The sequence below is a fragment of the Streptomyces sp. NBC_00258 genome, assembly GCF_036182465.1.
In the GTDB taxonomy this organism is placed as follows: Bacteria; Actinomycetota; Actinomycetes; order Streptomycetales; family Streptomycetaceae; genus Streptomyces.
This window is the reverse complement of the sequence record NZ_CP108081.1, coordinates 11934986-12050328: the sequence shown is the minus strand read 5'-3', so window position 1 is coordinate 12050328 and position 115343 is coordinate 11934986. Positions and strand designations below refer to the sequence as shown.

Here is a 115343-nt window from a genome sequence, read left to right as displayed (position 1 = left end):
ACGCCGCCCGCACCATGCCGCACACCCTGCGCTCGCTGGAACTCACCGACGAGATCACAGCCGAACTCACTGTCCTCGTCGGCTTCGACCAGGACCTCGCGGCCGAGGCAACCCGCACCAGCAACCGCATACGCGGCCTGCTCACCCAGTTCCATCCCTCGCTGGAACGCGTCCTGGGACCACGCCTCGATCACCAGGCCGTGACCTGGCTGCTCGAACGCTACGGATCCCCCAAGGCCCTGCGGAAAGCAGGCCGTCGCCGGCTTGTTGAAGTGATCCGACCCAAGGCCCCGCGCATGGCCGCCCGGTTGATCGACGAGGTCTTCGACGCACTCGACGAGCAGACCGTGATCGTCCCCGGCACGGGCACCCTCGACATCGTGATCCCGTCCCTGGCCAGCCAGCTCGCAGGAGTCCATCAACAACGCCGGGCCCTGGAAGCCCAGATCAACACCCTGCTGGAACAACACCCTCTTTCCCAGGTCCTGATCTCGATGCCGGGGGTCGCGGTCAGGACCGCTGCTGTTCTGCTGGTCACCGTCGGCGACGGCACCAGCTTCCCCAGCGCCGCCCATCTCGCTTCTTACGCCGGGCTCGCCCCGACGACGAAGTCGTCGGGGACCTCGATCCACGGCGAACACGCACCCCGGGGCGGCAACCGTCAGCTGAAGAGAGCCATGTTCCTTTCGGCGTTCGCCGCCCTGCACGACCCCACCTCCCGCAGCTACTACGACCGCTGCCGGGCCCGGGGAAAGACCCATACCCAGGCACTTCTGCGCCTCGCCCGACACCGCATCAGCGTGCTCTTCGCGATGCTCCGCGACGGCACCTTCTACGAACACCGAACCCCACGCCTCGCTTGACCAAAGACATAGAGGCACCCCCCCCAGGGAAGCGGCGACCTCGGCAGCAACGACACGTGCGTCGGCGCCCGAACGCCGCCACGCCACGGCCTTGTCGCACGCTGCGGCGAGCATCGGTGCGATCAGGGAGGGTCCTCCAGGAGAGCGGCGGCCACGAGATCTGGATACCTCTGGGCTAGCGTCCACGCAGTCATGCCCCGAGCGGGTGGTTCACCAAGACGACCGGCCTGTGCTCGACGCAAGCCAGGATGTGGGCGACATCCGCGCAGTAGTTGTCGAGTACGCAGGTGCCCGGAGCGTGGCCAGACAGTCCATCTCCGCGCGATTTTCAGGATCCGGCGGTCGTCGGTGATCTCTGCCGGCAACCGGTCGTAGTCGGCCGAACCGACAGAGAGCCCGTGCAAGAACGCCACGGCGGGGCCGTCCCCCGGGACCGGCGACCTCGACGTTCAGCTCGACGCCCTCGCGGAAAGCCTACATTCACCCCCCAAAACATTGACTCATATCATATATGTTGTCATACTCGCTTGCGAGTCGGAACAGACGTACAGTTCGGAGGACCGTCCCTGATGTCCGTCACCACCGGTCAGCCCGCCACCACCCGTCACGGGAACTCCTACTTCACGAGCCTGCCGCGCGAGTGGTACACCTCGCCAGAGATCTTCCGGAAAGAGATCGACAAGATCTTCCATAGGCAGTGGATCTATGTCGGCCATGTCAGCCAAGCGAAGAACACCGGTGACTATTTCGTGGCCCGCGCGGCCACCGAGAGCATCATCGTGACCCGGGCCAAGAACGGTGGCCTCCGGGCACACTTCAACGTCTGTCGCCACCGGGGCTCGCAGCTCTGCGACGAGCTGTCCAGCGGCAACACGAAGCGATTCGTGTGCCCCTACCACAACTGGACGTACGATCTGGACGGGAAGCTCGCCGGTGCTCCGGCCACCCGCGACGGCGTCGACTTCAACTACTCCGAGTTCGGGCTTCAGGACGCGTACGTGGACACGTTCCATGGCTCGATCTATGTGTGGCTCGGTAGGGAGCAGCCTGCGTGCACTCTGCGCGAGCAGCTCACGGGTGGGGGACAGTTCCCGATCGACGACGCGAGGATCGAGATCGCAGAACCCGAGCGGCTGAAGCTCGCGCACGAGGTGCGCTACGAGATCAAGGCCAACTGGAAGCTCATGATCGAGAACAACATCGAGTGCTACCACTGCATCAGCGGTCATCCTTCGTTGATGGTGTCGTGCGATGCGACGAACTACTTCTACGAGCGCGACGAGGAGGGTGGGCTGAAGATCAAGGGGGACGGTAGCTACGGCCTGCGACCTGACATGAAGACCTTCTCCATGGATGGCGAACTCGTCTCGAAGAAGCAACTGGGCGCGCTGGAGCCTGGCGACAGCATCGTCTGGGTCGACAATTTGATGTGGAACGGCACCTGCTTCTTCACCGACCACAGTCAGCGAGGAATTGTCAACCCGCTGACGGTCGACACCTGCGAGTTGTGGATGCAGTGGTTCGTCCACGAGAACGCCGTCGAGGGTGTGGACTACGAGGTCGGCCCCCTGACGCAGGTGTTCAAGGAAGTCGCCGCAGAGGATCACGCCTTCGTTGAACGCAATGCCCGCGGAGTGAAGTCCAGTCGCTACGTTCCCGGGCCGAACAACGCGCTCCGTGAGACCGACATGGAAGCCGCGTTGACGATGTACCTGAACATGATGGAAACCTGACCGGGGCTGCGGCTCGCGCCAGTCGCGACGCAACTGGCAGTCAGGTGCGCCGCGGCTATCCCGCAGAGTCGGGCGGGCACAGGCCGGAGGCGTCGGCGACGAGTGCTTGCGAGCTTCGTGGTCCTGGCAGATCGTCAGTACGATCATCTCTTCCGCTGCATACGCGCCAGCAATCTCCTCAAGGCCGCCTCGCACCTGGTCGGGTGTGCCGACCACAGTGCGCCGCCGCGCGTTCATACCGTAGGTCTTCTCCCCGAGCCCATAGGAAGGCAAGGGCCTCCTCGGGTGACGGCACTACGATGAGCCGACCTTCGTCGAACAGCACCGCATCCGTCATGCGCGTTCTCGTCACGAGCAGCGGCGCCTCTTCCTCCGTGTTAGCCAGAGCCCACATGGCTACGGATTGCCGCGGGCCCGCGAGGCGTTCGCTTGACTCGAACCGGCTGTGGTACACCCTCGACCTGGGCACCTCGGGGATTGACAAAGCCGGCAAAGGCGTAGGTCAGGCCGAGCTGAGCCGTTAGAAAGCGCCCTTTGCTCACTCGAGCCAGGGCTCAGGCAGGTGCGGTCGACCAGGAAGGGTTCGGCTCAATCTCTGGAGCGGGTGGCCGTCAGGGAACGCCTAGTCAACGTAGGCCAGCAGCTCGACCAACTGGCCGAACAAGTCGTCCGGCGGTGTATGCGCACGATCACGCTGAAGCGCTTACCTGGTGAGGGCGTCGGTGCCAGATGACCTGCCGAAGCCGAGATCGATCCGATCCGGGCACAGGCCGCCGAGCACGCTGAAATTCTCGACGACTTTATACGGGCTGTAGTGCGGAAGCATGAACCGCCGCTACCGACGCGTATGTGAAGCGTCGCAGCCGCGAGCGGGCCAATGGGAACTTCAGGCGACGCTCCGCCACCTGGCAACGATGGAAGCCTCGGACGCCGACATGGCGCGCGAGATCCAGCGTGTTGCGCAGCGCCTGAGCCCTCGTGCAGCCCTCCGGCAGTGGCGACTGATCGAGGACACTCAGACGCAATCCCTTTGATGTCATTCGTATATGAAAACGACGAAGCGTCGACTTTGCACAGTCCCCCGCGCTGCTCACTACCCCACAAGGGCGTCACGTGGGACGTGAAACCCTCTTCTATTTTCGTCTGAAATGCTATATGATTTGGCCTGACTTGAAGAATGGTGCTCGCACAAAGGGAGAGATGAATGAGTAGCAGTGCCTCTGATGCGCCGCGCGAGTTCCAGGGGGACTGGAGCATGGACCTGGTGTGGCCAGAGGGGCTCATCGAGAAGTCCTTCGATCACAGCCCCTTCCTGCCCTACGACCCGCACATCGGGCTCTACGCGACCGAGATGGGCGTGGCGCAGCCTTGGCACTTCACCGACTGGCGCGATGAAGGTATGTCGTGGAAGGAGTCGTGCTACCTGCACGCCGGCCTGAACCCGACAGCCACGATCCGGATCACGGGTCCCGAAGCCCTCGACTTCCTCGCAGCGAATTGTGTCAACAGTTTCGCGAACTTCCCCGTCGGTCGTGGAAAGCACGCCATCATGTGCAACGACAACGGCTTCGTCGTGGCACATGGCGTGCTGCTGCGGCTTGGTGAGGAAGACTTCATCACCTACTGGCTGGACCCGTACATCACCGATCGCCTCGAGGAAGGCGGCTACGACGCCGCAGCCGAGGACGTGACCGGGAAAGTGTTCCTCTTCCAGCTCGCAGGCCCGCGCTCGCTTGAGGTGCTCGAAGCGGCGACGGCCGAGGACCTTCACGACATCAAGTTCATGGGCCACCGTCCCAGCAACGTCGACGGCCACGAGATCACCGTGCTGCGCATGGGCATGGGCGGCACCCTCGCCTACGAGGTGCACGGCCCCGTCGAGAGTGCACGGGCGGTGTACTCCGCATTCATGAAGGCTGGAGAGAGATTCGACATCCGCCGGCTCGGCTGGGGCTCCTACATGCTCAACCACACCGAGAACGGCTTCCAGCAAGGTGAATGGCACTTCGTCCCGGCACCGTACGACGGATCTGACAACCAGGATGCGGTGCCCGGACGCCGGATGATCGGGAGCCTCGGGCCAGACATCCGTGAGCGCTACTGCAGCCCTGTCGATCTCGGCTGGTCGAAGATGATCAAGTTCGATCACGACTTCCGAGGCCGCTCCGCGCTCGAGAAGCAGGTGGCGAACCCTGAACACACCACCGTCACCCTGGTGTGGAACGCCGATGACGTTGTCGACGTGTACGCCTCACAGCTGCGCGACGAAGACCCATACCAGTTCATGGAGATGCCACATGATCTCGGGTACTTTTATAGCTCTGAAGGGGGTTACGCCAACAAAGCCGACCGGGTGTCCCGGAATGGCCAGAAGGTTGGCTTCTCCTCCGGACGGGTGTACAGCGCGCACTCCCGCGAGATCCTCTCGCTCGCAGTCGTCGACGTCAGCTGCGCCAAGCCGGGCACCGAAGTCACGATCCTGTGGGGTGAGCCCGGCTCCCGTCAGAAGGAGATCCGTGCCATCACCGCGCCCGTCCCGTACCTCAATCTGACCCCCAACAAGGATTTCAACGTGGATTCGATCCCTCGTCCGGGCTCCGCGTCGTAACGGAATAACTTGGTTCACGTTCAGCGAGCGACGGACACGAAAATGAATCGTGGGTGCGTCGGTCGTGCCCTCGACGTGCCACTTGTAGAACTTGAGTACTCGGATGCGTCGGCCGCGGTTCGGATGGCCCGTACTTCTCGGGCGGGTCACCGATGAACAGGGGCACGGCGTGGCTGTAGACGTCGATCCACTTCCGACGGTCTTCGTACCACCGGGAGAACAGGGCGTCGCGCAGCCCTTCGGGACGCGCGACGCCCTGCTTGACGAGTCTCTCCGCTGAGGCGTTGGACGCAGCATCCAGGTCTCCTCGCTGGTGCCCGCTGCCGACAGCCCGCCAGCAGCAGACTGGATGGAGGGCTTCACCTCGACGCTGCCCTGCTTCATCGCCTCAGATCCCGACCTGCAAGTTTCCAGTACGAACAAACTGGAGGCGAGCCGCAGGCCGGAACTGCAACGGCATGTCGACGCTCTCTACGACGCCTACCGCGACGGCGTCCGCGAGGCGCTCGCCTGCTTCGGCGCGTCCCAGGAACTGGTGGAGATCGTCTTCGCGGCCCTGGAGGGGTCACCCACCAGGGCACCACGGGCGACCCGAAGCACACCGAGAAGGGATTGAAGCGCTGTGTCGGCTCCTCGCGGCGTACCGCGAACAGGCGTCGGCCTCGGTGTCCGGTACTACATTGAATGGATAGAAAGAATCCGGCGCGACGAACAGCAGGGCCGGTCATGACGGGTATCAGCAACTCCCACGGCACAGGACCGCAACCAGGGAACGGCGTTTCCGACGCGCTGATGGTCAATAGCGCAACCGTTGTGCTGGACGACGGCATGCGGTTGATCGGATGGAGCCGGGAAGCCGAGGAGCTGTTCGGCCACCGTCCCCTCGACGTGCTCGGCCGATCCGCCGACGAGATCCTGGCGGACACCGAGACGGGCGTTGGCCTGTGCTCGCCCGGCGACGGACGAGCAAAGGATCTTGGGATCCGGCCGGTGCGCCACCGCGACGGCCGTTCTGTGTACGTCGCCCTGGCCCTCAGCCCGCTGTCCCACGGCGCCGCCGGGGCGGCGTGGCTGGTCACGGCGACGGACGTGGAAGTGCTGCACCAACGGTCCCTTGACCGAGCCCTGCTCGTGGGGATCTACCGCGAGTTGCCCTTCTACGTGGTCCTCTACGACACCACCGCCCGCGTCCAGTGGATCAACACGGCCACCGAGAAGCAGTTCGGCATGCCGCTGCGAGAGGTCGCGGGCAGGCTCGTGAAGGACATCTTTCCGCAGGGCGAGGTACTCAGCGAGGACGGGCGGCAGCCGACCGACATCGAGGGCATCGTCGAACACGTCGCGCGGACCGGTGAGCCGATGATCGACGTCCGCTTCCGAAGCCCCACCCCCCTAGAGCCCCATCGTGAGCACGTCTGGACCTGCTCATACTTCCGGCTTCAGGAGGAAGGCCAGCGAACGATGGGAGTCTGCGAGGTCGGCCTAGACATCACCGACCGTTACGTGGCCCGACAGCGCCTGGCTCTGCTGAGCCGGGCGAGCGGAAGCATCGGCAGAACTCTCGACATCCGGCGCACGGCGGGCGACCTGGCCGAACTCGTGGTCCCCGAGTTCGCGGACACAGCCACCGTTGACCTCCTGGAACCGGTACTGAGGGGCGAGGACCCCCCGCGGTGGGACAGCAGCGCACCGCCCATATTGCGCCGAGTCGCGGAGCACACCCATCGCGCGGCGGCGAGCGGCACCGTGCCCGCCGCCTCGGACGCCGCACGCCTGCACTGCCTGACGGCCACCGAACCGCTGACAGATCCGGCCACCGGCGCGCTCGTCGCACCACTGAAGGCCCGGGGCACCGTCCTGGGCCTGGCGACCTTCGTACGATCCGAGCCGCACGCCCCCTTCGACAGCGAGGAGATCGCGCTCGCCGAGGAACTCGTCTCCCGTACCGCGGTGTGCGTGGACAACGCCCGTCGGTACACACGCGAACACGCGACCGCCCTCATGCTTCAACGAGACCTGCTACCCCGCACCCTGCCCCGGCCGGCCGGGCTTGAAATCGCCCACCGCTATCTGCCCGCCGCCGGACCCGTGGGCGTCGGCGGGGACTGGTACGACGTCATCCCGCTCTCGGGAGCCCGTGTCGGGCTGGTGGTCGGAGACGTGGCGGGACACGGCATGGGCGCGGCAGCCACCATGGGCCGCGTGCGCACCACCGTGGCTGCCCTGGCGGCACTCGACCTCTCGCCCGACGAACTGCTCGCCCGTCTGGACGACCAAGTGGCGCGCACAGGCACCTCTGAGTCGGCGGGCGACGCGTATGAGGACCAGGCTCTGGGCGTGACCTGTCTGTACGCAATCTACGATCCGGTCTCGCGGCACTGCGTCATGGCGCGGGCAGGCCACGTCCCTCCGGTTCTGGTCACCGCCGACGGACACGCCGAAGTAGTGGATCTCCCGGCCGGACCACCACTGGGTCTGGGAGGACTGCCTTTCGAGAGCGCCGACATCGAGCTGCCGGAGGACGGCATGCTCGCCCTGTTCACCGACGGACTGGTCGAGAGCCGGCAGGAGGACATCGACGTCGGTATCCGCACCCTGTGCGAAAGGCTCTCACGATCTGGGAACAGCCCACTGGAGGAGACCTGCGACGACGTCATCCACGCACTGCTGCCCCAGTCACCGGAGGACGACGCGGCACTGCTGCTGGCACGTGTTCACGCTCTGGCGCAGAACCTAGTGGAGACCTGGGACTTCCCTGCCGATCCCGGAGCGGTGGCCCGAGCGCGGTCGCTGGCCTGTACCCGGCTGGCCGCATGGGGTGCCGACGAGGCCGCATCCTTCATCGTCGAGCTTGTCGTCAGTGAACTGGTCACCAACGCGATCAAGTACGGTGGATCCCCGGTCCGTCTACGGCTCATCCGGGAACGCGGACTCATCGTCGAGGTCTCGGACGGTGGGCACACTTCCCCCCACCTGCGGCGAGCCGCGACGGAGGACGAGGGAGGCCGTGGCCTGTTCCTCGTGGCCCAGCTGACCCGGCGGTGGGGAACTCGCTACACGCCGACAGGAAAGACGATCTGGACCGAGGTGTCACCGCCCCCTACGGAGTTGCCGAGCGCTCTGTCGGCAGAGGCCTTCTGACAACTCGGCCGGCGACGGACCACAGCCCCCTGAGGACTCAGGCCTGTGGACGGCGCCCGGCTGGCGGCGCGGTGCCGACGGTGCACCGTCCAGGAGAGCAAGGCGGCGTTCCTCGCCGCGCTCCTCGACCCGGAGCACCGCCCGCCGCAGCCCCTCCGCGACGCTGCGGCATTGCTCGTCCCGTTGCCCGGTGACGAAGCGCCATCGTCACCCCCTTCAGCGCCCTGCAAGGCCCTCGCCGAGCAGAAGACCGCCACCTGAAAAACAAGTACGCCCTACGCGCGGGAGTCGAGAGCACCATCAACCAGGCCCTCGACATCACCGGCATCCGCCCTCGGCCTACCGAAGGTCCGTCTCCGACACGCCTTCTTGTCGCCGTTCGTGCCACCACGAGGCTGCCCAGGCGAGCAGCACGCCGCCGATGGCGTAGGCGGTGAGGACCCCAGAAGGCGGGCGTGATGACGTTGCCCAAGAAGTAGACGGTGTTGCGGACGGGGGTGGTGCCCGCGCCCGGCGGGAGGGCCTGACCTATGGCGCTCCAGAAAGGCCGGGAGGAGCAAGGCGGGGTAGACGCCGCCGGAGCTCGGGTTGCCCAGGACGACGAAGACTGCCTGGCAAGCCGCACGTGACCGCCGATGGTGGTCCGTGACGTATGTATGGAGCGGCCGTATGGGCCGCCCGTCGGGGCGGCCCATGGGAGACGTGGGTGATGCCGCCGCCTGAGGACGGGCCTTCTTCCCGCGTTTGGGGCGGGTTGGGAAACCGGCGTCAGGTCAGGCGGCAGCCGCTGCCGCGCGGGTGCGGCAGCACCGCTTGAGGAGCGAGCGGACGGTCACGAGGGCCACGAGCGCGGCAATTGTCGCGGTGGTCCAGTAGGGGCCGCTCAGAGAGATGATGACGCGGAGTCGGGCCAGGGGGTTCCGGGATAGGTCAGTGGGGTCAGGTCCTGCAGGGCGGGCGTGGTGCCGTCGTAAGGGAGGGCGGCGAAGACCTTGCGTTCGTTGCTGAGCGGGTCGTTCTCGACGGCCGAGTGCTTGTTGATCACCAGGGTGGGGCGGTCGGTGAGGTTGTACCGGCTCCAGTCCGCGCGTCCGGGGTTGCCGGTTCTGGCGAAGGTGGTCCACAGGTCCTGGACGTGCTCGGACAGCTGCTCTCTCCAGGTGCCGGTGCCGTAGAAGTCGGGGTCGGCGGTGAAGTTCCCGAAGACGAAGCCCAGGTCGATGGCGTGGGGTGCGCCGTACTTGCCGCCGTCCTTGGGCGAGGGTGCGGTGAACAGGCCGATCCAGACCGGAACACCGCGATGGGCGAGGACCTCGGCGGTTTTGATGGAGGGGGCGCGAAAGGCGACGTCGCCGGCGAGGGCCATGGCCACCTCCCCCTCGGTCAGATCGGGGCGGTTCTTGCGGTAGGCGGCGATGGCGGCGTCGGTGTTGCTCTCGCCGACGAGGTTAGTCAGCCAGGGCCGGTAGAGCACCTCGGGCATGTGCTCGGCCTCGGGGACCTCCTGGATCCAGTACCGGGCCTCGTCGCGGGTGGTGGTGATGATGACGGGAACCTTTGGACCGTCCGGGGAGGCGAGGCGCTTCATGGGATTCTCGGGCAGCAGCTGACCGTCGACGACGGGACCGAACGCGGTGTCGGAGAAGTCACTGTCATACAGGTCGTCGGCCGCCTGCTGGAGCTTGTCGGCGCTGAGCTTGCGCAGATCGGCGACGGTGGAGGCACCAGCGAAATCTCGGTAGGCGCGGGAGACCCTGCCTGCCTGCTTGCGGTCGGAGATGTTGGCGGAGGTGCCGCTCTGCAGGATGGCGCGGTGGTAGAGGCCGTCGGACTGCGGGCTGCCCATGATCGCGGAGATGGAGATGGAACCGGCGGACTCGCCAAAGAGGGTCACATTCGATGGGTCGCCGCCGAAGGCGGCGATGTTCTTGCGCACCCACTGCAGGCCGGCGATCTGGTCGAGCAGTCCGTTGTTGGCGCTGTTCTCGTACTCCTTGCCCAGGTCGGACAGGTCCAGGTAGCCGAAGGGGCCGAACCGGTACTGCAGTGTGACCACGACGACGCCCTTGCGGGCCAGGTCCGCGCCGTCGTAGATGGGCTCCGCAGCCGTGCCCTCCACAAACCCGCCGCCGTGGATGAACACCAGCACCGGCTTCTTGCCGCTGCCCGCGCGCGTACTCGGGACGGGCGTCCAGACGTTCACGGTCAGGCAGTCCTCCGAGATCGGTATCCCCTTGGGGACGATCTTGGCGCGTGGCTGTGGGCAGGCCGCGCCGAACTTGGTGGCGTCCCGAACGCCCGACCATGACTGCGCGGCCTGGGGCCGTCCGAACCGGAGGGCGCCGGTCGGGGGTGCGGCATAGGGGATGCCCTTGAACGCCTGCACGCCCTCACCGGCCTGCCCGCGAACCTTGCCGGCAGTCGTCGTCACCACCGGCGACGTGTCGTCGGCGATGAGCGTCAGCAGTTGGCGCATGATCATCCTCTCGTTTGCAACACTGTTTCAAACGTCAATATACAACAGCGTTGTAGGCTGTACTCTGCAGATTGGAAACCAAGGCGGAGGAGATTCGGGCACATGCCGACTGAGGTGGAGAGCACAGAACGCAGGCGCCAGATCGGCAAAGCTGCACTACGCGTCGTTCGTGAACGTGGAGCGGCCCAACTCACCATCCGCGCGGTGGCCGACGCCATGGGCGGCTCCACCAGCCTGGTCACCCACTACGTCCGCAACCGGCGTGAACTGCTGATCCTCGCCTTCACCGCCGTCGAGCACCGGTGGGCCGCCGAAGAGAACCGCCTGGCCCAATTGCCCGCCGCTGACCGCATCGACTACCTCGCCCAGTGGGGGGCGAACTGGTCAAGCGAGGAGGACGAGGTCCTCGCAGCCCTCCTGCTGCACCTCCTCACCGAGGCCAGGCCCGCCCCGGAAAGCCTCGCCGTCGTACACCAGGAACTCGATGCCTGGCGCCAGGCACTTGGCGAGGCCGCGGAGGCCGCCGACATCCGCTCCCCCTGGGCGTCCGCCGACCTGATCTACCTCGTCTCACGTGGCGCCATGCTCAGCACCCTGGAACACCCCGACGCATGGACCGCTGAACGCCTCGCCGCTGCCGCCCGCAACCTCAACCGGCTCCTGCGCCCCGCCCATCCGTCCTCGTCCGGCCGTGCGTAGCCGACGCCTGCTGCACTTCCGGCAAAACCGCGACCGGAGACCCTGGCCGGCCCGCTCGCCCAGCCGGTGACTCCCGGAGTGCGGTTCGGGCCGTTCCAGATGGTCTCCTTCGACGGCTGCACCTCGATCAAGCTCCCGGATACCGAGCGCAACGTGGAGTGGTTCGGACCCGGCAGCCGTGGCGGGTATCCGATGCTGGAACTGATGACCCTGGTGGAGACCGGCACCCGTGCCCTGATCGGCGCCGTGTTCGGCACTCCCAGCGACGGGGAGACCTCCTACGCTCGCAGGCTCCTGCACCACCTGGGCCCCGGCATGCTGGTCCTGTGGGACAAGGGTTTCGACGCCAATGCCTTCCTCGCCGCCGTGCACGACACCGGAGCCAGTTTCCTGGGCCGTCTGCGCGCCAACCGACGCACCCCGGTCCTGAGCCGACTCACCGATGGCTCCTACCTCTCGGTCATCGGCACCGTCCCGGTACGCGTCGTGGAAGCGCAGATCACCGTGGCCTATGACGACTGCTCGTTCACCAACTCCTACCGGCTGGTCACGACACTGACCGATGCTCGTCGGTACCCCGCCCCGGCCCTCGTTGCCCTTTACCACCAGCGCTGGGAGCACGAGTCGGCGTATTTTGCCCTGCGTCACACGATCACAGACGGCCGGGTCCTGCGTTCAGGCGACCCAGTCGGGGTCGAGCAGGAGATGTGGGCCCTGCTCGCCCTCTACCAGGCACTTCGGACCGTGATGGTGGAGGCCGCCGAGTCCCGGCCGGGCACCGACCCGGACCGCTGCGGCTTCACCATAGCCATCCAGACCGCCCGCGACCTCGTGGTCCAAGCCGCCGACGTCATCAAGCCCGGCACCCTGGGCAACCGCACCACCGGCGTCATCGGCAACCGGGTCCTGGCCGGGCTCCTCCCGCACCGGCGCCCCCGCATCAGCACCCGAAAAGTCAGGTCACCTGTCTCCCGGTACGCCGAACGCCAAGACGACGGCCGCCCCGACACAAGCCGCCTGGTCACCGACCTCGACGTCACCATCCTCGAACCCGATCCCAACCTGCCCACCGTCTCACACGACGATCGGCACACACCGGCCGCCGACCGGCGCCGACAGCACGTCCTGGACCTCCTTCACGCAGAACCCGACCGCCAGTGGCACCCCCGCGACCTCGCCCGCCACCTCGGCGACATCACCCTCGGCACGATGTACCGACAGCTCGACAGATGGGCCGTAAACGGACTCATCTCCAAGACCGGCCCCGCCACCTACAGCAGCCCGAGAACTCGCTCAACCCCCTTCCCACCAGCGGAAATACGCTAAGGGCTTGCAGAGAATTAACTCGCTGTCTTGATCTTTGGTGTCGGGGTGATGCCGAGGCGGGTGGCGAGGTCCGCGAGGTCGTCCAGGGTGGCCAGTCGAGTGGCGGCGGGTTCGATGGTGTGTCCGATCGCGTCCAGGAGTCGGCGGGTTTGGCTGATGGCGCGGTTGAGGGTCACGGGTGTGACGGTGAAGAGCGGGGCGATGGCGACCTGGGGGAGCTTGAACCGCTGGTAGAGGAGGGTGGCCAGGAGCCGGTCGACGAGGGTGAGGCCGGGGCGGCGGCCGGTGTAGAGGCCGGCGGAGGGGACTTTCCGCCGGTCCCCGCCGCGTCTTTGGTGAAGGTCTTCTTCCCGCTGGAGCTCTCGGGCGGCTCTCAACTGGGTGATCAGCTGGTCCCACTGGTCGTGCGGCAGACCGGTCAGGTCCGGATGGGCCAGCCAGGCGCGACCGGGGCCGGGTAGATCCTGAGGCGGGATGGGAGGGATCCCGTCCCGGCAGTGCGACTCGGGGCGAAGGGTGTAGTTCCAGTCACCGTGCCAGTCGTGGCGGCTCAGAGGCAGGGCGTCCATCTGCCGGTCGCCGATGCGGATGCCGGTCTCGTAGGCGGTGGTGTCGAGTTCGGCGTGGACGCTCAATCCGGTGCGGGTGGTGGTCGCGGCGATGGACTGAACGATGACGTCATGGCTGGTCAGGGGCCTGCCGCGCCAGTTCATGGTGATGTGGGCGAACAGTCGGTGCTCGATCCGATTCCACTTCGAAGTTCCCGGCGGAAAGTGACACACGGTGATGTTCATGCCTGTTTCCAGGGCCAGGGCGGCGAGTTCGGCCTTCCAGGCGCGGGTGCGGTAACCGTTGGAGCCACCGGCGTCCGCGGTGACCAGTAGCCGTTTGGCCTGCGGGTAGTCGTGCTGGCTGCGGCCCTTCCACCAGCGGCGGATGGATTCCACGGCGAAAGCGGCGGTGTCGTGGTCGGTGCCGACACTGACCCAGCCGGTGTTCGCGGCCAGGTCATAGATGCCGTAGGGCACAGCTTTCCCGAGTTCTTTGTCGGGGAAGTCATGGGTGCTGACCTGCACGGGGTCACCCGCCGGCCGCCACTCGCGGCCGCCGTTCCTGTACGGCCCGACGATTTCCTTCTTCTTCGTATCGACGCTGATCACCGGGTCGCCAGCGGCCTGGTGGGCCTTGGCCTGCTCGTTGATGTAGCGGAACTGGCCGTCCCGGTCGGGGTGTTGTCTACCTTCGACGGTCTTGGCGTTGCCCTGGAGGCTGAAGCCTTCCTCGCGCAGTACGTCGGCAACGGTGTCGGCGGATATCCGGTGGCCCCGGCGGGTGAGTTCGCCGGCCAGATGGCGGGTGGATTTCGTCGTCCAGCGCAGGGGCGACATCGGATCGCCCCGCACGTCCGGCTCGACCAGAGCCAATAGCGCCGGACGCAGCCCCGGGTCCAGATCGACTGTCCGCTTACGGCCGCCGCCCGCCCGGCGCACCCGCCCCAACGGGGCCTGTCCGGAGTCAAGTTCGGCGACACCCAGAGACACCGTACCCTCGCGCACCCCGGCGGCACGGGCGACCAGCCCGATCCCGCCATGGCCGATCGACCGGGCCTCCGCGCCCATCAGCAGACGCCTCTGCCGCTCATCCAGATGTGGCAGGACCGCCTCGAACTTGGCTGCCAGCTCGGCCTGTTGTCCTTCCAGAGCGCCCATAGCAGACCAATGAACCACGGAACGTGAAGCTACGGGTTAATTCTCTGCAAGCCCTAAGGGCTTGCAGAGAATTAACTCGCTGTCTTGATCTTTGGTGTCGGGGTGATGCCGAGGCGGGTGGCGAGGTCCGCGAGGTCGTCCAGGGTGGCCAGTCGAGTGGCGGCGGGTTCGATGGTGTGTCCGATCGCGTCCAGGAGTCGGCGGGTTTGGCTGATGGCGCGGTTGAGGGTCACGGGTGTGACGGTGAAGAGCGGGGCGATGGCGACCTGGGGGAGCTTGAACCGCTGGTAGAGGAGGGTGGCCAGGAGCCGGTCGACGAGGGTGAGGCCGGGGCGGCGGCCGGTGTAGAGGCCGGCGGAGGGGACTTTCCGCCGGTCCCCGCCGCGTCTTTGGTGAAGGTCTTCTTCCCGCTGGAGCTCTCGGGCGGCTCTCAACTGGGTGATCAGCTGGTCCCACTGGTCGTGCGGCAGACCGGTCAGGTCCGGATGGGCCAGCCAGGCGCGACCGGGGCCGGGTAGATCCTGAGGCGGGATGGGAGGGATCCCGTCCCGGCAGTGCGACTCGGGGCGAAGGGTGTAGTTCCAGTCACCGTGCCAGTCGTGGCGGCTCAGAGGCAGGGCGTCCATCTGCCGGTCGCCGATGCGGATGCCGGTCTCGTAGGCGGTGGTGTCGAGTTCGGCGTGGACGCTCAATCCGGTGCGGGTGGTGGTCGCGGCGATGGACTGAACGATGACGTCATGGCTGGTCAGGGGCCTGCCGCGCCAGTTCATGGTGATGTGGGCGAACAGTCGGTGCTCGATCCGATTCCACTTCGAAGTTCCCGGCGGAAAGTGACACACGGTGATGTTCATGCCTGTTTCCAGGGCCAGGGCGGCGAGTTCGGCCTTCCAGGCGCGGGTGCGGTAACCGTTGGAGCCACCGGCGTCCGCGGTGACCAGTAGCCGTTTGGCCTGCGGGTAGTCGTGCTGGCTGCGGCCCTTCCACCAGCGGCGGATGGATTCCACGGCGAAAGCGGCGGTGTCGTGGTCGGTGCCGACACTGACCCAGCCGGTGTTCGCGGCCAGGTCATAGATGCCGTAGGGCACAGCTTTCCCGAGTTCTTTGTCGGGGAAGTCATGGGTGCTGACCTGCACGGGGTCACCCGCCGGCCGCCACTCGCGGCCGCCGTTCCTGTACGGCCCGACGATTTCCTTCTTCTTCGTATCGACGCTGATCACCGGGTCGCCAGCGGCCTGGTGGGCCTTGGCCTGCTCGTTGATGTAGCGGAACTGGCCGTCCCGGTCGGGGTGTTGTCTACCTTCGACGGTCTTGGCGTTGCCCTGGAGGCTGAAGCCTTCCTCGCGCAGTACGTCGGCAACGGTGTCGGCGGATATCCGGTGGCCCCGGCGGGTGAGTTCGCCGGCCAGATGGCGGGTGGATTTCGTCGTCCAGCGCAGGGGCGACATCGGATCGCCCCGCACGTCCGGCTCGACCAGAGCCAATAGCGCCGGACGCAGCCCCGGGTCCAGATCGACTGTCCGCTTACGGCCGCCGCCCGCCCGGCGCACCCGCCCCAACGGGGCCTGTCCGGAGTCAAGTTCGGCGACACCCAGAGACACCGTACCCTCGCGCACCCCGGCGGCACGGGCGACCAGCCCGATCCCGCCATGGCCGATCGACCGGGCCTCCGCGCCCATCAGCAGACGCCTCTGCCGCTCATCCAGATGTGGCAGGACCGCCTCGAACTTGGCTGCCAGCTCGGCCTGTTGTCCTTCCAGAGCGCCCATAGCAGACCAATGAACCACGGAACGTGAAGCTACGGGTTAATTCTCTGCAAGCCCTAACTACCCGGCCTTGGGTCAAGGCCCCCCGAGAGCCCTGGACATGAGCGTGCACCTCCGGGTCGTCCAACTGTTCGCCCAGCTCTGCGGCCTCATCGAGCCACCGGTCGGCGGTCGCGAAGTCGCTCTGCAGCAGTGCCACCCAGGCGGCAGCCCACAGGGCCCTGGCCCTGGCCAGGGTGGGCTCAGGCGCGGCCGCCAGGATCCGGTCGAACGTCGCCAGTTACCCGTGGCTGGTGTCGGTGTCCTTGCTGATGCTGTCGCTGATGACGCGCTCGAGGAGGGTGAGGACGTCGTCGAGGGGGTAGTCGGAACCGGCCAGGGCGTGGTGGAGGTTGATGCCGTCGACGGCGGCGAAGATCAGCTCTCCGAGGACCTTGACCTGATCGTCGGAGAGGTCGGGCAGGTCGGGAGCCTGCAGCAACTGGGCGAATGCGCCGATGGTCCACACGTTGAGGCGGGCCAGCCGGATACGCAGGGCATCGTCGCGCAGGGCGAGCGCAGTGATGTCGAAGTAGGCGCGGGCGGCTTCGCGGTCCTGGCACATCCGGCTGACCGTGGCCATGTAGGCGTGCCATCGGTCGTAGCCGGAGTCGAGGTGACTGACGTTCTCGGCGAGGTCGGCGACGGTGTCCGAGTAGAGCAGGTCCATCAGGTTCTCGATGAGTCCGTGCCGGGTGCCGAAGTGGTAGGAGACCGTGGTGACGTCCACGTGGGCTTCCCTGGCCACGGCCACAAGGGTCAAGCCGCCGGTGCCATGGCGCAGCAGCACGCGGTGGGCTGCCTCCAGGATGGCGCGGGTGGTGCCGGGGTAGTCCTCACGCCGCTGCTGCAGAGGGCTGCCCTGGCCGGAGGGGCGACGCACGACTTCGCGAGGGCGGCCCCGGCCTCGTTTGGTGGGTTCGCTGCTCGGCGAAACCTCGTCCACGTCGATGTCACCTCTGGTGGCGTGAGCCGCTTCAGCGGCTGTGATGTGCCGTCATGATAGGGCGCGTGTGCGGCGGGACCGAGGTAAGCATGTGAACGGTGAACTGTTTTTGCTACAGGTTTGCCAGCAAGTCGGCTTTGGCGGCGGGCAAAATGGGGGTGTCGGCGGCCCGGGAGTCGAGGGCGGCTCGGACAGCGTGGTGTCGCTGGTGGGTGAGGCCGAGCCTGAGGCAGCACAGGATGCCGGGGATGAGCCACACGGCGGTGCCGATCGACATCAACAAGCGGATGGCCTCGCGGGCGGTGTGGTTGGGGTGCTCGCCGCCGTGGTAGCCGGCGGCTGACAGGGTCAGGCCGACGAACCAGACCGCGAGGGCGGCCAGGGCGGTCTGGGCGAAAGCCGCCAGTCCGTACAGGGCTCCTTCGCGCCGCTCGCCGGTGCGCAATTCCTCGATGTCGCTGACGTCGGCCAGCAGGGACCAGGTGGTGACGGCCACGGCCATGCTCCCGGCGGAGGAGAGCAGGATCAGCGTCCACAGCAGTACCTGGTCACCGGGATGCAGCAGCAGGAACAGGCACTGGGTGAAGAACCAGCCGGTGGTGAAGGCGACGTAGGTGCGTGTCTTGCCAATGCGGCTGCTCAGGTACTGCACCAGCGGCAGCCAGGCGAGCCCGGCCATAAACCACACGAGCAGCAATGCCGAGGCCATGCTCTGGCTGAGCTGCATGATGTGGAGCGCATAGTAGAGGTTGACGGCGCCAGTGACGCTGATGGGGGCCCAACCGAACATCAGTGCGCCGAGCAGACGGCGCACGGTGGGTGAGCGCAACATCGCGAACTGGTCCCGCATGCGGGTGGTGGCGGGTTCAGCAGCCGTTTCACGGCCCCTCGCGGTGGCCCATGTGATCAGGATTCCGGCGGCCGCGAGCAGGGCGGTGACGGCGGCTGCCGTGGACCATCCGGTCCTGCCGCCGCCGAACCATCCGGCCAGCAGCAGGGGGGCGACCGCGCCGACCAGCGCGCCCATCTGGGAGCAGGCGGTGCGCACGGTGGCCAGGGCGGTGCGTTCTGGCGCGTGGGTGCTCAGCTCGGCCCCGAGGGCGCCGTAGGGGACGTAGAAGAAGGTGAGGCAGGCGGACCAGGCGATGACGACGGCGCCGAAGTACAGAGTCTGGGCTATCCCGCTCCATCCGGGATCGGTGAACAGCAGCCACGAGGTCACCGCATAGGGGACGGCCGCGAGGGCCAGGAACGGCAGCCGGCGGCCGTGCCGGCTCTGCAGCCGGTCGGAGCGCAGGCCGATGTAGGGCTGCAGCAAGGTGTTGCACAGGGTTCCCAGCAGCATGAGCGTGCCGCCGAGAGCCGCGCTCGCGTGGACAATGTCGGTGAAGAAGTACAGGAAGAGGGCGGTGAAGGAGGTCCACACCACCGCATTGGCCCACTCGCCGCCGCCGTAGCCCCAGCGCACCGCCCGGGGCAGGGCCGGGACCAGTGCGGCCGGGGTGGCTGCCTGGGCGGTCATCCGGGCTCCCCCAACACGAGGACGTCGAGGTGGGAGGGTGTCTGGGCGCTGTGGTGGATCGTCTGCCGGGCGGTGCGCATGGTGACGCCGTCTCCATCGGGGCCGGTGTTGAGGTTGCGGTCCCAGCGGTCGAAGGAGCTGCTGGAGACCTCGATGGCGATGCGGTGACCGGCGGCGAAGCGGTAGCCGGTGGCGGTGAGGGAGATGTCGATGTGTCGCGGTGCGCCGTCGGCGGGGGCTTGCGGGGTGTCAGTCTGATCGGTGTGCGAGAGGCGGCAGATACCTTCCTGGACGAACTGTGCGTGCCCGTCGGACGCGATGTCGATCAGTGCGGCGGTGAAGTCGGTGCCGGGGGCGGTGGTGCTCACCGCAAGGCGCACTGATACAGGGCCGACGATGTCCGTGGGGCGCTCCAGTGGTTCGCTGCGGTAGACCAGTACGTCGGGCCGGCGGTGCAACGGGCGGCGGTCTTCCAGCCCGCGGGTCATCGCCCACAGGTCCTTGCCCTGCCAGGACCGCACCGGATCGGCGGGATCGTAGGTGAACTGGATGTCCGGCTCGGGGCCGGTGGGAGCCATCGGACTGAGGGTGCCGTCGGCGTGCAGGTAGAGCCGGTAGGGGCGGGCTTCCGGCGGCGGCCATGCCGTGGTGTGGTGCCAGCGGTCGGCGCCGGTGATGTAGAGGCTCACTCGGGGGCCGAGGTCCCGGCTGGCCATCACCGCGTCGATGAACTCCAGGACCCGATCCCAGGTCCGCGGCCCCTCCGGGATGGCAATGCGGCCGATGCGGCCGCTGTGGTCGCTGCTGGTCTCGTGGTCGGTCGGACCGATGACCAGGCGCCTGGGAACCTCCGGTCGGCGTACCGCCAGCTCCTGCCAGGCCTGCAGCGCGCCGGGGAGCAGGACGTCGTACCAGCCGTCCCACACCATGACCGGCACCTCGATCTTGTCGATCAGGTGACGGAAGTCCAGCTCCTCCCAGCGGGCCATGCGGGTGGGGTTGTCGACGGCGTCGCGGTAGTTGTCGCTGGGCAGACCAGCCGCCTCCGACATCTCCCGCAGCGGCAGGTGCTCACTGTCGAGGCGGTACCAGTTCAGGTATCCGCTGCCCGCCTGGTCGCACGCCCACATGGCCGTGCTGCCCAGACACAGCGCCCCGCCCTCGTACAGCATCGTGTACATGTCCAGACCCATGTCGCCGGGGGCAGTGCAGACCACCGCGGGATGCTGAGAGGCTGCGCCTGCCCAGGCGGTGAAGCCGTAGTAGGACTCTCCGGTCAGGGCGACCCGCCCGTCAGACCAGGGCCGGCGAGCGATCCAGTCGATGGTGTCGTGGCCGTCGTCGACCTCGTTGACGAACGTCGTCCACTGTCCCTGTGAGCCGAAGCGCCCGCGCACGTCCTGCACGGCGCACGCATAGCCGCGCCGGGCCCAGAAGCGGCCCACGGCGGGCATGTATGTATAGCTTTCGCGGTTGCCGTACGGAACTCGGATCAGCACCGCCGGGAACGTCCCCGGCGCGCGATCACCGCCCGACTCCGCGGGCAGGTAGACGTCCGTGTTCAGGGCCACACCGTCCCGCATGGCGACCATGTGGCTCTCGCGGACCGCTTTGGCGTGGCGGGCCGCAGTCGCGGACGGCAACTCTTTGAACGGGGTGACCAGATGCTTGCTGGCGGCCATGTACAGGCGGGTGAACGCCCACTTGGTATCGGCGATCAGGTGCGGCATGTCGGTCCTCGTCGCTCGGGCGCACACGGCGTCTTCAGCTGGTGGCCGCGGACGCTAGTCGTCCGGGGTGCGAAGACCATGGGAATAATTCACGGCCAGTGAGCGCCCGCCCTGTGAACCGCAGGGGCCGCACCCAGCTGGGATTCCTCCGGGATGACCGGCTGGCTCCGCGTGGTCGGCCAAGGGTCGGGGCAGATTCGGTCAGGACGGGTGCGGTTCGGTCCCGTCAGGTGGCGATCACGCCGCCACCGTTGTCGTGCACGATCACCTGAATTCACGGACGGAGCAGTCGGCGACCAACAGCGTTCCAGGCCGTCCGGCCCGCCAGCCGACGCGACGCGGCCAGTGCCTCCTCCTGGACGGGGAAGTTGCCTGGAGCGCGGCGCAGTGCTGACACCCGTTGGGGTCAGCTGCCGCACGCGCATGGTCCGGCTGTACCAGTGAGTGATGGCAGCCCGGCTCCGCCGGGACCAGCGATCACGACGCTCCGCGCCGCGGGTAGTGAACATGCCGTGTCCGGCTCCGCCGGACCAGACGCGGCGACGCTCCGCGTCGCAACCATCAGATTCGCTCCACCACCGGGCTGAAGCCCGATGCACTGCGAATGAACCCCGATCGACCGGGGCGGGCTGGACACAGACCGCCGACGCACCGGGGGGTCCTTCCTGCATTTCGAGCACGCACAGGTCAGACCGAGAACGCGAAGGGGCACGCTGGTCGCGCTCCCGGGCGCCGGCACCCTGGGCAGCTCGAGATCATCCGGGTCGAAGTCCTCGCGTTGGGCGAGTCCATCGACGCGCTGGCACGTTGCGCACTGTGCTTCCCAGGCGACGCTGTCCGTTCTTTACAGAAAGCCACCGCGTGCGGCAACCCACACAGCACACGGTGCGCACGCTCCCGAACCGGTTCTCCACGTCCGTCCCTGCGCCGATGACTGCGGGCTATCTGAGCGCGATGATCGCGGCGACGGCCGCGACCACCGTGCCGATGGATCCCAGGGCTGCCACGAAGAGGCCCCACGGAGCCCAGCGGCCCGATTGCTGGCTCCCAGAGGTGTCCGGGGACTGGCCGCCGATGGTGAGGGACAGCTGGTTCTGGTTCCCCTGAATCCTGATGTCCCGCATGACCTGACTGACCCTCGCAGCCGAAAGGGCCGGTGCGTCGGCAGAGGTGCTGGCCCGAAGCTCGGTGACGAGTTGCACGAGGCGGGTGCGCACCTGATCCAGCAGACCGTGGAGGGTGGCCGGGCCCACGTTCCAGTACACCGAGGTGATGTTGATCGGTGCCCGTTGTTCCTGCGCGATGAGCACGGCCAGTTCATCCGCCCCATGCGGGACGATCTTGATGCTGCCGTTGACGGCATCGGCCTGCTGGGCCAACTGGGCAAGCTCGGTGACGCCGTTGCGGATCAGGGCCGGTTCATCGACGACAGCCCGGCACGCCGCAGGGATCGCGTAGCGGTTGACCGGCTGGGCATTGTTCTGGAGCACACCGCCGCCGGCGGGGGTCAGGGCGTCGATACACAGTCCGGCGTGCACCAGGCGATAGTCAGGTAGTTCTCCAGCGGGCACGTTGTCGTAGCCGCGTAGCTCGCGTTCCGCCCATCGCCGCAGCTCCGCGGACCCCGTCTGGCTGCCCAGCACGAGGCATTTGCGCAGTGCGCCGCTGAGGGGACGGGTCTCATCCAAAGCGTCCTGCTCGATCTGCTGGAGCAGATCAATAGAAGTGGATTCCACGGTTGTTGATCGTAGTGAGGACCACTGACAGCGGGAGTGTCGGTGATTCCCGTGCACCGTGCATCCCAGGCTCACTCAGCGTTTCGGGCTCGTGTTGCGTGCCTTTTCTGGAGCGTTCTTGTGTCCGCCGCTGACCTGCGGCGGACGAGGTCTTCGACCAATTCTGTCCCGTGCGGGTGGGCAGCGGTCGGGATTTTTTCCCTCGGTGTCCTCGCCCCAGAGGGCTAGCGTCCCTGACGACCAGGGGGAAACGGGCCGATCGCCCGCATTACGAGGACCGATATGCCATACCTGACCGCCTGAGCCGGGGGGCGCTGACGCGCCGGTGCCGAGCCGCCGTCACCCGGATGACCGCCGGGCCGGCTCACGTTTTCGGCGCGTACCGCACACCCGGCGCCACCTAGCACCTGCTCGCACCGGGCCCGGCTGGTGACTCCATCACCTGCCGCAGCGCCCGCCAGAGCACCCTGAACCAGCCCCTGGCCTGCCAGCCCGGGAGGCGCCTCTTCACCGCCGAGGCGGCCGCTGGCCGGGGGCCCGATGCGGCCAAGGCATCGGCTCTCGCCACGTTTTCGCAGAGAAAGGCACACGCATGACCTCCTCACCGGTGCACAAGACCGAGCCGATTCCCGAGCGGTCGGCCTGGCCACTGATCGGCCACGCCCTCGACATCCCGGAGGGAGCCGAAGGCCTGACCTATCTGATGCAGGAGGCCAAGGAACTCGGCCCGGTGTTCAAGCTCCGTATCTTCGGCGAGGAGATCCTCCTGGTCTCCAGCCTGGACCTCGTCGCAGAGCTGTCGGACGAGTCCCGGTTCCGCAAGAACGTGCACTCCGACCTGGTCACCTTGCGGGAACTAGGCGGAGACGGGCTGTTCACCGCGTTCAACGACGAGCCGAACTGGCGCAAGGCCCATGACATCCTGATGCCGGCGTTCTCCCTGGGCGCGATGCGCGGCTACCACGCGTCGATGCTCAGGGTAGCCCGCGAGTTGATTGCCACCTGGGACTGGGACGTGGAGCAGCGCCCGGTGGATGTGGCCGCCGACATGACCCGCCTGACCCTCGACACGATCGGCCTGTGCGGGTTCGGCTATGACTTCGAGTCTTTCCGGCGGGATGAGCCGCACTCCTTCATCCCGGCCCTGGCCAGGGCCCTGGACTTCGCTCAGGTCCAGGGTGAGTCGATTCCCGGCACGGCGCTGTTCAGGTGGAAGAAGGCCGAACAGTTCCGCAAGGACGTCGCCCTGATGCAGGAATTGGTCGACGACGTGATCCGGCAACGCAAGGCATCGGGGGACCGCAGCACCGACGACCTGCTGGGGCGGATGCTGCACACCTCCGACCCGGTGACGGGCGAGCCGCTGGACGATGTCAACATCCGCCACCAGGTGATCACGTTCCTGATCGCCGGTCATGAAACCACCAGCGGCGCCCTGTCCTTCGCCCTGTACTACCTGACCAAGCACCCCGAGGTGCTGGCCCGCGCCCAGGCCGAGGTCGACGCGTTGTGGGGCGACACCGACGACCCGGACCCGAGCTACGCGGACATCGGCAAGCTGGCCTACATCCGCCAGGTCCTCAACGAGGGCCTGCGGCTGTGGCCGACGGCCCCCGGGTACGCGGTCGAGCCGCTGGAGGACACCGTCATCGGCGGCCGGTACCGGGTGCGCAAGGGCGAGTCCCTGTTCGTGCTGACCCCTGCCCTGCACCGGGATCCTGCGTGGGGCGACAACGTCGAGCTGTTCGACCCCGAGCGGTTCACGCCCGAGCAGGAGGAAGTCCGTCCCGTCCATCTGTTCAAGCCGTTCGGCAACGGTGAACGCGCCTGCATCGGCCGCCAGTTCGCTCTGCACGAGGCGACGCTGGTGCTCGGCATGCTCATCCACCGCTACCGGCTGATCGACCACGCGAACTACCAGCTGCAGATGAAGCAGTCGCTGACCATCAAGCCGGACGGGTTCACCCTGCGGCTTGCCCCCCGCACCAGCGGTGACCGCCGCCTGCCCGCCGCGGCCGCCGTTGCCGTGCCCGTGGCCCAAGAGCGGCCCGCCGCGGTGCGCGTGAACGGCACCGCGCTGCGCGTGCTGCACGGCTCCAACCTGGGCACGTGCGCCGGCATCGCCCGTGACCTGGCCGCGGACGGCGACGAGCACGGTTTCACTTCCTCGGTTGCCGCCCTCAACGACGCCGTCGGTCAACTCGGCCCCGATCAGGGCCCTCTGGTGATCGTGGCCGCCTCCTACAACGGCCGGCCCACCGACGATGCCGCACAGTTCGTGGCCTGGCTGGAGGAGCTGGCCCCGGGCACGCTGGAGGGAGTCTCCTACGCCGTGCTGGGCGTCGGCGACCGCAACTGGGCCGCCACCTACCAGCGCGTCCCCACCCTCATCGACGAACACCTTGCCGCCGCCGGCGCCACCCGCCTGCTGGAGCGCGGCGCCGCCGACGCCGCCGGTGACTTCGCCGGCACCGTCGACCGCTTCAGCGGCGACCTGTGGGCCACCCTGCTTGAGGCCTACGGCGCTCCCTCGGACGCCGAAGCCGCCGCCGTCACCGAGGACACCGGCACCGACCAGGGACTGTACGAGCTGCAGGACGTCTCCGAGCACGTCACCGGTCCCCTCGCCGCCCGGCACGGCCTCCAGCCCATGACCATCCTCGACGCCTACGACCTGGTCGACATGTACGACCCGGTCGACAGTGGGCGCCTGGTCGGCCGCCCCAAGCGCTTCCTGCGGCTGCGGCTGCCCGACGGCGTCACCTACCGCACCGGCGACCACCTCGCCGTACTCCCCCGCAACCCGGATCACCTCGTGAAGCGGGCCGCAGAGCGGTTCGGCCTCGATCTGGAGCGCACCGTGCGGCTGCAGACACGCCGCCGCAGCCGCAGCGCCCTGCCCGTCGACCGGCCGCTGACCCTGCGCCGTCTGCTCAGCGACTTCGTGGAGCTGCAGGATCCCGCGACGCCGGAACAGGTCGCGGTGCTGGCCGAGCACACCGGCTGCCCGCCCGAGCAGCGCCCCCTGGCGGACCTCGCCGCAGCCGACCCGGACACCTTCCACGAACAGGTCACCGCCACAGGCCGCAGCGTCCTGGCCCTCCTGGAGCAATACCGGGCCTGCGAGCTGCCCTTCGAACGGTTCCTGGAACTGCTGCCGGTCCTGCGCCCGCGCCACTACTCCATCTCCTCATCTGCCGCGGCCGCCCCCGGCGAGGTGGACCTGATGGTCTCCCAGCTGTTCGCACCCCACCGCAGCGGCCAGGGCCCCTTCCACGGCATCGCATCCAACTACCTGCAGACCGTGCCGGTCGGCGAAACCCTCCAAGCCCGGGTGCTGCCGTGCAACGAGTCCTTCCGACTGCCCCAGGACACCTCCGTCCCCGTGATCCTGGTCAGCGCGGGCACCGGACTGGCCCCCTTCCGCGGCGCCGTCCTCGACCGCCACCACACCGGCTCCACCGGCCCCCTGCTCTGCTACTTCGGCTGCGACCACCCCGACATCGACTACCTCCACCGCGAGGAACTCGAAGCCGCCGAACAGGCCGGAGCCGTCAGCCTGCGCCCCACCTTCAGCGCGACCCCCAAGGACGGCGCCCGCTTCGTCCAGCACCGCATCGCCCAGGAGGGCGACGAGGTCTTTACGCACCTCAAGGCCGGCGGACGCGTGTTCGTCTGCGGCGACGGCCGCCGCATGGCCCCCGCCGTACGGGAGGCTTTCATGACCATCTACAGCACTCACACCGGCGCCGACGACGACGAAGCGCGGGCCTGGCTGGCCTCGCTGACCGAGTCCGGCCACTACGTCGAAGACGTCTGGGCCGGCTGACCGCCAGCCGCCGACCTGCACCCCCAATCGCGTCCGGGTCCAGGCCTCCCCTCTCGGCCCGGACGCTCCCTTCGCACGCTCCAGTACCGGACACGGCACCCGAGCGCCTACCAGTTCTGAGGTTACTGACGATGCTCCCCCTCCCTCCCGCTGCCGTGCCCGCCTGCCAGGCGGCCCTCCGCGCAAGGGGCATCCAGTGAAAACAAACAGCGGCCCCGCGCTGACCTTCACCGTCGCCGCAGCCCTGATCGCCGGAGTCACTCTCGGCAGCAGCGGCACCAACGTGATGCCCGTCTTCGTCGACGACTTCGCCGACCGCTTCGACCTGTCCAGCACCAGCGCCGGACTCGTCGCCGCCAGCCAGCTGATGGCGGTCGCGCTCGCCACCCTCCTGCTCGCCAACCGCGCCGCCCGCCCCGGACGCGTTCGCATGGCCCGCAACGGGCTGGCCCTGGCCACCGCAGGATTCATCGGCGCCGCCGTCGCCTTCGACATCCTCACGCTGATCGTGGCCAGCCTGCTACTCGGCGCCGGACTCGGAGCCGTCTACGCCGCCTCCACCGCCGCCCTGGCCGGCGCCGGCGACGACGCCGACAAGACCTCCTCGATCACCATCACCGGCGCGGTGTGCGCGAGCGCCCTGCTGCTCCTCGCCGTCCCGGCCGTCAACGAGTCCACCGGCGGAGGCACCGGCTTCTTCCTGCTGGCCGTGTGCTGCCTGCCCGGCTGGTTCCTGGTGGGCCGCCTCCCCGACGGTCCCGGCCCGGCGAGCGGTCCTTCCACGACCGCCCCCAACGCAGCCTCCCGGCCGGCCCATCCCTCCGCCACACTGCTGGTCGGCGCTGCCCTTCTGTCAGCCGTCACGCAGGGCGCCTGGTCCTACGCCTCCGTCCTTGGGCGCGACCACACCGGTATGTCTGCCTCCGCGCTCTCCGCCGTCCTGGCTATCTCCAGCGTCGTCGCACTGGCCGGAGCCGTAGCCGGACCGCTCGCCGCGAAGCGTTTCGGCCGCCTGCGCTCGATGGCCGGGTTCGTCATCGTCGAAGCGTTCAGCATGGGGCTCCTCATCGTCACCCACAGCCCTGCCCTGTTCATCGCCACCGCCGTTGTCTGGCAGGCATGCCAGCTGGCCGTCCTGGTGCAGATGCTCGCGGCCGCCTCGGTCATCGACTCCGCCGGCCGGTGGGTGGCCGCCCTCAGCGGCGCCGGAGCACTCGGCGAAGGCATCGGCCCCCTGTCCGTCGGCGCGATCATGGACAGCTTGGGCGTTGACGTCCTGAGCATCCTGCTCGCTGTCGGAACCCTCCTCGCCTCACTTCCGCTCCTCAGGATGACCGCTTCCAGCGCCGTGGCATCAGACGCCGGTGTCGCACCCCACCCGCAGGCCACGCCCATCGCGAGGACGACTACCGAGAAGCCGGTCTCACCAGCGGAATGAAACAGCCGCTCCGCGGTGCGACAGCACACCGTGGAGTCTCTGCGCGGGCACGGATGCCTCAGGCAGCCGCCACACCACCGGCGATCCGGACCGTCGGTACGCCACCCCGGACGGGACCTCGGGGTCCCGTCCGGGCTCTACGAAAAGGAGTCTGACTCTCATGTCCCTAAAACAGACGATCCCGGCCGGCAGTCCCGGCCACAAACGGCGCTCCCGGTGGCTCACCGGAAAGTTCCTGGTTCTGTTCCTCGCCGTCGCCACGCTCCTGGCAGGCACCGCGCTGGTGGCGCCCCAGTTCCAGGAGAAGGCCAGCGCCATCGACGACGGGCGGGACATCACCTGGGACGTATCGGGTGGGCAGAAGGCGTACGACGCCATGATCAACGCGGTACGCCAGCGGGCGACCGGCGGAAGGGTGCTGCGAGAAGGGATACTGCAGACCGATCCCTCCCTGGACCCCAACAATCCTGCCAACGTCTTCGCCATCAACCTGCAGGCCAGTGCCCTACCCGGCAGCTCGGACGCGAACAGCGTCCGCCTGATCATGCGAGCGCGGGACCTGTTCGTCATCGGCTATCAGGTCACGGGCGGACGAGGCCCGACAAACCCCCACTTTCTGCGAGGCGACGCTCCCGGCGGGATGACGGGTGACCCGCTCAATTTCACGGGCAGCTACACGGACCTGGAACGGGTCGGCCGCCAGGAGCGGGCCGGCCTGAAGCTCACCCTGGAGGGAATGAGCACTGCGTACAGGACCCTGCGAGACGACGCCAACGAGAACGCGGTAGCCCGGTCGCTGATGTTGTTCGTCATGACCATCGCGGAGGCTGCGAGGTTCGATCCGCTGCGGCAGAATTTCAGGGGGGCCTTCGACGCCAACGGCGGCCAGGCCACCGTCGGCGTTGCCGATGCGGCGCTGATGAACGCCTGGAGCACGGCCTCGCAAGAGGTAGTCGACAGCCTCAACACCGGTTCGGCCATCGACTTCCGGATCGACGACCCGCAAACAACGGGCATCGACTTCTTCGCGACCTCCCTCACCTCGATGGCCGCGATCCTTGCGATCGCTCTCTTGCAGAGCCCGTCCTGAAGGTGCAAGGCCCACACGGCCGACCCATGGGACGTTGCGCCTCCTGCACTGTCACCGACAGCAGTGCCCGCGTACGCAGATGACACGGGCCACGGAAAGCGCACAGAGGTCGGCCTGGACTCCGATACCCACGGGCCCTGTCGTACCGCCTTGTGACTCTTCGGCGTCCAGACACGATCATGCATGACCCACGACAGGAACGACCGCGGCCTTGAAGCCGCAAAGACCACCCGCCGCACTGCCAACCGCAGTCGCACTCGCTGCTATCGGACTGCCGCGTAATACAGTCCGATAGCAGCGGCCAATAGGGGCTTTTCGGCTGTGCAGTTGCCGCGGGCGCCCCCGCGGTACAGGAACGTCAGACCGTGAGGTCGGCAGCCCACAGCCGGTCCGGGCGCTGTGAAGACGCCCTGCACCAGGTCAGGGGCGGAAGTGGCCTTCGGGTCCCGGCGGGTGAAGACTTTACGACTGGGACCGATGCCCGCGAGATCGGTTGCGCGCATCGATCACTCGACCTACTTGCATCCCACGTGGACTCCTCCGGTGCCTGAGGACGGCCTGCACGGTCCAACCGGCTACCGGTTGGCACGGCCCTTGATACCAGGCGGAGCGCTGATCACCTGACGGTGCGATAAGCGTTGCTGATCGTCCCGGTGTAGGTGTTGCCCTCGGTGTCGGCCAGGGCGGCCTTGAAGGACACGGTGCCAGGCCTCTCCGGATGGGCGAGAGTGACCGACCGCTTGCCGGACGCATCGGTGTGGACAGCGACGGGGAGCCAGGTGCGACCTGCGTCGTAGGAGACCTGCACGGCAAGGGACTTGAGGTGTCCCTTGGCGGCCGCCGGTCCGTGCACCGTGACCGGCACCACCGTCTTCTGCCCGGCCTTGGCGGTGGCGGTCAGGCTTAGCTTCGGTGCGAAGCGGACGGTGGAGAGCGGTAGGGGCTGCGCCGGGCCGTTCGTGTCCACGTACTGCGAGGTGAAGGCCCAGGTCGCGGAGACCTGGTCGCTGACCTGGTAGATGTCCAGTCTGCGCTGCGATTCGGCGGTCAGCGTGAACCTGGTCGGCTCCTTGGGCAGACCACGCATCACTCCATTGCCGCACGGATCGTCGGTGGTGCTGAGATAGGTTTTGCCGCCGCCGGTGAGCACGGTCTTCTGCTGGGCGCCGTAGTCGACCACGTAGTGGCCGTCGGAGAGCAGTGAGTTGCACAGGGCGTAGTTGTTGCCCGAACGGTAGCCGCCGATCCAGGTGGAGCCGCCCGAGATGTGCGGGCCGAAGACGGCCTTGTTGTACGTCTCGTGATAGGTACGGCCGGGCCTGTAGTCCCTGGCGTTCAACCCCCTGATGGAGGAGTACGGCAAGGTCACGTCGGGGCGGTAGAGGTCCACGCCGAGATTCCAGCGCAGGCCTTGGTCGGCCGACACATAGGTCACGGCGCGAGTGGCCGGCAGCGGAGTCCGCGAACCGATGGTGCCGTGGTCGGAGTCGGTCAGCTGCGGGAAGCCGGGAGTCTCCCACTGGCCGGTGGGCGCGGCGCCGGCGTCCTTGATGGCGGAGCCGATCGTCATGTCGACCCTGGCCATCGAGGACCGGCGGACCGTTCGGGTGAGGCCGGTGAAGAAGGACCCCTTCCGGCCGACCACGATGTGGTACTGCGGTGAGCCGGCTCTCGCCGCGCTCCAGACGCCGCTGACCTGGGCCATGAAGCTGTCCGCCGGGGCGTTCGGGCCGACCTGGGCGAGGGTGATGCCGGTGGCGTCGACGGCCTGGGAGTAGTCGTACGCTCTCTCGCTTCCGTTGGAGGCGTACCGCACGAGCGGATAGGGGCCGGCGGCCCCGGGAACGGGAGCCTTGATCGTGACCTTCTTGGCCTTGCGCTGGTCGAAGACGAGCGTGGTGTCTTTGGTGAGTGACACGTGGGGGGCGACCAGCATCGCGTACTTCTCGCCACCGTCCCAGATCCAGTCGTCCACCAGGTAGCGGCCCTTGGGTAGCCGGAGCGTCGCCCGGTAGTCGCCGTCGGTGTCATTGTCGTAGGGAGCCCAGATCTTGGCGGAGGTCTTTGCGGCGACGTTGACCATGGCGTTGGCCGGGGCCTTGCCGTCCAAGCCGATGCTCTGGACGGTGAGGTTGTACGACTCGACCTCGCGGACGACGAGTCCGGGGGTGCGGACGACGATCCCGCCGTCGGCGGATGTGGCGGTCACCGCGCCGGAGTGCACGCCGTCCTTCGCGTCCACGCGGGTGTCGGCGGTGGCGGTCGCGGTGGCGGTGCCGCCCGCCGGGATGGTGAGCGTGGCCGGGGAGACGGTGAACATGCCCGCCGTGCCGGTCGCCGCGAGGTTCAGGGTGACGCCTTCGGCGCCGGTGTTGCGGTAGGTGAGGGTCTTGGTGACCGGAGTGTCGTCGTGGTGCGGCCAGGACTGGGTGCCGAAGTCGAGGGACGGGGGCCCGGCCACGACGCGCTGGGTGATGGCGTGGGTGAGGTCGACCCGGCCGGAGCCCTGTTCGTACGCCGTCAGTTTGGCGTCGGCCTTGGCGGAGGCCATCAGCGCGGCCTTGATCCGTTCGCCGGTCCAGTCCGGGTGCTGCTGGGCGAGGATGGCCGCGGCCCCGGCGACGTGCGGGCTGGCCATCGAGGTGCCGGACAGCTTGATGTAGCCGTCGGTGTCTGCGTCCGTGCCGATCTTGCCGTGTTTGGCTTTGGCGGCGACGGTGTCCACGCCGGGCGCGGAGATGTCGGGCTTCAGCCCGCCGTCGGCCGTCGGTCCCCGGCTGGAGAACGGGGCCAGGGCGTCTTGCCGGTTCACGGCGGCCACGGTGAGCGCGGCGGCGGCGCTGCCCGGTGAGCCGAGGGTCTGGTCGGAGGGGCCCGAGTTGCCCGCCGAGACGGCGAACAGCACGCCCTTGGACGCCGACAGTTCGTTGACGGCCGCCTCCATCGGGTCGGTGCCGTGGCTGTCGGCACCGCCCAGGCTCATGTTGACGACCTTGGCACCCTGGCCGACCGCCCACTGCATGCCGTCGATGATGCCGGAGTATGTACCGTAGCCGGAGTCATCCAGCACCTTGCCGTTGAGCAGCCGTGCGCCAGGCGCGACGCCCTGGTACTTCCCCGAGGACGCGGCTCCGGAACCGACGACGGTGGACGCCACATGAGTGCCGTGTCCGAAGCGGTCGTCCGTGTCGCTGGAGCCGCTGAAGTCCTTTGCGGCGACGACCCTGTCCTTCAGATCCGGGTGGGTGGCGTCGATGCCGGTGTCCAGGACGGCCACCTTGACGCCCTTGCCGTCCCAGCCGGCCTTCCAGGCATTGGGCGCCCCTATCTGGACCGTACCGGTGTCCTCGCCGGGCGCGTCGGCGGCGGCCTGCGGGGCGGCCCTGACCCTGCCGTCGAGCCAGACACGGTCCACGCCGGGCGCCGTGGTCACCGCTTCCGCGGACCCGGTGTCGGTGTCGGTGTCGGTGCCGGTCAGAGCACGCCAGACATCCGCCGAGTCCTGCCGGACGGCGGTCAGCGACTGGCCGTGCACGGCGGGCAGTTCGCGCCGCACATCGGCCTCCGCCGCCCTCAAGGCCCGCTCGGCACCGGCTCGTTGGTTCTTGTCGCCCTTGTAGGAGACGATCAGCGGCAGCCGCTCGCGATGCTCGTTGTCATAGCCGTCGGCGAGGAGCTGTGTGATGTCGAACAGCCGGCGGTCCAGCCTGCCGCTGTTCAGCAACTTGATCGCGTCCGCCGGGATGACGAAGGTGTGCCCGCCCGCCAACTGCGTCGAGTAGCCGATGCCGGTGCGGCCCTTGCCCCGCTCCACACCGACGACCCGGCCGTCGCGGCCCACGAGGACGGTGTCGCCGGTGATCAGGGTGATGTGTGCGACGGCCCGCGTCGCGACGCCGCTGGGTAGTCCGGACGCCGGGCCCGGTGCGGCAGTTGACGGGGGGGCGGTGGCGGTGCCGGCGAGGCCGATCGCCAGCATCGCGGCCGTTCCGTACGCGACTGCCGTGCCGCGTCCGTGCAGGCGGCGTCTCTTGCGTAGACGGTGCTTCAAGGGATGGCTCAAGGAATGCCTCTCTCCTCTTCCCCGCTTCGGTGATGTGCGGTGCCGCGCACGCGGACGGATGCGGCCCCGGATCGGGGGCGTCCGGGGCCGCGGCTTGGGCGACGGGGTGACCAGGCGTCACCTCGCCGAGAAGAAGTCTTGGTGACCGGCGCGTTTGTCAGTAGCCCTCCGGCCCTCTGAACAATTCCGTTGACCAGCAGGAAAGTTGAGGCGGGCACCGTTCCGGCTAGTTTGGTCGCCGACTCCCTGACGATCAGCGAAAGGTACGGCCCTGTGGGACGACGCGAGAAGCCCGTGGACCCCGACGCCGGTCCAATACAACGGCTCGCCCACGAACTGCGCGCCCTCCGCGAGCAGGCCGGGAAACCCACGTACCGAGAGATGGCGGGGCGGACGAGGTACTCGACGAGCGCACTGTCGCAGGCGGCGGCCGGTGAGCAACTACCGTCGCTGGCACTGGTCCTGGCGTACGCGCAGGCCCTGAAGGCGGACACCGGGCAATGGGAAGAGCGCTGGCGCGAGGCACACCGGGCTGTTGTGCGGTCCGGTCAGGACGCGGAAGCCGTACCGCCGTACCGGGGACTGACCCGGTACGAAGCGGACGACCGGGAGCTGTTCTTCGGCCGGGACAACCTGGTCGGCGCGTTACTGGAACTGGTGGGGGAGCACCGGATCGCAGCGGTCTTCGGACCGTCGGGGAGCGGGAAGTCCTCGCTGCTGCGGGCCGGGCTGATCCCCCGGCTCCAGCAAGCCCCGGCCCCTGACAGACCGGCCGTGATCCGGGTGCTCACCCCAGGTGAGCGCCCCGCGCACACCCACACGGCGGCGCTCACTCCCCACGGCGCCGAGCAGGACACATGGGTGATCGTCGACCAGTTCGAGGAGCTCTTCACCCTGTGCCATGACAGCGGGCAACGGGAGGGCTTCCTCGATCTGCTGCTGGCGGCCCGGCGGCCCGAGAGCCGACTGCGGGTGGTCGTCGCGGTCCGCGGGGACTTCTACGGACACTGCGCCGCCCACCGCGAACTGGCGGACGCCGTGAGCCGGGCCAACCTGCTGGTCGGGCCGATGGATCCGGCCGAACTACGGGAGGTGATCACCAGACCGGCGGCCGCCGCAGGCCTGAGCGTGGAACACGCGCTGACCGCCAGGATCGTCGACGAGGTCACCGGCCGGACAGGCGCGCTGCCGATGCTCTCGCACGCCCTGCTGGAGACCTGGCGGCACCGCCGGGGCCGGACGCTGACCATGACCGCGTACGAGGAGGCGGGCGGCGTACACGGCGCGATCACCGCCACGGCTGAACAGGTGTACGCCGAGCTGTCCCCGGTCCAGGCCCGCATCGCCCGCCGCATCCTGCTGCGCCTGATCGCCCCCGGCCAGGGCACCGCCGACACCCGCCGCCCGGCGGCACGCGCCGAGCTGGAGCCGGGGCCACAAGGGCAGGCATACGGGCGGGATGTCACCGGCGTCGTCGAACTCCTCGCCGCCGCCCGCCTGATCACCCTGAACGACGGCACCGTCGAGCTCGCCCACGAAGCGCTGATCAGCGGCTGGCCCCGGCTGCGTGACTGGGTCGAGGAGGACCGTGAGCGGCTGCGCGAGCAGCACCGGCTCTCCGAGGCCGCCCGCGCCTGGCAGGAACTGGGCCACGACCCTGGCGCCCTGTACCGGGGAGCCCGGCTCAGCCGGGCCGAGGATCTGTTCGCCGTGCCGGAACGGCCCGCCGCGGACCTGGCGGACGACCTGACCCGCTCGGAAGGTGCCTTCCTCACCACCGCGCTGGCCGCCCGCGACGCCGAACGGGCGGCCGCCGCCCGTACCACCAGGAGGTTCCGCACCCTCAGCGGCGCCCTTTCCGCGTTTCTGGTACTCGCCCTCGTGGCTGGCCTGCTCGCCTGGCAGGAGAACCGGGCGAGCGAGAACGAACGGGCCAAGGCCGCCGCCCGCAGCGTCGCGGCGATCGCCGACAGCCTGCGGTCCTCCGACCCCCGCACTGCCATGCTGCTCGGCGTCGCCGCCTGGCGGATCGCCCCGCTGACCGAGACCCGTTCGGCGTTGCTCGGTGCCCTGGCCCAGCAGGAGCGGGACACCTTCACCGATCCGGAGAAGGGCAAGGACGTACAGCGGTTCCTCACCGGCCGGGGCCGGATGCTGCTCAGCGTCGTGGGCCGTCGGACAGTCCTGCGGGACGTAACCGGTCACCGACCGGCCGTCCCGGTCCGGCTGCCCGAGGACGCGGGGGTGGCGGATGTCAGCCCGGACGGCAGGATCCTCTACCTCGCGGGGAAGGACGGTGACCAGTTGTGGGACCTGCCAGCGGGCAGGGCCGCCGACCCACGTGTCCTGCGGAAGGCGGCACTGCTGGACTTCGGGGCCGACGGGCGCACTTACCTTCTTGGTACGCCGCGTACGCCGCGGGGGCCGGGCACCGTGCAATTGCGCCGGCTAGGGAAGGACGAGGTCCTCTTCGAGGAGCCCCTGCCGGAGGACTTGTCCGGCGCCGCTCTCGGCGCGGACGGCCGGCTGGTGGCCGTCTGCCCCTCCGACGGCCCGCTCCGGGTATGGGACACCGCGCGCCGCAAGCGCCTGCGAGGGCCATGGGACAGCGCGTCGCGGGGCGCCTGCGCCATCGGCACCGGCAAGGTCCGGTTCAGCCACGACGCAAGGCTGCTGGCCGTAGTGTCCAGGACCGGGATCCAGATCTGGGACATTCCCCGTGAGCGTCTCCTCACCGATCTTGAAACCCGCGGCGGCACTGGTGTCATGGACGTCGACTTCACCCCGGACGGGGCGTTCCTGGCGACGGTCGACGACCAGGAACTCGCGGTGTGGCGCCTGACGTCACCCGGCGTGCGGGCCTTCCGGCGTCCGCTGGCCGGCGAAATGGTGCACGGCCTCGCCTGGGATCCCGGGCCGGATCGCGTGCTGCGCTTCCTCGTCGGGGCCACCGTCCACTCGTACGACCTGAGTGCCAACCTCACGCCCCGCTGGCAGAGTTCGCCACCGGACTCTGCCGTACTCAGCCCGGACGGCACCGTCCTCGCGACCGGGATCGCCTCCGGCGTCGGTGGCCGCTGGGCCCTGCGCTCCACCCGTACCGACACGGTCCTCACCGAACAGCCCCCACGGCCCGCAGCCGGGAAGGGCCCCGTGCCCGGTTCCCCCTTTCCCCTGCTGGCGTTCAGTCCGGACAGCCGGGCACTCGCGATCAGCGAGACCATATCCTCACCCGGTTCCGCGCGGCAGCGGCTCACTGTGTGGGACGTGGCGGAGAACAAGGTACGGGCCTGGGCCGACGTGCCAAGGGCGGAGGGCAGCCTGCCGGTCGCCGTCGCCCTCGGCCCCGGCGGCCGGACACTGCTGGTCGCCAGCTCCGAGCGGGAAGACGCCGTGGTGGAGGTCTGGGACACCGGCTCCGGCCGCCTGCGCAGGACAGGCACGGTGCCGGGCTTCTCCGGTGTAACCCTCGCCGTACGGCCCGACGGGCGGCTGCTCGCCGGGTCGGGAGACCAGTACGCCCGGCTGCCGTCCGGTCCTGTCATCGGCCGTACGCTCAGCGAGGGCAGGGACGTGACCGCACTGGCGTTCAGCCCCGACAGCACCCGGCTCGCGACCGGGGACTCCTCCGGCCGGGTGACCTTGTGGGACGGCAGTGTGCAACACCGCTCGGGCGTTCTGGCCGGTTCCTCCACCACCATGTCCCAAGAAGATCCTGAGGCCGTGACCGCACTCACCTTCTCACCCGACGGCCGCACTCTCGCCGTGGGCGGCGTGAACGGCAGCCTCCAGCTCTGGGACGTCGCGTCCCGGCAGCTCCTCGTCGGCCTGGCCACCCCCGGTGAGGAGATCCGCTCCCTCGCCTTCGGCCGGGACGGCGGCACGGTGTACGTGGGCAGCCCGCACGTCCCGCTCCAGAAGTACCCCATCGACCCGGAACAGGCCGTCACCGGGATCTGTGACCGCACCGGCTCCGTCGGCCTGTCCAGGGCCGACTGGAAGTCGCATATCCCGGACGTTCCCTACCGCAGGATCTGCGGTTAGCGGGCCGGGGCACACGTCATTTCGCGTAGTAAGTGGCGTCCTGCCGGTCGAGTGCGGTGCTGATCGGCTGGACGCGGAACAGGTTGGTGCAGTGGCGGATGCAGCGGCCGGGGAAGTTGGCCGATTCGAGGGAGACGGTGCCACCGAGGCCGGGGACGACGCGCACGAGCAGCAGCGGACCGGGGCGCCGCCGCCAGCGACCGAGCAGTCCAAGATTCCTGGATTGGTCCCGGGCCGTGGCCGCCTGGCGCGGTTCTGCTGAGGGAACTGGACGCGCCCTTCCAAACGAGTCCAGCAGCGGCAGGCAAGAGGCCGAGCGCGATGAGCAACGCTGGAGCGTGGGACATCCGCCCGGCCTCTACCGTTTGCGCGGCCCGTGGGTGCAACTCCCCACACCACCCCAGCAAGCATGCAGGCCCATAACCACATCGTCAGAGGCTTCTGTTTGGACCTCTAGTTTTGTGACGTGCGGGGCGGCCTACGACCCGTCCAGCACCGCACCCTTCAGCAGATACGCCCTGGCGTCGGAGCCGATCAGCTCCAGGAGCACCGACTCGCTGGGCTCGGCCACCTGGTCGGTCACCGTCGGCACGGTCACCTCGGCGCTCGTGGACCCGGCCGGGATGTCCAGCTCCAGCGACAGGTTCGCCTCGGACAGCGGGCGCTCCGGGGCGGCCTCCACACCGTTCCGCCGGAGCCACTGCGGGTCTACGTCCTTAGTGGACAGCTCAATGCCGTCGGTGACCGGATTCACCAGGATCGGCTGCTCCAGATCCACGCCGGCGGCCTTGGACAGGGTCAGCCGCCAGGTCAGCGACTGCCCCTCGGTCACCCGGTCAGCGACCGGCGTCACGGTGATCGTGGGCACGGGATCGTCGTTCTGCGTGGTGACACCGCCCCGGTGCGAGCCGACGACGGCGCCCTTGACCGCCTTCACGGCGATGTCGTGTCGCAGGTCGTGGGAGTAGAGCGTGTCGCCCTTCACCACGACCGGTACGTCGATGGCGTTGCTGCCGGGCCGTACGGTCACCAGCTTGTCCGTGCCCAGCCCGGTCGCCTGGTCGAGGGTGTACACGCGGACCTGGCCGACGCCGTGCCCGGAGATCTCGACCGGGATCCGGTAGGTGCGGGTGCCCGAGTCGCCCTCCTTGACGGTCGTGCGGCCGACGTCGACGCGTGGCAGCGTCGGGGCCTGCACTGCGGGGGTGCCGGGGGTCCAGCCCCAGGCGTCCATCAGCCAGGCCTTCCCGGACGGCGAACGCGGCGTCAGGTCAAGGGACTTGACGTGCCGTAGGTCGAGCCCGGCGCGCGCGGCGGCGGTCAGCGGGACGCGGGCCTCCTGTGCCCAGTACGAGGCGGTGTGGTCGCTGCCGGGCAGCCCCTCCACTCGCACCCGGCCCAGCGCGGCCCTGCGTCCGGAGGCGTCGGTGACGGCCAGGTCGAGTTGTGTGCCGCTTGTGTTCGGGGGCACGAAGACGCGCAGCGCCAGTTCCTTGGAACCGGCGAGGGAGAGCGGTGCGGCGGGCTGAACACGGGCCGCCGTACCCGGCGTGGACCAGTTCAGGGCGACCGCGCGGCGGCCGGCCTCCCGTCCGGTGTCCCACGCCGCGAAGTGCGGCGAGGCCCCGGGTGTCTCCTGGTCCAGGCAGGCAGTCCTGGGGGCGGGGTCGATGGCCGAGCACAGCTGGGCGCCGGTCACGGTCACTGGTCCGTCGGGCAGGAAGGCGCCGCTGCGGCGTGCGCCGACCGCGTGGGTCAGGACACGGGCGGGGTCGGCGGAGGGGGCCCGTTTGCCGGAACCGTCGAGCAGCGGACGCACCCGGTCGTCGCCGGCGACGAACAGCCGGGCCGCGGCGGCGATGTAGGTGGCGCCTGCCTTGTGCTGCTGGTCGGCGGTGAGCCGGGGCTTGGAGCCGACCGAGCACACCCGGTCCGGCTGCTCCTCATCGTCGCGGAAGTCGTCCAGTGAGGGGGCCTGGGACCGGCCCGGCGTCCACTCGGTGTTGAAGAAGTTGTGGTTCGCGCCGACCATGTAGACGGCGCTGTGCAGCGCGTTGCCCCGGCTGACGCCGCGTGTCCCGTCGACGTACACCTCGCCCTGGAGGTCGGACACGTCGCCGTCGCAGCCCGGGAGGATCGTCACGGACGGCACGTCGGCGACCGGATTCTGGCCGAAGATCGTCGGTCCGATGAGGACGATGCCGCGGATCTTCCAGCGCACCGGGCCCCGGTAGCCGTCCTGGGCGGCGGGTGCGGGGTAGAGGCTGTCCATCGCCGCGCGGTTGACGCCTTCGCCGCCGCGCGAGTGTCCGACCAGCAGGACCTGGGAGAGGTCCGCCTCCGGCGCGTTGCGTACGGCCGTCGGTGCGCCGGTCGGGCGGGAGGCCCAGTCGGCCCAGCGAGCGAGGTGCCGGCGTACCAGCGAGGAGCGGGCCTGCGCCCCGGCGTCCTCGGCCTGCTGGTCCTGGCCGTTGATGCCGTTCGCGGAGATCGACACCGTCACATAGCCCTGCGAGGCCAGCAGTTGCTGGTCCTGCAGATGGCCCTTGTGGCTGGGGACCGGCCGGGTGCCGGACGGGCACGGCCACACACCGTTCGTGTAGTCCTTGTCGCCGGGCTTGAAGCAGGTCGTGTGGCGGCCGTGCAGGAACAGCGCGAGCGGGCGTTTGCCGGTGGCCCGCTTCGGTGCCACCACGACGGCCCGCATCTCGATCGGGGCGGCGTATCCGGGCAGCTTCACCGGGTCGAGGGTGTACTCGCCGGTGATGGTGCGATACGCGCCCGGCCTGCCGGGGTCGACGGGGTTGGCCGGCAGGGCGGCGGGCGGCTGCGCGGCGTCATGCACACTGCCATCCCGGGCCGAGGAGTTGTCCGCAGCCGCGTCCAAGCGGCGTCCGGCGGCCAGCACCTGCAGGTCCTTCAGGGGCGCGTTGCCGACCTCGTCGAGAGCGAGCCGGAACGTGCGGCTGTCCTTCCCGGGCTGCGGAATGCCGACCAGGCGGTTCGCCGAGCGGAACTCCACGCGGGCGTCACCCATGGGGACAGGCGTGGGCGACCGCCACACCAGCTCCCGAGCGGCGCCCTCTCCGCTGATCCGCCAACCCGGCGGCAGCGGGCTGTCGGCAGACGTGGTCAACGGTGTTGTGTCGGACGGTTGTCGGGCTTGTGCCAGTCCCGGTGTTCCCGCCAGGGCCGCGAATGCGGCCACGGCGGTGACGCCTATGCGCCAGGCACGGATCAAGGGGCCACTTCCTCACCACTGTGAGCGCGGGAGCCCCCTTTCCTGTCAGGAACCCCTCGCGCCTCATGGGAGCCCCAGGGAGCCCTGCCGGTTGCCTGGGGCCCAGAAACGAAGCAGGGAAGACCGCAAAAATTCGGCCACCCATGTTCGGGTCCGCAACCGTCGGAAACTCTGCCAGCGGCGGACATTCCCTTCAGGAAGCCGCCAACCCCCCTCACCGCACGAGGAGTTGGGTCACGGAGGCACCCAACTCCTGGAGCGGTCTTGCATTCGCCCGCTGCCCTGCGGCGACGAGTCTTCGCCAGCACCCTGTCCGTGCTGGTGGACAACAGCCATGATTTTTTCCCTCGTTGTCCGCACGCCAGAGGACTAACCTCGCCGATGACCAGGGGGAAACGGGCCGAGCGCCCGCATCACGAGGACCGATATGCCATACCTGACTGCCCAGGCCCGGGGCGCTGCCGACCCCGGATGTGCAACAGCACACCGTGGGCGGCCGCGGACACCCGAGGGAGCCACCGCATCACCGGCGATCCTGACCGCCGGCACGTCACCCCGGACGGGAACCTCGAGGTCCCCGTCCAGCCGTTACAACACGGAGCCTGCCCCCTCATGCCCTTCAAAGAGACGGCCCCCACCGCTGGAGGCAGCATCGCGGCGGGCCGCTCCTGGCCGTGCTGCTGAACCGCCTGCTGGGCGGCCGGAACCTGACCGCCGATGACACCGCGTCGGCGATGGACCTGATAGCGGCCCCGACTCTCTGACCGCTGGCCCGGGACCGCCCCGGTTACCGACTCATCGAGGAGTTTCCCATCATGGCGAATCTGTCGCACAACCTCGTGCAGGCCGCCGCGCGCCACCCTCGGCGCCCTGCCCTCCGGATGGGTGAGCAAGTCTGGACGTACGCCGAGGTGGACGTCATGTCAGCGCGGGTGGCGGCGGGCCTGACCGCCGACGGACTATGGCCCGGCGACCGGGTGGGGCTGATGCTGCCCAACGGTCCCGCCTTCGTCGTCCTCTACTACGGAATCCTGCGGGCCGGGGGCACCGTCGTACCGATCAACCCTCTGTTCAAGGCTCGCGAGGTGGAGCACTACCTGTCCGACTCCGGCACCCGCCGCCTCTTCGCAGCGGAGCAGTCCATGAGGGAGGCGGAACCCGCGGCGCGCGCCACGGACACCCACCTCGCCCGCATCGACCCGTCCGACATCACTGCCGGAGCAGGGGCGCACGAACCGCTTGCCACGGTGGCCGACCGGGACGGTGAGGCGACGGCCGCCATCTTCTACACCTCGGGAACGACCGGCCACCCCAAGGGCGCCGAACTCACCCACCACAACCTCGCCCGCAATGCCGACGCGGTCACCCGCCTCTTTGAGCTCACCGAACAGGACGTGGTACTGGGCTGCCTGCCCCTCTTCCATATCTTCGGACAGGGCTGCGCGATGAACACCGCCCTCCAGCAGGGCGCCTGCCTGGTCCTCCTCCCACGCTTCGACCCCGCAGCAGTACTGCACGCCATCGAGCAGCACCGGGTAACTGTCTTCGAGGGGGTACCCACCATGTACGCCGCCCTGCTGCAACAGCAGAGCGATGCGGACACCTCGTCGCTGCGGCTGTGCGTCTCCGGCGGCGCTTCGCTGCCGGTCCCGGTGCTGCACGCCTTCGAGCAGCGGTTCGGCTGCGCAGTACTGGAGGGCTTCGGCATGTCGGAGTGCTCGCCGGTGGTTTCCTTCAACCACCTCCACCGACCGCGTAAGCCCGGTTCGGTGGGAACCCCCATCAAAGGGGTCGAGGTACGCGTCCTGGCGCCCGACGGCACCGAGGTGCAGGGCGGTGCGGTAGGCGAACTTGCCGTCCGCGGCCACAACGTGATGACGGGCTACTGGCAGCGGCCCGAGGCCACCGCGGAGGCCATTCCGGACGGCTGGCTTCGCACCGGTGACCTCGTCCGCCAGGACGAGGATGGTTATCTCTTCGTCGTCGACCGCAAGAAAGACATGATCATCCGTGGCGGATACAACATTTACCCGCGTGAGATCGAAGACGTGCTCTACGAGCACCCCGACATCCTGGAGGTAGCCGTCATCGGCATCCCTCACGACACGCTCGGCGAGGATGTGGCCGCCGCGATCGTGCTCCGGCCCGGTGTCGAGCAACGCCCCGACGAACTGCGCCAGTTCGTCAAGGACAGGGTGGCGCCGTACAAATACCCGCGCCAAATTGTCTTCCTGGACGGGCTACCGAAGGGGGGCAGCGGCAAGGTCCTCAAGCGGGAGATTGCCATCCCACGCTGACCGCGACGGCGTCACATGCCAGTATCACTTCGATACGGGCGGACCGCGTACTCGTCCCAGTTCACACGGGCCCTTGGGGCGCGGTGCTCTCTTCCACCAGGAGACCCAGCGCGATGGTTGCCCCTCGCACCGGGCGAGCACGTTCAGCGTCAGACGCCGCGCTTGACGCTGTGGTCAGGTCGCCAGCTCCGAAGTCACTTCGGGGTTCCGGCGATGGTGCGGCCGCATTGGGCGTACCAGTTCAGCGTGTCCTCGTGTGTGACAGCACCGGCCGAGGCCACCTCGGTCGGTGCTGTCCCCTGCAGGATGCGTTTGATCGGCACTTCCAGTTTCTTGCCGGTGAGGGTACGGGGGACGGCGGGGGCGGCGATGATGTCGTCGGGGACATGGCGGGGTGACAGTTCAGTGCGGATCGCGGTGACGATTCGGCCGCGCAGGGTGTCGTCCAGCTGGATGTTCTCGGCGAGGACGACGAACAGGGGCATCACGTAGCCGCCGTCGGGGAGTTCGGCACCGATGACGAGGCTGTCGGTGATCTCGGGGAAGCGGTCCACCACGGCATAGATGTCGGCGGAGCCCATCCGTACGCCCATGCGGTTGAGGGTGGAGTCGGACCGACCGGCCACGACGATGCTGAGGTCGTCGTGCACGGTCACCCAGTCGCCGTGCCGCCACACACCGGGAAATGTGTCGAAGTAACTGGCGTGATATCGCTGCCCGTCCGGATCCGCCACGAACCGCAGGGGCATCGAGGGCATGGGCTCGGTGACGACCAGTTCGCCTTGCTGCCCGGTCAGCGGATGCCCCTCCGGGTCCCAGGAGGCCAACGCGACGCCAAGCGCCGGCGCGGGGATGCGTCCGGTGCGAACCGGTAGGTCGGCGGCGGCGCCGGCCAGGGCGGAGCAGATGTCGGTGCCGCCGCACACCGACTGCAGCCACACGTCCGGGGACACGTGTGAGTAGACCCACCGCCACGCCGAAGGCGCAAGGGTGGAGCCCGTCTGTAGGATCGAGCGCAGCCGGCTCAGCCCAACTGCGGCTCGGGGCTGGGCGTTTGCCTGCTCGCCCGCCATCAGATAGCCGGCGCCCACCCCGAGCACAGTCACGCCGGTGCGTTCGGCGATGCGCCAGCCACCGTTGACGTCCGGGAACGTGGGGCTGCCGTCGTACAGCACGATGGTCGCGCCATGCAGGAGACCGCCGATGAGGTAGTTCCACACCATCCAGCTCGTCGAGGTGAGGAACAGGAACCGGTCGGACGCGCGCACGTCAGCACCGAGGCCGAGAGACTTCAGCAGCTCCATGACGATGCCGCCATGCCCGTGGACGATGCCCTTGGGCACCCCGGTCGTGCCGGAGGACCACAGCACCCACAGCGGGTGGTCGAACGGGACGTCGGCGAACTCGATCTCCGCGTCGTCCAGGGTGTCCGGCCAGTCGTGGACCGCCACGCCGGCACGCACGGGCCAGGAACCGGTGGTACGGCACCGGACGGTGACCAGGTGCCGCACCGTGGGCAGCCCGTCCAACAGCTCGGCAGCCTCAGTACGGCGATCGAACACCTTTCCGCCATAGGTGTAGCCGTCTGCGGCGATCAGGGCGACCGGGGCAACCTGGCGGAACCGGCCCAGCACACTCGGTATGCCGAAGTCCGGTGAGCATGCTGTCCATACTGCGCCGACGGCTGCGGTGGCCAGCAAGGCGACGACAGCCTCCCGGATGTTGGGCAGGTAGGCCGCGACGTGGTCGCCGGGCCCGACGCGCAGTACACGCAACCTGGTCGCGACGGCGGCGACCTCGTCCCGCAGCTCACGCCAGGAGGTCTCGACCGGCTCGCCGGTCTCGGTCACGCTCACCAGCGCCGGTCGGGTGTCGCTCGGTGCGGCCAGGCAGCGTTGCGCGAAGTTCAGCCGGGCACCGGGGAACCAGCGCGCGCCGGGCATGGTGCGCTCGGCCAGCACGGCGTCGTAGCTGTCGGCCTCATCCAGCCCGTAGTACTCCCAGACCGCTGCCCAGAACTCGGTGAGCTCGTCGGTGCTCCACCGCCACAGCTCGATGTAGTCGGCGAACGAGTGGCCCCGCGATGTCCGGAGCCATCGGAGGAAGTCGGCGAGGTTGGACTCTTCGACCTGGTGCGGGCTCGGCCGCCACAGTATGTTCGATACACCCATGATCCGTCCGGTTTCAGTAGGTGATGGGCGGTTTGACTCCATCACGCTTGCTGGTCATCGAATCGAGCGCGTCCTCGGCCTTGGCTATGCCGAACCGGTGCGTCGTCATCGGTGCCGGGTCGGCTGTCCCCGTGGCCAGCAATCGCATCAGGCGCGTCATCCGTGTGCCGAAGTTGCCGACCAGGCCCTCCACCCTGCCGAACCGTTCGGTGACGCCGACGACGCAGTGTCCGCGACCTGGTCCTGCCGGGTCACGTCACAGGCGCCGCCAACGTGGCCTGTGCCCCGGATTTCGTCAGGGCGTCGGCGGGCTCCTAGCCGACGTCCTCGTCGAGGTCGACGATGGCGAGCGCGGCGCCTTCTTCGGCCATCCGGGGCGAGAGGGCGCGGCCGAGCCCGTTGCCGCCCCCGTGACTATCGCGGCTTTTCCGGCGAGGCGTCTCCTACCATTTTCCCCCTTCATTGAACATGGATCTGCGAGATTGCCGTTGAATCTGCGAGCAGACGCCGGGACCGGCGGGTTTCAGAGGGTGACCGGCAGGTCGCGGCCGAGCCACTCGGTGTAGAACGTCGCCAGGTCGGGTGTGAAGTCGACCTCCACCGGAAAGGTCGGCGGGACGCAGTCGACGTCAAGGAGTGTGCCGCTGACCGGGCAGAGGAACTCGCGGATCTCGACGAGGTCGGGGTCGATGGTGAGGTGTTCCTCCGGGTAGATTCTGAGGAAGTCCTCGCGGGTGCGCCGGACGATCACCCGGCACAGCATCTTCCAGTTTCCGTTCCAGGGGCCGAGTTCGGCGCCTGCCTTCGTCTTGACGATGGCCTTGCCGTCCTTGGCGACGATGAACAGGTTCTCCCCGAGGGGGAGCAGGATCTGCTCGTCCCAGTCGACGAGTTGCTGCTGTGCGACAAGGGTTTCGGCGAAGCGGGACTCGTCCTTCGGGGCCCGCATGAGGCCGAGCAGTTCCTCCCAGGACAGCTTGCGCTGCACCAGGGCGTTCGTGGTCTCCTGGCTGGAGACCGGAGAGCGGTCGTCGTCGGTCATGGTGGTGTCCTCTTTCAGGGAGCCGCGTCCGGTCAGGAAGCCGCGTCCGGCCGCGGGCGGCTGGACGAGGTCGGGTAGTAGAAGCCGACGGGTGCGGGAGCGGAGAAGTTCGGCTCGCCGGTCTCGGTGTAGGGGAACTCGTCGAGCTGCCAGAACGCCTTGTACTGGGTGACGAGGACGTCGGACAGCTTGGCCGAGCGGGCGAAGGTGTGGTGCACCATGTCGGAGACCTCACCCGCGGCGGCGCGGACGCGTTCCGCCTCCCACCACTCGGCCGCGGGCACCGACTCGGCCAGCCGGGCCTGCCGCCGCCGGTCGCGTTCCGCGTCGGTGTCGGTGCCCGCGAAGGCATACGCGGTGCGGGCACCCTCAGTGGTCATGAGTCCGTTGGCGAGGTCCTTCTCGATGGCGGAGGTCTCGCGATCCAGCGGATCCCCGTACCCCGCGCCGCCGTAGTACAGCACGCCGAACAGGTCGCCTTCCCGCAGGTTCGGTGACCACTGGTTGTCCGGACCGCAGTACCAGTCCTCGGCGGTGATCGTGCCGTCCAGCAGCATGCGTTCGGCCTCCTCGATGCTCGACGGCAGCTTCTCTCCCCGGGCGATGAGGTCGGCGACGTTGGTCCCGGTGGCCCACAGGCACTTCCACCCCGCCGGCGGGTAGCCGCCGAACAGTCCCTTGTGGAACACGCCGCCATTCATGCACCCGGATCCGGACAGGGTCACGTTGACCACGTCGGAGTTGCGGACCATCCACAGCGACTGCCAGCCGGACCCCCCGCGGAACCGGCCGTAGCCCTGGTGGTCAGGGACGAAGCTACGGCCGAGGTAGACGTTGGGGCCGGTCAGCTCCCAGACCTCGGCGTCGCCCTGGATGCCTTCGGAGTTCCAGATCGGGCTGCCGCAGTCCATGCCGTCGGCCACACCGCGGGCGCCGAAACTCTCGCCCGCCATCTCGAAGTTGTTGTAGCCGGTCGGTCCGCCGAACTGGTCGAAACCGGTGACCCCCACCATGCAGGTCGGGGTCGACATCAGGATCTCCTCGGTGAATCCCCTGGCGTACATGCTGATGCCCATCAGCCGCCAGACATTGGCGAAGATCGGGATGAGGGTCCACCAGGCCAACGAGGTCGCGACGCCCTGGTAGTTGGCGTTGACGATCGATCCCTCGGGCAGGTACTGCTTGACCGCCAGATACGCGCCGTCGTTGACCCGGCCGTCGTAGTTGAGCAGTTGGGTCAGGGTGATCCAGAAGCCGCCGTTCATCGGCCCCGGGGCGCAGTTGAACGGGTGGAAGCTCCAGCCCGTCGAACCCTCGTAGTCGAGTTCTATGCGGCCTTCACCTGTGACCGTCATCTCCTGGCGCACCAGATCGATGAAGTCGTTCTTGGCCAGCGGGTGTACGAAGGGCACATGGCTACGCTTGTGCACCGGCATGGTCAGCCCGCGGTAGGTGCCCGGCACCATGGTCGTACGAACCCGCTTGAGGAATTCCCGGCGGCCTTCCTCGATCAGTTCCTTCGTGGACTGCTTGTAGTAGTCCAGGCCGAACTGTTCGACGATCTCGGTGAGCGCCTCGCGGACCATCAGGCAGCCCGACAGCTTGGCCTTGTCGTCGAGGATCCACCAGTTGGCGTTCCTGAGGCCCATGCGCAGCCGCAGCATGTAGTCGTGGCGGAAGTGGTCGTCCTCGCCGACCTTCTCCGCGCTGATGTGCAGTCCCTCGCCGTACCGGTCCGGGGTGAGCACCGACATGCCCGGCCCCTCGTAGGTGCCCGCCTCCAGTTCGTGGGTGACCGCGCCGACCCAGGCGATGAGCTCGTCGCCGTGGAAGACCGGGATGACCGTCATGACGTCCGGCGTGTGCACACCGCCGGCCCACACCTCGTTGTTCTCGAAAATGTCCCCGGGCCTGATCCTCGGGTTGTCCTCGTAACCGTTCTTGATCATGAACTTGATGAACTCGGACAAGGTGTGGACGTGCACCATGATCCCGCTGGACAGGGCGATGGCGTCGCCTTCCGGGGTGTAGAGCCCGATCACGAACTCCTCGAAGTCCCGGACCGCGGGTGAGGAGGCGATGTACTTCATCGTCTCGCGCGTCGAGATGATGGTCGACAGCAGCCGGGAGTGGAACGACTCGAACTGGAGCGGGTCGGCTTCGAGGTTGGGCAGCTCGGTCAAGCCCTGGTAGTGACCGGTCTCTTCGAACAGCTCCTCGCAGCAGTTCAATTGCTCGAGCAGAGTCGGCTTCTCGCTGGTCATGTGGGGTCCTGCCTTTCAAGTCACCTTGGGACGAACGGGGTCAGGCCTGACCGGCGCGGTAGTGGATGAGGCGGCGGCTGTCGAACTCGACGTGATGGGTGGGCGGGATGAGCAGTGTGGTCGCCGGGTGCTCGATCACCGCCGGGCCGCCCACGACGTTGCCGGCCTGTAGCTCGTCCATCTCGTAGATTCGGAAGGTGATGGCCTGGCCCTTCCAGTGCCCAGGCCGGGTTCCCTTGAGCGCCGACGAGGGCGGGGTCCTGCCGTGCAGATCAAGCACCGGGATGGCCGGCTTGGGGGTCTCCAGATCGGCGGAGAGCGCGAGCTCCAGGATCTGGTAACCGACTTCGGAGTAGAGGGCCTGCTTCGGATAGATGCTGGTGTAGACGCGCTCGTAGCCGCGCATCAGCTCATGGAGGTCGTCGATCGACTTGAGCCGCTCACCGTCCCAGGGGACCTCGAAGTCCGAGAGCTGGTTGGTGAAGCGCACATAGGCCGAGCGGTTCAGCTTGGCCGCGCCGAAATCCCAGCCGTGGATGGCGAAGTCCTGACGCGCGCGCTCCTCCAGCGATGCCCAGGCCGCGTTGATCGCCTCGATCGCCGCGCTCTTGAGCGCGCGGGCCGGACCGTCGTCCCCTGCTGGACACGCCGCGATGGTCGCCTGGTGGTAGCGGTAGCGCCGCGGCGCGCAGAGCACGCCGAATGCCGAGAAGACGGCGGCGAACGGGAAAGTGATGACCTCCTTGAAATTCAGCCCGTCGAGCACCCCGGACAGGCCCAGCGGCCCGCCACCGCCGTACATCAGCATCGAGTACTCCTCGGTGGTGTACCCACGGCCACGGAGCATGTTCGACAGGAACTCCCGCATCGACTCGGTGACCAGCTGATGTGCCCGCTCGCAGAACTCCATGACGCCGACCTTGAAATGCTTGGCCATCGGCTCCAGCGCCGCCTGCGCCGCGTCCTTGTCCAGCGGCACATCACCGCCGAGGAAGTTGTTCGGATCCAGATAGCCCAGCAGTAGATGGCAGTCGGTGATCGTCGGGTTGGGCCAGTTCAGACAGACACCGACATCCGACCCCGCGCTCCGCGGCCCGATGGTGAGCTTCCCGGTCAACGGGTGTATCCCCAGTTCCGACCCCATCCCGGCACCGATCGACTCGGTGTGGATCATCGGGATGTTGGTGCGGAAGCTCAGCAGGGTGGGCTCCCGGGTGATCGGGATGGTGCCGTCGCGGACGATGCCGACATCGAAGCTGGTTCCCCCGATGTCGCAGCAGACCACATTGTCCGAACCGAGGATCTCCCCGACGAAGTGTCCGCCCAGCACCCCACCGACGGGACCGGACACATAGGACTCGTACAGCCGGGGGGTGTCCACCGGCACGGTGCCTCCGTGCGCCAGCAGCGTGGAGACCTCCCGCCGGAAACCGTCCGAACGCGCCTTCTCCTCCACGGCCTTGAAGTGTTTGCGGGCCCGCTCCCCCGCATAGGACTGCGCGACGACACTGGCCAGCCGGGTGTACTCCTTGTGCGTCGGCGCGATCGCCGAGGACAGCACGACCGAGACGCCGGGTGCCTCCTCGGCGATGATCTGTGCCGCACGCTGCTCGTGTGCGGGGTTCATGTGCGAGAACAGGAACATCACACCGATCGACTCGACCCCGGCTGCCAGCAGCTCGCGCGCGGCGACCCGTACGTCCTCCTCCCGCAGCGGGACGGTGACCTGACCGAACAGGTCGATGCGTTCCTGGGCGCCATGCACCCGGTCCCGCGGGATCACCGGATCGTCGTGGTGATGGGTCACGGTGTGCAGCCGGTCGGCGTAGGGATAGCCCAGCCAGCCACCCTCGGCCTTCTCCATCAGCAGGTAGTCCTCGAAGCCCTGGGTCAGCAGCAGCCCCACCGTCGAACCGGTCTTGCTGAGCAGCGTGTTCAGCATGATCGTGCCCGCGTAGACGATGACTTCACTGTGCGGCATCACCTCGGACAACTGCTTGCCGTCTGTCTTCGCGGCATCGGCGATCGACCCGATGAAGCTGACCGATTCGTCCTGCTTGTTCGTCAGATACTTGCCGACAAGGAACCGGCCGTCATCGCTGACGATGACCGCGTCGGTCATCGTGCCGCCCGCGTCCAGGGCAACCCAGTTGCTCTCGCCCGCGCCGAGTGATTGATCTTGAGCCGTCACGGTGCATCTCCGATCACACAGAAGCCGCGGCGCCGTAACGAGCTACGGGCGCCCACCTGATGGCCCAGGACCCTGCACCGAAACGCACCGAGAAGGCTTGAACGGATACGCCGAGCCGTTGAACGATCTCGCACGCTTCGCCAAGGCACAGGCAACGGCGCAGGTCACTGCGGTTTGGGCATGTCGAATGCGTTGAACAATCCGCTGTGCGGCTTGAACATACGGGCGCGACAATCGCTGTGACCTGTCGCATACCGCCCGCAGGCGTTAGCGTCGAAACGCAGCAGGCGGCCGCGCACTCGCCGAACAGCCCGTTGCCGAGCGTCAATGTCGACGTGGAGGACAGGCCGATGGCGCAACACTTGATCGGGCCGGACGAGCTTCCGGTCTGGGTGCCCGGACGTCTTACAGTGCACAGTCCCGAGCAGGGCTGGGACGGCATGTCGGTACGCGGATACCGCTATGCCGGCTCCGATGTCGAAGTCCCGCCCATGCGGGATTACATGATCGTCGCCTACCGCCGCGGAACCACGGCCATGCGGCGTCGCTTCGACGGCCGCTGGTCGACCGAACACCTCTGCCCCGGCGATGTCTCACTGCTCACCCGCGCCGCCGAATCCCACTGGGTCTGGCCCGAGGGAATCGAGGTCGTGCACGTCTACCTCACCCAGGACGAACTCGCCGCGACCTGCCGCCAGATGTATGAACGCGACATCGCCGACATAGAACTCAACGACGTCCTCAAAGCCAACGACCCGGCGATCCACCGCACCGCCATGCACATCGCAGCCGAAGCCGCACACAGCGACGTGGGCAGTCCACTGCTGATCGAGTCACTGTCCTGCCAACTGTCCGTGCACATTCTGCGACGTCACGCCCAGGTGCAGTTCCGGGAGCACACCCCCAACGACACCCTCACCACACGGCAGATCGGCACCATCCAGGAGTTCATCCGATCACACATGCGCGAGAACATCTCCCTCGACGACCTCGCCGACTGTGTCGGCCTGAGCCGCTACCACTTCGCCAGGCGATTCCGGCAGACCATGGGGACCACGCCACACGAATTCGTCACCAATCAGCGTGTCTCCCGGGCCCAACTCATGCTCCAGCGGACAAGCAACCCGCTGCGGGAAATCGCCGCTCTGTGCGGGTTCTCTGACCAGAGCCACATGACACGCGTCTTCCAGCAAAGACTGGGGACGACACCGGGCAAGTTCAGGTCCGAAAGCTGATCGCCCCGGATCCGGCATACTGCCCACCCGCAGCCCAAATGCAACTCTGTGGGCAGGTCCTGAAACATGCGACGACGGCCGCAGAGGCTCCGCCCAAGCGATCGTGCTCCGGCCCGACGCGGAGCAGCGCCCCGACGAACTGTGCCAGTTCGTCAAAGACAGAGCGGCACCGTACAAATACCCGCGCGAGATTGTCTTCCTGGACGGGCTACTGAAAGGGGCAGCGGCAAGAATCCTCAAACGGGAGATCAACATCCCACGCTGACCGCACCGGCGTCGCATGCCGGTATCGCCTGGATTCGTGCGAGCCGCCTATGTACAACCACCTCATACATGATCACCTTGCTGGGGGCGCGCTCTCCAGCAGTCACAAGTCACTCAGAGACGCCTCTGGTGTCTGCCGAAGTCTCAAGAGGGGCGAGCGACGATGCCCGAGCTGAGGTGGCAGGCGAAGTCGTCGCGTCGGGGATCGCTCCGGTCTGTCGGCCAGCAGTCGCCCCGGCCGCCCAGTCACGGATAAGCCGGGTCGTGCGCTCGACCCGCTCCTCGTGCAGATAGTGGCCGGTGTGGGGCCAGTACTCGACGCGTGAGCCTGGCACTTGCGGCGTGCCGCGCTCCCACTCAGCGGCCTTCGTAAACGTCCACACCGTCAGTGAGGGCTGCCGGCGGAGGCGCAGGTATGTCTCACTGTGCGGGCGAGCGCCCACGGCGCCGGGGTCGGTGTACATACCCGCGTAGGCCTGAGCGACGACGTGGTCGGGTGTGCCGAGCATGGTGCGGATGTGCGCGGCACGCAGGCCGGTCGGGGCCTGCTCCGAGAAGGCGCTGGCCACGAAGGAAGCGGCGGCTCCGGCGCCATGCTTGCGGTACTCGGCGAGGCGGGCGGGGATCTCCGCGACCTCGGCATCGTGCGCGCCGTGGGCGGGATCGAGGGCGATGACCGACCGTACGGTGCTCGGGTGGCGGATGGCGAGCAGATTGACGACCTGGACGCCCATGGAGTGACCGACGGCGACGACCTGCCCGACGCCCAGAGAGGCGATGAGCGCGGCCAGGTCGTCCGCCATCTCCGTCGGTGTGTTGCCCTCGTCCGGCACCTCGGAGCGGCCGTGACCGCGCAGGTCGGGGACGAGTACGTGGAACCGGTCTGCCAGCGCCTCGGCATGCGGCGACCACTCCCGTCCGTCACCGCCCCAGCCATGTACCAGCAGCAGCGCGGGGGCATCGTCCGGGCCGAGACTTGTGCAGAAGAGGCGGATGCGTCCGAGGTCGAGGAGTGTCATGCGTGGCCATCCGGGGTCGTGCGGTACGTGACGTGCGTGAAGTCCGCGTGTATGCCCGCGCCGTCGAGATCCTGGACCCACAGCCCCAGCATCGCCCCGGTGAAGCCGAGGACCCGCAGCTGCCCGTCGTGGAACTCGTCAGCGTGCTCGTCCGACAGGACGGTGGCGTCGAGGTCGAGCCGCAGGGGCCTGGGGCCGCGCGAACCGATACCGCCGGTGTCGTACGCGAAGCGCAGGCGGGGTCCGTCGAGTTCGGCGCGCAGCACGACGGGGCGCCCGGGTTCGAGGGGGATCCTGGGCGGGTGGGCGGTGAGCCGTCCGGCCTCGCAGCTCTGTGCCCGCAGCACTGGGGAACCGTCGTCCTCGGCCGTGACGTACAGGTAGTGCCAGTTGCGGGTGTTGTAGTAGGCAGTGAGCCCTGCCATGTGGTCGGGGGTGCGGGGCGCGTAGACCAGTTCGGTCTCGAAGGAGCAGCGCTTTGCCGTCACCCGCCGGGCGACCAGGCTGGGCGTACGGCGGCCCACGGGCGACTGACCGCCTAGGATGCGGAGCCGCCCCGGCCTCGGCTCCACCCACTCCGGGTCAGCCGGACGGCGCAGGGTGGACCAGTCGGGGCCGAGCACCGGGCCGTCGAAACGGTCCGTGGCAGGCGGCTCGGGCACGGGGGCGGGCGGGAGGTCCGGCGCCGCGACAGTGACGGCGGGGACTCTGCCCGCGATACGCGGCCAGCCGTCTTCACTCCAGTCCACGGGCTGCAGGGCGGTTTCCCGGCCCAGCACACAGCGGCCGCGCTCGGTGTACGGGCGGGCGGTGAGGTGAGCCGCGTACCACTGGCCTGTCACCGTCTCGACGAGCGAGCAGTGACCGGCCTTCTGGAGCTCCAGGGCCGGGTCGTGCCGGGAGGTGAGCAACGGTCCGGCCGGGTCGGGCTCGTACGGGCCGAGCAGTTCGCGGGAACGGGCGACAGCCGCCCCGTGCTCGTAGCCGGTACCGCCCTCGGCGTGCACCAGGTAGTACCAACCGTTCCTGCGGTAGAGGTGCGGCCCCTCGGCGACACCGGCCGCGGTGCCCACGGTGATCGTCCGGGGCTCGCCGAGCAGCACGCGGGTCCTGCGGTCGTACTCCTGGATCTCTATCCCGGCGAACCCCTCCCGCTCCGGCCGCCAGTCGAAGCGCATGTTGACCAGCCAGCTGCGCCCGTCGCCCTTGTGGTCGTGGAACAGTGACACGTCGAACCCCCGGCCGTGCAGCGGCACCGGGTCCGACCACGGGCCCTCGACCGACGGCGCCGTGGTCACGTAGTTCGGGAGGTCCTTCCAGCCCTCGGCGTACGTGTCCACCACGGTGAAGACGAGGTGGAACAATCCGTCCGTGTGCGACAGACCGGGCGCCCAGATCCCGCCGGAGTCGGGAACACCGGTCAGGTCGAGCAGCCGCCTGCCGTCCAGGATCCCTCCCAGCGACCGCCAGTGCACCAGGTCCCGCGAGTGGTGGATCCGGACTCCCGGATACCACTCGAATGTGGACGTGGCGATGTAGAAGTCGTCGCCGACCCGAAGGATCGCCGGGTCGGGTTCGAACCCGCGAAGGACGGGGTTGTGGATCACTGAAGCTCCGCTGGCTGAGGGATCAGAGAGTGAACAGCAGGGTGCCGGAGCCCTGGAGCCGGTGAGCGGAGGCGGCGCGGACCGTCCCCGACGGCGTTGGTCTCACTTGAGGCTGCCCATGAGGATTCCGCTGCGCCAGTACCTCTGGAGGGCGAACATGAAGACCGCGAGCGGAACGATCGACAGCAGGGAACCGGTGAGGACGAGCGTGTTCATGTCGCGCGCGTTCTGGGCCTGTTGGAGCCAGGAGTAGAGACCCAGGGTCACAGGGAAGGTGCGCTCACCGTTGAGCATGAACAGAGGGAGGAAGAAGTTGTTCCAGATGTTGACGAAGTCGAGCATGAAGATGGTGATGCCGCCGGTCCGCATCAGCCGCAGCGCGACGGAGGCGAAGATCCGGAACTCGCCCGCGCCGTCGAGACGGGCCGCCTCCATGAGTTCCGCGGGCACGGAGCTGTCGGCGTACACCTTGCCGAGGTAGACCCCGAACGGGTTGATGAAGTACGGGATGAGCACCGACCAGATGGTGTTGGTGATGCCGAGTTCGGCGAAGACCAGATAGAGCGGAAAGGCCAGCAGGGTGCTCGGCAGCAGGGAGGCGCCGACGATGACGGCGAAGAGCACGCCGCGGCCGCGGAAGTCGAACTTCGACAGGCCGTATCCGGCGGCGAGCGAGACGAGGGTGGCGCCCGCCGCGCCGAGGGTGGAGTAGAGGACCGAATTGCCCACCCAGCGGACGAACACGCCGTCGTGGTACGTCCAGATGTTGTGCAGGTTGTCCCCGAGGTGGTTGGAGGAGAACCACAGGCCGAACGTGGAGTAGAGGTCGGTCTGGTTCTTGGTGGCGGAAACGATCAGGAACCAGGTCGGGGCGAGCGAGTACAGCAGGAAGACAATCAGCAGGCCGGTGGTGAGCGCCACCGCGCGGCGGGAGGGGCGCGCGCCGCCCCCGGCCGATTCCGTCGCCTTGGTGGCCCGCACGGCCCGGGTGGCGCTGCTCATGACATCTTCCTGTTCGTGACGCGGTAGAAGACGAAGGCGAGGATGCCCGTGACCACGGCCAGGACCAGGGATTCTGCGGCGGCGTACTGATAGTCGCCGACCTTGAAGGCCTTGTCGTAGATCTCCATCATCGGTGTGAAGTCGGTATTGATGGACTCCGGTGCGATCTGCCGCATGATCAGCGGCTCACCGAACAGCTGCAGCCGACCGATGAGCGAGAACATGCCGGTCAGGACCAGGATCCCGGTGATGTTGGGCACCTTGACCGACCAGGCGATCCGCCACTCACGGGCCCCGTCGAGCCGGGCGGCCTCGTACAGCTCACGGGGCAGCGCCTGCAGCGAGGCGGAGATCAGGATCATGTTGAAGCCGATGCCCTGCCAGGTGAGCAGATTACCCAGCGAGAGGTAGGTGTTGAGGCCGCCGAAGAACTCGATGTCCATGCCGGCGCGTTGCGTGAGGTCGAGCAGCGGGCTGCCCGTCGGGCTGTAGAGGAACAGCCACATCAGGGTGGAGACCACGGCGGGAACGACGTACGGGATGAGGAGCGCCGCACGGAAGAAGCGCACCGCCCGGGCGGCGACTCCGTCGAGCAGCAGGGCCAGCAGCAGGGAGATGCCCAGCATGACCGTGATCTGTGCCGTGCCGAAGAGGAGGGTGCGCCCCATGCTTGCCCAGAACGCCTCGTCGCCGAGGACCGACGCGAAGTTGGAGAAGCCGGTGTAGACGACCCGTGTCGGGCCGAAGCCGAGGCCGGTGCTCTTCTTCTCGTGCAGGCTCTGGCTGAAGGCGTAGCCGATCGGTACGACGTAGGTGGCCAGGAAGCCCAGCAGGAAGGGGAGCGTGAACAGCAGCCCCTTGTGGGCTCCCCGTCTCCCGGCCCGGCGGGGGGAGGGCCGCCGGGCCGGGGAGTCGGTCGCGACACGCGGTCGCGTGAGGGTGGACACGGATCTCTCCAGGTGAGGTGCGCCGGCTGCCGCCGGTGGTTCGGGACGGGGTCAGCTGCCTGCGACGGCCTTGATGCCCTTGCCGTTGAGGTCGTCGACGGTCCACTTCTGGAGGCTGGTCAGCATCTCCTTGACCGTCAGCTCCTTCTTCATGACCTTGCCCCACTGCTTCTGCATCTCGGAGTACATGGCGGCGTAGTTCGGGCCGTACTGCCACTGGTCACCGACCCGCGAGGCTGCGTCGGTGATCACCTTCTCGCCGTCGGACTTCCCGTTGAACATCCCGGTGGGGATGATCTTGTCGACGTACGGGGTGACGTCGGCGACCGCAGGGAAGAGGCCGGACTTGGAGGCGGGGTCGGTGAGCGTGGTCAGGGACTCCTTACTGCTGGACAACCAGGAGGCGAACTCGGCGGCGCGGTCCGGGTACTTGCAGCCCTTGAGTACGGCGGTGGTGTCGAAGTTGCTGGAGGTCTGCGGCTTGGCCGGGTCGAAGACCGGTGCATCCGCCAGCTGCCACTTGCCCTTGGACTTGGGGAAGTTGGTGTCGTAGATCGGCAGCTGCCAGGTCGAGGTGGTCATCGCGATGGTTGTTCCGAGGTCCCAGGTCTTGAAGACTCCCGGGTCGGCGTAGGAGGCGCTGGAGGCGAGGTCGTTGTCGACCAGCTGCTGCACGACCTCACCGGCCATGAGGGCCTCAGGGGAGGTGAAGTCGATGACCCAGTGGTCGCCGTCCACCTTGTACCACTGGGCGCCTGCCTGCCAGGACAGGTCGACCAGGGTGGACGGGTCCTCGCCGGCCATGTTGAAGATCTTGACCTTCTTGTTCTCCTTCTGCGCCTTCTTGCCTGCCGCGATTAGGTCGTCCCAGGTCTTCGGCTCCTTGATGCCGTACGTGTCGAACAGGTCCGCGCGGTAGGCGGTGAACAACGGTGAGGAACCCATGGGGATGCCGAAGGTGGTACCGCCGGGGCTGACCGCGTTCCAGGCCGCGGCCGTGTACTGGCTCTTGTAGGGCCCGGCGGTCTTGGTGATGTCGGTGAGCAGGCCGTCCGCGGCGAAGCTCGCCAGGTTCATACCGTCCATCTTGGACAGGCAGGGGGCGTTGCCTGCGGTCACCGCGGCCCTGAGCTTCTGGTAGACGGTCTCGCCCGCCGCGTTGACGAACTTGACCTGGGTCTCGGGGTGCTCCTTGTTCCACACCTTGGTCTGGGCCTCGATGCCGTCGGTCCAGCTCCAGAACTCCAGGGTGGCCTTGCCCTTGGTGCTCGGGGATGCGGAGGCGTCGGTGCCTCCGCTTCCGGAGCAGGCGGCCAGCAGCAGGGAGAGGGACGCAGCTGCGACGACGGGAACTGCGGCTCTCTTACGGAACTCGGACATCGGTCCTCCACGGTGACAACGGGACGACGCGGGCGGTGTGGGGAAACCGGCGCGGTCAGCGGCAGGGCAGGAAAGGGAGGCGGTTACAACTCCCGGAGACAGACGGGCAGTAACCGTTTGCCGTGGACCGTAGGCAGGGAACGGGCGACACCACAAGAGGGAGGCACTGGATTGTTTCGGCAAAAACTCCAGAATGTTACCTTGACGATGCCCCTGAGCTGCATATTTCAACGCGCTCGCCCGCTGGGGCACTTGAAGATCAGGAAGAGGGAGTCACTGGCGAGACATTGACCTGCGTCACTTCGACTGCCTAGCGTGGAATACGTTTACTGAACTCTCCTCCGTTCCTTCCGCGCCGAAGCAGGAGCCCCATGTCCACGCCGCCGCATCTGCCCGCCGCCCTGTTCGCGATGAACCCGGTGCACGTTCCCGAGCTGTTCCCGCCGCACGTGATGACGCGACTGCGGGAGCTGGTGCGGATCGATCCCGCTCTCGTAGTGCGGGACTTCACCGATCCGACGGCGGCCCGGGCGCTGGCGGAGGCCGAGGTGCTGATCACGGGCTGGGGCTGTCCGCATATCGGCGCCGAGGTGCTGGACGCCGCCCCGCGGCTTCGCACTGTCCTGCACGCGGCGGGCAGCGTGCGCAGCCTGGTCGGTGAGGCGTTCTGGGAACGTGGGCTGGCCGTCTCCAGCGCCGTCCAGGCCAACGCCGTCCCGGTCGCCGAGTACACGCTCGCCGCGATCCTGTTCGCCGGCAAGGACGCCTTCGGCTTGCGGGAGCGTTTCCGGGCCGAGCACGTCTACCCGGCCACCGGCGAGTACGCGGCGATCGGCAACCTCGGACGACGGGTCGGGCTCATCGGCGCCTCCCGCGTCGGCCGCCGGGTGCTCGAACTGCTGCGCCCCTTCGACCTCTCGGTCGCCCTGTACGACCCGTACCTGGACGACGCCGAGGCCACGGCGCTCGGCGCCGTACCGCTACCGCTGGACGAGCTGCTGCGTACCAGCGACATCGTCAGCGTGCACGCGCCCCAGATCCCGGAGACACACCGGATGCTCAACCGGGAGCGCCTGGCGCTGATCCCCGACGGCGGCGTACTGATCAACACCTCACGGGGCGCCCTCGTCGACCCCGAGGCCCTCACCGACGAACTGGTCGGCGGCCGCATCAGCGCGGTGCTCGACGTCACCGAACCGGAGCCGCTGCACGCCGACTCCCCGCTGTACCGACTGCCCAACGTCTTCCTCACCCCGCACATCGCCGGCTCGCTCGGAAACGAGCTGGCACGCCTCGGCGGCACCGTCGTGGAGGAACTGGAACGCCTCGCTGCAGGCCTCCAGCCCGCCCACGGGGTCCGCCGCTCCGCGCTCGCCACCAGCGCCTGAACTTCTCCGTCCCGGGCCGCCGCCCCGGCATCCGGTGGATGGAATCGCGCCCTGAGCCGCACCTGAAAGGACCACCGCCCATGTCCGAAGCCCTCCAGCGCAGATCCCTCCTCAAGCTGGCCGCCGGTACCGCCGGCGTCGTCACCGCCGGCCACGTGTGGCAGGCCGACCCCGCTCATGCGGTGCCGTCCCCGGCCTCCGCGGAGGCCAAGGCGGGCGCGCTCGACACGCTCGTCTTCGGCGACAGCGCGTCCGAGACGGCGCACGACCTGACCACCACGTACTCCGACGTCGTCACCGGCGGCCTCGGACAGCCGAGCCGGGCCCTCAACCCGAAGGACACCGCGGACTTCTGGGGCGGCACCCTGGCCGCGACCATGGCCTGCCGTCCCAAGGGCACCACCTATGTGACGATCAAGCTCTGGGGCTCGGACGCCGGCGAGGACCTGGGCCGTCTGCAGCTGTTCGCCGGGGGCAAGCAGGTGGGTCACTATCACCTGGGAGCCGTCGACCCGCTCGACATCGCCGGTGAGGACCCGCGCACCCCGGAACGGTTCTACTTCCACACCCTCCCGCTACCCGCCGAACTCACCGAGGCCAAGCACTCCATCAGCCTGGAGATCCGTGCCATGGGCCGGGTCGCCGGATACGCGCTCTCCGCCGCCGACTACTACAAGCCCATGGAGCGCCCCAGCCGTGGCGTCTACCGCCTCTACACCCACCACGAGCCGTACTTCCGGCTCACCGGCACCGACGTCACCGGCTCCTTCCCCTCCCCCGGTCTGCGTCCCTCACCGGGCAACGAGGTCGTCGACACGATCAACGCCCGGGTAACGGCCCAGGCCGCCGCCGAGGCATCGCGCACCTCGCCCCAGCTGGACCTGTGGTATCTGGAGTTCCTGGCCCGCGCCTACGCGATGCCGTCCACCGGCGCATACCGCAACAGCGCCGTGCCCCTGCAGATCACCAGCAGCCTGGACGCCGTGTACTGGAACCACCTCACGAACCAGAAGATGATCACGGACTCCAGCCAGCAGTGGATGGGGCTGGGCCGGATCGGTCTCGTCCTGCTCCAGCTCGGTGACGCGCTGAAGCCGCTGCTGGACGGGCCGGTCATCGGCTCCCCGGGCACCATCTCCAACGCCGGTTTCGAGTTCGGCGGCTCCCTCCCCACCGGCTGGCGCTCCGCGACCTGGGCGGGCCAGGGCACCGTCACCCGGGACACCACCGTCGCGCGCGGCGGCGCCGCCTCGGCGAAGGTGACCATCCCGTCGTCGGGCACGGTCGGCCTCGCCCACAACGCGAAAATCCCGGTGGAACAGGGCACGTACACCTACGGCGCATGGATCAGGACCGACGGCGTGGGCGCCAACGGCGCCTACCTCGACGTGCTCTTCTTCAACGCCTCCGGCGCCCTGGTCGGCGGCGACAACAAGTTCTACGCCTCCGCGGGCACCCACGACTGGGAACACGTCACCGCCACTCTCACCACGCCCGGCACCGCCACCCAGATCGAGCTGCACCTACGCCTGGCCACCGCAGGCACCGCCTGGTTCGACGACCTGACGCTCACGCCGCCCGCCACGGCGACCGCCAAGCCCGTGATCCGCCGCGACGCGTGGGCGAAGATGCTGCTGGCCAGCCGCGAGTACTGGCGGCAGAACTTCCCGCAGTACACCAACCAGGCCATCATCTGCGCCCTCGGCCTCTACCTCGCCGACCGGGGCCTGAGCTTCCTCGGCTCCGCGGACGCCTGGGGCGAGGCCAAGGCCCGCGACTACCTCTACCAGTCCGTGGGCCTGTCCCCCTGGCTCGGCCCGGAGCGCGCCGACGGCACCCCGACCAAGCCCCTCGGCGGCTCGTACTACCAGGTCAGCAAGACCGGTATCTCGAAGGAACTCGGCTACGCCGGGAATTACGGAGACCTCCAGGACTGGCTCTCCCTCGTCTACGACGCGGTCATCGGCGTCGGCGGCGTCGAGGACAACAGGCTGCGCGACCATCTCGTCAGGATGACCAAGGCCCGCATGGTCTTCCGCCACCTGGCGCTGGACGCCGACGGCTACCGGACGATGCGTATCGAGGCCGTGGTCGGCTGGCGCGACGCCGAGTATCCGGGGAAGGTCTCCTACGACGAGGGCAACAAGTGGGACGGCCACCCGTTGCGGCTCGCCGCGCTTCTGAAGGACCCGGACCTCACGGCGTACGCGAAGCAGTCCATCGCCGACAAGCAGGTCTTCGAGGTGCTCCAGGAGGCATACGACCTGGGCGCCTCCGCACGGACCAACCTCAACCTGCTGTCCACCGCCGACGACTACGCGTACATCAGCGGCGCAACCGGCAGCGCGGCCCCGCTCCCCATGGGCCCGGGGCGGCCCGACTTCGTCTTCAGCGACGAGGAGAACGGCCTGGTCGCGGTCAAGCACGGCGACGAGATCCTCTACGCCTCGCTGTACTGGCGGGCACGCTGGGGCGTCAACCGCCTCGCCCGCGTGCACCACATCACGGCCGAGGGCATCGAACGCTCGGCGACCGTGTGGCAGGACGTCAAGTACGTCCCCGACGGCCGGGCCCACACCGAGCCCGACTGGGTCAACTTCGAGTTCGCCGTGGGCGACCTGACCATCCCCGACGGCGGCTTCCCGCCCCCCGGCGGCACACTGCACCAGGCGTTCGCCGGCCAGGTGCTGCCGCTGGCCAAGGCACCCGACGACGTGCCGGACGCCCCGCTTGGGAAGGAGACCCCGTTCGCCGGTCGCGCCTCCTTCTACCGCTGTGTGTACGGCCCGTACCTGATCGCCATGAACACCACCGCGAACCGCAGCTACACCTTCTCCACGGAGGGCTTCGGGGCGTCCGTGGACCTGGTCAGCGGCGCCAGGGTGGGTGGCAGCGCCAAGCTGCACGTGAAGCCGGGCACGACGGTGGTGCTGCGCAGGCGCTGACCGTTGCTCGGGCCGGCGCGTGTTGCGCGTCGGCCGTTGCCCTTGATGTCGGGCTGCTGAACCTGGAGATCGTCCTGCAGCCCGACCCCGTTATTGCTTACCGCCCGTGTCCCGACGTGGATGCCGCATGCCGCGGTCCGCTCCTACGGCCTGTCGCAGCATCAGGCTCACGCCCGGCCCGCGCACCAGGACACGGTCTGGCCGGTTTCGGCCCCTTCATGGCCGACACCGGACCGGGCCCCTGGCCTGTCGACGGGCCCGGAACACGATCCGGCCGGCTCGGCGTCCGTATCCGGCGCCGGGCCATCCGCCCATGACCGGCTCCCGGCCGCCCTGGCTCAGGTCGGCGCGGCGAAGTCCGCGTCGAACGCGAGCAGTACCGCCGACCGCTCGGCCGGCAGACCCACCCGCAGGAGGCGGCCCTGTCCGTCCCACTCGTACGTCGGCTGCGGACCGGCCGCGAACAGCACCTGCGGCCCGTCGTCTCCGGTCACCCAGAACAGCGAGACAGCAACCGTCTCCGGTGCGCCGTCGCGCCGCCACAGGGCCAGCAGAGTCGTGCCGTTCTCGGCGTTCAGCGCCAGTGCGAGCCAGCCGTCGCGCCAGCCAGGGAGCCCCAGCGGCCAGCGGGGCAGGGCGCCCGGCAGCAGGTGGCGGAAGGACTTGTAGGTGTCCACGGCCCGGCGCACCAGCGCCCCCTGCTCCTCGGTCAGCAGGTCGGGGCGTCCGCTGAGGTGGACGCGGCCGAGCATCGCCGAAACCATCACCATGCCGAGCTCGGCCTCACCGTGCTCCGGCAGCGGATAGGCCCAGACAGCACCCTGCTCCGGAGTAACCGCGGTGGGCGCCGCGGCCGCGATGGCGGGAAGCAGGCGGAAGTCCTGCTGGTCGGTGACGGAGTGGATCGGCAGACGGGAGAGAATCGCGTGATCGGTACGGCTGCCGCCAGCTGCGCAGCTCTCCAGGACCAGGGCCGGGTGCCGGTCGAGGACCCCGTCCAGCCAGTCGAGGTATGCCCGGTTGTGGCCAAGGAGGCCGTCTCCTGGGCCATCGCCCGGACCGGGTGAGTCGGTGCCGGGGCCGATGTCTATGTTGTAGTCGAGTTTCAGGTAGCCGACGCCGTACTCGCGCACCAGCCGGTCCACCACCGTGTCGAGGTGGGCGCGGGCAGCCGGATGGCGCAGGTCCAGCTGATGGCGGCCCCATTCCGCCAGCCGTACGCCATCCCGGCGGAAGAACGCCTCGTCGGGGAGGGCGGCGGCAAGCGGGCTGCGTACGCCGACGACCTCCGGCTCGAGCCAGAGCCCGGGGACCATGCCCGCCGCGCGGATGTGGTCGAGCACCTCGCTCAGTCCGCCGGGAAAGCGCGCGGCCGACTCCTCCCACTCCCCCACTGCGTCCCACCAGCCGGGCACCCCGCCGGGGCCGACGGTGCCGGGCGGCTCGTCGTCGTACCAGCCTGCGTCGATGCAGAAGTATTCGGCGCCCGCCGCTGCCGCCGCGTCCACCAGTGGTAGCAGGGCTTTGGTGCTGGGCTCGCCCATCAGGCTGTTCATGAAGTCGTTGAAGACGACCGGCAAACCCTGGTGGTCGGGGTGCGGCCGCCGGGTGGCGCGGCGGTGACGGGTCATCGCGGCGAGTGCGGCCTCGAACCCGCCCGACGGCACGAACGCCGTGGCGACCGGGACGCTGCGGAACGACTCTCCGGGGGCGAGGCGGCGACGCCACTGGTGCTCGCGATCGGTGGGGCCCGACAGGGTGAGGTACACGTCGCCGAAGCGGTCGGCTATCTCGGCGTGCCAGGAGCCGTTGTGCTCGATCTGCCACATCAGGGCGCGGCCCGTCGTAGTCTCCTCCAGACATCCCGAGGGCAGAGACTCGGAAGAGGACCAGGATCCGGTGCTGGTGAGGGCGATCCGGTTCTTGGAACCGGTCTGGCCGAACGGGACCATGCCCACGTCGTAGAGGCCTCGTTCGGCCAGGGTGGCCCGGGACCAGCGGAACTCGCCGCTCCAAGGGTTGGCCGCCAGCCACAGGGCCATGCCGTCCTCCCAGTGTTGGCCGTCGCCGAGATGGCGCGCGAGGTTGGAAAGGGCGAAGGAGGAGATGTACTCCAGGGTGAGGGGGCGGTCACCGGTGTTCTCCACGTACGCCTCGGTACCCAGGACCGGCAGCCCCTCGCGCAATGTGCACACGGCTGTGACGTGCAGGCCGGTGGTCTCGTCGGCCATGTGTACCCGCAGGGTACGCAGGCCTGTTCCGCTCCCCCGCTCATGGTCCTCCGTGTGACCGGTGTAGCGCAGCGCACGCGCGGCGGCGCCGTCCACGTGGCGCTTGCCCGAGGTGCCGAGCCGTCCGCTGCCCGCGGTCTGGACCTCGACCAGAGGCAGAGCACGGTGTGCGAGCCGGACGCACAGTTCCGGTTCGCGCGCGGGGTCGGGCAGTGCGGCGGCCTCGCCCACGGCCAGCAGTCTCACAGGCCCTGCGGGGTCGTGCGAAAGGAGCAGGGACAGGTCGTCGGTGCCCCAGCGCAGGTAGGTGACGGACATGCGGCGCACTCCCGGGACCCACTGGATAGAAAACGATTACTGATCCAGGACCCTAATTCCCGCCCACTCCCCCGGCAAGAGAGGGTCGATGCAGTAACGTCGGACCGTGACGGTCAACGGAAACGGTCCTCGAACAAACGCCGAACCCAAACGGGCCAGTCGCCGACGGGGTACCACCGACGGCGGCGACCGGCCCAGTACCATTCGTGATGTCGCCGCCAAGGCCGGCGTCTCCGTGGCAACCGTTTCCCGCACTCTCGCCGGCAACTACCCGGTCTCCGCCACCACCCGCACCCGGGTCATGGCGGCCGTGGAGTCACTGCACTATGTGGTGAACGTGCATGCCAAGGCCCTGTCCGGCCGAGTGGCGGGCCCCATCGCGCTGGTCATCCAGGACATCACCGGGCCGTCGCTGGCCCATGTCGCCGCCGGGGTGGAGCAGGAGGCCGCGGACCGGGGCAGGCTGAGCCTGGTCTGCGCCACTCGCGGCGACCCGGGCCGCGAGGGCGACTTGGTGCAACTGATGCGCGAACAGCACGCGGGCGCGGTCGTCCTGGTCGGCGGAGCGGTGCAGGACGACGCGTATCACGAGCGCATGGCCGAGTACGCAAGAGCACTGGACGCCGCGGGCTCCCGGCTGGTGCTGGTCGGCCGTCCGCCGTTGCCCGACGGCATTCCGGTGACCGTGGTCGAGTACGACAACCGCGGGGGCGCTTTCCAGGCCGCCGACCACCTGCTCACCGCCGGGCACCGACGCGCCCTCTTCCTGGGCGGCACCCCTCTGCTGAGCACAGCCGAGCAACGCCGGGCAGGCTATCTGCACGCGCTTCGCGCCCACGGCGTGCCCTACGCCGAGGAACTCGACATGCCCGGCCCGTACACCCGTGTCTCTGGCTACCAGCGCACCCGGGAGGCACTAAAAGCCGGCCTGGACTTCACAGCGGTCTTCGCGGGCACCGACATCGTGGCGACCGGCGCGCTCGCCGCCCTGCACGAGGCCGGTCTCGACGTCCCCCGCGACATCTCGCTCGTGGGCTTCGACGACGTCCCCTTCGCCGCCGACCTCAGCCCAGCCCTCACCACAGTCCGCGTTCCCTACGAGGAGTTGGGCCGCACCGCGGTCCGACTGGCATTGGAAGGAGAGGAACGCCCGGCGGCCGACGACCACGTGGTACTGAGCACCCAACTGGTGATCAGGCAGTCCGTTCGGACGCTGCGGTGACGGAGTACGAGGAGTCCGCTCTGCACTGACACGATCGTCAGTGGTGACTCCGGCGAACGCGGGAAAGTTCTGCCGGAAATTGTGCCAGCCGGTGACACCCGGGCCCAACCGTCCAGCAGCAGAAGCTGGGAGCCTCCCCGGCCTCCTGATGCCGGGGACGCCATCGGTGGTCGCCAGCTCGTGACGGGCGCGGTGGTACATGAGTCCGCCATGGGCGGAGACCGCAGGAAGGATCACGAGTAGCGGGGTGGAAACGGTTGCCTGACGGCGAGGGCCTGGCACGCACGGCCGTGGACTCCGGCTCTCCCGCTCAGGACAGAAATCGGTCGCTCTCGCCCCTGACAGACCCGCCGCAGCGGCCCCACCCTCGCCGCGCACGTCCTGGGGGCTGGGACTGGTAGGCGCGCATGTTGAGGTGTCGCGTATTCCTGATGGTGCGCGATAGCGGTGTCACCATGTGTGGTCGCCGGGGCATATCGACTCCAGGTGCCGCCGCGCGGTCGCGGACGATCGCCAGGACGCAGAGGCCGGCAGCCCAATCCCAGCAACGCCGCCCCGCAGTTGGGGACAGAATGTCCCGAGCCCAACTAACCAAATGGAGAGCCGACATGACCGTCACACAGGCCGATATCGACACCCTCACCGCCATCCACCCGCAGCTGAACGAGAACGGGTACGGCTCCAGCAACTTGCCCTCGGACACCCGTTCGATGACGCCTGTCCGTCTCGACGAGGTTCAGGCCGCCTACGCCTGGATCGCCGAGCAGACATGGCTAAGGCGCCGGGGAAGAACTCCTCGTACGGCCTCAAGCATGTGATGGAGGAAGCGACCCGCACGTACGTCACGAACGGAGCATTCATCGCGGCGGCACTCCTGCATGCCCCGGCCGGCCTGAAGGTCAAGCTGGACGACCTGAACCCGGCGATCGGGATCAAGACGCAGGGGTAACCCGGCGGCGCCGTCAGACCCGCCACGTCACCGCCCTCACGGGCAAGATCACCCCGTGGCGGGTTTCTGGCGTATCTGGGGCATACCCCTTGATCCCCGTGGGTTCAAGGAAATCGAAGGTCCTTCAGCCTGAACCCGCAGGTCCACCGATCTGCTTCAGGTCGGTAGATCCGTGGGTTCGGTTGGAACGCGAGGGTGCTGTGCAAGGCGAAGAGCTTCGGCCGTGACCTCTGCATCGACCTGTGCCAGTGTTCTGTAGCCGTACTCGAGGACGTCGTAGTCGTCGTCCAGGTTGGCGAGTCGCTCGGCCAGAGCTGCCCGAAGCGCTGGTGGATCCGGAAGGCCAGCTCGCGTGGTGTCAGTTCGCCGGCCAGCATCCGGGCGGCAAGTGCTCGCGCGGCGGCTTCCTGTCCGGCAACGCTGCCCGCTGGGTGGAAGGTGAGGCCCAGTTCGTCGAGTGCCGGGGGAAGGAGGTCGGGGACGTCGTAGTCCGCCTCCGCGCGTGTGCACGCGGCCAGGATCCGTAGGGCAGGACTGTCGAGGCCGGCAACGAGTGCATCACAGGCAGCGGTGACGACGTCGGTTGCGCGGATCTCGCCCATGCTCCAGAGGACGGCATGGTCCTGTAGAGCGGTTGCAGCTGCTTCGGTCGAGGTCACTCGCTCATGATTGCCTTCATCGTGCGTCCGGTCGAGCAGGTTTCATCGAAGCTGCTGTTCAGCGGCCTGTTCCAACAGCGCCCGCGCGGAGTCCGTGTAGCGAATCGCGGTCTTCGCATCGAGTCCGAAGACCTCGGCGAGGTGGAGGGGGGCGGGGCCATGGGAGAGGGCTTCTTCGAGCTGCCGGTCGACGCGGAGCTGTTCCAGAGTGGCGGCCTGGCCGCGAAGCGGTGTGGTCAGGGAGACCGCGCTGACCGGACCGGTGCCCAAGGCGGTGAACTTGTTGATCAGCAGGTGCGGGTTAGCGGTGTCGGGCCAGCGGCAGCGTCGGTGGTCCAGCCACTCGCGGGCGACGTGCAGTGTCAGCGCGTCCAGAGGCCGCACCCGGCCGTCGATCACGAGCTTGCGATTGCCGATGTCGAGGTCGTCGAGTTGAAGGCGCCGGATCGCACCGGATCGCGCGGCGTGCACCGCGGCGAGCGCGAGGACCAGCCGGTCCGCCGGCTTGGCGACCGCGGCAACGGAGTTGTTGACGTGCTCGGGCTCCAAGGGTTGGAGGATGCCGTACTCGTGCTGGCCAACGCGGATGCGGCTGGTCGGATTCTTGAAGATGGTGCCGCTCTTCTTCGCTCGCCGAACAGCGAACGCAGCACGATGAGCCTGTGCCGTCGCTGGCTGCCGTGGAGAGCATCGAGCTGGGTGAGGACGTCGTCGCGCGTCACCTCGCGCAGATGGCCGTAGCGGACAGACCACTCCAGCAGGACGGGACGGATCCGGTTGAGGTAGCCCCAGACCGTGGCCTCGTCGCGAGGCTGGGACCTGGGGCCACCGTCGTGCAGGAGGCGGGCCCAATGCTCCACGTCGCGGCGGATTCCGGAGGCGATGCCTTCGAGCTTGCGCTCCAGCCACTGTTCGAACGACGGCGTCCGGTCGTCTTGGAAGACGCCGATGTCGGCGAGTACTTCCACTGTGCGTTGGACGCTGAGCCCGCGGGATCGCAGGGCCGGGAAGATCTCGGAGTGCCGCACGACTTCGCCGCTGACATGGCCGGACAGCACGATGACCAGGGCTCGGCCAACGTCGAGGCGGACACCGCGAGGCCAGCCATGCGCTTCGCCGAGACGATGTGCGGTATGCCGGGCCCAGGCCAGCCAGGGGTTGTCGAGCCGGGCATGTTCCTGGCGATTGAACCGGGTGAAATCTCGGCGGGCCTCGAACAGCGGCGGCTGGAGCCAGCCGGAGACCGGCTGGTGGGCGGGGGCCGGGTCGGGGTGGCGCGGGCGACCCCGACGTCGTCCCTGCTTACCTCTGGGAGGGCCGGGCTGACGCGGACGATGGAGGTTGATGAAAAACAGTTGATGATGCTGCACCTTCTCCAAGTAGGGCTCCAAGACGGTGACTTGCCCCCTGGCGTCCTGACTCGCCTGATGCCAGCACAGACGGCAGTAGCCCTTCTTCAACCGCACTGTTCGCCGACAGCCCCTGCACTCGGCAGGCTCCTCGTTGCGGCGGAAACTCTCGCATGCGCCGCAGGCGCGGCCGGGCAGCACGCCCCAGCCGAAGCAGGTCGGGCAACTGGCTGGCGGTTTGCACTTGCCCGCCGGCAGAACGTAGGCCATCACATCGGCGGCAGAGACCGGCCGTCACGGCGACGCGGAACCACCACCGGGGCCGGGCCAGCCGCAACGGCGGCCTGCAGGCCGGTCTCCTCGCCGAGGCGCCGGACTTTCTCCGGCTCGGGGATCAGCAGATCGCTGATCTCGCAGCCGAGGGCGACGCAGATGACGTCCAGGTCCTCCAGCTTGAGTGAGACGGGCTGGCCGGACCACAGTCCGGACATCTTCCCGGCCGAGATCACCAGGCCGTGCTCTGCAAGGCTCCGCTGGAGCTCGGAGGCTTTCCAGACGCCCTTGTTCGCGGCGGTCAGCCGTAGGTTCCACCTCATCGGACCAGTCCTTCCAGCCGCTTCGCGGCCCGTTCCGTCCCGGCGACCCAGGCATCTTCAACCCGGGTCTGCTGGACGTGGATGTATCGCATGGTCGTGGCAATCCAGGAGTGCCCCAAAACCTCCTGGATTGCGAGCAAGTCAAGCCCGTTCCCGTAGAGTTGGGACGCGCAGAAGTGCCGAAGGACGTGCGGAGTCAGCGTCTCGCCCCACCCCGGCAGGTGCGCTTTGGCCGCGTCCTTGAGCCCGCTTCGCAGGGCGTCGTCGCCAACCCGGCGGGAGAAGCCATCGGTGCTCTTACGCTCGGAGGGAAACAGCGGGGCACCAGGGCGTGTGTGATCGTCGTCGAACTGGCCCCAGACGTCCTCGATGAACCATCGAAGCGTCCGATCAGCGCCGTTGATCAGCGGCACCATCCGCTCACGTGGCCCCGATCCACGGGTCCCCTTGCCGTGGCGAACGTGGAGCTTGCCGAAGCGGCCCAGGTCCCACTTGATGTCGGCCAGGTCGAGCTTGCATGCCTCGCTCACCCGCAGGCCGACCTGGGACATCAGCTTCGAGGCGGTGTAGTTCCTGGCCGTAGGGGCGAACTTGCGGCACGTCGCCAGCTCGCCGCCCCAGCCCGTGAACAGCGTCCCGACCTCCGGCTCGCTCGGCGGGATCCGCAGCTGGGCGTCCTTGACCCCACGCGGCCGGTTCATCTCGTCGATCGGGCACTCAACGACCCGGCCGGTCATCCGGTGGAGCTCTACCTTGTGCCGCAGCTCCAGGAACACGAAGTACGTCGTCAGCGCCTGCGACCGGGCCAGCCGGGTACCGCTCGGCGAGTTCCGCAGCACCTTCCCGAAGTACGCGTCAGCGTCAGCGGGCTCCATGTCCCACAGGGGCCGGCCGAACCAAAACCTGATCTGGTCCAGATGCCCGACGTCCCCACGGATCGTGCCGTCCGCCAGGCCAGCCGAGGCCCGCGCGAGGACGAACCCGGACAGCACGTCCGTCTCGAACCGCTCCAGCTCCTCCGCCGACGCAGGGGCACAGTGCTCACGCAGGTCCCGTACGACTGCCAGCGCCGCCAACCCGAGCCTCCTCGCCTTCGGCCCGACTGCGGATCAGTCGGACGAGGTGAGAACGCTTCAAGAATCCCGAAGTTGCGTCACAAGGCCACAGAGCACCCGAAGGAGGAAGAGCCCCCTGGCCACGTTGCCAGGGACTCATCGAGGCTCAGGGGAACTCACGGGATGTCGCACACATCACTCTCCGCTCGTCGCATCCGACGCGAGAATCTCGCATCGGATGCGGGTGTGGACTGGTGGGCTCGCATGTTGCGGTGTCGCGTATTCCTTGGCGCCGAGAGCTCGGTCTCACATTGAGTAACGCGAGACCGAGCTGCGGGCGGCACCCCTATCGCGTCCCCCAGCGGGGTCAGCCGCCCGTCCCTCGACAGCATCCGGATCACGTCGTACGCGCGGACGGCGCCGGTGTGGATGGAGCCGATGATCCGCAGGATGTGCTCCCACTGCCGCTCGATGCGGGCGAGGTCGACCCGACCACGGCCGGCGTCGGTGAAGGCCCCGTAGTCGGCGGTGCGGTCGATGCGCCACATCTTCTGGTCCGGCAGGTCGGCGAGCTGCGGCGCGTACGCGAACCCGGCCAGGGTGAGGAGTCCGACGACGATGTCGCTGTACGAGGCGGTGTCCGTGACGATCGTCTCCGGGTGCTTGCCGCCGTCCCGGTCGTAGAGGACGTCCAGCACGTACAGGGGGTCGCGCGGGGTGCCGGCCACCACCTTCCCGCCCAGTCCCGCCGCCTGGTCGTTTACTGGCGCAGGCCACTTATTCCTGCGGTGCCGTATTCCTCTCCATCTGAAGGTCCGCAGCGCGGGCGGCGAGGTAGCTGGCCCAGGAGGTCTTGGCGAACCCTGCCCAGCGGACTGCGGTGTTGGGGTGGAGGCCGAGGATGCTCGCGAGGACTGGTGCGGGCAGGTCACCGAAGAGCGCGACCAGGGCCGCGCTTCGGGCCGGCCTGGTGTCGATGCCGTGCGCGAGGAGTTTCGAACTGAGGCCGGTCTGAGAGGTGGGGCGGCCGGGGACGAGGCCGGGGAAGAGCCATGGCTCGCCCCGGGTGGTGCGGGTGAGCGCGGCCCGGGTGTGGGGTGCTTCCGCCAGCTGGTGGAGAATTCTGGCGAGTCGGGGCGGCAGCAGAACCGGGTGCCGGTCGACGGTGAGGTAGCTATTGCCGTCGCGGCTGGTGAGCTGGGTCGCGGTGAGGTGCCGGACGTGGGACGCGTGCAGGCCGAACAGAAGGATCAGTGCGCCTGCGGCCCGCGTATCCAGAGCCATCGTGGAGTCGGTCAAGCACCGTTTCAGCAGCTGCCAGCGACCGTCTTCGTCCATCAGCCGACTGGGCTGCTGACGCGGAATGGAAGGGACCGTGAGTTTGCCGGTGAGGCCGCGGCCAGCGGTCCAGGACAGGAAGTATCGGATCGCGTAGGTGCGTGTGTTGCCTGCGTCCAGCCAGCGGTCGAGGTGGTCATGCCGAAGTCCGCCCAGGTCAAGGCCATGCTCGTCTAGCCAGGCGAGGAACTCCAGGGCCACTAGGACCCGGGTTCGGAGGAAGGAGCCCGGCTCCGCCGGGCGGCGGCGCTGGGCGGCGCGTCGTCGAGCTCGTCGCAGCAGGTGCCAGTGCGCGTAGGGGCGGACCAGCTGGATGTGGCCGGCGGGGCGGTCGGCGAGGACCGTGTCCAGCCAGGCGGGGATGCGGTCGAGTTCCTCGTCTCGCTCTGGGAGGGCGCCGAGGTGCACGAGGGTGTGGCGGACGTAGTGCAGGTGTCGGCTGAGAGGGAGCTGATCGAGCCGTTGGTGGGTGATCGGTTCTCCGGAGGCGGCCAGGGTGGCGAAGAGGGCGGCGTTCGGGCTGTGCTTGAGCCAGTGCAGGATGCCGCGGGGACGCTCGGCCAGGGCGAGCGTGTCTCGCAGCGACTGTAGAGGTGCTGGGATGTTCCCGGCGGGGCCTGCCAGCAGTTGCTGAAGGCGGTCGGTGAGCACACAGCGGGCGCATTGGGCGTCGGCGTAGGTTCTGCCGCCGAGCCCGCAGGTGCGGCAGGTGTAGTCGAAGGCGGTGCCCGAGCAGGCTCCGCAGATGCCGGTGCCGTCCTCAGCGACGCCGATCAGCGGCTGGTGGCGGCCGCAGCCGGTGCAGGTCGCGGGCGCGTCGAGCACGACGGTGTAGCAGGTCGAGCAGACCGGGCCGATCGGCCAACGGGTGTGGACTCGGCGAGTCCGTCCGCAGCGGCAGCACTCCCGGGTGGCCCCCGGGCGGCAGCTCCGGCAGGTCCAGGCGCCGTCCGTCCCGCGGTGGCAGGGGCGGACTCTCACACAGACGGAGCAGGTCATGGCCGGCCCACTGTGGCAGTCCTCGCAGATGTCCGGCCGTGAGCGAGTGGCCCGACGAGCGATGGGTCGGACTTGTCCGCAGCGGCCGCATTCCCGGACCGGCTTCTGCTGGCGGTGGTGGCAGGACGCGCAGAGCGGCCCGCCCGAGCATTTCGACTTGGCTGGTCCAACGGTGCCGCAGCTCACGCAGGTGTGTTGGGGAGCTTCCCAGCAGGAGACGCAGAGCGGGGAGTTGTCCGGCCGACGGGTGACCGGCATGCGGAGTTGGCCGCAGGCGGCGCATTCCTCGATGACGTCCGCGTCGACGCGATAGCAGGAGTAGCAGATGAGGCCCTCAGCCCTGCGGGCGGCGAGCCGGGTGTCGGTTCGACCGCACCGGTCGCAGGTGCCCTTGCTGCTGCGGGCCGAGCAGTTGATGCAGAGGCGCCCGTTGGGGCCGAGCCGGGGGAGCTCCAGGTTGGATCTTCCGCAGTCGGTGCAGGCCGGTCGGACCACGGTTGTGTGTCCCGCAGTGTGCAATACCTTGGCGAGGCGGACGACGACAGGCGGGCAGTGGGCTTCGCCGGAGGTCAGGGCCTTGGGGTGGTCGGCGAGGTGCTGGTCGAGGTCGCGGAGCGGGATGCCCTTTGCGGCGTGTGCCTCGGCGACGGCCTGGCCTGCCTGTGCCCGGTCCAGGTCGGGCAGCGAGGCGGTGAGCGCGGTGATCACGCGATCCAGGGCGGCCTGTCGCTGTTCGGCTCGCCACCGGTCGCGAGCCTTGGTCATAGTCCCTCGGGGCGGCGGATCGTGGTCCGGCGGGCGGCCGGCAGCGGCCGGAGAGGTGCTTCGTCTGCGGTCTTGCGGATCTCCTCGTTGACGACGCGGACTTCGATGAGGTCACCGGGCTGGCAGCCAAGGATGTCGCAGAGCGCCGCGAGGGTGTCCATCGAAAGCCGTTGCGGGGTCTGGGTGACCAGGCGGAATACCTGCTCCCGGGACAGGGCGACGCCTCGCTCTGCGAGCGGGCCGACCAGGTCAGTGGTCTGGAACATTTGCCGGGTGGCCATGATCTGCCGCAGGTGCCACTGGTAGCCCATCTTCTTGATCACGTCTCGTCGTCCTCCCAGAGCTCGGCGTGCCGTTCCTTCAACATCCGCTGGAGCAGCCGGTTGCGGTAGTCGTCCGAGACGCCGGTGTAGATCGCGGTGGTGCTGGCGTAGGCATGGCCGACCTGGTCTTGGACGAACCGCTCGGGGTAGCCGAACTCGACGAGGTGCGTGACGTAGCTGTGCCGGAGTCCGTGCAAGTCAAGTTCTTCGGGCAGGTCCGCCGCCTTGCGGGCGGTCTCGAAGGCTTCGTCCAGGCGGCGGGCGGACATCCGGCCGCGGCGTTCGGTGATCCAGAGCGCGGGGTGTTTTCCCGGGGTGAAGGCCGGGCGGACCTCGTCCAAGTACTGGTCGAGGAGGTCGGCGATCCAGTCCAGTTCGGGGACGGTCAAGACGGTGCGTCGTTTGGGCGGGCCGCCCTTGGACGCCTTCCCATAACGGACGAACAGGCCGCCGAACCGGCCGTACTGCGACATCTTCGGGTTCCGCCGCAGGTCTGCCAGGTCGAGACCGCAAGCTTCCTGGCGGCGCAGTCCGTAGGCGTAGACGGTCTTGAGGAGGATGGCGTCCCGAAGGGCGGCGAGGGATCCCTTGCGGCGCCGGGCCCGGATCTCGTCGACCCGTGCATCGGCCGCATCGAACAGGGCCTGGACCTCGTCGTAGGTCAGTGGGCGTCGGCTGGCATCGCCCTCGTACTCACTGCTGTGGGTAATCGTGTTCCACTCATGCAGGATTTGTGCGGGTGCCTGACCGAACCGGTCCAGGCAGCGCAGCGGCCATCCGTAGCGTGAATCAGTGACGTACTCGCAGAACATCCGCAGGGCGTTCTGGTAGTTCCGGCCGGTGGAGACAGCAAACTTCTTCCGCCGCGACCTCAGGTGGTCGATGAACGCCTCAACCTCGGCGGACTCCCACTGCCAGGGGTACTGGTTGGTGAACTCGGCGAACCTCCGCACCACTGACAGCCGCGGCTTGATCGTCCCGTCTTCGTCCAGGAAACGGGTCCTCTGCTGCCGGGCCCAGCCGTCCAGCATCGCCTCGAAGACGGCCGGCTCCGGTTCCAGATGCACAACCCCGTCGGCCAGCACCAAGTGCGCGGCCCCTGGCAGATCCACCCCTCGACTCACGATGCATCTAACGCAACATCGTTGAATCGGTTACGCCAGAGCCTCCGACCAGGGGAAATGGGCTGGCCGCCCCAGGTGTAGGCCCGGGGCGGCCAGAATCACTTCTTCTTCTTGGTCGACGGCGTCTGGGCCAGCGCGCTGGCCGCCGCCGACTTCTCGGCCTTGGTCGACTTCGGGTCAGCCAGCACCTTGCTGGCGTTGGAAGCCGCCTTCTTGCCTGTCTGCTTCGGGTTCTTAGCCACGATGATCACTCCTTCCTGGTTGCATTTGAAATCGCATCCAGGACGTGATGTCATGCAGGTTCTCACACCGCGCAGGACACAACGTTCCTGTCTGCAACGATCGCCCGGCCTCCTACAAGGCTGGGCTTTCGTCATTCCGGAGGCTTTCACCACCAGAACGTTCTATTGGTGCCTCTCGGGCACCATGCGGGGCTGGTCGTGGTGCACCAACCGTCGGAGGGAGGGGCGTCAGCCAAGGGCTGACGCCCCTCCCTTTCACAGATCACGGCTTCTAGGTGCGGTTACGTCGGGTGTTGCATTCGACGCAATTCCGCCCGGTAGATCATGTCCAGCCACGTCGCACCGCCCCGGCGCCCGAAGTACTTCGGGTTGGGGCGGGCGTAGACCGAGGGGACGGGGACGACGAACCGCATGCCGTCCACGGAGGCGACCAGCCCGCCGCCCCACACCTGCGCGAGGCCGATGGACGCCTGGTGCTCGATGAGGGTGGCGTTCGCGGCCCGGTAGGTGGCCAGCCGCAGATACGTCTGGTCGACGTGGGACAACCTGCCGTACTTCAGCTCGTCGATCCCGCCGACCGATGACCGGCGTGTAGCCGACATTGCAGCCGTGCGCGACCAGCAGCGAGGCCATGATCCACCTGGCCATGACTGACCTCGTGGCCCGCCGCTTCAGGCGAGAACACCGCCTCGTGGCGCGAGGAGGCGACAACCAGAATGACGCGCGTGTCCCGGGATCAAACAACGGGAGACAACGGCCTCTATGGAATTCCGTGTTCGAAGAGTACGTATCCCGCGTATGAGCCCGATGCGGCCGCCGTGATGGCGAGCAGTGTGCACAGCATCGGCGGGCGGAGGCGGCTCAGGGGGATGGCGAGGGGAATGAAGAGGGGGAAGGCGGGGAGGAGGTAGCGGGAGACGTTGGCGAATATCTGCTGGCTGCCCAGGACGAGGGTGAAGGTGAGGAGCGTGTAGACGGTCAGGACGGTCGGCGGGCGCAGGCGGATCAGCAGGGGGATCAGGAGCAGGCCCAGCAGTACGACCAGTACACCGATGGTGTCCGCGAAGGGGTAGGCGGAGAGATAGTCGAAGTGGCCCACGGCGACGCCGGTGAGGACGTTGAGGGTGTGTTTGCCGTAGTCGAAGGTGTGGGCCCAGGCGCCTTCCTGGAGTTTGAAGTAACCGCCGAGGTCGCCCATCCGGTTGCCGACCCAGAGCAGGTAGCCGGCGAGCCCGAGCGGCGCGATCAGTATCGCGGTCCACAGGCGGGCGAGGTCTTCCCGGCGGCGGTGGAGTGTCAGCAGCGCGGCGACGGTGAGGGCGGCGATCAGTGCGACGGCGGTGGGCCGGTTGAGGCCGGCGGTGAAGGTGAGGACGCCGGCGGTGAGCCAGTGTCCTCTCATCACGGCGTGGCAGGCCCAGACGGCGAGGGCGACGTAGAGGGACTCCGAGTAGGCCGACCACTCCATGCCCGAGCCGGGCCAGACGGCCCACAGGCCGGCTGCGGCCAGGCCGGCCCGTCTGCCGCCGAAATGGGCGGTGACGGCGTAGATGCCGAGGGCGGCGATGAACGAGGCGAGGACCGAGACCAGCATGCCGGAGCCGTACAGACTCAGGCCTGTGGTTTCGGAGACCAGTCGCATGGTCGCCGGGTAGAGCGGGAAGAACGCCGCCGAGTTGCCTTCGAGGGTGATCAGCCCCTTGGCGTTGGGAATACGGACGAGGGCGGGGTCGTACCCGTGTGCCGCGATCTGCTGGTACCACCAGCCGTCCCAGCTCGCCAGCACGTCCCAGGCGTGGGCGCCGCCGCCGAAACGCGGGTTCTTCCGCCGGAAGTCCCCTGCGGAGTCCAGCAGGTACATGAAGACGGCGAAGCCGATGAGCTTCAGAACGCCGTACAGGGCCAGCACGGGACCGTAGTGCCTGGCCGTACGGAGCAGACGGGTGCGCAGATCGTCGCCGCGTTCGGGGACAGAGGGGTCGGGATGGACGGCGAGGCGGGCCGTCCAGGAGGTCGTGTCGCTCATGCGGCCGTGGCTCCCGTTCCACGCCGACGGGCGGGGAAGACCCAGGCCCTCAAGAGTAGGAAGCGCAGGAGCGTCGCGGCCAGGTTGGCGGCGACGAGCACTGCGATCTCCGTGGGGCGCGCCGGTCGGTGTGCCAGGTGGTGCAGTACGGCCAGGGACCCGCTGGTGAGTGCGAGGCCGACCGCGAAGACCACCAGGCCCTTGGCCTGGTGGTGCAGTGCACCGGTACGGCCGCGCAGCCCGAAGGTGAGCCGGCGGTTGGCCGCGGTGTTGGCGAGCGCGCAGGCCAGCAGGGCCAGCGCGTTGGCGGCCTGTGGTCCCGCAGGTGGGCGCAGCGCCGCGTACAGCAGCACGTATCCGACGGTGCTCACGGCTCCCACGGCGCCAAAGCGCAGCAGTTGCCCGGCCAGGCCGGTGGGTGCGGGGTCGGCGGCGCTTCGGCGCAGCGCGGTTGTGGGCAGTGTGCCGCGGGCCAGGTCCCGGCCGATCCGGGCGATGCCGCGCAGGTCGGCCAGGGCGGTGGCGAGGATGTCGACCCGGCTGTCGGGGTCATCCACCCAGTCGACCGGCACCTCATGGATGCGCAGCCCGGCCCGCTCGGCTATCACCAGCAGTTCGGTGTCGAAGAACCACCCCGTGTCCTTCACGAGGGGCAGCAGTCGCTCGGCGACGTCACGGCGCACCGCTTTGAAGCCGCACTGCGCGTCGGAGAATCCGACGGCGAGGGTGGAGCGCAGCAGGACGTTGTAGCAGCGGGAGATGATCTCTCTGCGAGGGCCGCGCACCACTTTCGAGCCCCGGGCGAGGCGGGTGCCGATGGCAATGTCGGAGTGGCCGGAGATCAGCGGGGCGACCAGCGGCAGCAGCGCCGTCAGATCGGTCGACAGGTCCACGTCCACATACGCGAGCACCGGGGCCCGTGACCTTGACCACGCCGCGTGCAGCGCCCCGCCTCGTCCCTTGTCGGCCAGCCGCAGCCACTCCGCTTCCGGCAGTTCGGCGGCCAGCCGGGCCGCGATCCGCGGGGTCTTGTCGGTGCTGGCGTTGTCGGCGACGGTGATGCGGAACGGGTACGGGAAGGTCTCGCGCAGGTGTGCGTGGAGGCGCCGCACGCTGCGTTCCAGGCTCGCCTCCTCGTTGAACACCGGGACGACCACGTCGAGGACGGGCTCCCGGTGATGCACCGACACGGGCGGGCGCAGCGGCAGTTGATCCATAGCATTCATCACGTTCTGTCCATGTCTGTCTTTTTTCGTCGGGCATGCCGAAGTCACCCAGGGCACGCCCTGCGATCAGCAGTTGCGGATGGGGGGAGGCGGTGTGGGCGCCGCTATCCGGGTTCCTCCGGCTCTGACGGTGACGACGAGTCCGGCGTCGTCGGAGTTGTCCGAGCCGTCGCGCTCGGCGTTCCCGAGCTGGAGGGCGGCGAGGTGTTCGTCTCGGACGGGGGCGGATTCGAGGACACCGTGACCGAGCTCTCGGTCGTGGCCGGTGCCGCGGGCGCCGTCGTGAGCCCGTTGGCGGGAACCGCGGTGGAGGTCTCGCTCGGGGATGTGCCGGTTACTGCCGGCGATGGGGTAGTACTCGGGGGTACCGGACTGGTTGCGGGCTGCGGAAGGGGCGCCTGCGGCCGGTTCTCGCCGGGGTTGTGGGGTAGCAGGAGCAAGCCGATGCCGAGTCCGGCAACGGCCAGGACCGACCCGACGGCCTTTTGCAGCGTGCGGGCACGCCTGCGGGCCCGCACACCGGCCCGCAGGCGTGCCCGGTGCTGCGCCTCGAAGGGGGCGGGTTCCTGGGTGTCGCGCATCATCCGCGACAGCTCCAGCTCGAAGTGATCCATCAACTCCCCTTCACCCCACCGGCTCGATGACATCGGCCAGGATCCGACGCAGCCGCGCCACGCCACGCGACGCATGGGACCGGGCGGTACCCACCGGGCACCCCAGCACCTGCGCCACCTGGCTCTCGGGCAGGTCCTGGTAGTAGCGCAGTACGACCGCGGCCCGCTGCCGGGGCGGCAGTTGGCCCAGCGCGGCTTCCAGCCGCGAGCGCTCCGCCACCGCGGCGGACACATCACCCGCCTCTGCCCGCTCGGGCAGCTGCTCGACCGGGCGCTCACCCCACCAGCGGCGCCGCGCCGAGCGCGCCGCCGCACGGGCCAGCACCTTGCGTACGTACGCTTCCGGCGCCTCCTCGGCGACCCTGGGCCAGGCGAACCAGAGCTTGACCAGGGCCTCCTGAAGCAGATCCTCGGCACGGTGCCGGTCGCCGCCGACGAGCAGGCGCGCGAGGTGCAGCAACGCCGGCCAACGGGCTGCCACGAACCCGTCGAACCCCTCGGCTCGGCTCTGCTCCATCTACACCGTCCCCGTTCCGGCCAGCCCCCTATATCCACGGAAAGTCGCTGGCTCCCCCGCTGCGATGCACCGCCACCCTGTGACCTGAGTCACCCTGGCCGTGTCCGGGTGTGATGGACGGTGCGTATTCCTTGTATTCAGTCGGTCAGGGCGTCGCGTGGGACACAGCGGCGCATCGCCCCCTGAAGGAGCGGCGCCCGAATGTCCCCGCCTGGCGCCGGAAGGGAAACAAGCACAGCTGATCGCCGATGCCACGTGGGCACTCATCGCCGCCACTCGCATCACGGAGTCAGCGCCGACAAAGCACGGCATGTGTTCGCGGGCAAAAGACAGCTTCCCGTCCCTGCGACAGGCAGCTCCTTGGCGGGGCTCACAGACCGCCTTGCAGCGGCGGGCCGGGGTCGCGGACGGCAACCCCTTGAACGGCGCGACCAGATGTTTGCTGGCGTCCATGCGCAGGGGGTGCCCACGTGGCATCGGCGATCAGGTGCGGCATTTCGGTCCTCATCGCTCGGGCGCATGCAGCGGCTTGGCTGACAGCCGCCGACGCTAGCCGTTCGGCGTGCGCAGACCATGGGAATAATTCACGGCACGTCAGCGCCCGCCCTCATACCGGACTGAACAAGGACAACGCCCGCATGGTCGTCACCCTGCGCGTTGTAAAACCAATTCGCTGGACCGAAGGACTTCGCCCGCCGTATCCAGCTGCCCACCCGGCTGATGGAACAGCTCGCTCCCTTCGACGCACGGGTGTGTCAATTTAACGGCCCTGTCTCACATTCGGTGGTGACGGAGGGTGGTGCTATCCGAGCAGGATGCGGTGGCGGAGGAGGGTGAAGCCTGCTCGTCCGTGCATCTGGCGGGCGATGCGCTTGGTCTTGGTGTTGACGCCCTCGGTGGGGCCGTTGCTGTAGCGGAGTGTGAACGCGGCGATCACGGCGTCGAGGTCTCGCTCCAGCCCTCGGGTGAAGGCATGCAGGTGCGGCAGATCGGCAGTGCGGACTTGGGTGATCCAGAGTTCGAGCGCGTCGGCATTGTCTGGGTGAGGCTTCAGGAGCTGGGCGAAGTCCCGGACGTAGACGGCGAGTTGGGTCATCTCGGGGCAGGCCGCGATGAGCCGGTCCAGTAGGTGCTGATGTTCGGCCTTGAGGTTGTCGGGCATGGTGAGGAGCATGCGGGCGAGTCTGCGAGGGGAGATGTGGCTGCGGTCGGCGTCCGCGCGGCCTTGGTTGATGTACTTGTGCAAGAGGTTGAGGCATCCGGTGAAGCCGAGGGATTTGATCTCTTCGAAGAGGTGCTTGACCGGGACGGCGGGGTCTTCGGCCCGGCGTTTGCGCAGGTGTTCGTGGTAAGGGTCGACAAGGCTCGCGCGGTATTTGGGGACGCGGAGCATCCGCTCGGGCCGATCGGTGCGGGCGTAGCGTTTGACGGTGTTCAGGGCCAGTTGCAGACGGCGGGCGCATTCGAGCAGGCCCACGCCCTGGTCGAGCAGGTCGTGGATCTGGTGCCAGCGTTCCAGGGGTGGTCTGTGCACGGGGGCCGTCGTAGAGGGGCGCGTCCAGGACGGTGGCCCAGCAGGTGCTGTGCGCCTTGACCTCGCTCAGCGCGGCTTCGCACAGGTTCTTCCACAAATGCCAGCGATCACCAACCTGCACCGCGTCGGGCAGAGCACGGCGGATGGCCTCGGCGTAAGTCGCGGAGCCGTCGCGGCAGACGACCTCGACGCCCCGATGAGCGCGTAACCATGCTTCCAGCGTGTCGGCCGTGCGGTCGGGCAACACGTCGATCCGCTCGTGGGTCTCGGCATCGATGATCACGGTGGCATAGCGGTGGCGCCGGCGCAGAGCGAAGTCGTCGACGCCGATCACGCGGGGTATTCGGCCGGTGGGCAGTGGGATACGCAGCAGTGTCCGAAGGGCGGTGTGCCGCGAGATGCCCACCGCGAGTATCGCCAGCAAACGAGCCCCGGCCCGGCCCGCTAACTCCTTGACCACGGCCTTGACTTGCCTGGTCAGACGGGCCGTACGTCGCTGGTATCGCTCCAGTACCCCAGGCACCTGCTCACGGAAGGTGTGCGTACAAGTTCCTGGGTCAACACCACCCGGAACATCGACCACTGGGGCATGAAGGTCACGGTGTACGACAATCTCGTGAGACAACTCTGGGTGGAGAACCCCTGGACCAAGGTCTCCAGCCTGGGAATCAACAACGACAAGGCGACCTTCGTCAAGGCGTGCCGCCTCTAGTCAGATCCTGACCGGCCGGGTGGCGTGTCCGATGCGCGGGCGCGTCACCCGGCGTCACCAGATGTCTCCCTTACGCTGCGCACGTAGTCGTCGTCGACGAAGTAGGTCTCCTCGTACTCATCGTGGAGATTCGCAATCCCCTCGCGCCGCAGGCACAACATGGCGTCCCGTACACCGTCCTGGCTCAGGGCGTACATCTGCCGCAGTTGCGGCATCTCTGGAAGCAGGGCGCCCGCCTCGAACAATCCATCCAAGACTCCCTGCCTCACGTCCTCCATCAAAAGTTCAGGTTTCGGCTCGCCCCGGGAGGGATCGTGGCCGCGTAGCCGGAGTGTCTTGACCCATGGGGGCCTCGGCCGCTTCCGTTCGGTCATTTTTTAGGCCTTTCACCGATTTCCCCGACCGTGGCCCGTGCCAGCACCTCGCTCACAGATGTCGTCGCCGGCACCTTGATCCTCAACGCGCGCGCGTTCCCGAACAGGGCATCCTCGCTGCCCACCAGATCGCCGGTACGCGGGTCGAAGAGCACCGACTGGCGCGAAGTGCTCCCCTTCCAGGTTTCCCCTTGGGTTACCGCGACGACCTCCTGCCCCTGCCACGTCGTCGTCGTAGCGACACTCACGTCCTGTGCCTCGGCCAGAACCTGCAAGGCTGCAGCGCGGAGAGCCGGAGCCACGGGCCCTGACCTGCCGGCGTAGCGCAGCATGTCCTCGACACCCTTGACCAACAGCCCGGATTCCCAGTTCACCTCACCAAGCTGCCGCGCCAGTTTCTTGGGGCTCGCAGAGAACGGTGCGACGTCCTTCCAGGCGTCGCTCTCCGGGCTCGGGAACTTCCCCCGGCCGTATTCGGTGTCCTCGATTTTCTTTCCGGCGATGAGCTGAGCGTCTCGAGCGTCCTTCTCCTGCGCGAGGTTAGGGAAGATCGGATCCCCGTACACGATGCGCCTGCGGCCCGACGCGTCGCCCTTGACCCAGGACTCCGTTTCCTCTGGGACCGCCGCGTTCGCCACTCCGCCAGGCACGTCACCACTGGTGTTCAGTGCCCACCCCCAGACCTTGGTGTACCCGTACGGTCCGTGAACTCGCTCTCCTGGCAGCTTTGCCACTCTTGTCGCGAAGTCCTGTAGGAAGTCCTGCGGTGCTGACTTCACCGGCGTGAGGGACAGCACCGGAGGGGTTGCCGCGTGGGCAACGGCCTCTCCTTCCGATCCGGGCCACGGCATGCCTCCGCTGACCACCGCGCCTGCCGCTGCCGAGGCCACCAGAGCGGTGAGTACGATCCTGCGGCCGGGCCTGCTGCGGGACGCTCCCCCTGCCTCTGCGACTGCCGACAAGCGGAGGCTCGTCAGTTCACGCTCAGCCCGCTCGGAGAGCTGGGCAGACTCTCCGAGCGGCACTGACGCCGCAGCCGGATCGATGGCATTGGGCAGCAGCCTTCGCACGCGTTCGATTTCCCTCTTCATCCCGCTCTCCCCTCAAGTGCCAACGACGACAATTCATCCGGGTTCAAGCCCTCTTCAGTCATGGCTCGTTCCAGGCGCCGTCTCGCCCGATGTAACTGGACGGCGAAGGCTCCCCGACTGCGCCCCATGGCCTTCGCCGCGTCGCTCGCCTGCAGCCCGTCCCAGGACACGAGCATCAGCGCATCACGATCGTCCGGGGACAGCTGGGCCAAGGCGTCGACCGCTCCCAAGCGGCCCAGGACTTCGTCCTCTGCCGCTCGGATATCTCCCTCCGCCGAGCAATCGCGGAGACGATCACTGAGTCGTGCGGCCCGACCAGAAGACCGCAGTGTGTTCGCCGCGACGTGCCGGGCGATTCCGTACAGCCATGGACGGGGCTCGCCTTTCAGGTCCTGCCGCCTACGCCATGCCGTGGCGAACACTTCTGCCGCCGCGTCCTCCGCGTCATCCCACGCCACCCGACGTCGTAGAAAACGCAGCACAGGCACGTACGTGGACCGGTAGATCGCCTCGAAGGTGTTCCAGTCATCCGCTGCTTGCCCCATGCTGCGCCCTCCCCGTCCTGTGGCTCTCACCCTGTACGTGTCCGGACCGGGCCGCCGATTACACCGCCGCGAACTTCAGTCCACAGAACTGTCACCTCGTCCCGCGTCCTCTCCCCACAAGCGGCTCCACCAGCCCGCAGGACACCCAACCAAGACCGTCGCACCCCATCGCAAGCAATCGATAAAGAGCCAGGTCAGCGCTCCACAGAGATGATCCCCGCAGGTCACCAACCTGCCCCGTTACGAGGAACCAAGTAGTGTCCCGGCGGCTTTCCGTGGGGCTGAGCCTTCTGTGTCAGCAACCATGCTGCCGCTTGCACCTCTGAGGAGACGGACGCCGCAAGTACTCCAGAGCCGGCTACGCCCAGCACAACGGCACCCGACGCATCTCCCCGCCCTGAACAGGACTCAGTGAAGTCCCCACCCGACTTGGACGACACCAGGACCCTCGTCGTGCCGTCAGGGCGAGACCTGTGGTGGCGGCACCTTCGAGTTCGGCGAGCGCGAGAAGGGGGATGCCCTGATCGTCGCCGTCCGATGCCAGGACAAAGGGGAGATCAAGGTCTCCGTGAAGCCCGTGAACGTCGATCTTCCTCTGGCCCGCGCCGCTGGTGAAACAAGCACCACCCACAACGAGCTCAGCGTCGCGGGCGCCGTCTCAGTTCTGGCGCCCTCATCGGTGCGCACGTCGATGAAGATCGACCACGGCGAGCCTGCGGAAGCACACCTGCCTGAGGCTTCAGGCGAAACGGAATAGCTAAAACATATGGTGTTATCTATCCAAATTTGATGCCCTCTCAACTCGCGCCCCGCGGACTCGGTCAGCCAGACACTGCTCAGCCCAAACGGCTCCTGCAGCCCCCGGGGCAGAGCACAGGTGAGCGCACGGTGTACAACGCCACGACACGCCGTGGCGAACCGGCAGCCCGTTTGAACGGCGAGGCAGCCGTGCCGACTGTCCGCAATACCCGCACGCCGTCGTCTTGGAGTACGGCGGCGGCGCGGACAGCCGTCCTATGCCTCGTGAGCTGGTTCGGACGGTTCGGCTCCAAGAAGACCGGGATCCCGCGTAGGGGCGTGGGGTCCGCCTCTGCCGTCGGGGTGCCTGTGAATCCAGGACAGGCCGCCAAGGTCGAGGCCTCTGCGTGTGCGCGTGACGGCCACGTAGGCGAGGCGGGCTTCACCACCGTCGATGGGGCCTGGCAGAGCACGGCCAGTATCGTCTTGCTGATCGCTGTCCGGGGGCGGGGTGAAGTCGTCAGCAATCTTCACACGGGCCCATTCTCGGCCTTTGGCTTTGTGGGCGGTCGAGACGGTCACCTCTGCCTGGTTTTCGGGAGCGAGTTGGGCGACGGCGGCCAGGATGGCGTCGGTGCCGTGGGTGTCGACGAGGTCGACCAGCGGCTGCAGGTCGCGTCCCGCCGGGTCGTGGGTGGCGTAGTCCTGCAGTTCGCCCCAGGAGGGGAACAGGATCAGTTCGGGGTGGGTGGTGCGGCGGCCTTCCTTGAGGTCGTGGGCGGCCAGGGCCAGGGCGCGCAGGCTGTCCCCTCCCCCGACGAGTGCCACCCGGTATCCGGTATCCAGCAGGTCCATGACCTGAGCCATGGCGCCGACATTGGTGCGGCACAGGACGGCGTCGGGCCGGGTGAGGGGGCCGAGTTCGGTGGGCACGGTCTCGGTCCCGGTGAGGCGGATGGGGGCGTCTGCGATGGTCAGCCATCGGTTGGCCTCGTCGGCGAGCCTGGGGCCGAAGCGGAAGGACTGGGACAGGGCGAGCTGGGTGCCGTCGAAGCCGGTCATGATGTCTTTGGCGCCGCGCCAGTGGTAGATGGCCTGGGCGGAGTCGCCGACCATCACCAGCTGGGCATGGTCGCGCTGGTTGAGGAAAATCTGTTCGACGACGGGGTTGGTGTCCTGGGCCTCGTCCAGGAGCAGGAAGTCGGTGTCGATTTTCGGATTCGTGAGGGCCCAGATCTTCAGGTAGTGGTCGTGGTCGAAGCGGACTGCGCCGTCATCGGGGTGCTGCAGGTCAGCCCATGCCTTGCGGGCGAACGGGACGATGTGTGCGGCGAGTTCGGCGTGCAGGTTGCAGTCTTCGAGGCCGCGCAGGTGCGGGACGTGGTGGCGGGTGATCGCGGGGTCGGCGGTGTGGCAGAAGCGGGCCACGGTGCGCAGGGCGGCGTTGGAGAGAGTCTTTTGTGACAGGTCGCGTTCGCCGATGCGGATGGCTTTGGTGATGCCGAGGGCTTGTCCGGTCTGCCAGGCGGGGCGGCGGGGAGCGTTCAGACGTTGGGTGTAGCGGTGGCCGGTGGCTGCGTAGGCCAGGGCGTGGGCGGTCTTGCAGGTGACGGTGGAGGGGAAGCGGGAGCGGGCGTCCTGGGCGATGGCCCGGTTGTAGGCGAGGTAGCGGCCGCGACGCTTGGTGGTGCGGGCGAGCAGTTCCAGGGTGGTGGTCTTTCCGGTGCCTGCTCCGGCCTGCAGGGCCAGGTGGTCGCCGGTGTGGAAGGCGTCGGCCGCGGCGGTCTGTTCGTCGGTCGGGTTCATGGCTGCGGTGCTCCGGGGGTCTGGGTGAGAGCGTGTCCGACGGCCGCCAGGAGGTGCGCGGCGGTGGTGTGGGTGAGGAGGTGCCTCGCCTCCTGGTGGAGGCGGTCGGCTTCGTCGCTGGCGTGCTGGGCCAGGGCGCGGTGCAGGGCCAGCTGGACGAAGCGCTCGGGGCTTTGGCCGGTGTGGTCGGCGGCAGTCTTCAGGGTGGTGCGGGTGGCAGCCGGGAAGGCGACGTTGAGCAGGACCTGCCCGCTTGCGTCCGGGTAGTGGGTGGTGATCACGTCGATGGGCAACTGCGTGTCGAGGAGTTGACGCAGGCGGTGCGCTGCCCGGCCGGGAGTTTTGGCGCGCGCGAGGACCATGAGGCGGGTGGTGTCGTGGTCGGCCGCGAGCGGCAGCACGCGGGCGGCATGGCGGAGTTCGGCGGGGGCAAGGGGACGGGTCAGGGTGATTTCCAGGGCGTGGTGCGGCATCGTCACGCCTCCCTGCGGCGGCTTGGCGGGGGGTGTGGGAGGCAGGTGCGGATGTGTGCCGTGTGCAGGAGGGGGTCGAAGACCTGCCATCCGGCCAGGGTGAGGTCGGCGGCTCCGGGGGTGGCGGCGTGGGCGGGGCAGCGCTGGGTGCGCCAGCGCAGCTGCTCTGTGTAGGGCAGGCGGCTGAGGTCGTAGACGGCCATCAGGGCGTCGGGCAGGGCGAGTTGGCCGTGCTGCGGGCCGACGGGCAGGAGCGTCCAGATGCCGGCCGGGGTGCGGGGGTCGAGGACGGGGTGGGGGCAGCGGCGGCGCTGGCGTGTCTGGGCGACGCAGCGGATGCCGTCGATGGGGCCCTCGGCGAGGTAGCGGCCGAGCAGGAGCTGTACGACAGCCCGGCTGTCCGCGAGAGTCTCGCCGGAGGTGGGCGGGGTCTGGGTGATGGCGCCGGTGTCGATGAGGCGGCGGGTGCGGACGGCGAGTTGGCGGCGCATGGCCTCGATGTGAGGGCTCGTCCGGGTGGTTGCGGTGCGGCTGGGGCAGAGCACGGCGTGCGGGATGCGGCACCAGGGGCTGCCGTCGCCGTGGGGGTGGGCGATGCCGCTGCTCAGGTGCCAGCGGCACGGCGGTGGGACATCGGCGCTGGCCAGTTCGGCGGGGTGCAGGGCGATGGGCCGCTGGTCGGTTCGCTGGTAGAGGTCGATGCGGTGGCCGCACTGGCGGCAGCGACTGCTCTGGCCGGCGCGCAGCAGGCGGCTGGGGCTGGCGGCGGCCACGCGCAGCGGGCGGCGCGGGTACGTGGTGCGGGGGCTGCTGTCCCGGTGGCGGCTGGTGGAGGCGGTGTTGGGGCACATGGCCCGGACCGTGCCAGGTGCCACGCCGCAGCGGTGGGGGCGACGAGGGCGGTGTCCCACGGACAGCCCAGCGGCGCCGAACGCATGACTGCGTAGGCGAGTACGCGTTCTATGCCTGCTCGCCGGTTCGGGTGATTCACCCGGCGCGCCAGGCCGGGTGCGACCAGGTCAGGAGGCCGTGGATCCAGGCGGGGCGTGGTCGTCGCAGAGCGGGCCCAGCAGGTGTTCGATGGGGACGTCGAAGGCGTGGGCGAGGGCGTGCCAGGTGGTGACGCTGCCAGTGGTGCGACCGTGCTCGAGATCGATGAGGGTGCGCCGGGCCAGGCCGCTACGACGGGCGAGTTCATCGAAGCTCCATCCGCGCCCATTCCTCAACCGTGCGAGCGTCACGCGCAGCGCGGTGAGGTCGGGGTCGGGCGGCAAGATCGTCACCCCACCATCCGACGGTGCAGAACCCTGCCCCGTCAGTGCAGACCTCTGCACTATTTGCTAGGGAAGGGGTGACATCCGTGGTGCAGGATCAGCACCGCAGCGTGCCTGGCTCCCGTTTCCCGACGTCTGGGACACGGAAGTTCAGCGGCACGGACCAGATCGGAGGACGACGAGCCGGATGAGGCTCTCCACGCATGACACGGTGCCGCGCATCTGGACCGTACGGCTGCACCCGCAGCCGGGCGGACCGCTGTTGAGCTGCCCTCACTGCACGCTTCACGGCTACCGGCTGCCGGCCTCCTCCGCACGGTCGGCCGCGCTGACCCATCTGGCCCGCCATGCCCAACACGACGCACTGCCGGGGCATCTGCGGACCTGCCAGTGCCGGGCACGGGGCTGCTCATGGCACCCACGCCGCCGCGGCTGCGCCGGCCCGGTACTGCTGACCCTGACCTGTGACCGCAGCGGTCGCATGTGGCGCCTTGCGGATGCCTGCGCCGCCTGCGCGGCCGCAACCCGTTACACCGCCGTCGTACCCGACACACTGACCGGCCCCTCGCCGACGAAAACGACGCGTCGGACAGCCCGGCGCCGCAGTCCCCTTCACGGGCCGGGCGAGCGGCTGTGCGTGAGGGAAATGCTCACCTACCTTGCGGTGGCCCTGCCCCGATACTCCTCCCCCGCCGCCCGCCTGCTGGCCCTGCAGTGCGCGCTGCGCGCCGACCATCAGGGGCATGTCCAGCTCCCCAACGGCTTCCTGCGCGGCATGCGGCTGCGGGGCCGTACCGAACTGTGGAGCGAACTCGAGCACGCCGGATGGCTGATCTGCCCTGCTCGGCCGCGCTCCCCCATGGAAGTCCGTCTGCTCGATGCGGCCATGCAGAACCAGGCCTCCGGCCGCAGCGCCCGTGCTCGCGCGGCCCACTGGGCCCTGCGCCCCGCTCCCCTGGCCGCGCCGCGCGGGATGGCTCCCTCGGTTCAGCTCACCGCGCTGACACTCGCCGCCCACACCTGTGACAGCACCGGGAACGCGGAACTCGACCTCCTTGCCCGGCTGTGCGGCCAGTCCCCACAGCAGATCGAGGACCTCCTCGACCAATTGGTCCGCTCCCGTCTTCTGGCTGGCTGGCAGCACATCAGCGACGAGGAAATCTCCTGGCACTCGTCACCTCGGATCGGGGTGGGCCGAGCGGCGGTTCAACGGTGACGGCACTGACGGCACAACTGCCAGTTACTGGCGTGGTGCACCCGTATCTACTGGCCGCCTCACCTTCACGGAGAGTGACACATCACTCAGCAGGAACATCTGGTTCCACTCGTGCGTACTATCTCTAGATTCCTGCAGGCTGCCGCAGTGGTGTCCTGCGGGCCATCCGGTCATCCACTGGCGCATACGGTTGATGCTTTTGCCACCGTGCTTGCGCGCTGCAGAAAGGGCCCATGTCATGTCTGGAAGTCAGGCCAGCGGTACAGAACTGACGTCGCAGTACGTCACCCAGATCACGGGTGATCTGGAGCGCAACACTAAGGAGCAGGAACGCATCGGCGCGGAAGTCGACGCCCTGCAGGAGCAGCTGCGTGCTCTGCAGCATGACCACACCGTATTGGTGAACATGCAGCAGGCGCTCGGCAGCGTGGGCCCCGCCGCCGAGGCGGCCGCCAAGGCCGCTTCGTCCGTGCCCCGCCAAGCCGCCGAGCCCAAGCAGAGCAAGTCGAAGAAGACGGCCGCCGCGGGTGCGAGCAAAGCAGCGTCGAAGAAGACGGCTGCCAAGGTCTCGTCGGCAAAGGCGTCCAAGGCAGACGGCAGGCCGTCCCTCGTCGAGCTGATCCGCAACCACCTCAAGCAGCAGAACGAGCCGCGCTCGGCGGCCGAGATCTCCTCCGCACTCACCCAGGCCCACCCCGACCGCACCATCAAGACCACCGTCGTGCGCACCACGGTCGAAGGGCTGGTCGCCAAGAGCCACGCCCACCGCACCAAGCAGGGCTCATCCGTCTTCTACACCGCCGCCACCGCCCCGCAGTCCACCGAGGCCCAGCCGCAGCCGGAGACAGCCGCCAGCTGAACAGCCTCCGGAGCACCCACGGCACGACCGCTGGGCCCCGGTTTGGGTTTCGCCGGGTCGGAGAGTCCGCGCGAAGGGCCGGGCGGCGAGCTGCGGTCCGGGACTGCGCGGGTGCCGAGCACACCAAGTAGCGGATGCTGCTCGGGTCTTGTCCCATGACTGCGGCGGCAGCGGTGCTCCTCTGTGGTCGAGGAGGTAGTGCAGCGCCAGGGCGCCGTACTGCAGGGCGGGGCAGTCGCTGAGCGGCGGCGGGATCGGGCGCCGGATGCGGATGCGGGCGCGTGGCAGGCCCGGGCAGAGGGGTTGGGGTGGTTGACGATGTGAGGCCACCTGACGGTCAGTTCGCCCAGTGCGCAGCGCACGGTGCGGCGTACGTCCGCCTCGGGCGGGTGAGCGCGTGCGTGAGTGGGATGGCGGTCGCGGTGCAGGGCGCAGGACGACGGGTGCGGCAGCAGCGTGCCCTGGCACGACGCGATGGGGATAGGGCCGCCCGCAGACGTCAGCGCGCAGCCGGCGGTGTCAATGATGTTGCGGGCGGCCGCGGTGAGGCGGGAAGCAGGGAGCGGACGCCAAGGCCGAGAGCGTCAGCCTGCGGCAGTGTGTGATCCGCCGGTGTCCGGGACGTCTGGCTCTCCTTGCCCAGGCCGAAGAGCGTGGCCCGCCGCTTGTTCGCCTGTGAGAAGTGCGTGCGTGACCGCCGGTGTCCGTAGGGCGGCTTGGGACGGGCTGCCGTCCACGTGGTCGAGGGCCGTCCGCAGGGCGCGGAAGTCGTGGGGTCTTCCGGCCGCCACAGCTCCCACGGGGAGTCCGTGCGCGATCGCCAGGGCGGCGAAGTCGAACCCGGCGATGTCGCCCTGCACCGTCAGGGAGTCGGCGTCGGTGAAATGGCCGGCGATCTGCAGCATGACGCCGTACTGGTCGGTCCATGACCAGGGCACGGCGCTGAAGGGTGTCCCGGCGCCGAGCATGTTCCTAGCGGCTGCGGCGGCCTGCTGCTGGGCGTGGTTCCACTGTTCCACGCGCGCCCGTCGTCCAAGGGCCGGGTCGGGATACAGAGCCACGTCCCCTGCCGCGAAGATGCGCGGATCGCTGGTCGCGCCCAGGGCGTCGACGAGTATGCCGTCACCCACGTCCAGGCCCGCTTGGGCGGCCAGTTCGATGTCGGGCCGCATGCCGACGGCGATCAGCACCGTGTGTGCGTGCCAGTTTCTTCCGTCCCGAGCGGTTGCCACGAGCATGCCGTCCCGCCGGGTGAGTCGTATGAGCGTGACATCCGTATGCACGCGCGTCCCGTGGGCCCGGTGCAGTTCCAGGACGGCGTGGCGCAGGTGGGTGGGCAGCACCCGGCGCAAGGGCTCCGCGTCGGCTTCCAGGACGGTGACGTCGAGTCCTGCCGACCGGGCACTCGCGGCGACTTCCAGACCGACGAGTCCGGCGCCGATGACCAGCAATGGGCCGCCGGACTCCAGGTCGGCGCGGAGAGCGGGCACGTCGCTGAGTCCGCGCAGGGTGTGCACATGGTCATGCCCGGCGGCGTACGGCAGGGTGCGGGCGCGTCCTCCGGTCGCCAGCAGCAGTCTGTCGTACGGCAGTCGGCCTCCGTCGGAGCATTCCAGGGTGCCGTCGGCGATGCCCGTGACCTTCGTGCCGGTGCGTAGTTCGATGCCCAGTTCCTGCCAGGCCGTCGGCGGCTTCAGGCGGAGCCGCTCGGGCGTCATGGCCCGCTTGACGATGTCCTTGGACAGCGGGGGGGCGCCGGTACGGGGGTGGTGTTCCTCACCGATCAGGAGGATGCGGCCGTCGAAGCCCTCCTTGCGCAGGGTCAGCGCGGCGGTCGCGCCGGCGACTCCGGTGCCGACCACGGCGATGGTGCGGAGTGTGGTCTCAGGCACGGGATGCCTCGGCCATCTGGAAGTCGGCCTTGGCGGCACCGCAGTCGGGGCAGGACCAGTTGTCCGGGATGTCCTCCCAGCGGGTGCCGGGGGCGATGCCTTCCTCGGGCCAGCCCTGCGCCTCGTCGTAGACGAAACCGCATACCAGGCATTCCCAGACCTTCACGCCAACTCCTCGAAGTCGATCTTCTCACGGACCCCGCAGTCGGGGCAGGGCCAGTTGTCGGGCACGTCCGCCCAGGCCGTACCGGCGGGGAACCCCTCTCGCGGCGCACCGGCGCGCCCGTCGTACACGTAGCCGCAGACAGGGCACAGGTAGCGCCTCATCAGCAGCTCCCGTGGCGGGTGAGGACCTTGCCCCTGGTGCGGGGGTGGATGTTGGCCCGGGTGACGTCGCCGTCGTAGTGGGCGAGGAGCCGGGGGTCCATCACGCGCTTCCACAGTGGCGGCAGGACGGCGAGCACGATCATTCCCGCGTAGCCGGTGGGCAGTTGTGGGGACTCCTCGAAATGGCGCAGGGCCTGGTAGCGGCGGGTGGGGTTGGCGTGGTGGTCGCTGTGCCGCTGCAGGTGGTAGAGGAAGATGTTGGAGGCGATGTCGTCGCTGTTCCAGCTGTGTTGCGGGGTGCAGCGCTCGTAGCGGCCCGAGGGGGTCTTCTGCCGCAGCAGCCCGTAGTGCTCGAGGTAGTTGACGACCTCCAACAGGCAGAAGCCGATGACCGCCTGGACCGCCAGGTAGGGCAGCACGTCCGGCCCGAACACGGCGGTGAGCGCGGCGAAGAGGATCGCTGACATTGCCCATGCGCTGAGTACGTCGTTGTGCGGGTTCCACGGGTTTTTGCCCAGCCGGCCGAGCCGCTGCTTTTCCAGGTGCCAGCCCGAGCGGGCGCTGCCGAATACCGAGCGGGGCAGGAATTGCCAGAAGGACTGGCCCAGGCGGGAGCTCGCGGGGTCCTCGGGGGTGGCGACCCGCACATGGTGGCCGCGGTTGTGCTCGATGTAGAAGTGCCCGTAGCAGGTCTGGGCGAGGGCTATCCGTGCCAGCAGGCGTTCCAGCGTGTCCTTCTTGTGGCCCAGTTCGTGCGCGGTGTTGATGCCGAACCCGGCGACGATGCCGACAGTGACGGTCAGCCCCGCCTTGTCCGTGGCCGACAGGCCGCCGCTGGACCACAGCCAGCAGGCCAGCACCAGCCCGGCGTACTGGAGGGGCAGGAACAGGTAGGTGCACCAGCGGTAGTACCGGTCCGATTCCAGCCAGGTGAGGACACTGTCGGGCGGATTATCGGAGTCCTTGCCGACCAGGAGGTCCACCAGTGGGATCACGCCGAAGACGACCGGCGGCAGAAGCCACCAGAAGTAGCCGTTCCCTGTGGCCGCTGCCAGCCCCCACGCAGCGAACGGGAAGGCGGGCAGCACCAGTCCGAGCAACCACAGGTAGCGCTTGCCGTCTCGCCACGTCACGTGCGACACCGGCGCTCCGAGCGGATACGAGGTTCCTGCCATGCCCCACCTCCATTGGACACTTCGACCACTAACTGTCCAGAAACTAGACAGAGCTCCACTAAGTCGTCAAGGTGTCGGGCGTTGCTCGTTAGGATGGGGCCGAGATGACGCGCTATCGAGAGTCGGTCCGTTCCATGCTCAAGGAACGGATCCTGGACGCCGCCTACGAGCGGGTCGCAGCCGAGGGCTGGGACCGGCTGAAGATGACCCACATCGCCACCACCGCCGGAGTGAGCCGGCAGACCGTCTACACCGAGTACGGCTCCAAGGCGACCATCGGCCAGGCACTGGTGATGCGCGAGGTCGAACGCTTTCTCACCGGCATACAGAACCAACTCCTCGCGCACCCCGGCGACATGAGGGCCGCCATCACCGCCGCCATCGGGTACACCCTGCACACGGCGGCCGACAATCCGCTGATCAAAGCCATCCTGACCAGCAGCCGGGGCGGTGAAGAGGACCTGCTCACCCACTTGACGACCCGCTCCGAGCCCCTCCTGGACACCGCCATCAGCATGCTCACCGCCTACGCGGCGGAAGTCTGGCCCGCAATCGACGCCCACTCGCGAGACCTGGCCGTCGAAGCGGTGGTGCGCCTGACGGTCAGCCACCTCGTCCAGCCCGTCCTGCCCCCCGACCTCTCCGCGGAGCGCATCGCCGAGATCACCATGCGGGTCGCACAAGCCTGAAACTGCCGGTGACTCCTCCCCCGCGTGAACGCGGGGGCTTCTCGCTATGCCGGGTTGGCGTCGCGACGGACCAGCCCGGCCCGTAGAACGTTCAGGGCGCCCACCGTGTACACGTGCGCCGAGTGGCCGCACGAGACGCAGTGGAACTTCTCCTGGGTGGGCCGGTTCTCCGCTGAGACGTGCCCGCATTCAGGGCAGGTCCGGGAGGGTTACGGGGTCCACGGCGATCACTTCTCGTCCGGCGCTTTCAGCCTTGGCGTGCAGAATCGTCAGGAACACCCCCCATCCGGCATCCGAGATCGAGTGGTTGAGTCCGGCTTTCGCGGCGGCCCCGTTCGGCAGGAACGCGCCCGGCTGTTCGGGGTCGGGCTTCGGCTTGGGGGCCTTGACCATGTTGCGGATCTTGAGGTCTTCGTGCGCGATGACATCGTGTTCGCGGACCAGGCCCAAGGCGGTCTTGTGTGCGTGGTCGAGCCGCTGACGGCGGACCTTGCGGCGCAGGTCGGCAACCTTCTGGACGGCACGGCGGTGATTGGCGGTCCGTTTGTCGCGCCGGACTCGCGGGAACCTGGCGAGGGCTTGCTGTGCGGCTTCCAGCTTCGCAGCGGCCTTGCGCCCGTGACGCGGGCTGGGAACGAACTCGCCGTTGGAATCGGCGAGGAAGTTGGCTATGCCCATGTCGACGCCGGCCACGCTGCCCGTCCTGGGCAGCGGCTCGGGCTGTGCCTGCTCGGCAGTGAGCACTGCGTACCAGCGCTTGCCCTCGCGCTTGACGGACACGGTCTTGACCCTGCCGACCACCGGCCGGTGCTGGTTGACCTTGACGTGCCCGACACCCTGGAGCCGTACGCGGGTCACGGGGTCGTGCGGGGTGGAGTCCCAGCGGCAGCCGTCGCCGTCCTTGGGGAAATCCACCGTGTCGAACCAGTTCACGCCCCGAAAACGCGGATACCCGGGCGCCTCACCAGCCTTGACCCGGCGGAAGAACGCCTGGAACGCCTTGTCCAGACGGCGCAGGGTGGCCTGCTGCGAACTGAACGACCAGCGGCCCTGACGCTCCGGGTCGAACGCCCGAATCTCCTTGAGCTGCGCCGACTGCTGCCCGTACCTGACGCTCGTCCTCGAGACATGCCGATAGGCATCCCGGCGTTCCTGCAACGCCCCGTTGTAGAGCGAGCAGTGATCGGCCAGCATCGCATCGAGCGCGATCGCCTGGCCGACAGCAGGCCGCATGAGGAACTTGTACGCACGGATCATCCAGCCCACCCCCCTTCGATCACGGCAACCTAGCGGAGCCCACTGACAACGCAGTGAACTCCGGCGCTACACGCCTACGAGCCAAGGATGCGTTTCCCTCCCCAGCTGAAGCCGGGGATACCCACGCAAGATCAGGGATGGCCGAACAGGTGGTGTTCGTCAGCCGGATGCGCGCCATCGACTCCGTGACCGTCATCGATGACGTCGACCGGGCGGTGCGCAGCAAGTTGCGTGCGGCTCTGCCCCAGGGGCAGCGACTCGTTCTACGCCAGGTGTGGGCCTGGTGGCATGAGCAGACGGTGGCGGTGCTGCGCAAGCGCATGACGAGCGTGTCGGTGGACCACAGCCACCACTCCGACCAGCGATCACAGGCACACGCGTTCACATCACCTGGGCGAGGCCGACAGCATTACGAGCCCTCCGCGCCCTGGTCCGGGTGTCGCAACACCGGATGTGATTCCTCCCCGGTGTGAAAGGCCGGGGCCTCCGGCTCGAGTAGTCGGCTTTCCCCTTCAGCGCATTGGACCGGATGTGCCCGTTCAGTAGCTTGGCGACCTTCCGGCTCTTCGGGGTGTACCTCCGCAGCTGGTGCAGGGAGGCTGCGGTCGCCTTCGCCTTCAGTGGTCCGTACCGGTGAACATCCGCCGGGCGATGCGTCCTGTCGGGTGAAGTCTTCCGGCGCTCGTTAAGAACGGGTCGGCAGCATCGCTATGAGGAGGTGAAAGGCCAGCCCAGATCTTCCCGAGCAGCAAGAGAGCGACGAGATGACGTCCCCGATGGCCGAGTACGTGATGACTATCGTGAGCCTGGTCCCCGTGGCACACATGCTGGGGTTGCACCGTCTGGTGCTCAGGCTCTGGGAGCGGTTGGTTCGTGGCAAAAGACCATGCCCGAGTCCGGTCGAGCCGCAGCAGACCGCGGGAGGCAATACAGCTGAGCTGGTTGGGCGGCTGCTCACGGCGCTGCCCATAGGGGCAGCCGTGCATTGCCAGGTCCCCGGTGGGGTGCAGTTGACCATGTGGTGGCCGACGCCACCAATTTCGGCAGCCGGCGAGCGGGAGGATCACGGGCCGTGGTGAGCGGCGCCGCAGGCAACGAGCCGTGTCTTGGAGGCTCGTTTGATCTCTGGGCCCTGAGCGCTCCGCGCTTTGGCCGGGCCCGGGGAGAAGTCATCAGCAGCCTGGGCAGGTTCACACAGTTGAGCGTGGCCACACGGGAGGACATCGCGGATGAAGCCATCGAGCGTGCGTGGCGCGGCGGCCGGCTCGATCCCCGGGGCAATCCCGTCGCCTACGTCAAGAAGATCGCCTCGCGGCTGGCCCTCAAAGTGGCTCACGAAGCCGCCACCGTGGACTTGGTGGAGAGCTATCACACGCTGGAAGTGGAGCGGCGGCTGCCGCTGTCTGATCAGGGTGCTGTGGTGGTGAGGGATCCGCAGGTGTGGGGCCCTTCGGACGATGAGGAACTGATCGGCGCTGCGCACGCGGCCATTGCTGCGCTGCCTCCTTCACAGATGCGGGAGGTGGCGCTCCTGCGCAGCCAGGATGTTCCTGCCGTCGAGATTGCCAATCGGCTGAGTATCTCCCGCAACCAAGTGGATCAGCAGTGGGCCCGGGGACGCCAGAGGATCCGAGAGATTCCAGAGATCAAAGATCGTCTGCGAAAGGCGCATGTGGACCGGAAGCAGGCCAGGAACGGTGATTGATGTGAACCACAAGAGGTTCGAAGCGAGCAACCGCAGCGGGGAGGCCACCACCGTGAGCGGGGGCGGAGACCATGTGCCGTCGAGGGCCCGGAGTCGGTGTGGTGACTGGTGGGACCGGCCTGATGGCGACTGGGGTGATCCGAGCCTGCGCGGGTCTTGTCCTGCAGACCAGGAGTTGCGCGCCGACGCCAACAGCGCCTACCGGCTGGGCACGAAGGCGCTGCGGCGCGGTGAGATGAAAGCCGCCCGCGCGGCCTTCGCCGTCGCTGTGCGAGCCGAGCACCCTGGTGCCTCCTTCCGGATGGCGGTCGTCGCCCTGCGCTCCAGTGCCGTTCACAGTTCCACAGGATCCGGGCCTCCCGCGGATGCAGCGGCCCACAAGGCGGCCGAGTACCTCGCGCAGGCCGCCGCATGGGGGCATGGCGACGCGGATCGGCTGCTGTCGCGTGCCTGCGGCAGGGAGGAGACGCCGGCTCCCGGCGCTTCGGCTGTCCACGGCGCAGTTGGCGATGCTGCTGATCGCAGGAGGGGCCCGGCTGATGACACCGGTGCTGGCGGGGAGGCCCCGTACCAGCCTCAGGACACGGAGTTCTACCCAGAGGTCCGCGACCGTCTCGGGCATCTGGACCGCGAGCGGGATGCTGCACCGTCCGCGGTATCAAATGCCGATACGCTCGCCGGGACGGCAGCGCCACCGCACGGCCACTCCCTCTCCGCACCAGAGCAGTCGGCGGCAGGCAGGCGGGGGCACAACCGGCGTGCGCTGACGTCCGATGCCCCGCCCTCAGCCGGTCTTCGCACCGGCCTCCCGGCAGGCTTCGGCGCTGTGTGCCATGTACCCGCGTGTGGGGGTACATCCCTGCGTCTCGGTGCGGGCAGCGGGCGTGCGCTCCCGCCGAGCAGTTCTCGTTTCACTGTCGTCACGATGGCCTGCAGCAGTGCCTGTTGGTTTGCACTGGGGTGCGCGTGGCCTGGTGGTCTGCGCCAACGGCTTCGCCGGTCTGTGCCGTTGCTCAGTGCGCCGGCCACATGCCCGGTGTGCGGGTATTGGACGCAGTCCCAGCCTTGCGTGCTGTCACACCCGTGCGGCCATCTGTTCCTGCCCGGCAGAGCGGGGGGCGGGTGGTCCCCACGTGGCCAGACGTCCGGAGCGTCGACCGCTGTTGTAGATGGCGCGGATGACTTGGTCGACGCCCTGGGTGACGGTGCATCCGGTGGCCGACCGAAAGCCACGTCCCTTCCTGAGAATGCCCGCCGGGCCGCCGTCGTGATGAGCCAGCTTCTTGATCATGGAAGCCGGGATGAGATGTGGGGCTTCGTTCAGCACGGAGGCAAGCCCGAGGAGCAGATGGGCGTTGACGGAGTCGGGGGTGTGTCCCCATGCCTGGGTTACGATCTTGAGAGTGGCGCGCAGGGTCGCTCCACCCGGTTTCGTGGAGCGGAAGATCGAGTTGAGGGCCGCGACCGCAGCGATGTTGCTGGGTCCGCCGGCGTCCGAGACCGTCCATCCGAACTGGCCTGCGATGCGGGTGATCTCGAGCGCTTCCTTCCGTCCGGCTGTCACTTCGGCCAGGAACTTGTAAATGGGTGCTACGCGGCGGTTGTCGTTGAGTCCGAGGAAGAGTTCGGCTTCTTCCGCAAGGGTCAGGCTCCGGAAGACCATCATGCTGATCTTCGTGGCTCCGCTGCCTGCCGCTACACACAGGGCACCGCGATTTTGCCCGTCGAGCCACACGAACGTGCCATCGCCTCGGGCGGACACGGTGGGCACGCCGATCCTCTTGACGTCGTATCCTTCCCGGATTTTGCGCGCCACCCAGCTGCGGTCCACCGGCCTGGTATTGACCCGTGGATCGGTGGTCACGTTCTCGGGGGCAACCATCTCGATTTTCTTGTGCGGATGTACGTCAATCATTCAGCTCTCCTGCACGCACTTCAAGATACGACGTAGGATTCTCTGGTTCTTTTTAATTTCCCGCTCCAGGTATCCCGCCTCTTCCACGGGAATCCCGGTGATGGGGAGACTTTCAAGGCCGGCACACGCTCCGGAAATCGTGTCGATGCCGCGCCTGATTTCGGCTCGCGGGAACGGGTGCTGGCGTGGGACGCCGCGTTCGGGTGACACCCCTGCGGGCTGCTGGGCCGACGGGAGAGGATGCCCTTCCGCCCGCTGTCCCCGCACACGGGAGGAGGAGCACACGTCCTCGAGGGATTCCGGATGCTCACCGGCCCGGAGGAGTGCATGCAGGAGGCGGATGGTCTGACCCGTGGTCCAGCCGTCGACGGGACGTTCGACCGCCTGCAGCATGAGGCCGAGAACCTTCCTGGCGCCTACCATCGCGGCATCGGGATCGGGCGCATCCTCCTGGGCCGCGCGCACCACGGTACGGATGCGCTGGAGAATGGCTGCCGAGATGTCGACAGTTGGGGCAATGCAGTCCTCGTAGCGGAACTTACCCGGCTGCACAGGCTTGGGCAGTTCACCAAGCCTCATCGCCAGGCCGACCCTCTCCCGAGGCGTCATGGGCAGCGCGTACGTACTGTCGGGCCGACGGACGTGCTCCCCCATCTCGAAGCAGGCTTCGGCGACATCAGCAGGAAGGGCCGCCCGTACAGCAATGTTCCGCAACCCCCGGCACGCCGCATAACGCCGGTATCCGCTAATCAGACTGAGATCCGCGGGGTTGACCAGCAGTGGGACACGCATACCATTCCGCTTGATGGAACTCCTCAGCTTATCGACAGATCCCAATACATTCCGCAGAGGCCTGTCGGCCCGAATATCGCCCACCGGAATGGTTTTGTATTTCAATGCGACCATCCATGACTGCCCAGCACCACTGATAATGCTGACATTTCTAGCCGACTCCGCACAGGAAATCAAGAAACAGCACGCCTTCGACGGCAGCGCCCCTCGCCGGATAAGAAGCGATATACATAATGAGCTTTTTGGGTGACGGCCTGCGCTCCTTTCTGATGCTGCGCCGAAGCCCGAAGAGCGGCACACGCAGGGACATCCGGGCAGCGGAACCCGCAGGCCTGTCCGGCGGGAACAACGGACGGGAACGCCCGACAGGCGCCTCCTTCCCGGACTGCACATCGCGCCACCCGGGGACGGTGACCGACTACCGGCACGACCCGCTGGTGGGTCACAGCAGTCAAGGCCCCGTGGCCATCCTGGCACCGGATCCCCTGCCGGGGCCGAGTACACCGGGCGGATCAACCGCATCGGCACGGGGTCCGTGTTCTGGGCGCCCTCGTACTTCGCCGGGTCATGCGGCGGTGCACCGCTGAGCATCGCCAAGGACTACATCGAGGACCAGAAGCGGCCTACCTGGCTGTCACGCCCCCTGACGGCAGAGAACTCCGGCGCTTCGCGCCCGGTCTGAAGGCCGGGACTCCCTGCGAAGATCAAAGGATGGAGCGCAAAGAGTCTTACGGCCAACACCCGGTGATGGCTTCGGTGCTGGCGGCGCGGGTGGTCTACCTGATCGGTGAGAACAGTGCCGACGGCTTCCGGCGCGCGGTATGCGAGGCCAGTACCCGGTGGGCCGGGATCACCGAGCCGATCGTGCCCGTGCCGGGTGAAGGAGTGTCCGAGGCCTGGCAAGAAATGATCAAAGCTGCGGACGTTCAAGGGGCGGTCAATGTTGACCTTGACGAGTGCGAGGCCGAGGAAGCCGCCCGGCAACTGGGACTGCCCCTGGTCGCGCTGAGCCGGATCGATGACGAAGGTGCGGGCCGGTTCACCTGTCATCCGGCGTCCGTGGCGGGGCCCGTCCAGTGGGACCAGAGTTATCTGATCGCGCAGGCGGGCGCACCGTTGTGGCAGGTTGCGGCAGCCGGCGATGTGGCGGCGGCGGCACTGCACGACCTGCAGAAGGTCCTGCCGGTGAGCCGTCCGCTGAGCGATGTGGAAGTCGCGACAGCCCAGCTCCACAGCCGGACGCTGCTGGAGCAGGGCCGGTCACAGTTTCGGGAGCACTCCGCTGAGGGCCACGCCCTGGTCGGCGGGCCTATGACGATCGTGGTGACGGATCCCGACGACGTCAGCCAGTTGGCGCTCTTCTGGACGCTGCGCGCCCTGCGGCCTCTTGGCATCAACCCCACCTCGGTCGTCCTTGTGCCCCGCCACGGCGTCGAGCACTGGGTCCGCTTCGCCGACGATGTCGCCCGGCACCTGCGCGAGCACCCCGACAGCTCACCTGATGTCGCGCTGTATGGCCCGGGCCTTCCTGACGGCGAGCTGCATGCGCTGGCCGTCACCCTCCAACTGGCCCCCGGCGCGGCCGAGGAAATCAAGACCACGATGTGGGCACAGCGCGATCCATCGCGCGACCTGACGTACACGGTCGATGCGGACCCGCGGTTGTGGCTGGTCTTCGACCGGTCCTGGGGCCAGTGGACGAATGTCGACGCACACTTCTACGCCGGGCCCACCAGCATCGAATTCTCCTCCCCTGTCAGGTTCACCCGGCCGGGACAGACCCTGGTCCGGCTGTCCAGCACCGCCTTCGACGGACTGCCGCGCCGGCCCAGAAGCGCCGAGATGGTGGTCCGCAACGCTGTCTGGCATCAGGACAGCATCCAGATCAGTACCCACGCCCAGAACCGCTACCAGCTGACGCTGACCATCCCGGAACTGCCGGCCGTAGTCGAGCACCTGCTGACGGACACCGTCACCTGGGAACTGTCGGACAAGGGACGACTCGGTGCCGCCCTCTCAGCCCAGACCGACCCCGCCGCCCTGCTCGAGCCTCACCTGTACGAGTCGGTCGTCGCCTTGACCACTCGCCGCACCGAACACTTCCTCAAGGCACTGGCCAAGCTCGAGCATCAGGGCCACGAGCTGCCCGCCGGCGTCGAGGAACTGGCCACCGAATGGGGCAGCCGCATGGAGCGCCGCTACGCCCCCGCCCGCCAGCTACAGGGCCTGGCCGGCAGGGACGCGCTGCCCGCCCTTGAGCGGGCCTGCGCCCTGGGGTGGGCGGAACGCGGCATCGCCATCGACTGTCAGCAGTGCCGGGTCAAAAGTTTCATCCCGCTCGCCAGCGTCGGCCCAGAAGCACGCTGCCCGGGCTGCGCCTCCCCCTCAGCGTTCCGTGCCACTGACACCGGTGTGGATCTGCACTATCGGCTCGACAGTTTCCTCGACCGCGCCAGCGACCAGGGAGTGCTGCCCCACCTCATGGCGATCGCCGCCCTGCAACAACTGCAGCCTGCCTCATACTTCCTGCCCGGCGCCAACCTCGTCTTCAGCGCGTCCGAACGCGCCGAGGTCGACCTGTACGGCACGTTCGGCGGCCGTGTCCTGGCAGGCGAACTCAAGACACGGGCCAGCGAGTTCCACGAGGAACAGACCGCACGCGACATCGAACTCAGCGCCCGTCTCGGCGCTGACATCCACCTCATGGCCGCCGTCGACGCTCTCCCCGATTCCACCGTCGACCATGCCCGCCAGCTGTGCGCCGATCGTGGCATGGAACTGTTGGTACTGGACCAGGAGCAGCTCCGCCCCGCCGCCTTGAGATGAACTGCCCGCTCTGGAGCGCATAGCCGCATCAGCCCATCTGGCGCTGTCTTTTCCGTTCCCTGCCAGCGTCTTGTAGGAGTACATGGCGCCGTCTCGCACGGTCTGGCACCACAAGCTCGACAAGCCGGCGCGCTCAGCACGCGTCTGCGCCCCGCTTCGCGCTGCACAACGAGTACGCCGACGCCTGGCAAGCGACGGAGTTCCAGGGCGCATCCCGCGCACCCGCCTGCGTGGGTGGTTTCGGAGACCCCTGCACCTCGGCGGCCCGGTGGCGGCTCGCTCTCTCGCCTCGTTCCGGGGACCGGGCCAGGACCTCCGCAGCCCGCTTAACCCGTACCTGGAAAAGGACAAAGGACAGCCCGGGATCAGGCCGTGATCGCTGGCCAGCCGGATTTCACAGTCGCCCGGCAACCGGGCTGCTCCGCCCGCAAGTTCACGGAACGGTGGGCGTCCAGGCCTGCCTGGGACGCGAGCCCGGGGCGCCCGCCATGGCCGGTTGCCGCCGCCGGCAGGCAGCCTCCACCCGGAGAACAAAGCGTCTTGACCGTCCAGGACAACTTCCTCTCCACCCAGCCAACGCACAGCACCCGTTCCGCCTCTTCCTCCCCAACGGGGGCAGCCGCGTGGAACGAAAGGACACGATGTGCGTACGAGACACGCTAGACAGGCCCTGGTCGCCCTCACCGCAACGGGAGCGGTGCTGGCACCCCCAGCCCTGGCGTACGCGGAGGAGCCGCTCCGTGTCGATCTGAGGGCGGACGTCGACCGCGACGGACGGGTCGACCTCACCGGTGGCACCGACACCGCCGGTGAGGACACCTGGTCCGTCGGGCGGGGTGCGGTCTTCCTGCCCAACATCGACGACGACAGCAAGCGGTGCCCGACGACCGGCCCGGGCGGCCGTCGGCTCTCCGACACTCAGCTGGCCGCGTGCAACGACGCCTCCGACAAGAGGGTCAACGGCGGGGCCGACGCCGCAGACCTGGCCCGGGTCCGCTCGGTGCCGATGACGAACCTGCCCTCCGACGCCAAGGGCAGCATCAAGGTCACCACGGGTGCCGAGCAGACCAGAGTCTTCGTCAAGCAGAACGGCGCCTGGAAGCCCGTCACTTCGCAGACCCGGCTGACGGCGGCCGAACTGCGCTCCGGCGCCGAGTTCGGCGTCGAGGGCAAGGACGTGATCCGCAACAGCGCGAAGTGGGACGGCCGCGCGGCGATCCGGCTGAAGGTCACCGCCTCCTCCGGCACCGCCGCCGACACCGTCATCCTGCGCGCCGCCCCGCTGCTCACCCACCATGCCCTGCAGGACACCCAGCAGTTGATGGTCACCAAGGTCCGCGGCAACGAAGCCTGGGCCAAGCACCAGCGCACGTTCGTCAAGAACCTGGAGAAGGAGGCCCAGCGGGCCGGCATCACCAAGCCGCTGGTGACCTTCGAGAAGTACGGCGACATCTGGGCCCAGGACTTCGTCGAGCCGGCCTACCTCAACATGACCGAGCCGGACGGACGACAGCGGACGATGCGTGTCATGCTGCGCTCAGCCCAGGACCGGGAAGCGGGCCGCGAACTCTACGAGAAACTGCGCGGCCCGAACATCGGCGTCGTGCAGGCCACGGGCCGGGACATGCAGGGCTGGGAGACCCTGAACTCCTACGGGAACCTGGAGACCATTCCGCCCTACACCCACCAGGGCCGCTCGTTCCCGGCCGGACGGATCATCATGGGCGAGCGCAAGGACGGCAGCGGAGTACGCCCCTCCAAGGAGATACGCACCCTGCTCAAGTCCCAGGGCCTGCAAGACCCGCTCCTGCTGGACACCTCGTGGCTGCATGTGGGGCACGTCGACGAGTTCGTGCAGTTCCTGCCAGCCGACACCCCTCAGGGCTGGCGGATCGGCGTCGCCGACCCGCAGGCCGGTGTGCGGCTGTTGAAGGACGCGCAGCAAGACGGCCACGGCGCGGCCAAGATGTTCTCCGTCCCGGGCCTCAACGGTGTGGCCGCCCCCAAGGAGACCGTCGACCAGGCCCTCGCCTCCCCTCGCCTGGTGTCCGACAACACCATGGCAGCCCAGAAGATCGCGGCCAACCTGAAGGTCCTGAAGCGGGAGACGGGCGTCACCGACGACGAGATCGTCCGGGTGCCCGCCCTCTACACCCGGGGCACCAATGACGCGGGCGCCGGCGCCCGCGTGCCGCTGCTCCGCCGTCTCGGCGGCAGTGCAGACCCGGAGGCCGCCGAGAAGCACGGCCAGCAGCAACTCCTTGGCCGCGACGGCAACCGGACCGCCGAGGGCGCCCCCTCCCCCGCACCGGCTGCTGAGACCGTCGAGACCAGCGCCTACGTCCCGGGCGCCGTCAACGGCGTCCTGCTCTCCCGCGACCGCTACCTCGCCCCGCGCCAGTGGGGGCCCGTCATCGGCGGCAAGGACATCTTCACCGAGGCCGTCACTGCCGCGTACACGCACGTCGGCCTGAAGGTGTCGTACGTCGACGACTGGTACACGTACCACCTCGGCATGGGCGAGATCCACTGCGGCACCAACACCCTGCGCGATGCCTCCGCCGCCTGGTGGAAGCAAGCGGCCCGGCAGTAGGGATCTCCCAGATTGCGCCGCCTGCGCATAGCTACGGCAGCGCGCCTGCCGCATCCCGCCTCGGGCTCGGGAGTCATCCTGTGCGCGGGCGCCAGGTGCGGATCTCCAGGTGGATGATGTGGGCGTCCGGGCGGATGCGGCCGGTTTCCACCAGCCACTGGTGCACGGCCGCGGTGACGTCGCCGCTGGCGGCGTCCACCCGGCGGGCGAAAGTGGCGGCGTCGTGGCCGCCGGTCTGGGCGGAGCCGTAGGAGCGTTCCTCGCTGTGGTCGGCGCGCTGGATGACGTCGCGGCGGATGCCGGGTGAGTCGGTGCGGCTGCCGGAGGGGTGTACGTAGGCGGTTTTGGCGAGGCGGACGGTGAAGGCCAGGCGCAGGCCGCGGCGGGCGGCTTCGGCGATCAGGGGGCGCAGGCGGGAGGAGCCGGAGGCGATGGCCTGGGCGCCGACGCGGCCGGTGCCGGAGCCGGTGGGGGTGATGAGGACGGCTTTGCTGCGCACGCGGGCCGCGGCGCCGGAGGCGGTGGTGCGGCGGGTGATGTGTTGGCTTGCGATGGCGGCGAGTTCAGGCGGGTCGGTGATGCCGCCCATCTGGACGGCGGCCAGGACCTGTTGGAGGGCGGGGACGAAGGCGGCTCCTTTGTTCTTTGTGTAGAACTGGGAGACCAGGGAGGGGTCGCGGTTGATGATGCGGGCGATGTCGCGTTTGGTGTAGCCGGCTGCCTGCAGCTGGTCGGCGAGCCGGGCGGCCTCGTTCAGCTGCCGCGGCGCGGCAGGTCGGCTGCGTCGGCGTCCGGGCGGCATCACGTCTCCTTGCGGCTGGCGGCCAGGGCGATGCGTCCGGCGTCGCGCAGGGCGAGGAGGTTTTCCTCGCTGTCCGGGGCGGTCAGGGGTCCGGTGAGGTGGCCCTTGAGGAGGTAGTCGCCGGGCTGCTGACGGTGGGGCCAGTTCTGCGCGCTGGTGAGGTACACGGCGTCGGTGCGGAAGGCGGCGACGCTGCCGGGGGCGGCGTGCAGGGCGCCGGCGTAGGTGTCTTCGTCGCGGTGGTATTGGGTGAGTAGGGCGGCGCGGGCGCCGGACCAGATGGTGGCGGCCCATTCGGGGTGGGCGTTGGGATCCCAGGCGAAGCCGGTGGGCTGCTGCCAGGTGATCACGTTGTCGTCGAAGCCGATGATCTCGGCGTCTGCCGGGACGTCGCGCTCCATGCTCCGGGGGGTGGTGCCGGTGACCATGCGGGGGCGCTGGGCGAAGGAGCCGATGCCGTACAGCAGGATGGCGCGTACAGCACGGGAGGCCAGGTGGGCGGGTCGCTTGTTGCGTTCGTCGCCCTGGAAGTGTTCCTGGGCGGCGAGGTTGGCCCAGGTGTCCTTGAGTTTCCTGGCCCAGTCGGTGAGGGGCTTGCCGGCTTCCCAGAGGATTCCGTCGAGGATTTCGACCTTCCAGGGCTGGATCGGGTTGTTCAGCGCGGCGTGGACCTCGGGTCCTCCGGCCCAGGTGGTGAAGGTGGTGCCCGGCGTGTGGGGGTAGTGCCAGGCGCGTTCGCCGGGGGCGGGCGCGGGCAGGATCCCGACATGGTTCCAGCCGTCGGGGACGGTGACGCGGACGTGCCAGTGGCCGCAGCCGTAGAGGGCGTTGGTCTGCTCCTGTGCCGTCCAGGAGGCGAAGGTGCGGGGGGTGATGCGGCGGGGGGTGCCGACGGGGGATTTCCAGGTGTGCTTGGCGTAGGCGAAGGTGCGGTCGTATTCGAGGAGCCCCGGCAGCTGGGCGGGGATGCGGGGCGGGGTGATCAGTTCGTTGCGGCCCTGGCCGGCGGTGGCGTGCAGCAGACCGCGCAGTTCCTCGGACAGGACGGGGTAGCCGTCGGCGTACTTGCCTCGCTCGGGGATGGTGCGGGTCCACAGGTCGCGGCCGGTCTGGGAGGGCGAGCCCATGATCACGGCGTCGGGCCAGTGGCGGCGCAGTTCCTGCCACAGGAGGAGGAACGTGTCGCGGACGATGGCGGGGTCGTCGCCGTCTTCCAGGTCGAACCACTCCCCCGCGGAGCGGATTTCGACGCGGTGCTTGCCGTCGTCGCGCTGGTAGCGGCCGACGGGGTTGCGGACGTGGACGAAGTGTCCGGCCAGGCGGTCCTTGCCCTGGCCGGTGTCGGTGCGCCAGCCGGGCACAGGTGCGTTCAGCCAGGCGGCGACGGCGTCGCGCAGGTAGGGGTATCGGTCGGCGTCGTGGTGCCAGGGGTCACCGGCGGTGATGTAGATCCGCTCCACGCTGTCGGGGACGGTGTGGAACACGGCCGTGAGGATGGCGGCGGCCGACTGGTCGCCGAGGTCGAGGCGGGTGGTGTGGTCGCGGTGGACCAGGACGCCTGTGGCGGTGTCCAGGAAAACCGTGGAGCGGGGCCGTTGCATGAAGTTCGGGCGCTGGGAGATCAGGCCGGGGGTGTGGGTGAACCAGCGGCCCGTTTCGGTGTCTTCGGGCAGAGAAGGCAGGGCGCGGGGGACGCCGACGGCGGCGGGGGGATCCTGCCCGGCGCCCGGCGGAGGGGCGGGCGCCTGCTGCGCCGCCGGCGCAGCGTCGTGTGCCGCGGCGTCAGTGCTTGGCCCGGGAGGGGGGTCGGTGGGGGCGGCGGCAGGACTGTCGGCGAGGCTGTCGGGGGCGAGTTGGGGGGCGATGGCCACGGTCTCGGCCACGCTGATCCCGGCGGCCGGTGCGATCCGGTCGGCCTTGGCCTTGTCGTAGTCGGCCAGTGCGGTGATGGCTTTGGAGCGTTCCGTCTCAAGTCTGGCCAGGGCTGCTGTGGTCTTTTTGATCTGGTCGCGCAGGGTGCGCAGCTCGGCCAGGCCGGTGTTGTAGCTCTGTGCGTCCATCATGATCCCTCGTGCAGCCGTGGGGGGGGGTCGGCTTTGTGGTGTTGGCGGTGACATAGGCGATCGCTCCGCCGGAGTGCGATGCCAGGCGGGTGCCCAGCAGTAGTTCGGCGAAAGCGTGGTCGCTCTTCACGCGGGAGGTCAGTTCGGTGGCGGGGGCGGCCAGGTCGGTGACGTAGCCGGCCAGCCGTGCGGCGGAGAAGGCGTAGCGGCCTTCGGTGTTGCGTTCGAAGGGGTGCAGGCCGGTCAGGACGGCGACCACGTACCCGGACAGGGTGACGGGCAGTACGTCTGCGGCGGCGATGGTCGGTGCGTCGCAGCGCCACCAGCCCTTCAGGCTGTTGAGGAGGCGGTCGGGGCCGAGGCGGGGTGCGTAGCCGATCCACTGGCGGTCGTCGTCGACCTGGCGTGCCGCGTCGATGCGCAGCACGCCGAGTTCGGTGACGCCCAGGCGGTGCAGGGGGGCGTGGGCACGTTCTTGCAGGGCTTGGACGACGGGCAGCGGGGTCATGACGCGGACGCCGCGGCGGGACAGGCCGGGCAGGACGCCCGCGGTGATGAGACGTCGGAAGGTGGTGACGGCGCAGCCCAGTTCCTCGGCCGCCTGTCCCGTGGTCAGCAGCACTTCCTGCCTCCTCGGGGTCCAATCGCCTGCCGTGCTCGGACAGTACCGGGGCACCCCACTGGCATGCAAGCCTGATCAGATATTTGATTTGGCATGATGCCGTGGATGGTGTGTCCTGGTCGACGCCGGCTGTCGGCCCGGGGGTCAGAAGTCGGCCATGCGGGCCTTGTCGGCGGCAGGGCCCTGTGCGCCGATCGCCTTCAGGCGGCTTTCGATGGCTGTCTTGCTGCGGCCGAACTCCCGGCTCATCTCCTCGGCCGTGGCGCCCTGGGCGCAGCGCTGGGCGAGCTGTTCCTTTTCCGCCGTCTCCCACTTCTCGTGGGAGCGGCTGTGGGTCTGGCGGCGTTCTTCGAGGGTGGGGCCCTGGGTCTGCTTCGGCGCCGGCGTGGGCGGGGCGACGGGGCGCGGGAGGGCGGGGCGGCGGGTGAGGCCGAGGCGGGCGAGCTGGTGTTGGATGGCCAGGGGGCTGCGGCCGAACTCCCGGCCCAGAGCGGCGAAGTCCCGTCCATGGCAGTAGCGGTCGGCCAGGCGGGTGCTCTCCTCGTCGGTCCACGGTTCACCGCGCCGGGGTGCCGGAGGGCTGGGGGCAGCCGGTGCGGAACCGGCTGGCGGCATGGTGGCGGCTGCAGCCGGTGCGGGGGCTGCCTGTGGTGCGTGGGCGGCGCGGGCTGCGGCACCGAGCAGCCGGGCCAGGCCGTCGAGATGAGGGACGTCGATGTCCCCGCACAGTTCTCCTTCGATGTCGCCTGCGGGGGTGCTGGCGGTGAGGGTGGCGGTGAGGCGGCCGTCGTCGTGGCGGGCGGCGGTCAGGACGTAGCGGCGGCCGTGGTCGGTCAGGGTCACTTCCAGGCACGGTTCGGGGGTGTTGTCGCAGTCGGGCGGGTCCGGGATGGTCTGGCTGCCCATGGGGGTGGCCAGGAGGGTGTGCACGTGCCAGGAGGCGGGGAAGGTGCCGCCGCTGTCGAGCTGGTAGGTGACGGGGCCGGGGTCCAGGTCGGTGACGGCGAACAGGACGTTGAGGGTCTGCCCTGCGAAGGGGCTGGCCGCCTCGGGGGTGCCGGGTACGGGCAGGTAGGTGAGGGTGCCGTGTTCGGGTTCTGCGTCGAGGAGGGGGGTGTCGAGGTCGCCGTGCCAGTGCCCGGCGGTGTCCTGGAAGGCGTAGATGAGGGTCATGGGTGTTGTCTCTTTCGGACGGTGCGGCGGCCGTTGCGGATCGTGGAGGCGGTAGTCGGCGCCTTGATGCGCTGGTGGCGCTCGGCGCCGAGCGGAGGGCGGGCTTGGTGCAGCGGGCTCTGCTGTTGGGGGCGTTGCTCAGTAGTGGAACTGGACGAAGTGCAGGTCGCTGATGGCGACGGCTGCCTGCTGCTGGTCGGCGGGCAGGGCGTGGAAGAAGTAGGCCTCGCCTATGCCGTCGGCCAGGATGCAGCGCAGTTCGTCCTCGTCCGCGTCGCGGTGGCGGGCGTCGAAGAGGGCTCGGGCGTGCACGGTGGGCAGGTCCTCGGTCAGGGGACGCACCCGGGGGTCGTGGAACTCGCCGCAGCTGGTGGTGTAGGTGAAGCGGGCGTGCAGCTGGACGGTGACGCAGCCGTCGTGGTGCAGGATCTGCTGGTGGGCGCGGCGCCTCGCGTCCGGCTGCCAGGTGCGGTAGATCTCCCGTTCGATGAGGGTCCTGTGGGCGGGGTTGAGGCCGACGGTGTCTCCTGCGGCCCAGCGTGTGACCGCGTCCGGGTAGGCGAACAGCCGGGGGGCCAGGTCGGCGGCGTCCTGGTCGCGCAGGAGATGACGCAGCCGCGTGGCGGGTCTGACGGGGGGTCGGCGGGTCCAGTGCCGGGCGTCGGCGACGTCCAGGGCTTCGGCGACCGATGTGCTGGGGTGGGCCACGGTGCGGCAGTCCTCCTGCAGGAACGCGGGGGCGCGTTGCCCCGGCCGGGTGGTGATCGTTGTCCGGACAGGCGGCGGGGCACGGTCACACGCGGCCGGCCGGAGAGCGGATGTGAGGGGCGGGAGGCGGTGGGTGTGCTGTCGGCGAAGGCGGTGGACCTGTCGGCGGTCCGGGAGGAGGCGACGAGTTCGTTCGTCGCGCGGCTGGCTGCCGTCAATGGCATTCCGGCTGCAGACGTGCTGGACGATCTGGGCGTTCGGGCACGTCACGGACTGGACCCGCGCACGAGCGAGGTGCTGGTGAACGGCCGGGGGCTGGGGATGCTGGCGGTACTCGCCGGCCGGGACGAGGCACATCTGCGCCGAGCTCTGCCCACTGCGGCTTCGGGGCCGGGAGCCCCGCGCGCACGGCCGGCCCGGATCGGCCCCTGGCCTGCTGGCTGGACGGTGCTGGCGGAGTGCGCGGGGTGTACGGCCCGCCGCAGCGACGGATTGCCGCCGGCGTGGCTGGCCGTGCGTGCGTCCTGGCAGGTGTGCGTGCGGCACGGGCAGTGGCTGCAGAGCGCCGACCGTGCGCAGCACATGAGTCTTGCGGGGCTGGAGGAGGTCGTGGAGGCCCACCGGCGCCGGGTGCGGCTGGAGCAGCGGGTTGGCCCGTACGCGCGGGCCCTGCTCGCCGATGCCCTGCAGGTGACCGGGTATTGGTGGCAGTGTCGGCAGATGGGCTCGGACACGGTGTGGGCGGTGCGGGAGCGGGCGCTGGGCCTGGTGCGCCAGCCGCGGGCGCTGCCGCTGGTGGTCTACCCCGAGGCGGTCACGGTGGCCGAGGCGATGGCGGTGCACGAGCGGCAGCGGGGCTGGGGCCGGGACTTCGACAACGGTGCGCCGGACTGGGTGTCGCGGCGCTGGATCACGTGGGTCGGTGAGCGGCTGGGGATGCCGGAGCAGATGGAGCATGGCGGCTACCGTGCGCTGCGGACCTGGACTGTGCGGCATCGCATCACCACCCCGGTGGTGGCGCGGCGGGCGCAGACAGCTCCGCCGCCGGGCTACCGGTCGGGGCAGATGCAGCCGCTCGAGCCGCACCGGCCGCTGTCCGAAGACGACATGCTGGAAGAGTCCTCGTGTCTGCCCTGGCGGCTGGGCGGGCCGGTGACCAGCCTGCCGTGAAGGGCGCGGCAGCAGCCCGGACGGCCCGCGGGCATCCGTTCGGGCGGGCGTGGTGGCGGTCACCATGGTGTGGTGGCGTTCTTCAGCCGCTGTGCGGGGTTCTGCCCCTGACAGCAGTGGTCGAGGAACCAGTCCATGCTGCGGACGGCGACCGGCCTGACATGGCCGGCAGAGATACCGACCTTGAATCCGCTGTCGGCGTCGCCGGTGATCTCCAGGATGCTGGGGGTCCGCGTGGCGTAGATGATGTGCCCTGTGTGCACGGCCAGCGGGAAGTGTCCGGTGCGGGCGGTCAGGCACAGCTTGCGGTGCACGTGGGCGCGGGTGTTGGCGGTGAGTGCGGCCAGCAGGTCGGGGCGCCAGCTGGGGTCGGCGGGACTCGGCCAGGGCAGGGCGGGATTGTGGTCGGGATCGGCGGGCTGCGCGGCGAGCCTGGCGATGCCGCCGTCCGCGGAGGCGTGAACGGCGCGCAGGAGGGTCACGCCGGCCGGGTCGCCGTGGGGCAGATCGTGCAGGGCGGCCGCGAACGCGTCCGGGGGCATCCCGGCAGTGATACCGAGGCTCTCCAGCGCGGTGAAGTGGGCTCGGCGGAGGCGGTCGTACCAGGGGTAGAGGTAGGGGCCGGCCTGGCCGGTGCGCAGCCAGCCCTTGACGGGCCGGATGGTGACGCCCCGGTCCTGGGCGTAGGCCACGGCCGGGGTGGGATGCCAGGCCAGGTCTTCGGTGACGAAGGGGGACGGCAGATAGGGGTGTTGGGGGCGGACAGGGGGAAGGGCGACGAGCCAGCTTCCGGGGGTCTTCCGGTCGAAGGCGGGCTGGTTGACCTCGTGGGCCGGCCCGTTGGCGATGCGGACGTTGTTGGAGTCGGCGACATAGGGCAGGTTGACGGCCAGGCAGACCACATGTTCGCAGTCGGTCTCGGCGTCCGTGGGCGTGCGCCACCAGCTGAGGTCTTCGACAGCGAGGCTGTCCGCGGCCGCTCGGCCGACGGTGAGCCGGTGACCGGCGGGCGCTTCGCAAGGGGCGGGATCGACGTGCTCGGTCAGTGCTCCCGGTGCGCCCGGACACAGCGGGATCCTGGTGACGGCGTGCTGGCGCGGAGGCGGGCGCAGGTCGCTCATGAGCCGGTGACCGCAGACTCCGGGCGGTCCCAGCGGGGTACGCAGCAGGCTCGTGTACTGGCCCAGCAGGCGGGCAAGTTGGGCGGCATTGAGGTGTGCGGGCAGCTGCCAGTCGTCGCGGTAGAGGGCGCCCCAGGCGGTGACGGCCAGATGGACGGCGTCGCGGACGGGGTCTGCGGTGCTGGGGTGGAGGGTGGTCCAGGGGCCGAGGCCTTGGCTGTCGGTCTGCCAGCCGATCGCCCGCAGTTGCTGCAGCAGGGGGTGGTCACTGCGCGGATGCCGTTGCGGCGGTGTCGGTGGGTGGAGCGGCAGGGCCAGGCGGGCGGCGGCCGCCTCGGTCAGAACGAGCAGCGGGCCCGCGTTCAGTCCGGCCCCGGGTTTGAGGCTGGGTGCTCCCAGGCCGGCGGTGAGGGCCCAGGACAGCAGTCCGGCAAAGCGGTCGGCCGCAAAGGTATGGCGGTGGCCGTCGGGGAAGTGGGCGGCAAGGCCCTGCCCGGGATCGTCGTCGACCACGGCGAGGGGGCCTGCGGTGGTGCGGCGCCCGGCCGTGGGATAGGCCAGCCGCTCGGCAGCAGGGAGCGGAGGGCTGGCCGGCGCACGTTGCGCGGGGGCCAGCACTGCCTGCTGGAGCGGTACGGACGCCAGCAGCGGTGACGCTGGCTGCATCCCGGGGGCGGGGGTGGGGCAGCGGGTGCCCAGATGCTGGGGTTTGCCGCCGACGCGCTGGCCGGTGGGCTGCTGGCAGCGTCGGCAGGGCAGGTCGGTGGCGGCCCGGGAGGGGATCTCGCGGTGGAGGGCTCCGAGAGCGGGCCAGTCCGGCGCGGTGGCGGCCGGATGCGGGGGCGCGGGGTTCTGGGTGAGCCGTGCGCTCAGTCCCTCCAGCAGGTTCCGGTAGACCTCGGCGTTGTGGCCGCGCGGGGTGGTGGTGCCGTTTTCCCAGGCGCGGATGGTGGCCTCGGTCACTGAGCAGGCGTCGGCCACCTGGTGGACGGACAGGTTGGACTGCCGTCGCAGGCGGTGCCGTTCGCCCGGTGGGGGCAGGGCGCGCGACGCGGCGGTGGCCACCACCGCGTCCGGCGGGAAGAGTTCGTCCACGGTGGGGCAACTCCCTGGTCAGGGCGGGCAAATGGGGAAGCAGTGCGCTTGGCAGCGCAGCTTGCCCGTCCCGAACGGGTTGCGTGGGCCCGCATGAACGTTCTGCCGCGGGTGTGACGATCTGACCTGCACCGATACGCGGTATCCCCCACCCGTTCGAGCGATGCGCGCGGTTGCGGCTGCCTCACGCCCCCTTCCGGACTCCGCCCGCCGGGCCTGTCGCCGTGTGGCACATCGGATGGGCCGCCATGACGGGCGGTTCGTTCGCACGATCGAGCGAGGCGCGCGCCACCGCTCACGCCTCGCTCGATCGAAGTGTTCGAGCCTGATCTCCTTCCCGCCTGCCGGCCGGGCCGTCACTGTGTTCGACGTCGCCCGGATCGATCACACGGGCGACGTCCATGTTTTCGTGAAAGGTGCGTTGTGAGTGATGTGGTGTGGGCCGAGTTCCACTCCTCTGCCGGGCGGCTGGTGCGGCGGCCGGTGGGCCAGGTGCAGCACGAGGAGCTGGAAGAGCGGGAGCCGGTGTGGAAGCCGGTGCAGTACCGGGGCAAACGGGCGATCGCGACCTGGTGGCGGCCGGCCGGTGCGGCCCGCCATGCAGGCTGCGCCACGCTGGAGGGACTGTCGGCGGCCCGGTCGTTGGACTTCGATCCTGAGGTGGCCGCGTTCACCGCGTGGCCGGTGCAGCTGAGCTGGGCGGACAGCCACGGCGCCTGTGTGCCGGACTTCTTCGCCCGACTGACCAACGGGCGGGCCCGCCTGGTGGTACGCACACCGGGTGGGCAGGCGGGCGCCGACTGGCTCCAGACGCTTCGCCTGCTGGATGCGGCCCGCCGCCAGGCCGGCTGGCAGCTGCAGGTGCACACCCCGCCGGATGCGGTGACGGCGGAGAACCAGCGGCGTCTGTCCCGCTACCGGCACCCGCGCCTGGCGGATGCGGACGCGGCCCGGCTCCTGCATGCCGTGTTCGCCACGCCAATGTCTCTCGTCCAGGGGGTGGCCGATAGCGGCCTGCCGGACCTTTCGGCGGTGGCGCAGGCGCATCACCTGATCTGGAAGCGGGATTTGCTCATCGACTGGAGCGTGCCGTTCGTGCCGGCCCGGTCGCTGGTGTGGTCGTCCACGGCACCCCAGGTGGCGGTGTGATGCCCGCGTTCGCGCCGGCTCCGACGGGGGCCGTGGCGGTGGGTGATGTGGTGCGCTGGCGCGGCAGCACCTACCTGGTCGCGGCCCTTCAGGGCAGCCATGTGCATCTGCTCAGCCATCGCGCCGACGGCGAGGACGCCGTCGTCCTGCTGGATGCGCTGCTCGGTGCGCCGGGCTTCGCCGTGCTCGCCTCCCCCGACGACAGCGGCGGCGATGGTGCGGGCGGGCAGGGGGCGGCGCCGGTGCGGGAGGGCCTGGCGAGTGTGGCCCTGCTGGAAGGGCTGCCGGAAAAGGCGCGGGACGAGGTCGAGTTCTGGCTGGACCACGTGCTGGAGGTGGACACCGG

At 68.7% G+C, this 115343-nt stretch carries 84 protein-coding genes and 6 pseudogenes (2 of these 90 running past the window's edge); 32 read left to right on the top strand and 58 right to left on the bottom strand.

Going from position 1 to position 115343, the window contains the following annotated elements; all coding sequences use genetic code 11:
- The 6 genes from OG718_RS53430 to OG718_RS53405 all read left to right on the top strand — a co-directional run.
- A protein-coding gene (locus OG718_RS53430; RefSeq protein WP_328842758.1) for an IS110 family transposase crosses the window boundary here: on the top strand, positions 1 to 863 show its 3' portion. 340 nt of this gene lie to the left of the window's left edge; only the last 863 of its 1203 coding nucleotides appear in the window; the start codon falls outside the window, past its left edge; its stop codon occupies positions 861 to 863.
- 569 nt (positions 864 to 1432) lie between these two features.
- Positions 1433 to 2596: an aromatic ring-hydroxylating oxygenase subunit alpha gene (locus tag OG718_RS53425; RefSeq protein WP_328842759.1), complete on the top strand. Its 1164-nt coding sequence runs from the start codon at positions 1433 to 1435 to the stop codon at positions 2594 to 2596.
- A gap of 1204 nt (positions 2597 to 3800) precedes the next feature.
- Entirely contained in the window at positions 3801 to 5204 is a 1404-nt protein-coding gene (locus OG718_RS53420; RefSeq protein ID WP_328842760.1) for a hypothetical protein, read from the top strand.
- 349 nt (positions 5205 to 5553) lie between these two features.
- Entirely contained in the window at positions 5554 to 5820 is a 267-nt protein-coding gene (locus tag OG718_RS53415; protein ID WP_328842761.1) for a hypothetical protein, read from the top strand.
- A gap of 176 nt (positions 5821 to 5996) precedes the next feature.
- A complete protein-coding gene (locus tag OG718_RS53410) occupies positions 5997 to 8345 on the top strand; it encodes an ATP-binding SpoIIE family protein phosphatase (RefSeq protein WP_328842762.1) in 2349 nt (782 codons plus the stop codon).
- Between the two features lie 45 nt (positions 8346 to 8390).
- Positions 8391 to 8606, top strand: coding sequence for a hypothetical protein (locus tag OG718_RS53405; RefSeq protein ID WP_328842763.1), 216 nt, complete (start codon positions 8391 to 8393; stop codon positions 8604 to 8606).
- A gap of 78 nt (positions 8607 to 8684) precedes the next feature.
- Here the strand turns inward: OG718_RS53405 and OG718_RS53400 are convergent.
- Together OG718_RS53400 and OG718_RS53395 are read right to left on the bottom strand one after the other, a co-directional pair.
- Positions 8685 to 8953: pseudogene (locus tag OG718_RS53400) on the bottom strand (DUF3533 domain-containing protein); the annotation flags it as partial.
- 275 nt (positions 8954 to 9228) lie between these two features.
- Positions 9229 to 10821 (bottom strand): carboxylesterase/lipase family protein, encoded by a 1593-nt coding sequence (locus tag OG718_RS53395; protein WP_328842764.1) that lies wholly within the window; start codon positions 10819 to 10821, stop codon positions 9229 to 9231.
- Positions 10822 to 10923: 102 nt separating this feature from the next.
- On the opposite strand from OG718_RS53395, the gene OG718_RS53390 reads away from it, so the two are divergent.
- Both OG718_RS53390 and OG718_RS53385 read left to right on the top strand, forming a co-directional pair.
- Positions 10924 to 11520 (top strand): TetR/AcrR family transcriptional regulator, encoded by a 597-nt coding sequence (locus OG718_RS53390; protein ID WP_328842765.1) that lies wholly within the window; start codon positions 10924 to 10926, stop codon positions 11518 to 11520.
- Between the two features lie 66 nt (positions 11521 to 11586).
- Positions 11587 to 12846: a transposase gene (locus OG718_RS53385; protein ID WP_328842766.1), complete on the top strand. Its 1260-nt coding sequence runs from the start codon at positions 11587 to 11589 to the stop codon at positions 12844 to 12846.
- 14 nt (positions 12847 to 12860) lie between these two features.
- Here OG718_RS53385 and OG718_RS53380 read toward each other — a convergent pair whose 3' ends face one another.
- From OG718_RS53380 to OG718_RS53355, 6 genes are all read right to left on the bottom strand, one after another.
- Positions 12861 to 14555, bottom strand: coding sequence for an ISAzo13 family transposase (locus tag OG718_RS53380; RefSeq protein WP_328842767.1), 1695 nt, complete (start codon positions 14553 to 14555; stop codon positions 12861 to 12863).
- A 71-nt stretch (positions 14556 to 14626) separates the two neighbouring features.
- Complete coding sequence (locus OG718_RS53375; protein ID WP_328842767.1) at positions 14627 to 16321, bottom strand: ISAzo13 family transposase; 1695 nt, start codon at positions 16319 to 16321, stop codon at positions 14627 to 14629.
- A gap of 277 nt (positions 16322 to 16598) precedes the next feature.
- Positions 16599 to 17303 carry a TetR/AcrR family transcriptional regulator gene (locus OG718_RS53370; protein ID WP_328842768.1) on the bottom strand — a complete coding sequence of 235 codons (705 nt, stop codon included), beginning with the start codon at positions 17301 to 17303 and terminating at the stop codon, positions 16599 to 16601.
- Between the two features lie 112 nt (positions 17304 to 17415).
- On the bottom strand, positions 17416 to 18825 hold the full coding sequence (locus OG718_RS53365) for an MFS transporter (protein ID WP_328842769.1): 1410 nt from the start codon (positions 18823 to 18825) through the stop codon (positions 17416 to 17418).
- The gene (locus OG718_RS53360) at positions 18822 to 20555 is read right to left on the bottom strand and encodes a CocE/NonD family hydrolase (RefSeq protein ID WP_328842770.1); all 1734 of its coding nucleotides are present in this window, start codon (positions 20553 to 20555) and stop codon (positions 18822 to 18824) included. Before OG718_RS53360 ends, OG718_RS53365 begins: the two co-directional genes overlap by 4 nt.
- Before the next feature lie 941 nt (positions 20556 to 21496).
- A complete protein-coding gene (locus tag OG718_RS53355) occupies positions 21497 to 22291 on the bottom strand; it encodes an AbiTii domain-containing protein (protein ID WP_328842771.1) in 795 nt (264 codons plus the stop codon).
- A gap of 592 nt (positions 22292 to 22883) precedes the next feature.
- On the opposite strand from OG718_RS53355, the gene OG718_RS53350 reads away from it, so the two are divergent.
- The 3 genes from OG718_RS53350 to OG718_RS53340 all read left to right on the top strand — a co-directional run bounded on the left by OG718_RS53350 (position 22884) and on the right by OG718_RS53340 (position 28648).
- A complete protein-coding gene (locus OG718_RS53350; protein ID WP_328842772.1) occupies positions 22884 to 26120 on the top strand; it encodes a bifunctional cytochrome P450/NADPH--P450 reductase in 3237 nt (1078 codons plus the stop codon).
- 196 nt (positions 26121 to 26316) lie between these two features.
- Positions 26317 to 27558, top strand: a complete 1242-nt coding sequence (locus OG718_RS53345) for an MFS transporter (protein ID WP_328842773.1) — start codon at positions 26317 to 26319, stop codon at positions 27556 to 27558.
- Positions 27559 to 27718: 160 nt separating this feature from the next.
- Positions 27719 to 28648, top strand: coding sequence for a ribosome-inactivating family protein (locus OG718_RS53340; RefSeq protein WP_328842774.1), 930 nt, complete (start codon positions 27719 to 27721; stop codon positions 28646 to 28648).
- Between the two features lie 616 nt (positions 28649 to 29264).
- Here OG718_RS53340 and OG718_RS53335 read toward each other — a convergent pair.
- Complete coding sequence (locus OG718_RS53335) at positions 29265 to 32711, bottom strand: S8 family serine peptidase (protein WP_328842775.1); 3447 nt, start codon at positions 32709 to 32711, stop codon at positions 29265 to 29267.
- Between the two features lie 273 nt (positions 32712 to 32984).
- On the opposite strand from OG718_RS53335, the gene OG718_RS53330 reads away from it, so the two are divergent.
- Positions 32985 to 36755 carry an nSTAND1 domain-containing NTPase gene (locus OG718_RS53330; RefSeq protein ID WP_328842776.1) on the top strand — a complete coding sequence of 1257 codons (3771 nt, stop codon included), beginning with the start codon at positions 32985 to 32987 and terminating at the stop codon, positions 36753 to 36755.
- A 16-nt stretch (positions 36756 to 36771) separates the two neighbouring features.
- On the opposite strand, the gene OG718_RS53325 is transcribed toward OG718_RS53330, so the two are convergent.
- Complete coding sequence (locus OG718_RS53325; RefSeq protein WP_328842777.1) at positions 36772 to 36921, bottom strand: AbfB domain-containing protein; 150 nt, start codon at positions 36919 to 36921, stop codon at positions 36772 to 36774.
- Between the two features lie 312 nt (positions 36922 to 37233).
- Complete coding sequence (locus OG718_RS53320; RefSeq protein ID WP_328842778.1) at positions 37234 to 39996, bottom strand: hypothetical protein; 2763 nt, start codon at positions 39994 to 39996, stop codon at positions 37234 to 37236.
- Between the two features lie 815 nt (positions 39997 to 40811).
- Here OG718_RS53320 and OG718_RS53315 point away from each other — a divergent pair.
- The gene (locus OG718_RS53315) at positions 40812 to 42293 is read left to right on the top strand and encodes a long-chain-fatty-acid--CoA ligase (protein ID WP_328842779.1); all 1482 of its coding nucleotides are present in this window, start codon (positions 40812 to 40814) and stop codon (positions 42291 to 42293) included.
- 194 nt (positions 42294 to 42487) lie between these two features.
- Here the strand turns inward: OG718_RS53315 and OG718_RS53310 are convergent, their stop codons facing one another.
- The 5 genes from OG718_RS53310 to OG718_RS53290 form a co-directional block, all read right to left on the bottom strand.
- Entirely contained in the window at positions 42488 to 44464 is a 1977-nt protein-coding gene (locus tag OG718_RS53310) for an acetoacetate--CoA ligase (protein ID WP_328842780.1), read from the bottom strand.
- 13 nt (positions 44465 to 44477) lie between these two features.
- Positions 44478 to 44657: a hypothetical protein gene (locus OG718_RS53305; RefSeq protein ID WP_328842781.1), complete on the bottom strand. Its 180-nt coding sequence runs from the start codon at positions 44655 to 44657 to the stop codon at positions 44478 to 44480.
- A 330-nt stretch (positions 44658 to 44987) separates the two neighbouring features.
- On the bottom strand, positions 44988 to 45506 hold the full coding sequence (locus OG718_RS53300) for an acetone carboxylase subunit gamma (RefSeq protein WP_328842782.1): 519 nt from the start codon (positions 45504 to 45506) through the stop codon (positions 44988 to 44990).
- A 32-nt stretch (positions 45507 to 45538) separates the two neighbouring features.
- Positions 45539 to 47770 (bottom strand): hydantoinase B/oxoprolinase family protein, encoded by a 2232-nt coding sequence (locus tag OG718_RS53295; RefSeq protein WP_328842783.1) that lies wholly within the window; start codon positions 47768 to 47770, stop codon positions 45539 to 45541.
- Positions 47771 to 47810: 40 nt separating this feature from the next.
- Entirely contained in the window at positions 47811 to 49961 is a 2151-nt protein-coding gene (locus OG718_RS53290; RefSeq protein ID WP_328842784.1) for a hydantoinase/oxoprolinase family protein, read from the bottom strand.
- Between the two features lie 350 nt (positions 49962 to 50311).
- On the opposite strand from OG718_RS53290, the gene OG718_RS53285 reads away from it, so the two are divergent.
- Positions 50312 to 51196, top strand: a complete 885-nt coding sequence (locus OG718_RS53285) for an AraC family transcriptional regulator (protein WP_328842785.1) — start codon at positions 50312 to 50314, stop codon at positions 51194 to 51196.
- A gap of 374 nt (positions 51197 to 51570) precedes the next feature.
- Here OG718_RS53285 and OG718_RS53280 read toward each other — a convergent pair whose 3' ends face one another.
- The 5 genes from OG718_RS53280 to OG718_RS53260 form a co-directional block, all read right to left on the bottom strand.
- Positions 51571 to 52479 (bottom strand): alpha/beta fold hydrolase, encoded by a 909-nt coding sequence (locus OG718_RS53280; RefSeq protein WP_328842786.1) that lies wholly within the window; start codon positions 52477 to 52479, stop codon positions 51571 to 51573.
- Positions 52476 to 54086 carry a glycoside hydrolase family 43 protein gene (locus OG718_RS53275; protein WP_328842787.1) on the bottom strand — a complete coding sequence of 537 codons (1611 nt, stop codon included), beginning with the start codon at positions 54084 to 54086 and terminating at the stop codon, positions 52476 to 52478. Before OG718_RS53275 ends, OG718_RS53280 begins: the two co-directional genes overlap by 4 nt.
- Positions 54087 to 54188: 102 nt before the next feature.
- Complete coding sequence (locus OG718_RS53270; protein ID WP_328842788.1) at positions 54189 to 55088, bottom strand: carbohydrate ABC transporter permease; 900 nt, start codon at positions 55086 to 55088, stop codon at positions 54189 to 54191.
- Complete coding sequence (locus OG718_RS53265) at positions 55085 to 56035, bottom strand: carbohydrate ABC transporter permease (RefSeq protein ID WP_328842789.1); 951 nt, start codon at positions 56033 to 56035, stop codon at positions 55085 to 55087. Before OG718_RS53265 ends, OG718_RS53270 begins: the two co-directional genes overlap by 4 nt.
- Positions 56036 to 56086: 51 nt before the next feature.
- Positions 56087 to 57415 (bottom strand): ABC transporter substrate-binding protein, encoded by a 1329-nt coding sequence (locus OG718_RS53260; RefSeq protein ID WP_328842790.1) that lies wholly within the window; start codon positions 57413 to 57415, stop codon positions 56087 to 56089.
- A gap of 371 nt (positions 57416 to 57786) precedes the next feature.
- Here OG718_RS53260 and OG718_RS53255 point away from each other — a divergent pair, with 371 nt between their 5' ends.
- Together OG718_RS53255 and OG718_RS53250 are read left to right on the top strand one after the other, a co-directional pair.
- Positions 57787 to 58803, top strand: coding sequence for a hydroxyacid dehydrogenase (locus tag OG718_RS53255; RefSeq protein WP_328842791.1), 1017 nt, complete (start codon positions 57787 to 57789; stop codon positions 58801 to 58803).
- 80 nt (positions 58804 to 58883) lie between these two features.
- Positions 58884 to 61748, top strand: a complete 2865-nt coding sequence (locus tag OG718_RS53250; RefSeq protein WP_328842792.1) for a Tat pathway signal protein — start codon at positions 58884 to 58886, stop codon at positions 61746 to 61748.
- 338 nt (positions 61749 to 62086) lie between these two features.
- Here OG718_RS53250 and OG718_RS53245 read toward each other — a convergent pair whose 3' ends face one another.
- Positions 62087 to 64297 carry a glycoside hydrolase family 36 protein gene (locus OG718_RS53245; protein WP_328842793.1) on the bottom strand — a complete coding sequence of 737 codons (2211 nt, stop codon included), beginning with the start codon at positions 64295 to 64297 and terminating at the stop codon, positions 62087 to 62089.
- 106 nt (positions 64298 to 64403) lie between these two features.
- Here OG718_RS53245 and OG718_RS53240 point away from each other — a divergent pair, with 106 nt between their 5' ends.
- The 3 genes from OG718_RS53240 (at position 64404) to OG718_RS53230 (ending at position 66468) form a co-directional block, all read left to right on the top strand.
- Positions 64404 to 65519 (top strand): LacI family DNA-binding transcriptional regulator, encoded by a 1116-nt coding sequence (locus tag OG718_RS53240; protein ID WP_443054859.1) that lies wholly within the window; start codon positions 64404 to 64406, stop codon positions 65517 to 65519.
- A 608-nt stretch (positions 65520 to 66127) separates the two neighbouring features.
- Positions 66128 to 66337: a hypothetical protein gene (locus tag OG718_RS53235; protein WP_328842794.1), complete on the top strand. Its 210-nt coding sequence runs from the start codon at positions 66128 to 66130 to the stop codon at positions 66335 to 66337.
- Entirely contained in the window at positions 66337 to 66468 is a 132-nt protein-coding gene (locus OG718_RS53230) for a hypothetical protein (RefSeq protein WP_328842795.1), read from the top strand. The genes OG718_RS53235 and OG718_RS53230 overlap by 1 nt, the downstream gene beginning before the upstream one ends.
- Positions 66469 to 66572: 104 nt before the next feature.
- On the opposite strand, the gene OG718_RS53225 is transcribed toward OG718_RS53230, so the two are convergent.
- The 16 genes and pseudogenes from OG718_RS53225 to OG718_RS53150 all read right to left on the bottom strand — a co-directional run.
- A complete protein-coding gene (locus OG718_RS53225; protein ID WP_328842796.1) occupies positions 66573 to 67127 on the bottom strand; it encodes a hypothetical protein in 555 nt (184 codons plus the stop codon).
- 42 nt (positions 67128 to 67169) lie between these two features.
- Positions 67170 to 67526 (bottom strand): hypothetical protein, encoded by a 357-nt coding sequence (locus OG718_RS53220; RefSeq protein ID WP_328842797.1) that lies wholly within the window; start codon positions 67524 to 67526, stop codon positions 67170 to 67172.
- On the bottom strand, positions 67523 to 68506 hold the full coding sequence (locus OG718_RS53215; protein ID WP_328842798.1) for a hypothetical protein: 984 nt from the start codon (positions 68504 to 68506) through the stop codon (positions 67523 to 67525). The genes OG718_RS53220 and OG718_RS53215 overlap by 4 nt, the downstream gene beginning before the upstream one ends.
- 239 nt (positions 68507 to 68745) lie before the next feature.
- Positions 68746 to 69072, bottom strand: a complete 327-nt coding sequence (locus OG718_RS53210) for a helix-turn-helix domain-containing protein (RefSeq protein WP_266757512.1) — start codon at positions 69070 to 69072, stop codon at positions 68746 to 68748.
- Complete coding sequence (locus OG718_RS53205; RefSeq protein WP_328842799.1) at positions 69069 to 70148, bottom strand: tyrosine-type recombinase/integrase; 1080 nt, start codon at positions 70146 to 70148, stop codon at positions 69069 to 69071. Before OG718_RS53205 ends, OG718_RS53210 begins: the two co-directional genes overlap by 4 nt.
- Before the next feature lie 326 nt (positions 70149 to 70474).
- A pseudogene (locus OG718_RS53200) lies at positions 70475 to 70903 on the bottom strand (Tn3 family transposase); the annotation flags it as partial.
- Between the two features lies 1 nt (position 70904).
- Entirely contained in the window at positions 70905 to 73229 is a 2325-nt protein-coding gene (locus OG718_RS53195) for an XRE family transcriptional regulator (protein ID WP_328842800.1), read from the bottom strand.
- Positions 73226 to 73552 carry a helix-turn-helix domain-containing protein gene (locus OG718_RS53190; RefSeq protein WP_328842801.1) on the bottom strand — a complete coding sequence of 109 codons (327 nt, stop codon included), beginning with the start codon at positions 73550 to 73552 and terminating at the stop codon, positions 73226 to 73228. Before OG718_RS53190 ends, OG718_RS53195 begins: the two co-directional genes overlap by 4 nt.
- Positions 73549 to 74664, bottom strand: a complete 1116-nt coding sequence (locus OG718_RS53185; protein WP_328842802.1) for a tyrosine-type recombinase/integrase — start codon at positions 74662 to 74664, stop codon at positions 73549 to 73551. The genes OG718_RS53190 and OG718_RS53185 overlap by 4 nt, the downstream gene beginning before the upstream one ends.
- A gap of 110 nt (positions 74665 to 74774) precedes the next feature.
- A complete protein-coding gene (locus tag OG718_RS53180; RefSeq protein ID WP_328842803.1) occupies positions 74775 to 74918 on the bottom strand; it encodes a hypothetical protein in 144 nt (47 codons plus the stop codon).
- 320 nt (positions 74919 to 75238) lie between these two features.
- A pseudogene (locus OG718_RS53175) lies at positions 75239 to 75551 on the bottom strand (Tn3 family transposase); the annotation flags it as partial.
- 127 nt (positions 75552 to 75678) lie between these two features.
- Positions 75679 to 76944: a hypothetical protein gene (locus tag OG718_RS53170; protein ID WP_328842805.1), complete on the bottom strand. Its 1266-nt coding sequence runs from the start codon at positions 76942 to 76944 to the stop codon at positions 75679 to 75681.
- On the bottom strand, positions 76941 to 78161 hold the full coding sequence (locus OG718_RS53165; protein ID WP_328842806.1) for a dolichyl-phosphate beta-glucosyltransferase: 1221 nt from the start codon (positions 78159 to 78161) through the stop codon (positions 76941 to 76943). The genes OG718_RS53170 and OG718_RS53165 overlap by 4 nt, the downstream gene beginning before the upstream one ends.
- Before the next feature lie 113 nt (positions 78162 to 78274).
- Complete coding sequence (locus OG718_RS53160) at positions 78275 to 78784, bottom strand: hypothetical protein (protein ID WP_328842807.1); 510 nt, start codon at positions 78782 to 78784, stop codon at positions 78275 to 78277.
- Between the two features lie 10 nt (positions 78785 to 78794).
- Complete coding sequence (locus tag OG718_RS53155) at positions 78795 to 79301, bottom strand: SigE family RNA polymerase sigma factor (RefSeq protein WP_328842808.1); 507 nt, start codon at positions 79299 to 79301, stop codon at positions 78795 to 78797.
- Between the two features lie 802 nt (positions 79302 to 80103).
- A pseudogene (locus tag OG718_RS53150) lies at positions 80104 to 81382 on the bottom strand (ISL3 family transposase); the annotation flags it as partial.
- On the opposite strand from OG718_RS53150, the gene OG718_RS53145 reads away from it, so the two are divergent.
- Positions 81374 to 81547, top strand: a complete 174-nt coding sequence (locus tag OG718_RS53145; RefSeq protein WP_328848000.1) for a hypothetical protein — start codon at positions 81374 to 81376, stop codon at positions 81545 to 81547. The pseudogene OG718_RS53150 and the gene OG718_RS53145 sit on opposite strands and share 9 nt — an antisense overlap.
- A 44-nt stretch (positions 81548 to 81591) precedes the next feature.
- Here OG718_RS53145 and OG718_RS53140 read toward each other — a convergent pair whose 3' ends face one another.
- Genes OG718_RS53140 through OG718_RS53130 form a run of 3 tightly spaced genes read right to left on the bottom strand, consistent with a single transcriptional unit; the run spans position 81592 to position 83557 of the window.
- A complete protein-coding gene (locus tag OG718_RS53140) occupies positions 81592 to 81921 on the bottom strand; it encodes a hypothetical protein (protein ID WP_328842809.1) in 330 nt (109 codons plus the stop codon).
- Positions 81918 to 83012: a hypothetical protein gene (locus OG718_RS53135; protein WP_328842810.1), complete on the bottom strand. Its 1095-nt coding sequence runs from the start codon at positions 83010 to 83012 to the stop codon at positions 81918 to 81920. The genes OG718_RS53140 and OG718_RS53135 overlap by 4 nt, the downstream gene beginning before the upstream one ends.
- The gene (locus tag OG718_RS53130) at positions 83009 to 83557 is read right to left on the bottom strand and encodes an RNA polymerase sigma factor (protein ID WP_328842811.1); all 549 of its coding nucleotides are present in this window, start codon (positions 83555 to 83557) and stop codon (positions 83009 to 83011) included. Before OG718_RS53130 ends, OG718_RS53135 begins: the two co-directional genes overlap by 4 nt.
- A 577-nt stretch (positions 83558 to 84134) precedes the next feature.
- Between OG718_RS53130 and OG718_RS53125 the strand changes: the two genes are divergently transcribed.
- On the top strand, positions 84135 to 84314 hold the full coding sequence (locus tag OG718_RS53125; protein WP_328842812.1) for a hypothetical protein: 180 nt from the start codon (positions 84135 to 84137) through the stop codon (positions 84312 to 84314).
- 257 nt (positions 84315 to 84571) lie between these two features.
- On the opposite strand, the gene OG718_RS53120 is transcribed toward OG718_RS53125, so the two are convergent.
- From OG718_RS53120 to OG718_RS53105, 4 genes are all read right to left on the bottom strand, one after another.
- A complete protein-coding gene (locus tag OG718_RS53120) occupies positions 84572 to 86101 on the bottom strand; it encodes a UvrD-helicase domain-containing protein (RefSeq protein WP_328842813.1) in 1530 nt (509 codons plus the stop codon).
- Positions 86098 to 86580, bottom strand: a complete 483-nt coding sequence (locus OG718_RS53115) for a hypothetical protein (RefSeq protein WP_328842814.1) — start codon at positions 86578 to 86580, stop codon at positions 86098 to 86100. The genes OG718_RS53120 and OG718_RS53115 overlap by 4 nt, the downstream gene beginning before the upstream one ends.
- A complete protein-coding gene (locus OG718_RS53110) occupies positions 86577 to 87425 on the bottom strand; it encodes a DUF6083 domain-containing protein (RefSeq protein WP_328842815.1) in 849 nt (282 codons plus the stop codon). The genes OG718_RS53115 and OG718_RS53110 overlap by 4 nt, the downstream gene beginning before the upstream one ends.
- A gap of 168 nt (positions 87426 to 87593) precedes the next feature.
- Positions 87594 to 87857: a helix-turn-helix transcriptional regulator gene (locus OG718_RS53105; RefSeq protein WP_328842816.1), complete on the bottom strand. Its 264-nt coding sequence runs from the start codon at positions 87855 to 87857 to the stop codon at positions 87594 to 87596.
- Between the two features lie 178 nt (positions 87858 to 88035).
- Between OG718_RS53105 and OG718_RS53100 the strand changes: the two genes are divergently transcribed.
- Both OG718_RS53100 and OG718_RS53095 read left to right on the top strand, forming a co-directional pair.
- A complete protein-coding gene (locus OG718_RS53100) occupies positions 88036 to 89064 on the top strand; it encodes a hypothetical protein (protein ID WP_328842817.1) in 1029 nt (342 codons plus the stop codon).
- Between the two features lie 238 nt (positions 89065 to 89302).
- A complete protein-coding gene (locus OG718_RS53095; protein WP_328842818.1) occupies positions 89303 to 89923 on the top strand; it encodes a hypothetical protein in 621 nt (206 codons plus the stop codon).
- A 584-nt stretch (positions 89924 to 90507) separates the two neighbouring features.
- On the opposite strand, the gene OG718_RS53090 is transcribed toward OG718_RS53095, so the two are convergent.
- The 4 genes from OG718_RS53090 to OG718_RS53075 are packed head-to-tail and all read right to left on the bottom strand — an operon-like array spanning position 90508 to position 93317.
- Positions 90508 to 91815 carry an NAD(P)/FAD-dependent oxidoreductase gene (locus tag OG718_RS53090; protein WP_328842819.1) on the bottom strand — a complete coding sequence of 436 codons (1308 nt, stop codon included), beginning with the start codon at positions 91813 to 91815 and terminating at the stop codon, positions 90508 to 90510.
- Positions 91808 to 91981, bottom strand: coding sequence for a rubredoxin (locus tag OG718_RS53085; RefSeq protein ID WP_328842820.1), 174 nt, complete (start codon positions 91979 to 91981; stop codon positions 91808 to 91810). Before OG718_RS53085 ends, OG718_RS53090 begins: the two co-directional genes overlap by 8 nt.
- Positions 91978 to 92142, bottom strand: coding sequence for a rubredoxin (locus OG718_RS53080; RefSeq protein WP_328842821.1), 165 nt, complete (start codon positions 92140 to 92142; stop codon positions 91978 to 91980). Before OG718_RS53080 ends, OG718_RS53085 begins: the two co-directional genes overlap by 4 nt.
- Entirely contained in the window at positions 92142 to 93317 is a 1176-nt protein-coding gene (locus OG718_RS53075) for a fatty acid desaturase (protein WP_328842822.1), read from the bottom strand. Before OG718_RS53075 ends, OG718_RS53080 begins: the two co-directional genes overlap by 1 nt.
- Before the next feature lie 104 nt (positions 93318 to 93421).
- Here OG718_RS53075 and OG718_RS53070 point away from each other — a divergent pair, with 104 nt between their 5' ends.
- Complete coding sequence (locus tag OG718_RS53070) at positions 93422 to 94006, top strand: TetR/AcrR family transcriptional regulator (protein WP_328842823.1); 585 nt, start codon at positions 93422 to 93424, stop codon at positions 94004 to 94006.
- Between the two features lie 44 nt (positions 94007 to 94050).
- Here the strand turns inward: OG718_RS53070 and OG718_RS53065 are convergent.
- Positions 94051 to 95263: pseudogene (locus tag OG718_RS53065) on the bottom strand (RNA-guided endonuclease InsQ/TnpB family protein).
- Between the two features lie 137 nt (positions 95264 to 95400).
- On the opposite strand from OG718_RS53065, the gene OG718_RS53060 reads away from it, so the two are divergent.
- Together OG718_RS53060 and OG718_RS53055 are read left to right on the top strand one after the other, a co-directional pair.
- On the top strand, positions 95401 to 95736 hold the full coding sequence (locus OG718_RS53060; protein WP_328842824.1) for a hypothetical protein: 336 nt from the start codon (positions 95401 to 95403) through the stop codon (positions 95734 to 95736).
- 548 nt (positions 95737 to 96284) lie between these two features.
- The gene (locus OG718_RS53055) at positions 96285 to 96968 is read left to right on the top strand and encodes an RNA polymerase sigma factor (RefSeq protein ID WP_328842825.1); all 684 of its coding nucleotides are present in this window, start codon (positions 96285 to 96287) and stop codon (positions 96966 to 96968) included.
- A 1075-nt stretch (positions 96969 to 98043) separates the two neighbouring features.
- Here the strand turns inward: OG718_RS53055 and OG718_RS53050 are convergent.
- Together OG718_RS53050 and OG718_RS53045 are read right to left on the bottom strand one after the other, a co-directional pair.
- Positions 98044 to 98883 carry a DUF6551 family protein gene (locus OG718_RS53050; protein ID WP_328842826.1) on the bottom strand — a complete coding sequence of 280 codons (840 nt, stop codon included), beginning with the start codon at positions 98881 to 98883 and terminating at the stop codon, positions 98044 to 98046.
- Positions 98884 to 99789, bottom strand: a complete 906-nt coding sequence (locus OG718_RS53045; RefSeq protein WP_328842827.1) for a ParB N-terminal domain-containing protein — start codon at positions 99787 to 99789, stop codon at positions 98884 to 98886.
- Positions 99790 to 100210: 421 nt separating this feature from the next.
- Here OG718_RS53045 and OG718_RS53040 point away from each other — a divergent pair.
- The 3 genes and pseudogenes from OG718_RS53040 to OG718_RS53030 form a co-directional block, all read left to right on the top strand.
- Positions 100211 to 100357 (top strand): annotated as a pseudogene (locus OG718_RS53040) (transposase); the annotation flags it as partial.
- A gap of 29 nt (positions 100358 to 100386) precedes the next feature.
- On the top strand, positions 100387 to 102501 hold the full coding sequence (locus OG718_RS53035; protein WP_328842828.1) for a hypothetical protein: 2115 nt from the start codon (positions 100387 to 100389) through the stop codon (positions 102499 to 102501).
- Positions 102502 to 103144: 643 nt separating this feature from the next.
- Positions 103145 to 105094 (top strand): protein-arginine deiminase domain-containing protein, encoded by a 1950-nt coding sequence (locus tag OG718_RS53030; RefSeq protein ID WP_443054860.1) that lies wholly within the window; start codon positions 103145 to 103147, stop codon positions 105092 to 105094.
- A 73-nt stretch (positions 105095 to 105167) separates the two neighbouring features.
- On the opposite strand, the gene OG718_RS53025 is transcribed toward OG718_RS53030, so the two are convergent.
- From OG718_RS53025 to tpg, 5 genes are all read right to left on the bottom strand, one after another.
- Positions 105168 to 105896 carry a helix-turn-helix domain containing protein gene (locus OG718_RS53025; RefSeq protein WP_328842830.1) on the bottom strand — a complete coding sequence of 243 codons (729 nt, stop codon included), beginning with the start codon at positions 105894 to 105896 and terminating at the stop codon, positions 105168 to 105170.
- A complete protein-coding gene (locus OG718_RS53020; RefSeq protein ID WP_443055390.1) occupies positions 105896 to 107956 on the bottom strand; it encodes a hypothetical protein in 2061 nt (686 codons plus the stop codon). Before OG718_RS53020 ends, OG718_RS53025 begins: the two co-directional genes overlap by 1 nt.
- Complete coding sequence (locus OG718_RS53015) at positions 107865 to 108581, bottom strand: helix-turn-helix domain-containing protein (RefSeq protein ID WP_328842833.1); 717 nt, start codon at positions 108579 to 108581, stop codon at positions 107865 to 107867. The genes OG718_RS53020 and OG718_RS53015 overlap by 92 nt, the downstream gene beginning before the upstream one ends.
- A 144-nt stretch (positions 108582 to 108725) precedes the next feature.
- The gene (locus tag OG718_RS53010) at positions 108726 to 109754 is read right to left on the bottom strand and encodes a hypothetical protein (RefSeq protein ID WP_328842834.1); all 1029 of its coding nucleotides are present in this window, start codon (positions 109752 to 109754) and stop codon (positions 108726 to 108728) included.
- Positions 109755 to 109892: 138 nt separating this feature from the next.
- Positions 109893 to 110462: a telomere-protecting terminal protein Tpg gene (gene tpg, locus OG718_RS53005; protein WP_328842835.1), complete on the bottom strand. Its 570-nt coding sequence runs from the start codon at positions 110460 to 110462 to the stop codon at positions 109893 to 109895.
- 129 nt (positions 110463 to 110591) lie between these two features.
- Between tpg and OG718_RS53000 the strand changes: the two genes are divergently transcribed.
- A complete protein-coding gene (locus tag OG718_RS53000; protein WP_328842836.1) occupies positions 110592 to 111632 on the top strand; it encodes a hypothetical protein in 1041 nt (346 codons plus the stop codon).
- Between the two features lie 59 nt (positions 111633 to 111691).
- Here the strand turns inward: OG718_RS53000 and OG718_RS52995 are convergent, their stop codons facing one another.
- Complete coding sequence (locus tag OG718_RS52995) at positions 111692 to 113848, bottom strand: helix-turn-helix domain-containing protein (RefSeq protein ID WP_328842837.1); 2157 nt, start codon at positions 113846 to 113848, stop codon at positions 111692 to 111694.
- Between the two features lie 423 nt (positions 113849 to 114271).
- Between OG718_RS52995 and OG718_RS52990 the strand changes: the two genes are divergently transcribed.
- Positions 114272 to 114997 carry a TnsA-like heteromeric transposase endonuclease subunit gene (locus OG718_RS52990; protein WP_328842838.1) on the top strand — a complete coding sequence of 242 codons (726 nt, stop codon included), beginning with the start codon at positions 114272 to 114274 and terminating at the stop codon, positions 114995 to 114997.
- Positions 114997 to 115343, top strand: partial view of a Mu transposase C-terminal domain-containing protein gene (locus OG718_RS52985; RefSeq protein ID WP_328842839.1) — the start only. The gene runs 1861 nt beyond the window's last position; only the first 347 of its 2208 coding nucleotides appear in the window; the start codon lies at positions 114997 to 114999; its stop codon lies beyond the right edge, outside the window. Before OG718_RS52990 ends, OG718_RS52985 begins: the two co-directional genes overlap by 1 nt.

Coding starts and splice junctions, on each gene's coding strand:
- OG718_RS53425 (WP_328842759.1), top strand. CDS start 1,433: ATGTCCGTCACCACCGGTCAGCCCGCCACCACCCGTCACGGGAACTCC.
- OG718_RS53420 (WP_328842760.1), top strand. CDS start 3,801: ATGAGTAGCAGTGCCTCTGATGCGCCGCGCGAGTTCCAGGGGGACTGG.
- OG718_RS53415 (WP_328842761.1), top strand. CDS start 5,554: ATGGAGGGCTTCACCTCGACGCTGCCCTGCTTCATCGCCTCAGATCCC.
- OG718_RS53410 (WP_328842762.1), top strand. CDS start 5,997: ATGGTCAATAGCGCAACCGTTGTGCTGGACGACGGCATGCGGTTGATC.
- OG718_RS53395 (WP_328842764.1), bottom strand. CDS start 10,821: ATGCGCCAACTGCTGACGCTCATCGCCGACGACACGTCGCCGGTGGTG.
- OG718_RS53390 (WP_328842765.1), top strand. CDS start 10,924: ATGCCGACTGAGGTGGAGAGCACAGAACGCAGGCGCCAGATCGGCAAA.
- OG718_RS53380 (WP_328842767.1), bottom strand. CDS start 14,555: ATGGGCGCTCTGGAAGGACAACAGGCCGAGCTGGCAGCCAAGTTCGAG.
- OG718_RS53375 (WP_328842767.1), bottom strand. CDS start 16,321: ATGGGCGCTCTGGAAGGACAACAGGCCGAGCTGGCAGCCAAGTTCGAG.
- OG718_RS53365 (WP_328842769.1), bottom strand. CDS start 18,825: ATGACCGCCCAGGCAGCCACCCCGGCCGCACTGGTCCCGGCCCTGCCC.
- OG718_RS53360 (WP_328842770.1), bottom strand. CDS start 20,555: ATGCCGCACCTGATCGCCGATACCAAGTGGGCGTTCACCCGCCTGTAC.
- OG718_RS53350 (WP_328842772.1), top strand. CDS start 22,884: ATGACCTCCTCACCGGTGCACAAGACCGAGCCGATTCCCGAGCGGTCG.
- OG718_RS53340 (WP_328842774.1), top strand. CDS start 27,719: ATGTCCCTAAAACAGACGATCCCGGCCGGCAGTCCCGGCCACAAACGG.
- OG718_RS53315 (WP_328842779.1), top strand. CDS start 40,812: ATGGCGAATCTGTCGCACAACCTCGTGCAGGCCGCCGCGCGCCACCCT.
- OG718_RS53310 (WP_328842780.1), bottom strand. CDS start 44,464: ATGGGTGTATCGAACATACTGTGGCGGCCGAGCCCGCACCAGGTCGAA.
- OG718_RS53300 (WP_328842782.1), bottom strand. CDS start 45,506: ATGACCGACGACGACCGCTCTCCGGTCTCCAGCCAGGAGACCACGAAC.
- OG718_RS53295 (WP_328842783.1), bottom strand. CDS start 47,770: ATGACCAGCGAGAAGCCGACTCTGCTCGAGCAATTGAACTGCTGCGAG.
- OG718_RS53285 (WP_328842785.1), top strand. CDS start 50,312: ATGGCGCAACACTTGATCGGGCCGGACGAGCTTCCGGTCTGGGTGCCC.
- OG718_RS53280 (WP_328842786.1), bottom strand. CDS start 52,479: ATGACACTCCTCGACCTCGGACGCATCCGCCTCTTCTGCACAAGTCTC.
- OG718_RS53270 (WP_328842788.1), bottom strand. CDS start 55,088: ATGAGCAGCGCCACCCGGGCCGTGCGGGCCACCAAGGCGACGGAATCG.
- OG718_RS53260 (WP_328842790.1), bottom strand. CDS start 57,415: ATGTCCGAGTTCCGTAAGAGAGCCGCAGTTCCCGTCGTCGCAGCTGCG.
- OG718_RS53255 (WP_328842791.1), top strand. CDS start 57,787: ATGTCCACGCCGCCGCATCTGCCCGCCGCCCTGTTCGCGATGAACCCG.
- OG718_RS53250 (WP_328842792.1), top strand. CDS start 58,884: ATGTCCGAAGCCCTCCAGCGCAGATCCCTCCTCAAGCTGGCCGCCGGT.
- OG718_RS53245 (WP_328842793.1), bottom strand. CDS start 64,297: ATGTCCGTCACCTACCTGCGCTGGGGCACCGACGACCTGTCCCTGCTC.
- OG718_RS53235 (WP_328842794.1), top strand. CDS start 66,128: ATGACCGTCACACAGGCCGATATCGACACCCTCACCGCCATCCACCCG.
- OG718_RS53230 (WP_328842795.1), top strand. CDS start 66,337: ATGGAGGAAGCGACCCGCACGTACGTCACGAACGGAGCATTCATCGCG.
- OG718_RS53210 (WP_266757512.1), bottom strand. CDS start 69,072: ATGAGGTGGAACCTACGGCTGACCGCCGCGAACAAGGGCGTCTGGAAA.
- OG718_RS53195 (WP_328842800.1), bottom strand. CDS start 73,229: ATGACCAAGGCTCGCGACCGGTGGCGAGCCGAACAGCGACAGGCCGCC.
- OG718_RS53170 (WP_328842805.1), bottom strand. CDS start 76,944: ATGAGCGACACGACCTCCTGGACGGCCCGCCTCGCCGTCCATCCCGAC.
- OG718_RS53165 (WP_328842806.1), bottom strand. CDS start 78,161: ATGGATCAACTGCCGCTGCGCCCGCCCGTGTCGGTGCATCACCGGGAG.
- OG718_RS53160 (WP_328842807.1), bottom strand. CDS start 78,784: ATGGATCACTTCGAGCTGGAGCTGTCGCGGATGATGCGCGACACCCAG.
- OG718_RS53155 (WP_328842808.1), bottom strand. CDS start 79,301: ATGGAGCAGAGCCGAGCCGAGGGGTTCGACGGGTTCGTGGCAGCCCGT.
- OG718_RS53140 (WP_328842809.1), bottom strand. CDS start 81,921: ATGACCGAACGGAAGCGGCCGAGGCCCCCATGGGTCAAGACACTCCGG.
- OG718_RS53135 (WP_328842810.1), bottom strand. CDS start 83,012: ATGAAGAGGGAAATCGAACGCGTGCGAAGGCTGCTGCCCAATGCCATC.
- OG718_RS53130 (WP_328842811.1), bottom strand. CDS start 83,557: ATGGGGCAAGCAGCGGATGACTGGAACACCTTCGAGGCGATCTACCGG.
- OG718_RS53120 (WP_328842813.1), bottom strand. CDS start 86,101: ATGAACCCGACCGACGAACAGACCGCCGCGGCCGACGCCTTCCACACC.
- OG718_RS53110 (WP_328842815.1), bottom strand. CDS start 87,425: ATGTGCCCCAACACCGCCTCCACCAGCCGCCACCGGGACAGCAGCCCC.
- OG718_RS53100 (WP_328842817.1), top strand. CDS start 88,036: ATGAGGCTCTCCACGCATGACACGGTGCCGCGCATCTGGACCGTACGG.
- OG718_RS53095 (WP_328842818.1), top strand. CDS start 89,303: ATGTCTGGAAGTCAGGCCAGCGGTACAGAACTGACGTCGCAGTACGTC.
- OG718_RS53080 (WP_328842821.1), bottom strand. CDS start 92,142: ATGAGGCGCTACCTGTGCCCTGTCTGCGGCTACGTGTACGACGGGCGC.
- OG718_RS53075 (WP_328842822.1), bottom strand. CDS start 93,317: ATGGCAGGAACCTCGTATCCGCTCGGAGCGCCGGTGTCGCACGTGACG.
- OG718_RS53070 (WP_328842823.1), top strand. CDS start 93,422: ATGACGCGCTATCGAGAGTCGGTCCGTTCCATGCTCAAGGAACGGATC.
- OG718_RS53060 (WP_328842824.1), top strand. CDS start 95,401: ATGGCCGAACAGGTGGTGTTCGTCAGCCGGATGCGCGCCATCGACTCC.
- OG718_RS53050 (WP_328842826.1), bottom strand. CDS start 98,883: ATGATTGACGTACATCCGCACAAGAAAATCGAGATGGTTGCCCCCGAG.
- OG718_RS53045 (WP_328842827.1), bottom strand. CDS start 99,789: ATGGTCGCATTGAAATACAAAACCATTCCGGTGGGCGATATTCGGGCC.
- OG718_RS53035 (WP_328842828.1), top strand. CDS start 100,387: ATGGAGCGCAAAGAGTCTTACGGCCAACACCCGGTGATGGCTTCGGTG.
- OG718_RS53025 (WP_328842830.1), bottom strand. CDS start 105,896: ATGCCGCCCGGACGCCGACGCAGCCGACCTGCCGCGCCGCGGCAGCTG.
- OG718_RS53020 (WP_443055390.1), bottom strand. CDS start 107,956: ATGGACGCACAGAGCTACAACACCGGCCTGGCCGAGCTGCGCACCCTG.
- OG718_RS53010 (WP_328842834.1), bottom strand. CDS start 109,754: ATGACCCTCATCTACGCCTTCCAGGACACCGCCGGGCACTGGCACGGC.